This is a genomic window from Corynebacterium sp. HMSC058E07 (assembly GCF_001809885.1).
GTDB classification, from domain to species: Bacteria; Actinomycetota; Actinomycetes; order Mycobacteriales; family Mycobacteriaceae; genus Corynebacterium; species Corynebacterium macclintockiae.
In genome coordinates this window covers 113,356-228,698 of the sequence record NZ_KV799275.1, presented here as the reverse complement: position 1 = coordinate 228,698, position 115,343 = coordinate 113,356, and the positions used below count along the sequence as shown (strand labels likewise).

The following is a 115,343-nucleotide window of genomic DNA, read 5'->3' as shown; positions in this document are numbered from 1 at the left end:
CCTTCTTGGCAGCCTTCTTTGCGACCTTCTTCGCCGTCTTCTTAGCGGTCTTCTTCGCCGCCTTCTTCACGGGAGTGGACGCCTGCTCCTCAACCGCATTGGTCGTATCCACGTCGTTCGACGTGGCTGCCTTGGGTGCAACCTTCTTAGCTGCAGTCTTCTTCGCGGCCGTCGACTTCTTTGCCACCTTGCGGGCAGTCTTCTTCGCTGCCGTCTTTTTTGCTACCTTACGCACAACACCCTGTGCGTCATCGCCGGTGGTGGTCGAGTCGTTCGCTGCCACGGAAGCCCTTTCGCTCGTAGTGCATGGTGCAACGAATGGCCGCATGTGGTGGCCACATTCCTGTAGGGAATTGGATTGCACCAGGTTACGGCACGCCCGCAACCATTGGTCTAGGGGGTTCTGCGAACCCCTATTCTGGGAATCGACCGCCCATTATAACTCAAAAAATCGGCACGTGTGCCAAGGGTCCCCGGTCTTTCTATGGTTTGATTCCGTCCCGCACGGCCATGGCGGCGCCGATGATGCCTGCCTGGTTGCGAAGCTTGGCGGGAATAACTTCCTGCTCGACGGTCAGCAAAGGCACCCACTTGTCTGCCTTGCGGGAGATACCACCGCCGACGATGTAGCGCTGGGGGCTAAACAGCGCACTGTAAGCGTGCAGAACCTCGTCCACGCGCGCAGCCCACTTCTTGTAAGACAGCTCTTCGCGATCCTTGGCCGCGGAACTTGCGTACCACTCCACATCGCCGTTCTTGTCGTAGGGAAGGTGCCCCAGCTCGGAGTTGGGGAAGAGGTGGCCGTCGCACAGCATCGCAGACCCAATTCCGGTGCCGAAGGTCAGCATCAGCACCGCTCCCTCCTTGGCGCTGGCCTCTCCGTACTCAACCTCTGCCAGGCCGGCTGCGTCAGCGTCGTTCAGCACTGCGATTTCGCGTTCCCCGAGGTGGCGCTTGAACAGCTCTTGCAGGTCGGTGTCGATCCAAGACTTATCGATATTGGCTGCAGTGCGGGCGCGCTGGTTCTTCACAACGGCCGGGACTGTCACGCCTACTGGGCCGTTCCACTCTGCCATGTCCATGAGCTTGCGTACGACCTCTGCCACCGCATCCGGGGTAGAGGGCTTCGGCGTGAGGATCTTGAAGCGTTCGGTGACCAGTTCACCGGTGTTTAAGTCCACCACGGCGCCTTTGACGCCGGAGCCGCCGATATCTACACCGAAACTCAGCTGCTGCTTGTGCTGTTCACCCTGGCTGGAAATATCCTCAGTCATGCGCTTAACCCTACCTTGAACCTTCATTACTCCGCTGAGTTGTCGGAGGTGATTACGGTGGCGATTATGGCACAGTGGTGATCATGGAAAGTTCCCACATCGCCCACGATGTAGCACGCGTCCTCAACAGCACGCAGAAAGATAGCCCCGGCAAGGTGCAGCTTCACGTCTTCGATGAAGCCGTCACGGGGCGGGAGGATCGGGCGTCGATAAATAAAGAAACCCTGAGCCCAGCCCAGCTAGAGGTCGTAGCCCTCGAGGTGGCGCTGAATGCCGCTGCTCTTATTCGACGCCGCCGCGCCGAACTGGCCGACGAGCATGGTCACGTTGGCGTGCTGGGGACGAAAACCTCCGAGGTGGACCCCGTCACGGAGGTAGATCAAGCCAGTGAGAAGCTGATTCGTGAGCAGCTGGTGGAGCGAGTGCCGGGTTCCCGGGTACTTGGTGAGGAAAGCGGGCTGAGTGACGGGGACAGTGCAGGTGACGGGGCTGGCGGGGAGGTTCTGTGGATCGTAGATCCGATCGATGGAACCGTGAACTTCCTCTACGGCGTACCTGCATATGCGGTGAGTATTGCCGCGGTGGTGGATGGTCAGCCGATGGCGGGCGTGGTTGTCGATGTGAAGGCTGGTGAGGCATACGTGGCACACGCTGGAGGACCGGCACGGCGACTCAGCGGAGCTGGCAGCGCTGGTGAGGGTGGCGAAGAAGTGCTGCGTGTCGTTCCGGCGCAGACTGAAGCGAGCCTGGGCCGCGCTTTGGTAGCGACGGGGTTCTCCTACGTGGCCGAGGACCGGCGCCGCCAAGCCGAGCGGCTGACGCGACTGCTGCCGCGGGTGCGTGATATCCGTCGCATCGGTTCGGCCGCGTTGGACCTCTGCCGCGTGGCCAGCGGGGAAGTGGATGCGTATTTCGAGCACGGATTGGGGCCGTGGGACCATGCCGCCGGAGCGCTCATTGCAGCGCGGGCGGGGGCGATTGTGGCAGCGCCTGACTACGCCGTGATGAAGGAAGGAAAAGCGCTGGTTATGGCCGTTAAACCCGGCGTTGCTGTTGAGCTCGCTGAGTTGCTTGCGGACTAGGCGCGGGGGGAGGGGAAGTACCCCAATAGTCGCCCCTACCGCGCGTGAAAGTGACAAGTGCGGTACTGGTGCTCTACGATCCGCGAACAGCGAGCAAATTTAAGCAATTTTCAGCTAGTTCATCACGAAGGATCCCCACATGGCGACTGACTACGACGCACCCCGGCGACGTTCCGAAGACGACATCGAGACCGACTCTCTGGAGGGGCTGAAAGCGGCGGAAAAGGCCGAGCCAGCTATCTCTGATACCGACGACGGCGAGATCGTTGAACCCTTCGACGTTCCGATGGCGGATCTGTCCGGTGAGGAACTATCGGGTTCTGTCATCCCGCGTCAAAACGACGAGTTCACGTGCAGCGTCTGCTTCCTGGTGCAGCACCGCAGCTGCATTGCGGAGACCGTCAGTGACGGCGAGTACATCTGTAAGGACTGCGCATAGCGCTCAGTTCTGCCCTTAGCTGTAAGGACGGCGCTAATAGCCCTTACAGAAGAACCAGTTAGTAGATCGGGCTCCCCAGCTTCTCTAGAACCTCTTGAGGTTCCTTAGTGGAAATCAGCCAATAGGGCGTGGGATCGTCCGGATCGTTCAAAACCAACATTGCCATCGTTGGGATCCAGCCCTTGTGCACGACATATGCGGCAGGGTCCAGCTGGCGCCCCATGGCGGCGCGCTTAGCGGTGGGGGGAATAACCAGGCTCCGGCTGACCACTTCCGCGGGCAGTTTAGCGGGTCCGACGTGGAGCCAGCGCTCACCGGAGGAATCCTCTGTGACCTGCACTTTGGTGCGGGAGAAGTGGATTAGTGCCCAGATGGCCAGCGCTCCGGAAACAACCAGGGCGACGTAGAAAGCCCACATCGGTCGGCCCATCTGTGCCTGCCAGGAAATGATTGCCACAACGCCTGCGGCGAAGAGCCACCACACCAGGGGGACACGCTGATGCTCCGAATACAGCAGCTTCTCCTGCTGATTGTCCGATGCCACTTGAAAACTCCTGTTGATTGTTTGCTTCTAGTGCTGTGAAGCAATTCTAGCCCCACCGCGTTTGGACATCGTAACTTTGCCCGCTGACTTGTTAGTCTTGGTGATCGTGACCTCTAAGCAGAATGCAACTGATAGCACTAGCTCTTGTGGTAGCGACGCCCCGCTGCGCATCGTCCGGTTGGACAAGGAGCTGCCCTTGCCGCGTCGCGCCCACTCGACGGATGCGGGCATCGACCTTTACGCAGCGACGGATGTGACCATTGCCCCGGGGCACCGGGAGCTGGTGGGCACTGGCATTGCCATCGGGCTGCCGGTAGGGACTGTGGGGTTGGTGCACCCGCGCAGTGGGCTTGCATTGAAGAAGGGGCTTTCCATCGTGAATGCGCCGGGGACGATCGATGCAGATTACCGCGGCGAGATCAAGGTATGCCTAATCAACTTGGATCCCGAGCAGCCGATTGAGCTGGCCCGCGGTGAGCGCATCGCGCAGCTGTTGGTACAGGAAGTGAGCCTGTGCGACGTGGAGGAAGTAGACAGCGTCGACGACCTGGGGGAGACCGTCCGTGGCGCGTCCGGGTACGGGTCGACCGGCGTATAAGACACATAGAAGCTAGTCACAGAAGTAAGCCAATCCAGAGAATCGGAGTTTGATGATGTTTGGGCGCAAGAAGAAGGACAACAACCCCGCTGAAGAGATGGAGCAAGTGGTGGCCGAGCAGGGGCAGGAAGACAACGACTTCGGCCCCTTTGACGGTGACACCGTGAACTTCGAGGACTTCGACTTCTCGGACTTCTCCGCCGCTGCCCTCGACCTGGGTTCCATGGTGATTCCAGTGCCTCATGACGGTGGAGTGACTGTGGAGATGGGGCCGGAGGGGCCACAGATGATTCACTTGCAGGTTGACAGTGGTCGCCTGACACCCGTAGCTTTCGCTGCGCCGCGCAACGGCGACCTGTGGGCCGAAACCATCGACGAGACCGTGGCGGGCATGACCAAGGACGGCCTGGAAGTGCACCTGGAGGATGGCCCGTGGGGCCAGGAAATCTGTGCAGTCGCTGGTGAGGGGCAGATGCGCATCATCGGCGCCAACGGCCCGCGCTGGATGTTCCGCATGACGTTGGCTGGTGAAAAGTCCAAGGCCGAGGATCTGGCTTTGATCGCCCGAGAGATCGTCGCACGTACCTTTATCCGGCGTGGCAATGATCCGATCCCGGCTGGTCAGGCGCTGCCGGTGTTGATGCCACCGCCTCTGCAGGAGCAGATGGAGCAACAGCTGCGGCAGATGGAAGGCGAACAGAACGGCGGAGAACAGCAGTAATGGCCGAATCGACCGAATCGGCGGAATCTGGACAGAAGCAGAGCCAAACCAAGGAAGAGCCGGGCACTCTGCTAGAGCAGATGGGTGGTCTGTCCGGGCTGGTTTCGTCGACCCTGCCCGTGCTTGTCCTCGTGCCTGTGAACAGTCAATGGGGGCTAACACCTGCTTTGATTTCCGCGCTCGCAGTGGCGGTGGCGATCCTGGTGTGGCGGCTGGCGCGAAAGGAAAATCTACAGCCCGCAATATCCGGCTTCATGGCCGTCGCGCTGTGCGCGGCCATTGCTTGGTTCATGGGGGATGCAAAGGGATATTTCGCCTACGGCATCTGGTATTCGCTGGTGGCAGGCATCGCCTTCATCATTTCGATCTTTGTTCGCTGGCCCCTGGTCGGCGTGATCTGGCGCGGAATCAATGGCGACGACCAGCGTTGGCGCACTAACCGTCGGGCCGTGCAGGCATTCAACATCGCCACGATTGCCTGGGCACTGGTGTTCCTTGCACGCTTCGGCATTCAGCAGTGGCTCTATGTGGCCGACAAAACCGACGCGCTGGGTTACACCCGTATTGCCATGGGATGGCCGTTGACTCTTGTCGCGGTGGCCGTCACCGTCTGGGCCGTCAAGGCTGCGAACAAGGCGGAGGGCCGGCACTCGGAGAACGCTGATCAACCCGAGAAGGCGGAGACCGACAGCACCGTGGGAAATGACGAAGAAGTGGAAGCGGATGGGCGTCACTAAGAAGGAAGAAGCAGTGATCAACCTGGAGGGGCCAGCCAACGGCGGCACCGTGATTGGTCGGCTAGACGGGCAAGTCGTGTTTGTGCGCGGTGGGCTGCCCGGGGAGCATGATGTGACGGTTGCGCTGGATCCGGCGCGGAAATCGAACTCCAAGAAGGGCTTCCGGACCGGTGAGGCGACAGCGGTCGGCCAGCCACACCCGCACCGCGTGGAACCTCTGTGTCCAGCGGCGAAGGCGGGAGCGGGCTGCTGTGACCTGGACTTTGTGGACGCTATCGGCGCGCTGGATTTTAAGAAGCAGGTCGTACTGGACCAGCTGCGCCGGGTGGGCAAGATCGACGCCGAGACGTTGAACCAGATCGAGGTGACCACGAAGAGCCTGGAACCTTACGCGGGTTCACGTACCCGAGTGCGCCTGGCCGTTGACGCCCAAGGCACCGTCGGGCAACGCGCCCGCGGCTCCCACGACGTTGTGTCGGTGGAGCACGAATGCGCGCAGTGGAGTGACGCACTGAAGGACGGTTTGGCGCAGGACATCCAGCAACTGCAGGAGGCAGGGCGACTGACCCCGAACTCGGAAATCGCCGTGGCGGTGGGGGACGACGGCACCCGGCGCATGGTGCAGCTGCAGGGATCGGCTGGACGACCGCAGGCGGAAGCGCTTACGGGCGGACCACTTCCCACCGTCACCCGCACAGTGCATTATGGCGAGGGCTTGGATCGCGAGTTCGATGTGCAGTGGGAGAGCCAGGTACAGGACTTCTGGCAGGCTCACAGCGCTGCACCGCAGTTCTATTCCAGCTGGATCGCGCGGCACATACCGCCAGCGCCGGGTAGCAGGTTAACGGCAACGGCTGAATCTCCGACCGCGGGCAAGCAGCGCGCTTCCGTCGCGTGGGACCTCTATGGCGGCGCGGGCGTATTCAGTGCCGCGCTGTCCCGTAAAACCGACCGCGTGGTGTGCGTAGACGTTGCCGGGAGCGCCAGTGAAGCCGGGGCGCGGGCCTTGGATGCGGCGGGAATCGACAACGTTGAGTTCGTCGACGGAGATGTAGCCCGAAGCGTTTCTAGCCTCCCGCGGGGCGGAAAAGTCCACGCCGTGGTTGTGGATCCGCCGCGCACGGGTGCGGGTGCGCAAGCAATTATCGACATCGCTAAGGCACGGCCGCGCCACGTGGTGCACGTCGGATGTGACCCTGCCACTGCAGCCCGTGACCTGGGTGTATGGATTCAGCGGGGCTATGCGATCAAGGAGCTGTGCGTAGTGGATGCATTCGGCCTTAACCACCACGTAGAGCTATTGGCATATCTAGTTCCTACCCGTGGCCGTCGAGCTGGTTCACGAGCTGATTCTTAGGTAGCAGCGCGGACTCACAGCGGATTCTTTCAATTCGCTAGGGCGCCGTTAGAATAGAACGAAAATCACTCATCGGCGCGCGATAAAGGATGGAGAAGAGTAGCTTCACATGGGAATTCTCGACAAGGTGTCCTCGCCCGCTGACCTAAAGGGACTGGATGCAGACCAGCTCGAACAGCTGGCCGCGGAGATTCGCGAGTTTCTGATCCAGAAGGTCTCCGCCACCGGCGGCCACCTGGGGCCGAACCTGGGCGTAGTGGAGCTGACCATCGCGATGCACCGGGTATTCGATTCGCCGTCGGACCCGCTGATCTTTGACACCGGCCACCAGGCCTATGTGCACAAGATCCTGACCGGTCGCCGTGACCTCTTCGATACCCTACGCCAAAAGGATGGCCTGTCCGGCTATCCCGACCGCGCGGAATCCCCGCACGACTGGACTGAATCTTCCCATGCTTCCGCATCTCTGTCCTACGCGGATGGTCTGGCCAAGGCGTTTGAACTCACCGGGCAGGTGCACCGGCACGTCGTTGCCCTCGTGGGCGATGGTGCCCTGACCGGTGGTATGACCTGGGAGGCGCTCAACAACATCGCTGCAGCAAAGAAGCGCAGCCTTGTTGTTGTCGTCAACGACAACGGGCGCTCTTATTCCCCGACGATCGGCGGCCTGGCCGAGAACCTGGCCGCGCTGCGCCTACAGCCCATGTACGACCGGGTGATGGATACCGGAAAGAACGCCCTCGGACGCATGGGCTGGGTCGGCGACCGTGCCTTCCAGGTGATTCACGGCTTCAAGGAGGGCGTGAAGCACACCGTTATCCCGCACGAGATGTTCCCGGAGCTGGGGCTGAAGTACATCGGCCCGGTCGACGGCCACGACCTCAAGCAGGTGGAAAACGCCCTGCGTTATGCCAAGGACTACGGCGGCCCAGTTATCGTCCACACCGTGACGCAGAAGGGCAAGGGTTTCGACCCAGCGGAGCAGGACGAGGCCGACCAGATGCACTCGACCGGCGTGATCGACCCGATTACCGGCGAGTCGATGGCGAAGAAGACCGAGGGCGCAATCAGCTGGACCAAGGTGTTTTCCAATCGCCTGATCGATATCGCCAACGAGCGCGAGGACGTAGTTGCCATCACCGCCGCCATGGCTGGCCCTACGGGTCTGGCCGACTTCGCCAAGGTACACCCCAGCCGTACTTACGACGTCGGCATCGCCGAGCAGCATGCGGTGACCTCCGCTGCCGGCTTGGCGCTCGGTGGTCTGCACCCCGTCGTTGCTGTGTATTCGACATTCCTGAACCGCGCCTTCGACCAGCTGCTGATGGACGTCGCCTTGCTGAAGCTAGGTGTGACACTCGTCCTCGACCGCGCGGGCATCACCGGTTCCGACGGCGCCAGCCACAACGGTATGTGGGACATGTCGATCACGGGCATCGTGCCGGGCATCCACGTCGCCGCGCCGCGTGATGCGCGCACCCTCGAGCTGGCACTCGACCGTTCGGTGGCCATCGACGATGCGCCTACCGTGGTGCGTTTCCCGAAGGGCAACGCCCCCGCAGCGATTCCTGCGGTGCGAGAGGAAGCCGACTACGACGTGCTCTTCGAGCAGGGCGGCGACGGTGCCGATTCTGGCAAGAAGGTGCTCATTGTTTCCTTCGGCGCTCTGGCCGCGCAGGCCCTCGCTGCCGCCCAAGCTCTTTGTGACGCCGACTTTTCCGCCACCGTCGTCGATCCCCACTGGGTCATTCCCACGTCGGAGAACCTGCTGGAGCTGGCCAAGGACTTCGATCTGGTTGTCACGATCGAAGACAACGGCATCCACGGTGGTGCCGGCAGCACCCTGCAATACGAGCTATCCGCCGCGGGCATTGACGTGCCGGTACGGATCCTGGGCGTGCCGCAGAAGTTCCTGGCTCACGCCTCGCGCGGGGAAGTGCTGGAGGAGCTCGGCTTGGACGTCGACACGGTCGTGGACACCGTACTGGGCTACGCCCAGAAGCTGTAGTCCCCGCTATACACCCCGGCCACGGCGGGGAGGGTGGCGTTGAGGAGGACCTCTACCTGCCACGGACGCAGCCCCAGGCTTTCCCATTGAGCGCCCAGCAGATCCTCCCATTCGGCCAGTGGGTCGGCCGCCCCGTCGTAGGCATGGCTGGCCTCCGCCAGCCAGCAGGCCCAGGCGGCTTTGCGCAGGTTTCGCCTGGTGACGATGGTATCCAGCCGTATCTGTAGATTATCGGCGACGTCGTCCGCCGCAGACAGGATTGCATCTGCGTAGGCAGCGGCGCGCGGGTATTCCTGGGACCAGATCTTGTGGTCGGGAATCCCGGGGGACGAGTGCCGGGGCGCACGGTAGTGCTCTAGTTCGAGGTCGTAAGGGGCGGAGGTGAGGGCGTCCGAAAGAACCTCAGTAAACCGCCTGCGAGCCCGCGGGGCAAGGCGAACCCGCGAGCGGTGCAGACAAAATCGGAGTTGCTTCAGCGCAGCATTCGGATCGTCGACGACGTGACCGGCGATGGCGACGATGTCGCGGCTGCGCAGGATGGTTTCGGGGGATAGATCGCGGTGGCGGGCCAGTTGATCGCGCGCCTCCCACAGGTCGTGGGCGACCTTGCGTGACAGAGGCTCGCGCAGGGAGGAAAGCCCCTTTAGCGACGTCCAGTCGGGGGCGGCCAGGGCAGTGGCGGATGCGAGCACGTGGGCGCATTCCTGGCTGTACCACTCGGTGCGACCCATTTCGGCGAGCTCCCGTATGCAGAGCGTGTGGATCTCGATGAGCCATTCCACGTCCAAGGCCGCGTAGTTGAGCATTTCTGCATTCAGTGGCCGGCGCGACCAGTCGGCGTTGCCCTTGTCCTTTGGTACTTCGATGCCGAAAAAATCTTCCAGCAGGCCGGACAGCCCGATGCGTTCGGCGCCGAGGATCTGAGCCGCGATCTGTGTGTCATGCAGACGCTGCGGCTGCCACCCCAGAGCCATCAGGCAGGGCAGATCCGTGTGTGCGGCGTGCAGGATCCAGTCGGCGCTATTGACGACCTCCGACATGCGGGCGGTGGCCGTGGGCTGCGCTTCTGGGTCGATGAGGAAGGTTCCGGCACCGTGGCGCCGCAGCTGGATGAGGAAGGCGCGGTCGTTGTAGCGGTAGGCGGAAGCGCGCTCGGTATCGATGGCGATGGGGCCGGTTCCCGCGGCGAGAGCGCGGGTGGCTTCCTTGATCTGCTCCGGGGTGTCCCGCAGAGGCGGGGTACCGGCGGCGGGGACAGATACAAAGCTCACACGACAACGATACGCCACGGGCGCGTTGCTGGCCGCTGGAGCTGCACTGCGGAGGCGTGCGATTTAAGAGTCGTTGGCGGCGCTGGCGGTGCCCGCGGAACGGGCGCCGAAGGCGAGTGCGGTCACACCCTCTGGTGGCAAGCCAGCGACGTTGGCCAGAACCTCGGCAAAAGCCTGGACGTGGCCGGTCAGGTCAGAGCCGGTGGCAGTCCAGGACGCACGCAGTTCCAGCTGGAAGGCACGCGGCGGGCCACCGATGTCGCCATAACGAACAGAGGCGGTAGAAGTGACCGTTCCGCCGAGGTCGGTGTAGTCGCATTCCGGCGAATCGAGCTGTTCTTTAAGCCAATCCCAGGCAACATCCGGCAACAGGGGGTCGGAGGCAACGGCGGCGTCCATGTCCGCCTGAATGTAGGCGACCATGCGCATTTTCTTGCCCTTCCACTGCTCCTCGCCTTGCGGGTCGTGCAGCAGAATGAGGCGGCCAAAGGCGTCGCCTGCGGGGGTAGCGCTAGATTCGGCGCCGGGGGTGTCCTCGTCGGCGGGCAGCACCTCGAGGCCGATGGCGTGGCTGAGGGGTGCGAGGTTGCGGGGAGGGCGAATATCGCCGACGCTGATGCCGCGACGCACATGTGCTTCCGACATGGAGCGCACGGCTTCGTGGAAGTACTCTGGGATCTCAGTCTCTTGGCTCACAAGGCCTAAACCTAGCCTTTAAGGTTTGGTGCAGACGTGAGGCGCGCCGAGGCGATTGTGATTGCCGGGCGCTCCGCTGGCGCTGGCATAATGGAGGCCATGACGCGTGAGCCTTTTGATCGCCTAGATCCTATGTCCGACTTGCCCGCCGATGTCGCTGCTGCCGAGGCACGCCGCCGAGCCGATAAGGATGCGCCTTTCCTGGCCGCTGCGCGCGGCGAAAAGCCCAGTCGCCGACCGGTGTGGATGATGCGCCAGGCAGGCCGTTCGCTGCCTGAATACCGCGAGATTCGCAAGAACCACGGGATGTTGGAATCTTGTTTCAACCCTGAGCTGTTGGCGGAGATCACGCTGCAGCCGGTGCGGAGGCACGATGCCGATGCCGCGATCCTGTTTTCCGACATTGTGGTGCCGCTGAAGGCAGCGGGGGTGGACTTGGACATTGTGGCTGGTCGGGGTCCGGTCGTCGAGCACCCGGTTCGCACGCAGGAGGCCGTGGACGCCCTGCCGATCGTCGAACCAGGCCAGTTGGACAGCATCGTCGAGGGCATCGGCGGAGTTCTGGAGGGGCTGCGCAACGACCAGGTGCTCATCGGATTCGCAGGCGCACCCTTCACCCTGGCTTCTTACCTGGTGGAAGGTGGCCCATCGAAGAACCATGAGGTCACGAAGGCACTGATGTACACCCATCCTGATGTGTGGCATTCGTTGATGCGCCGATTGACGCCCACAATTGTCCGCTTCCTCCAGGTTCAGGCGGAGGCTGGCGTGGATGCCCTGCAGCTGTTCGACTCTTGGGCGGGCTACTTGTCCGCCCGGGATTACCGGGAATTCGTCCAGCCGTTTTCCGCCCAGATCTTCGATGCGATGCGTCCCTATGGCATTCCGATGATTCACTTCGGCGTGGGCACCGGCGAGCTACTGGGAGATATGGCTCTGGCCGGCCCGGATGTGGTGGGAGTGGATTGGCGCGTCCCGATGGACTCTGCGGCGGCGCGCATCTCTGCCGCACTGCAAGAGGCCAAACCCACCGCGGAGCCTGCCAGCCGCGCGAAGGCACTGCAAGGCAACCTGGATCCCGCGGCGCTGTTCGCTGGCCCGGACATTACCGCAGAGAACGTCGCCCGCATCTGTGCAGAGGCCGACCGAGCTATCGAGCGTGGCCAGGCTCGCGGGCACATCTTCAACCTCGGCCACGGGGTGTTGCCCAACACGGATCCGGATGCCATCACTCGCGCCTTTGAGGAGGTTCACAAGCGATGAAAGCTAACCAGTTCTCCTGCCACTTCGAGAAGCTAGATACCACCGGGCTGGAGGGGCTGCGCGTCGCCGTCATCGGCGGCGGAATTGCGGGTCTGAGCGCCGCCTGGGAGCTGCGCCGACAGTTGGGGCCGAATGCCCGCATCCTGGTGACCGAGGCCTATGACCGTCTGGGCGGGAAGCTTAAGACGGTTAACTTCGCCAACGGCCCAGTGGACATGGGAGCGGAGGCGTACCTGGGTTTTCGGCAGGACTTCACAGAGCTAATCGAGTCCGTCGGGCTGGGCGATCAGTTGTGCACCCCCTCTGGCCTGCCGAGTGGTTTCTACGTCGACGGTGCCCTGGTGGACATCCCCCGCCGCACGCTGATGGGAATCCCCGCCCGTGGTGAGGACGTGCTGGAGGTCGTCGGCAAGGATGGAGCTGCCCGCATCGACGCGGAGCGTAACGGTCAGCCCATGACGTGGACCCCCGGCCAGGACACCTCTGTAGGCCAGTTGGTGGAAGCCCGATTGGGACGCATCGTGGTCGACCGGTTGGTCTCCCCGCTGCTCGGAGGCGTGTATTCCGCCGACGGATTCGACCTGGGCGTCCGCGCCACCATCCCGCAGCTTGCCGCGGAACTTGATCGTCTGGGCGAAAACGGCCAGCCCTTCTTCCTGGTGGATGCCGTGGAAGCGATTCTTTCGAAGCGTGCGGCTGCACAGTCGGAGGCGGGGGAGAAGCCCAAGCCGGTGTTCCGCAGTCTGCGCGGAGGCTACGCCAGCCTGGTGGACGCACTAGTGCGTCACGCGAACCCCGAGGTGCTGCGCAATGCGGCGGTGGAATCCATCGGCCGCACCCGCACTGGCTACTACATCGATCCGATCGGTGAGTTCGACGCGGTTATCGTGGCCACTCCCGCCCCGACCGCATCCGCGATTCTGCAGTACATGGCACCCACGGCCGCGGACGTGTTGGGCGAGGTGGAGCTTGCCAGCAGCGTAGTCGTCGGCATGCGCATGGCTTCCGCCCATGGCATCCCGGAGCGCTCTGGGGTTCTTTTGGGAAGTGACGCCCCCACCGAGGCGAAGGCCTTTACGTTCTCTTCCCGCAAGTGGCCGCATCTGGCCGAGCGGGGAGGAGCTTTCGTGCGCGCTAGCTTCGGCAACTTCTCTAACCCCTGGCACTTGGAAGTGGACAACCGTGCTCTGCTGAGTTTCGCGGTCGACGACTTGGAGCGCATCACTGGCGAGCGAAAGACCCCGGAGGAGTACTTCGTTCAGCGCTGGTGGGGTGGCCTGCCACGCTACGGAGTGGGCTACATGGATGCGATGGCGCAGGCCTATGACGACGTGCTCGGCGTGCGTGGGCTGGCACTGGCCGGCGCCATGCTCAACGGCGTGGGCGTGCCAGCTTGTGCGGCCTCCGGTGTGGAGGCGGCCCGGGAGATCATCCGCGAAATGGCGTGACCCTCCCCACGCCTACCCCCTCCCATGTAATGGGTCGCGTAAATTGGATTCCACATGCGGGTGTGGGAAAACTCGCGACACTCAAAACCAAGAAAGGCTAAAAGGCTTAAACACCATGAGTGAACTGAACGCGCAGGAAATCAAGCGCCTCAACGCCGTCGTCCGCTTTGCGAACTACTCGGTTTTCAAGGTTGAGCCGGGTGTGCTGGGGGAGCGCTCGGAGGTGGCTGCAGACTTCCAGGCATTCATTGACTCCTACGCGGACGCGGATCTGGAAATCCGCGGCGTCTACGACCTGTCCGCGCTGCGTGCCGAAGCAGATGTGATGATCTGGTGGCACGCAGAGAAGATGGAAGACCTGCAGGCGGCTTACCGTCGCTTCCTCAAGGAGACTCAGCTGGGTCAGGCTTGCGAGCCGGTATGGTCCAACACCTGCCTGCACCGCCCGAGCGAGTTCAACAAGGCGCACCTACCGTCCTTCATCATGGGCGAGGATCCGGGCGACTGGATCTGCGTCTACCCGTTCGTCCGCAGCTACGAGTGGTACACCATGGAGCGCGCGGAGCGTTCCCGCCTGCTGCGCGAGCACGGTCAGGCTGCACTGGGCTTCGATGAGGTCCGCGCCAACACCGTTCCTGCTTTCGCGCTCGGCGACTATGAGTGGATCTTGGCCTTCGAATCCCCGACCTTGGAGCGCATTGTTGAGCTGATGTACAAGATGCGCTACACGGAGGCCCGCCACCATGTGCGCGAGGAAACCCCGTTCTTCACCGGCCGCCGTGTGAACGGCTCCCAGGAGAACCTGGCCGGCTTCGTAGAGTCGCTGGCTTAACTCAAAAGGCGCCCACTGGGCGCCTTTTTCTTTGGCTCTTTTAGCCCTCGGTGGGCTTGAGAGTCAGCGCAATGCTGTTGATGCAATAGCGCTGATCCGTGGGGGTGGGGTAGCCCTCACCCTCAAAAACATGGCCAAGGTGGCTTTCGCAGCGTGCACAAAGCACCTCGATCCGGCGCATACCCAGCGAGTTATCCACGCGGGTAATCACCGCGTCGGAATCCTTCGGATCAAAGAAACTCGGCCACCCACAGTGCGAGTGGAACTTTTCGCTGGAACGGAACAGCTCTGCGCCGCAGCCCTTGCAGGCGTACACGCCCTCGGTTTCGGTATCGGTGTACTCGCCCTTAAACGGGGCTTCGGTACCCGCCTGGCGCAGCACGGTGAACTCCTCAGGGGTCAACCGTTCGCGCCACTGCTCCTCGGAGAGCTTGCGGTAGTCGACGGAAGGGTTCAGCTCTACCATTAGTCTTTCCTCTCACTTACCGATTCGGCTGGTGCCCGGTAGAACAGGCCATTCGTGTGCAGATCGCCGAGGGGGTGGACGCTGTGGCGTCGATCCCTAAGAAACCACAACACCGAAACCACCGCGGCAGACACGATCAACAATGACCAACCGATTGTGCCGCGAGTATATTCCGCGATACGGCCATAGTTGACCCACCGGTCGGAAAACCACTCGTCGAAACTGAAAAACAGGTACACGCCCAACCACGCCACCGGGTTGTGCATGACGGAACGGGAACGCAGTACCGTGAAGATCATCGGCAACAGCAGCATCGAGTAGTACATCTGCCCCAGGCTGCTGATCAGGAACACGCCCGTCAACAAAACACCGGCCGTGGTTGCAGACCACATGACGGGGTCGCGGTCGCGGAAGCGCAACAGCATCGCGAGAGCCACGATCACGCCCAGAGCCGCTAAGATCCGCCACAGCCAGATCGTCCAATCCGGGAAACCGAAGTACACGCCAACCCCAGGAATGGAGGAATTGGCGAAGTCGCGAACGCCGCCGAGGTAAGGCAGCAGCTTGTCGAAGTAATCGTTGGCGTTGGCGGTCAGCGGGAAGGCGATGGCGTTCAGCCCAATCGGAATCGCCACTGCAACGCCAATGGTGGAAAGCTGACGGCGCATCAGTGGAATAAACAGCAGGGGGAGGAACTGGGGCTTGACCGTGATGGCCAGGCCGATCACGAGCCCCGCCAGCAGGCTCCGGTTGTTCATGAGCAGCCAGAGGAACAGCGACTCGGCCAGTAGCAGCACGCCGTTGATATTGCCGAAGCCCAGAGTGTTCGCGATCGATTCGGAGCTAAAGAGGAAGAAGACGCCGACGGGCACAACCCAGGAAGTTAGGCGGAAGCCGAACAACTTCGTCAGCACCATCACCGCGAGTACGGCGGCGATGGCGTTGCCGACCACGTAAATCGCGCGGGCGGCATCGATGTTGCCAACCAGCGACAGGGGGCTCAGTAGCAGCGTGGCGCCGGGGGAGTACAAGTAGTGGGGGTCGGTGGACGAATAGTCCTGGTCGTAGATCGCCTCGTGCGCGCGGAATTTGTACAGGGCGTTAATGACCGTCCCGAAGTCATCGGTCAGCCGTGCGTTCCAGGGGTGCAGGAACGCACGGTGGATAAAAGTCATCAGGGCTAGCGGCCAGAAGACCACGCAGAGCAACCGGGAGGTGTCTACACGGGGAGAAGTAGATTTGTCGGCATTCATCGCGGAATGATTTTAGCCCCAGAAGTTCCCCGCGCTCCGGTGCCACGCCGCTGGTAAGAAAGCAAAAAGAGGGAGGCGCGGAGCCTCCCTCAAATTCTTTTGGAGCGGATGACGAGACTCGAACTCGCGACCCTCACCTTGGCAAGGTGATGCGCTACCAACTGCGCTACATCCGCGTGCGAAAGGTTTTAATCCTTCGCGGTAGGATCCGCATGGGATCCTGTGCGCGATACTGGGATCGAACCAGTGACCTCTTCCGTGTCAGGGAAGCGCTCTCCCGCTGAGCTAAACGCGCCTAATAGTTCACTTTGTGTTTAAGAATGTGGAGGTGGAAACGGGAATCGAACCCGTGTACACGGTTTTGCAGACCGTTGCCTAAGCCACTCAGCCATTCCACCGCGGCAAGTGAAGTGCTTGCTCGTGGTCCACTTTAGTGAACCGTGGAGCGGATGACGAGACTCGAACTCGCGACCCTCACCTTGGCAAGGTGATGCGCTACCAACTGCGCTACATCCGCACTCGCAAACATTGATCGGTGCTACTGAATGTGCAATCGATCGTTGCTGCGAAAACAAACACTAGCGTGTTTATCTGCCAGATCACAAATCCCCAGGTTAAACAGCGCTTCGTTGCCGGAGATACTGCCGGGGTCGCAGTCATAGAACTACATCGTTGGGATTTTCGGCACCGCTGACTTCAAGGGGGTTTGGTTCTGCTGAGTTCCTAGTGGTAACTTTCTTCCCCAGTGATCGCAAAGGATCACTAAGGTTCCATAGCTCAGTGGAAGAGCGTTCCGCTCACACCGGAAAGGTCGCTGGTTCGAACCCAGTTGGAACCACCAACATCCGCCCGGCGCGTAGGCGCCGGGCGGTTTTTCTTTTCCCCCTCTAGGGGGTGGGGGATCTGGGGTGGGAACTATTGTCAGCCCGCGCCCGACTACTCATGCAGTGTCGAAAGTGTTCGCAGGATTTCATCCATCGTTTTCGGCGCTATGGTGTTAGCAGTGTCTGTGACAGAAAGGTTCACCGTTTTCATGCCTCGCCGTTTTTCTTCTTTTGGACGCCCCCTCGCTCGCGGCCTTGCCGCGTGTGGAATGGTCGCTGCCGTCTCGGTGGGGGTCAGTGCTCCTGCGGAGGCTCACGACGTGGTGCTGAATTCGAACCCTTCTGCCAACTCCACGGTTGACCATTTGCCAGGCAAAATCGTGCTGGATTTCTCCGGCGCGCCGCAGGATGGTTTCAACAACATCGCGTTGTCCCACAACGGCGATGTTCTGTTCCGCGGGGAGCCGAAGGCAGATGGTCGGCAGTTGAGCATCGACGTGCCCGAGGATGTCCAGTCGAAGAAGGACAACGGCGAGTACGTTATCGGCTACCAGATCACTAGCTCCGATGGTCACTCCACTCGCGGTAGCGTCAAGTTCACTCTCGAAGCTGAGGGCGGAACGGTTAACGGCGCTGGCGATAGTGGAGAGGAGAAAAAGAGTGAAGAGGGGGAAGCGGGGGAGCAATCCCCGAGTGTTCCTTCTTGGTTATTGCCTTTGGGCGGTATCGTCGTAATCGTAGGTGCACTGGCGCTCGCCATTGCCCGCTTTCGCGATGTGAAGAACGACTAGGTTCTTCGCGCGTGATTTGTTGACGTTTACCTGATCAGGAGAATTCCCGTGAAGAAGTTCCGCTCTGCAACCGCCGCTGCACTGGCTCTTTCCACCGCTCTCGCGTTGTCCGCCTGCACCCCTCCGCATGAGAACGACGGTGACAAGCGCGAGGACACTGCCACCACCGGCCCGGCTACCCCGAGCATCCAGTCCACTCAGGAGGCAGCTACGGATTCCGCTGAGTCTAAGACCGAGTCTGAAACCGAGTCTGAGGCTGAGTCTGAATCCGCGACTGCAGAGTCCGAGATGACTGAGATGGACGGCACGGCCGGGAACAACGCCGAGGCAACCGCCTCCGGCGCAGCTTCCGCGTCTGGTTCCGCCAACTAACGCACGAAACTTATAGTTGCGTGCGTGCCCGGGATATTCCCCGGCACAACGATGGTGGTGGGCCTGAACGCCTTTTAAACGAAAGGTTCGTTATGTCCCTGACCTCCCTGAATGCTTCCAAGAAGAGCTTGCGTGCCGCTTCGGTGGCCGCGATTGCCCTCAGCGGTGCGCTGGTTCTTTCCGCATGTTCTGATAGCGGGGATGAGAAGAAGGATTCCACTAGCTCCCAGAGCGCTTCGGCAACCGAGTCCTCGGCCGCTGAATCCGCCGAGCAGGGTGGAGAGTCTGCAGCGATCGGCAGCGAGGAGCTGCAGTTCAAGGACGCTTATGTGACGGCCAAGGGCGCAGACAAGATGATGACTGCCGTTTTCGGTACTCTGCACAACACCACCGACAAGGACATCACCATCACCGAGGTCAAGGGCGACATCGATGGTGCTGATTACCAGCTGCACACGGTTGACAATGCCGGTGTGATGAAGCAGGTCTCCGACATGAAGATTCCTGCGGGCAAGGACAAGGCTCTGGAGCCCGGCGGCGATCACATCATGATCATGGAGGTTAAGAAGGAACTGTCCGCCGGTGATGCCCTGACCCTGACCCTCGTGGACGAGGACGGCAAGGAATACGAGATGAAGAACATCCCGGTGCGCGTCCAGCAGTCGACCCACGAGCACTATGGCGAAGGCCAGGGCGACAAGGGGCACGAGGGTCATGATCACATGAGCCACGAGGGCCACGAGCACCACTAATCGCCATGTCTGATCCTGTAGATACCCGTTTTTCGCTTTCTGACGCCCCCAGGCCCGAACCCGCCAGCGGGCATAAGCTCACCCGCCGAGGTTTCTTCGCCGGGCTGGGCATGACCGGCGCCGCATCCGTACTGGCAGCATGCAGCTCGGCGGATGATTCCGCTGCGTCAGCTGGCAATGCTGGGGCGGACAGTGGGGCGTCAATAAGAAAGATAGATTTCGACGGGCCGCACCAAGCAGGAATCCAGGAAGACTCGCAGACCCATGCGCTGGTCGTGGCTTTTGACCTGAAAAGGGACGGGCTGCCCAGCGGTGGGTTGAAGCAGAACCTCACACGCCTGATGCGGATCTGGACGGGTGACGCTCGCTCGATGACGCAGGGCAAGACCGCCCTGGCGGATCTGGAGCACGAGTTGACCGTCGCACCCCAGAACCTGACGATTACCGTCGGGTGGGGGCCGAAGCTGATTGAGGAAGTAGGTCTTCTGGGCGACGCTCCGTCGTGGGTGAAGAAGAACCTGGATGGTTTGCCGAAGTTCAAGGGTGACAAGCTCAACGATGATTTCGGCGCAGCCGATGTGGTTCTACAGATCTGCGGCGACGATCTGACGGCCGTCAGTCACGCGGCTCGCGTTTTGACCCGTGGCGGGCGCGACTACGCCACGCCGAAGTGGACCCAGCGCGGATTCGTCGACTCACCCACAGGTGAGACTCCCCGCAACCTGCTGGGATTCAAGGATGGCACGGCCATTCCCCGCAAGGAAGAGGAATACAACGAGTTCATCTGGGACGACCAGGGCGGCAGCGCTATGGTCGTGCGCCGGATCGTTTTCGACATGCCGGCCTGGGAGCAGCTGGATCGAAAGTCGCGGGAGGTCGTGTTCGGGCGCCACGTTGATACGGGCGCCCCGATCGGCGGCAACGACGAATTCGACCCAGTGGATCTGAACAAGGCGGGCGATGACGGTCTGCCGTTGATCGACGAGCGCAGCCACGTCGGCATTACCGCCGGCGAGGGCACGCACATACGCCGTCGCGCCTACAACTGGGACAACGAAGTAACGCCACTGGGCAACAGCGGCCTGATCTTCATCTGCTTCCAGAACGACCCCGACAAGGCCTTCACGCCACTGCAGAAGCGACTGGCGGAAAAGGACCGGCTGAATAAGTGGATTACCCACGTGGGCTCCGCGGTGTTTTGGGTACTGCCCGGCACCCAAAACGGGGCGTACTGGGGCCAGAAGATTCTAGAGGGGTAGAATCTACGGGCGTTGAGGACTGTCACCAGGTATGTGACCGTCACATGAGCCTTTAGAAGGAGCGCGATCCACAAGTGAGTAACCCCGCAAACCCTCCAGCAGCCGATGCCCATCAGGCACCCGTAACCTTCCGGGTGCCGGCAGGCACTCCCGCAGGCGCTGCAATGCGCGAGCTGGAACTGCCGAACAAAGGCCCGGAAGCCATCGTCTGCGTCAAGGAAGCTGAGGGCGACAACGTCGGCCAGCTGCGCGACCTTTCCTGGGCACCAGAGCAAGACACCGATGTGACTGCGGTGCCCGCCAACACCGATGAGGGACGCGGGGTTATTCGCCACTCCTGCGCACACGTCCTGGCTCAGGCCGTGCAGAAGGAGTTCCCCGGTACGAAGCTGGGCATCGGCCCGGCCATCGAAAACGGCTTTTACTACGACTTCCAGGTTGCAGAGCCCTTCACCCCGGAGGACCTGAACAAGCTGGAAAAGGCGATGAAGAAGATCATCAAGTCCGGCCAGAAGTTCGAGCGCAAGGCCTACGACGACGTAGAGCAGGCGCGTGCGGAGTACGCGGACGAGCCTTTCAAGACCGAACTGATCGCCGACAAGGGCAACGTTGACCCGAATTCCGACGAGGCTACCGAGGTCGGCTCCGGCGAGCTGACCGCCTACAGCAACGTCAACCCGCGCACCGGCGACGTCGAGTGGTACGACCTCTGCCGTGGTCCGCACGTGCCCACCACTCGCTACATTCCGGCCTTCGCGCTGACCCGTTCCTCCGCCGCTTACTGGCGCGGTGACCAGTCCAAGGCTGGCCTGCAGCGCATCTACGGAACCGCGTGGGAATCCAAGGAAGCGCTGGCCGAGTACCAGACGATGCTGGCGGAGGCGGAGAAGCGTGACCACCGCCGACTGGGACAGGAGCTGGATCTGTTCAGCTTCCCGGACGAGATCGGCTCTGGCTTCCCCGTGTTCCACCCGGACGGCGGCATCGTGCGCCTGGAGATGGAGGAGCACTCCCGCAAGCGTCACATCGCTTCCGGCTACAGCTTCGTTAACACCCCGCATATCACCAAGGGTGACCTGTTCCAGAAGTCCGGGCACCTGGACTTCTACGCAGACGGCATGTTCCCGCCCATGCAGCTGGACGGGGAGACCGATGACGAGGGTAACGAGACCAAGCCGGCGCAGGACTACTACGCCAAGCCGATGAACTGCCCGATGCACAACCTGATCTTCGCCTCACGCGGGCGCTCCTACCGCGAGCTGCCGCTGCGCCTGTTCGAGTTCGGCACTGTGTACCGCTACGAGAAGTCCGGCGTGATCCACGGACTCACCCGCGCCCGTGGCTTTACCCAGGACGATGCGCACATCTACTGCACCGAGGACCAGCTGGAACAAGAGCTAACGACGGTGCTGGAGTTCATCATTTCCCTGCTGCGCGACTACGGTCTGGATGACTTCTACCTAGAGCTATCCACCAAGGATCCGAACAAGTTCGTCGGTAGCGACGAGATCTGGGAGCGCTCCACCGAGATCCTGGAGCGCGTGGCCACCAAGTCGGGCCTGGAACTCGTTCCGGATCCGGCGGGCGCGGCCTTCTACGGCCCGAAGATCTCCGTCCAAGCCCGCGACGCCATCGGCCGCACCTGGCAGATGTCCACCGTGCAGTTGGACTTCAACCTGCCGGAGCGCTTCGACCTGGAATACACCGCCCCGGATGGTTCGAAGAGGCGTCCGATCATGATCCACCGTGCCCTGTTCGGCTCCATCGAACGATTCTTCGGCGTGCTGTTGGAGCACTATGCCGGTGCCTTCCCGGCCTGGCTGGCTCCGCACCAGGTCGTCGGCATCCCCGTCGCCGACGAGTTCAACGACTACTTGGAGGACTTCGCTGCCGAGTTGCGCTCGCAGGGAATCCGCGCGGAGGTCGATACGTCGGACGATCGCATGCAGAAGAAGATCCGCAACCACACCACCGGCAAGGTGCCGTTCATGCTGCTGGTCGGCGGGCGTGACGTGGAAGCCAACGCGGTGAGCTTTCGCTTCCTCGACGGCACCCAGGTTAACGGCGTGCCACGCGAGGATGCCCTGCGCATCATCTCCACCTGGATCCGCGAACGCCGCAATGCCCAGCCGAGCGCGGAACTGGTACAGCCGTTGGTGGAGGCTTAAATCGCTGTGGGGGACCAGTACGTAGACCAAGGCGCAGGCTCGCAGCCCGACCTGCAAGGCGGGCTCGAAAGGCTGTGGGCTCCCTACCGCTCGCAGTACATCGCGAAGTCAGATCGTTCCGCTGACCCTTTTTCCACCCTGCCGGAGCAGTCGGATGAGGAGGCGCTGATCGTCGCCCGCGGCCAGACCGTCTACTGCGTGCTGAACCTGTACCCCTACAACCCCGGGCACATGCTGGTGGTTCCTTACCGCCAGGTTGCGGACTACACGGAGCTCACGGACGAAGAAACTGCAGAGCTCGCAGAGTTCACGAAGATTGCGCTGAAGGCGCTGCGCGCCGTGTCGAAGCCCGATGCGGTGAATGTCGGCCTGAATCTGGGCAAGGCATCGGGTGGCTCCATTCCGACACACCTCCACCAACATATAGTGCCGAGGTGGGTGGGTGATGCTAACTTCATGACAGTCATGACCGGTGCCAAGGTGCTGCCACAGACCTTGCGCGAGACCCGTGCGCTGTTGGCGGAGGCATGGGAGCGCACCGTCCTTTCCGCAGACAAGGGAGAGTAACTTCAGCGATGCTTAGCGTGCACGGCCGCGGTCCCGCCGCGGTCATCATCGAACCGATCGCCCGGGTGCTGCACAAGGTGGGGATCACCCCCAACGCGGTGACCGTCTTTGGCACCATGCTGGCGATCGGTTTCGCGCTGTGGTTGATTCCCACCGGACATCACTTCGCCGCGGCGGTGCTGATTGGCCTGACCGTGGCTACCGACATGGTCGACGGCACCATGGCCCGCATGCGCGGCGGCGGCACCCGCTTCGGCGCCACGTTGGACGCAACCTGCGACCGCCTCAGTGACGGGGCAATCTTCGGAGCCCTCGTCGTCTGGTTCGGCCTCCAGGATCCCGTCAACACCATCATGATGTGCGTCTGCCTGGTGATTCTGGTCGCCAGCCAGGTCACCAGCTACGTCAAAGCCCGCGCCGAGGCCTCCGGCATCAAGGTAGTGGGTGGCCTGATCGAACGCCCCGAGCGCCTCATCATCTCGCTCGTCGCCGTTGGCCTGAGTGGTCTGGGCATCCCGCACATCCTCGCATGGGGCCTGTGGATCCTCGCTGCTGGTTCGCTGTTTACGGTCATTCAGCGCTTGGTCGTTGTCGCGCGTTCTGACGCCGCGTCTGAGACCATCGCCGCCCCCGAAGGAGCCCGCGAGTTCCCGACCGACGGGGGTGAGCAGTAATGCGCGAGCGGCTCACGGCCGCGGCTTATATTGCCGGCTGGAAGATTACCTCCAAGCTGCCGCAGCCGGTGGCGAAAGTATTGTTCGAATGGGGCGCAGACGTGGCGTCCAGAAACGGCAAAGGCCCAGAGCAGCTCCGCCGCAACCTGGCGCGCGTCGTCGGGCCAGAAAACGTCACTCGCGACCTGGTGCGCCGGTCGATGCGCAGCTACATGCGCTATTGGCGCGAGGCCTTCCAGCTACCAGCCATGGCGGGGCCGGAGCTGGCTGCGGAGCTGAACCGGAACTTCGTGCCCGGATCCCTGGAGGCGCTGCACGCCAGCGCAGAATCCGGGCGCGGAACGATCATCGCGCTGCCGCACGCGGGCAACTGGGATATGGCCGGTGTGTGGCTGGTCCACCACTACGGGACGTTCACGACAGTGGCGGAACGGCTGAAGCCGGAGAGCCTTTTCGAGGCGTTCGTGGAGTACCGCGAATCGCTGGGCTTTAAAATCATCGCCTTAACGGGTGCAAAGGTACCGCCGCTGGAGCAGATGGAAGAAGTGCTGCGGGGCGGCGGGACGATCTGCCTGATGGGGGAGCGCGACATGACCGGCCACGGCGTGCACGTGGACTTCTTCGGTGAAAGGACTTCCATGCCCGCTGGTGCGGCGCTACTGGCACAGCGCACCGGCGCTAACCTGTTCACCGCCCGCGTGGCTTTCCGTGGCGGGTCGACCGATTCGGATGCCGCCCGGCGGGGCCAGCCCGAGACCTGGGAACACGAAACCACCCCGGTCACCGTGGAGGGACGCGAGCTGCAGGACATCGTTCAGGAGATGGCCGATAACTTCGCCCGGGGTATCGCCATGGATCCACAGGACTGGCACATGCTGCAGCCTCTGTGGTTCGCCGATCTTTCCGCGGCACGGCGCAAGCGGCTGGGGTTGGAGGACGCATGAGGATAGGAATGGTCTGCCCGTACTCCTTCGACGAACCCGGCGGAGTACAGATCCACGCCATCGACCTGTGTACGGAGCTGCGCAAGCGCGGTCACGAGGTCAGTCTGATCGGCCCGGGGAAGTCCACGGAGGGGCTGCCGGATTTCGTGGAGCTAGGTGGTTCCAGCATTCCGATCCGCTACAACGGCTCGGTCGCCCGACTGAGCTTTGGTCCGCGCACCAAAAAGCACCTGAAGCGCTGGATCCGTGATAATCAATTCGACCTGCTGCACATCCACGAGCCGAACTCACCGTCCTATTCCATGATGGCTATGGCCGTGGCGGAGGGGCCGATCGTGGCCACGTATCACGCCTCTGCCAGCGAGTCGAAGATTCTGAAGGTAGCCCTGCCGTTTCTGCGGCCCTACCTGGAACGCATCCACGGCGGTATCGCAGTCTCTGAGGAGGCGCGCAAGTGGCAGGTGGAGAACCTGGCCGGCGACCCGGTGCTGATTCCCAACGGCGTGGATACCTCCGTCTACCGGGAGGCTCGCCCCTTGGAGGGCCTCGGGCAGCCCGGTGTGGAGCGTCCCCGCTTGATGTTCCTTGGCCGTTTCGAAGAGCCCCGGAAGGGACTGCAGGTTCTGTTGGAGGCCATGCCGCGGATCGTGGCGGAGGTGCCCGATGTGGAGCTGATCATAGCCGGTGGCGGCGACATCGATGCGCTGGTCGAGCGGGTACGTAACCTGGGGCTTTCCTCGTGTGTAGGGCTAGGTCCTAGTGACGCCCACGTGCGCGTGCTCGGGCGCGTCAGCGACGCAGACAAGGCCAGCGCCTTGAGCGCTAGCGATGTCTATGTGGCGCCGAACACCGGTGGCGAGAGCTTCGGAATCGTCCTGGTTGAAGGCATGGCGGCTGGTGCCGCGGTGCTGGCCAGCGACATTCCGGCTTTCGAGGCGGTCGGTCAGCACGGCAAATCCGCCCGGCTTTTCCACAATGGCTCGGCCGAGAACCTGGCGAAGCAGGCCGTGCAGCTGCTGTGGGAGGGAAACACCCGGGCGGAGCTCATCAAAGCCGGCGCGGCAAGGGCGATGGACTTCGACTGGAAAACCGTGACCGACCAGGTGGAGCAGGTCTATGACACGGTGACGGTGAAGGGGCGAAAGGTGACGTTGGCATGATCACGATTCCGGTATGGGCAATGATCGCCGCGCTGGCGGTGATCCTCGCGATCATTGTCGGCGTGTGGGCCTCTGGCATGGCCACCAGGCTGAACCGCCTACACATCCGCACGGACTCCGCCCGCGTGAGCCTGGAAGGCGCGTTGCATTCCCGATCGGCCGTGATTGCGGCACTGCAACCGGACCTGAGCCAGGAGGTGGCGCAGGTGAACCGGGTGGCACTGCGGGCCACTGACATGGGGGCACGCAGCGGCGCGGAAAACGAGCTGCTGAGCGAACTGAAACCGGAGGTCTGGAACGCCGCGAGTTTCGTGGAGGCCTCCTCGAAGGTGGATCTGGCCGCGCGGTTCTACAACGACGCGGTATCCGACACGCTCAGTGTGCGTACGCGCCCGCTGGTCCGCGTCCTCCGTCTGGCCGGTCGCGCCCCACTGCCGGAATACTACGAGGCGCTGCTGTCCAGCCCTGCGCCCGCACAGGGTGACGCCCAGCCCAGTGACGCCCAGCGCGGTGAGGCCCAGCCCGGTTACGCGCAGGATTCCGCAGGTGAGGCAGACTCTGTGGAGGACCAGATTTAAGCGCCCGCCCGATAGCGTTTCCGCAAACTAGACAGGTTAGACTAGAGCAAATCCACATTTCTTGAAAGATGGGAAGTCAAGCATCGTGACTAATAACTCTTCTGCTGCCCACACTGGTACCGCTCGCGTCAAGCGCGGCCTGGCCGACATGCTCAAGGGCGGCGTCATCATGGACGTCGTTACCCCGGAGCAGGCCAAGATCGCCGAGGATGCCGGCGCTACCGCCGTCATGGCTCTAGAGCGCGTGCCCGCCGATATCCGCGCCGAAGGTGGCGTGTCCCGCATGTCCGATCCGGACATGATCGAGGGCATCATCAACGCCGTCTCTATCCCGGTGATGGCTAAGGCTCGTATCGGCCATTTCGTGGAGGCTCAGGTCCTGCAATCCCTCGGCGTGGACTTCATCGACGAGTCCGAGGTGCTGACCCCAGCCGATTACAAGAACCACATCGACAAGTTCGACTTCGAGGTGCCTTTCGTCTGTGGCGCCACCAACCTGGGTGAGGCACTGCGCCGCGTCAACGAGGGCGCAGCCATGATTCGCTCCAAGGGCGAGGCCGGCACCGGCGATGTTTCCAACGCCGTGACCCACATGCGCACCATCCGTGCGGAGATCAACCGACTGACCTCCATGGCTGATGACGAGCTCTACGTTGCAGCCAAGGAGCTGCAGGCGCCGTACGAGCTGGTTCGCGAGGTAGCGACCAACGGCAAGCTTCCGGTTGTGCTGTTCACCGCCGGTGGCATCGCCACCCCGGCCGACGCTGCAATGATGATGCAGCTCGGCGCCGAAGGTGTCTTCGTCGGCTCCGGCATCTTCAAGTCCGGCAACCCGGAGCAGCGCGCCCGCGCCATTGTCCAGGCCACCCAGAACTACGATGACCCGGCGACCATCGCCAAGGTTTCCCGTGGACTGGGCGAGGCCATGGTGGGCATCAACGTGGATGAGATTCCGCAGCCACACCGTCTGGCGGAGCGCGGCTGGTAATGGCAGATCACCGTCCGAAGATCCTTGACATCCTGGATCTGGAGCGCGTCGACCGCGACATTTTCCGCGGTAGTCCGCTGCCGTCGAAGTTGGCTCGCACGTACGGAGGTCAGGTGGCTGCCCAAGCTCTGGTGGCGGCTACCCGCACAGTGAGCGACGAGTTCAGCGTGCATTCCCTGCACGGCTACTTCGTCGGCCCCGGCAACCCCGACGCGCCGACGGTGATGTTGGTCGACCGCGTGCGCGATGGTCGATCTTTCGTTTCCCGTTCCGTTAAGGTCGTACAGAACGGCAAGGCCATCTTCATCATGCAGGCCAGCTTCCACATCCGGAACGACCACGGCCCCGAACACTCCGATGAAATGCGGGCGGTTCCGGACCCAGAATCGATCGTGGTAGATCCGAAATCGCTGACCAGCATGCAGCGCCTGTTCCGTGACGAGTGGGCGGATTGGGACGTGCGGATTGTGCCGCCGGAGGACTACGAGCACAACAAGTACACCGCCTCCCAACAGGTGGTGTGGTTCCGCACGAAGACCCCGCTGCCGGAGGTAGAGGGACTGGATGCAGACACACTGCACGTCTGCACCCTGGCATACATGTCCGACATGACGTTGCTGTCCTCGGCGTTGGTTCCGCACCGCCCGGCGGAGTTCCAGGAGGCCTCGCTGGATCATGCGATGTGGTTCCTGCGCCCCTTCCGTGCCGACGAGTGGCTTTTGTACGACCAGATTTCACCGTCCGCCCACGGTGGTCGAGCTTTGACCCACGGGCGGATCTTCAACCAGCAGGGCGACCTTGTTGCCGTGGTTACGCAGGAGGGTCTGACCCGCAGCCTGCGCGACGGTGCCTCCTCGGTGCCTTTGAAGAAGCAATAGCTAGAAGGAGCAGTAGCGCTGTGATCATTGGTGTGTTGAGCGTGCAGGGCGGATTCGTCGAGCACATGCGCAGTATCGAGCGCCTGGGCCACGAAGCCCGCGCCGTCCGCCGGACCGAACACCTGGAGGGCCTCGACGGGCTGATCCTGCCCGGTGGCGAGTCCACAACGATGTCCAAGTTGCTGGATCTCGGCGGAATGCTGGAGCCTCTGCGCGCCCGCATCGCCGATGGCCTGCCGGTGTTTGGTACCTGCGCCGGGTTGATCCTGCTGGCCGATCGGGTTCTGGATACTCGTGCGGACGCCCACAGCTTGCACGCGCTAGACATCACAGTGCGGCGCAACGCTTTCGGCCGCCAGGTGGATTCCTTCGAGACCCAGTTGCCGTTCGGGGATATCGACACGCCGGTCGAGGCCGTGTTTATCCGCGCCCCCAAGGTCGAGGAAGTGGGTGATGGGGTCACTGTGGTATCCACCCTGCCCGATGGAACTATCGTGGGCGTGCGCCAGGGGAACGTGCTGGGATGCAGCTTCCATCCGGAGCTGTCCGAAGACGACCGCGTGCACGGCTACTTCCTACGGATGGTGGAAGGTCACCGCGCTGGGGTGTAGGGCGGTGCCGGCGTGGGGGCGTCAATAAAAAAGGCCATGCGCGTGACTGTCGGTGCGGCGGGAGGTCTAGTATGGAAGCGATACAGACGAACCCGACTACCGAAAGAGGACCATGTCCGGCCACTCAAAATGGGCAACGACCAAGCACAAGAAGGCTGCCAACGATGCTAAGCGCGGCAAGGAATTTGCCAAGCTGATCAAGAACATCGAAGTGGCTGCCCGTACCGGTGGTGGTGACCCCAGCGCGAACCCGACGCTGCAGGATGCGATCACCAAGGCCAAGAAGTCCTCGGTGCCCAACGACAACATCGAGCGCGCCCGCAAGCGCGGCTCTGGCGAAGAAGCCGGCGGCGCTAACTGGGAAACGATCATGTACGAAGGTTACGGCCCCAACGGTGTGGCCATGCTCATCGAGTGCCTGACCGACAACCGCAACCGCGCCGCCACCGACGTGCGCACCGCCATGAACAAGAACGGCGGCAACATGGCCGACGCGGGCTCCGTTTCCTACCTGTTCAACCGCAAGGGCGTGGCTGTGCTGGAGAAGGGCGACCACACCGAGGACGACATCCTGCTGGCCGTGCTGGACGCGGGTGCGGAAGAAGTCAACGACATCGGCGAGAAGTTCGAGGTCGTGTGCGAGTCTTCCGACATGAACGCGGTGCGCGACGCGCTGAAGGAAGCGGAAATCGACTACGACTCCGTTGAACAGGACTTCCGCGCCACAATGGAAGTTCCGGCCGATGCGTCCACGGCGAAGAAGGTGTTTAACCTTATCGACGCGCTGGAGGATTCAGACGACGTGCAGAATGTGTTTACGAACATGAACCTGTCGGACGAGGTGCTGGCGGAGCTGGACGGGGAGTAATTGGAACATCTGTGCTATTCTTTATGGCACGATGAGTACTCCACAGAATTCCGCCTGGGGCGCCCCCGCTGCTAGCCCGACCTCGCTGGCCGGGCTGCGCGTCATGGGGATCGACCCTGGGCTGACGCGCTGCGGACTTTCCGTGGTGCAGGCGGGGAAGGGGCGGGCCGTGTACCCCGTGGCCGTGGGGGTGGTGCGGACTCCCGCTGATATGGCGCTAGAGCAGCGACTGCTTAAGCTATCCGCTGCGGTAGAGCAGTGGTTCGACGATTACCAGCCGCATGTGGTGGCGCTCGAGCGCGTCTTTGAACGATCCAATGTGTCCACGGTGATGAACACCGCCCACGCATCGGGCGTGCTGATGCTTGCCGCGGCGAAGCGGGGAGTGGACGTGCACATGTACACGCCCAGTGAGGTCAAGAAGTCCATCAGCGGCAATGGCCGGGCAGACAAGGCACAGATGACCCGCATGATCACCCGCATCCTGGGGCTCGGCGAGCCGCCGAAGCCGCCGGACGCGGCGGATGCGTTGGCGCTGGCGGTTTGTCATTGCTGGCGAGCGCCGCTGAACCATCTTGTGAAGGGGAAACTATGATCGCATCACTGCGCGGAATCGTCATTGATAAGGGTCTTGATTACGTGGTTATCGAGTGCGCCGGTGTCGGCTACCAGTGCGCTGGCACGGCTACGACCATCGCGGAGCTGCCACGCGGCGAAGAAGTGTTCGTGACCACCGCGATGGTGGTGCGCGAGGACTCGCAGACGTTGTACGTATTCAAGGATGCCGACGAGAAGCGTGCGTTCAACACCCTGCAGTCCGTTTCCGGCGTGGGCGCACGGCTGGCACTGGCTATCCTGTCCGTGGTGTCGCCCGCAGAGCTCGCCGTGGCGGTATCCAACGGCGACCACAAGACTTTGCAGAAGGCCCCCGGAGTGGGCAAACGTCTGGCCGAGCGCATGGCTGTGGATCTGAAGGGCAAGGTTGCAGACTTCGGTGATCCGGCCGGCGAAGGCGCACTGGGAACTGCCGTCGGGGCAACCGGCACATCCGGCACCGGCGGGGCGGTGGCCCCGGACGTCCGTGAACAAGTCATCGAAGCCCTGGTGGGATTGGGCTTCACTGAGCCGAAGGCGAACGCGGCCGTCGACGGCGTGCTGGCACAGTGGCCGGAGCAGACCCCGCCGGATGCCTCCGCGCTGCTGCGCGCTTCCCTGGCCGCGGTGAAATAGGGGAGACTGTAGAGCATGAGCGATATTGAGCGCACCGAGTTCGAACTGCCGCCGGGCGTGGGCAACAACTTTGCGCCCAACAACCTCGCCCCGAACGAGCAGCTGAACCCTCAAGATACCTCCGGGGATTCCGATATCGATACCTCCCTGCGCCCGAAGTCTCTAGACGAATTCATCGGCCAGCCGAAGGTACGCACCCAGCTGGATCTGGTCCTCGGCGGGGCGCGCTCCCGCGGCGTGGCTCCCGACCACGTGCTGTTGGCCGGTCCACCGGGGCTTGGCAAGACCACGATGGCCATGATTATTGCTCAGGAACTCGGAACCTCCCTGCGCATGACTTCCGGCCCCGCGCTGGAGCGCGCAGGTGACCTGGCTGCCATGCTCTCGAACCTCATGGAGGGCGACGTGCTCTTCATCGACGAGATCCACCGCATGGCCCGCCCCGCCGAGGAAATGCTGTACATGGCCATGGAGGACTTCCGCATCGACGTCATCGTCGGCAAGGGGCCGGGCGCTACCTCTATCCCCATCGAAATCGCCCCGTTTACCCTGGTCGGCGCTACGACGCGCGCGGGCATGCTCACCGGGCCGCTGCGCGACCGCTTCGGCTTTACCGCACAGATGGAGTTCTACGACGTCGCCGACCTCACGCGCGTCGTCACGCGCGCTGCGGGAATCTTGGGGGTTGATATTACTGGGGACGCCGCAGCGGAGATCGCCTCCCGTTCCCGCGGAACCCCGCGTATCGCCAACCGATTGCTCCGCCGCGTCCGTGACTTCGCGGACGTCAACGCCGACGGGAAAATCACCGTCGAGGTGGCGCGTGCCGCATTGTTGGTTTTCGACGTCGACGAGTCGGGGCTGGACAGGCTTGACCGGGCGGTCATTGAAGCGTTGGTGAAAGGCCATGGTGGTGGACCGGTGGGCGTCAATACCCTTGCGCTGGCGGTAGGGGAAGAACCGTCAACGGTCGAGGAAGTCTGCGAGCCCTACCTCGTGCGCGCCGGAATGGTCAGCCGCACACCGCGCGGGCGAGTGGCCACCGCGGCGGCGTGGCGCCACATCGGGCTGGAGCCACCAGAGGGCACCATCGGGGTCTAGCGGGCGGTATGGCAAGATTGGCCTTATGCCAAATGACATTATTCTTATCGTCCTGGTCCTTCTGGTTTTCGTTGGTCTGCCTCTGATCCAGATCCGCAAGCAGAACAAGCGGGTGCAGCGGATCCGTGACTTCCAGGATCGCCTGGGGCCGGGCATGGTCGTGAAGACGACCTCTGGCCTGCACGGTCGCGTTACTCACGTAGGGGAGACCACCGTTGACCTGGAGGTTGCGAAGGGGGTTGTGACGACCTGGGAGAAGGTTTCGATCCTCGAGACCGTTGATGCGGTCGAGCCGGGCTCGCAGCAAGCTTCGCAGCTGACGGAAGACTAACGACCTAAGAATTACCTGCTAACTAGCGCCACGACGAGCGTCGGGTGTTTTCAATACCCCAAGTAGGCGCTAGTATCACGGGGTTGGATTTTTCTAAGTACACCGGCCACGCCGACGGGTGCAGGGCTGGATTGTAGGAGACATAAAGCGGTGGCAAAGAAGCAAAAGAGAAAAGCTACGCGGGGTGGCTTCGCATGGCCGAAACGGGCGATCGCCGCATTCGTAGTGATTGCCCTGATCGTGTTGGGCTTGATCATGTTCACGGGCAACAAGTCCTTCGGACCCAAACTGGGCATCGACCTGCAGGGTGGCACGCGCGTGACGCTGGTGCCGCAGGGCGATACCCCGACGCCGGAACAGCTCAGCCAGGCTCGAACGATCCTGGAGAATCGCGTTAACGGCATGGGCGTATCGGGCGCATCGGTGGTGACCGACGGCAACAACCTGGTCATCACAGTGCCCGGGTCGGACGCAGGTGAGGCTCGCACGCTGGGCAAGACCTCCCAGCTGCTGTTCCGCCCGGAGTCCCAGCCAGGTCAGCCGACGAAGGACTTCCCCAAGGCGCTGAAGGACATGGCTAACAGGTGGGTGGAGAACGGCATCATCACGCCGGAGTTTGCCAACGAGCGCCTGGCCAAGATGGCGAAGGGGCTCCCGCAGGCCGGTCTGAAGGTCGACCCGAAGGACATGAAGGTCACGGCCAAGCCGCCGGCGACGCCGAAGGACTCGGTGGAAGAGCAGGAGCGCCGCGATAAGCAGGTGGAGGTGCTGAAGGCTGACCGCCAAAGCACCGATGGCAACAAGCAGCAGGCTGCAGGCTCCCTGCTGGACTGCGAGAAGAGCGACCCCATGGCGGGCTCCGACGATCCGGCGAAGCCACTGGTGACTTGTAGCGACCAAGGTCCGATGATCCTCGGCCCGGCACCGCTACTCAAGGGCGAGACCGACGAGAAGCACGGCGAGCGCCTGACCGGCGAGATGATCGATACGAACTCGCAGATCACCGGTGGCCTGCAGCCGAACTCGGCGCAGATGGCCATCACCTTCAAGTTCAAGACTGGCGACAAGACTCCGGGTGGCGAGACCTGGTTCGCACTGGGCCAGCAGATGCTGGGCAAGCGCGTGGCTATCACCCTGGACTCTAAGGTGATCTCCGCGCCGCAAATCCAGTCTCCAACCCCTCCGGGCGAGGTATCCCAGATCACGGGTAGCTTCTCCGAGAAGGAAGCCCAGGATCTGGCTAACAACCTGCGCTACGGCGCGCTGCCGCTGAGCTTCGTCGGTGAGAACGGCGAGCCGGGCGGAACCACCACCACGATCTCCCCGTCGCTGGGAGCCGCTTCCCTGAAGGCCGGAGTGATCGCTGGCCTGGTCGGCCTGGTGCTGGTGGGCCTGTACGCCCTGGCTTACTACCGCGGCCTGGGCGTGGTGGCCATCGTCTCCCTGATCGCTGCGTTCTCTCTGGTGTACGGCTTCATCGTTCTGCTGGGTCGCTGGATCGGCTACAGCCTGGACCTTTCCGGAATCGCCGGCCTGATTATCGGCCTGGGCACCACCGCTGACTCCTTCGTGATCTACTTCGAGAGGATCAAGGACGAGATCAAGAACGGCTCGACCTTCCGCTCCGCCGTGCCGCGTGCTTGGCAGCGAGCTCGCAGCACGATCGTTACCGGTAACATCGTTTCCCTGATCGCAGCCGTGATCCTGTACTTCCTGGCCATCGGCGACGTGAAGGGCTTCGCGTTTACGCTGGGTCTGACCACCCTCTTCGACCTGGTGGTTGCGTTCCTGCTCACCGCACCGCTGATCATCCTGATGTCCCGCCGGGCGTTCTTCGCTTCCCCGAAGCTCAATGGCCTGGGCTCTGCGTACCGCGTTGCGGAGCGCAAGTACGGGCGTAAGCCCCACGCGCACGCTGTGAGCGCCAAGGAGAAGGCGAAGGCTGAGAAGTCGGCGTCGAAAGCAAAAGACAGCTTGACAGACACCGACACCGACACAGACACAGCAGACACCGCATCCATGGACGACCAAGAGTCCTCGACCTCCGAGACCAAGGAGGGGAAGTAAATGAGTAACGCTGAAACCCTAAGTGCGGCAGAAGCAACGACCGCTGAGACAACGACCGCTGAGACGACCACTGAAACGACCGCAGTAGCAACCCCGGTCGACGCGCCAGACACCCAAGCCGGTGGCTTCTTTGAAAAGATCTACAACGGCACCGGTGGCTTCCGCATCGTGCAGAATCGTGGGCGCCTCTACGGCATCCTCGTCGCTGTGCTCGTTGCCTGCGTGCTGTCTATTGCGGTACGCGGCTTTACCCTCGGCATCGATTTTGAGGGCGGTACCCGCATGACGATGCCGCCCGCGGGTGGAGCCACCGAGTCCAGCGTGTCCGAGGTGTTCGAGGAAGCAACTGGCATCGCGCCACAGTCGACCCAGACCGTCGGCAGCGGTGACGCGGAATCCATCGAAATCACGGCGGAGCGCCTGTCGGAAGAACAGATCCGCAAGGCACGCTCCGCACTGTTCAACGAGTTCCACCCGAAGAACAACGTCGGCGAAATCACGCAGGACGCAATTAGCGATTCCACCGTGTCCGAGTCGTGGGGCAGCAGCATCACCAAGAAAATGCTTATCGCCCTCGGCGTGTTCCTGCTGGTGGTGTTCCTGTACATCGCGATCCGCCTGGAACGCGATATGGCCGCCGCCGCAATTATCTGTCTGCTGATCGACCTGACTGTTGTTTCGGGCACCTACGCCCTCATCGGCTTCGAGGTTTCGCCGGCTACCGTCATCGGCCTGCTGACGATTCTCGCGTACTCGCTGTATGACACGGTGGTGGTGTTCGACAAGGTACAAGAGAACACTGCCGGGCTGTTCGGATCCACGCGCTCGACTTTTGCCGAGGAGACAAACCTGGCCATCAACCAGACGATCATGCGTTCCATCAACACGTCGATCTTCTCCCTCGTGCCGATCGCCTCTCTGCTGGTTGTCGCTGTGGGCATCATGGGAGTGGGAACGCTCAAGGATCTGGCGCTGGTGCAGTTCATTGGCGTGATCGCCGGTACGTTTAGCTCCATCTTCTTCGCCGCCCCGCTGTTGGTGACCTTCAAGATGCGCCAAAAGAAGTACAAGCAGCACGAGGCTCGAGTGGAGCGCGCGCGTTCCCTTGCCGTTGCTCCTACCGACGATTCTTCGGAGGATGACGCCGCAGTGGAGGCCGCCGAAGAATCCAGCGCACAGGACGAAGCAACCGATACTCCGGCGAAGCGCGGAGTATCTAGCCCCAACGCGAAGCTGGAGTCCAAGGCCGCGGACAAGAAGCGTGCGGTGGATGACTCCACCGAGGACTTCCTGCGCGAGACCGGCAACGAGGATGCCGGACGGTCCTGGCGCCCGGGCATGTAAAACGGTTGTCGGGAACGCTGGGCAGAAGAGTTGAGGAGGCAGGCAGTGATTCGCAGGCGGCGCGCAGCACAGCACACAACCACGGCCACCGCGGCGCTGGCACTAACTGCCGCGCTGACCGCGGGAGGTCTGGCGGCCTGCTCCGAGGGTAGCGGGCTGAAGCCGGCACCGGAGCAGTTTGGGTACGTGTTGACGAGCGACCTGGTGACCTCCAACGCCGGCACCGCTGTCGGCGTGGCGACGGATGCTGCGAAGATTTCCGCCCGGCTGTACCCGGGGGCCTTCATCGCTGGTTCCAGAGGACAGAACCTGCCCAACGGGGACCTAGTGACGGCCAAGCCGGGCCAGGATGACCCCCGGCGGGTCGATTACACCATCAACGAAAAGGCCAGCTACTCCGATTCCAAGCCCGTAGTATGCGACGATTTTCTGTTGGCCTACCAGGCCAGCAAGCGCGCAGATCTCTTTAACTCCGACATGCCGCTGTTCGGGCAGGTAGAGCGCGTGGACTGCGCCGCCGGTGCGAAGAAGTTCAGCGTGCATTTCGCGGAGAAGCGGGGTAGCCGCTACCGCGAACTATTCGGCCCGGGCACTGTGCTGCCCTCCCATACTGTGGCGCAGAAGGCCGGAGTGGATGACGTGGTGGCTGCCATCGATAGTGCCGATGAACAGGCACTGACGGAACTGGGCAAGGCCTGGCAGGACGTGTTTAACTTCCACAAGACCGACCCCGCTGAGGTTCCTACCTCTGGGCCGTACAAGATCAGCGCCCGGGAGGACAACGGGTCGTTGAAGCTGGAGAAGAACCCCGAGTGGAAGGGCGTTGAGGCCAACCAATCGCCGGTCTACCTGTGGCCGCACGACGCGGATGTGAAGGCCCTGGGGGAGCATAACCAGCTTTCCGTCGTGGACATCAACCGCGGATCCAGTGATAAGCCCGGCAAGCTCGCTGGTGACCTGGGTCTTAACGGCGATGATTACCGCGTGGTGGAGGAGCATTCCCAGCGCGTCGACACCCTGCGGATCTCCGATCTCGGGATCCTGCAGGATCCGGCGACGCGCCGCGCCCTGAACTCCTGCATCGATCGCACGGCCATTGCGAAGACGGTGGAGAAGGATACCGGCGCTGCGGTGGAACCCACCGGCCTGCGTATCCTCGGCACGACCCACCCGTTGCGGGAGTACCTCGAGGACATCAACCGTCGGAACACCGCGACCAACATCGAGGCAGCCCGCCCAGCCCTGCAGGGGATGACCATCCGGATCGGCTTCCTGGACAGTGTGCCGCGCTATCGCAAGATTGTTGACGCCCTCAAGGATCAGTGCTCCAAGGCTGGCGTGGAGATCCAGCCTGTGCCACGGAAGGCAGAGGACTATGGGCTGCTTGGCGTGGACTACGACGTTGCGCTAGACACCCGCTCTGCAGCGGGCAGGAATTCGGCGGTTAACGCCACGGAATCTTCCACGCTGAAGGAGATCCGCGTTGCGGAGCACACCCTGGCTGAGGACGCTCTGACGCTGCCCCTGATCACGGAACCGCGGACCGTCTTGGCGGAGGTGCATGCGGCGAATGTTCTAGACAGTTCCTCCGACACTGGGGTGAGCTGGAACATGGACCGATGGGTCGAGGCCGATGAGCCCGTATCCACGGGGCGTGCTTCCGATGACGCGAAGGATACCGGGGACGACGAGGGTGCCGGAATGGCTACCGAGGAAAAATCTAAAGCGCCGGAAAAATAACCCTGAAGATTAACCCCGCCCTGCAGCGCCGAGTCTGAGGGTGGCGTTAGAGTGGTACGGGTTACCTGCCGCACCAGCTAGCTTGTTCAAAGAAGAGGACTGTAAAGCTTTGACATCCACAGAAACCGCCTCCCAGGCGCTGCGCCGACTGATCCGCATCGTCCCCGACTTCCCCTCCCGGGGGATTGTGTTCGAGGACCTAACCCCGGTGCTGGCTGACCCAGAGGCCTTTAAGCTGCTGGTCAAGGATCTGGCGGATCACTGTCGCAACTTCGACATCGACCTCATCGGCGGATTGGACGCCCGCGGCTTCCTGCTGGGCAGCGCCGTGGCATATGAGCTCGGAGTGGGCATTCTGGCAGTACGCAAAGGTGGCAAACTGCCACCTCCGGTTCACCACGTGGACTACGCTTTGGAATATGGCACGGCTGCTCTAGAGATCCCCGCCGGGGACGCGATTCCGCTGCACGGCAAGAATGTTTTTCTTATCGACGATGTCCTTGCAACCGGCGGTACCCTCAGCGCCTCCCGGGAACTGCTGGAAAAAGCTGGTGCCAACGTGTGTGGCCTCGGCGTGGTGCTAGAGGTAGCCGCGCTTGACGGTCGGGATCGCCTAAAGGATCTGCCGCTCTACGTGGTCGATCAGGCCCGTTAAACTCGTCCCGGCGGCGGAGCCGCGGGTGGCGTCAATAAAAGAGCACGGCACAACTCAATAGATCGAGCTAAAGACTAAGAGGCAGGGTAGAGCGGCAATGAGCAACGAAAAGGGGTCGCTGTGGATGGCGGCTCGCATCGCGCGCAGCCTCACCGGCACCGGTAAACCTAAGATCAACCCTGTGCTGGGGCCGCTGATCTCCGTGCATCGGCGCTTCCACCCGAGAGCCGACCTCGCCCTGCTAAACCGTGCCTATGCCACCGCAGAGAAGCTGCACGAAGGCGTGAAGCGGAAATCGGGCGAGCCATACATCACCCACCCGCTGGCCGTGGCAACCATCGCCGCCGAGATCGGCATGGATACCACCACCGTCGTCGCAGCGCTGCTGCACGACACAGTGGAGGACACGGAATACTCGCTGGCGGATCTATCCCGCGATTTCGGCTCCGAGGTCGCGCGCCTGGTGGACGGGGTTACGAAGCTCGACAAAGTGGTGCTGGGCTCCGCAGCGGAGGCAGAGACCATCCGCAAGATGATCGTCGCGATGGCCGAGGATCCGCGCGTGCTGGTGATCAAGGTCTCCGACCGCCTGCACAACATGCGCACCATGCGCTTCCTGCCGCCGGAGAAGCAGGCGAAGAAGGCACGGGAAACCCTAGAAGTTATTGCCCCGCTGGCGCACCGCCTGGGCATGGCAACGGTCAAGTGGGAACTCGAGGATCTGGCCTTTGCGATCCTGTATCCCAAGAAGTACGAGGAAATCGTGCGGCTGGTGGCCGACCGTGCCCCGAAGCGCGACCAGTACCTGGCCAAGGTCAAGCAGGAGATCGAGCTGGCCATGTCCCGCAGCTCGCTGCACGCCACGGTGGAAGGCCGACCCAAACACTACTGGTCGATCTACCAAAAGATGATTGTGCGCGGGCGCGACTTCGACGAGATCTTCGACCTGGTGGGTGTGCGCATTCTGGTCGATAACGTGAAGGATTGCTATGCCGCCGTCGGTGCGATCCACACGATTTACCAGCCGATGCCGGGAAGGTTTAAGGACTATATTTCCGCGCCACGGTTCGGCGTATACCAGTCGCTGCACACCACGGTGATCGGCCCGGACACTAAGCCGCTGGAGGTGCAGATCCGCACCCACGAAATGCACCACAACGCCGAATACGGCATTGCGGCGCACTGGCGGTACAAGGAAACCCGCGGAAACAACAACAGCGAGTCCCAGGAAGTCGACCAGATGGCGTGGATGCGCCAGCTGCTGGACTGGCAGAAGGAAGCCGCGGACCCCAACGAGTTCCTGGATTCGCTGCGCTACGACCTATCGACGAACCAGATTTTCGTCTTCACGCCCAAGGGCGATGCGATTACGCTGCCGAACGGGTCCACGCCCATCGACTTTGCCTACGCCGTGCATACGGAGATCGGCCACCGCTGCATTGGTGCAAAGGTCAACGGCAAATTGGTGGCGTTGGAATCGAAGCTGAAGACTGGCGACAAGGTGGAGGTGTTTACCTCCAAGGATCAGAACTCCGGGCCTTCGAAGGACTGGATGAACATCGTCGTATCGCCCCGGGCGAAGGCGAAGATCCGCCAGTGGTTCGCCAAGGAACGGCGGGAAGAGGCGGCGGAGAAGGGCCGCGACATGCTGGCGGCCGAGGCGCAGCGCGGCGGGCTGGCAGTGCACCGACTGTTCACCCACGAATCCCTGCGGATGCTGGCCAGCGACCTGAACTATTCGGATGTTGATGCGCTGTACACGGCGATCGGTAGGGGAGAGATCACCCCGGGCCACGTGTGCCACCGCCTGGTAGAGGGCTTGGAGCCGGAGTCCGAGGCGGACGATGTTCTGCAATCCGGCTCGGCCACCTCGAAGATCGCGAATACGCCGCAGGAGGGGCGTGGCGACGGCTCGGGAATTCTGGTGCAGGGGGAGGCAGACTTCTCGGCGAAGCTGGCGAAGTGTTGCACCCCAGTACCGGGGGACAAGATCTTCGGCTTCATCACCAAGGGCGGGGGAGTCAGCGTGCACCGCACGGACTGCACCAACGCCGAGAAGCTGCATCAGGAACCGCAGCGGATCATCGAGGTCTCGTGGGCCAGCAGCTTCCACAACGCGGTGTTTATGGTCACGATCCAGATCGAAGGCCTGGATCGGAATGGGTTGCTATCCGATGTCACGCGCGTGGTCTCGGAGCAGAAGGTTCCGATCATCGCCACCAATTCGCATACTGCGGGCGATCGGGTGGCGACGATCCGGTTCACTTTCGAGGTCTCGGACACCAAGCAGCTGGGATACATGATGAACCAGCTGCGCAACGTCGAAGGCGTATACGACGTCTATCGCGTGACTACCGGCGGTTAAGCCGGGAAACGCTGGAGTGCTGAGGCGCCGGGGTGCCCGGTTCTAGCCCAGCACGGCGGACTCGATGTTGATGTCCTCGGTCGGAGCAGCATCGCCCTCCGGAGCCTTCTCCATCAACTTGTCCAGAACCTTCAGCCCAGCCTTGTCGATGGTGCCGAAGATGTTGTAGCTCGGCGGCAGGGTGGTATCGCCGGTGACCAGGAAGAACTGGCTTCCGTTGGTGTTCGGACCGCTGTTGGCCATCGCCAGGGTTCCGCGCTTGTAGTTAACAGGCTGCTGGGCCTTGTCCTTATCCACACCGTTGAGCGGGTATTCGTCAGCGAAGGAGTAGCCCGGGCCGCCGGCACCGCTGGCCTCCGGGTCGCCGCACTGCAGGATCGTCATGGAGTCGGACTTCACGGAGCGGTGGCACTTCGTGGAGTCATAGAACTTCTTCTGCACCAGGTGCTTGAAGGAGTTCGTGGTGCACGGGGAAACACTGTTCTCCAGCTCCAGGCCAACCTTCTGACCGTTCATGGTTAAGGTGACCTTCTCGGTGCCCTGGGACTGGACTCCATCGCCATTCGGCAGCCCGGCCTTGCTGAGCTTGCCCTGAGGGTCCTTCTTGTACTCGCACTTCACCGTCACTCCATAGGGCTCCTTCGGGCCACGCGGCAGAGATGCGGGTTTGATGTCCTTCTCTTCGCTCTGCTTGGTCTGCTCATCCTGCTGTTCGCTCTCTGCGACCTGGTCTTCGTTCTCGTCGGAGCTGTAGGTGGAGGCGAACCAGATACCACCGACAATCACGACCAGTACGGCCAGAGTTGCGGCGACCACGCCCAGCGGCGCGACCTTTGCCTTGCGCTCGCGGGACTTGAGGGCCTTGGATAGCTCGTCCAGCGCCTCGTCGCGGTAGGCGGAGTTAGGGTAGTTATTCTTGTCAGGCGAATCAGACACGTCTTCTAGAGCCTTTCTTGTGCTAGATACGGTGATCCATTATGCCTCATGCGATGCCCGGATAGTGTGAAGGGGGCGAGTGGTTTCGGCGCTTTTCGCTAGGCTGTAGTGGCATGAGCACCGATAGCGCGCCCAGCCCCGTTGACCTTCCGGAGAGCACCCAGATCTTGAGCTTTCCCGCCGGACCTTTCGAAACCAGTTGTTATGTGGTGATTGATGGTTCGGACGCCACCTCGGGGGAAACCTCCCCGGCGGTCGTTATAGACCCTGGCCTGGGTGCTTTTGCCCATATCCAAAGGCTCGCTGAGGAGAATAGGTTCTTCGTGGAGAAGGTCGTGCTAACCCACGGGCACATTGACCACATCCGCGACGCAGGTGCATTCGGAGTGCCTGTGTACGTCCACGAGCTCGACCGCTTTATGCTGGAGATGGATCAGGCGGCCAGCCCGCTGGCGCAGCCTTTCGATGTAGCAAACATGCCGAAGATCGAGGACATCCGCCCTCTGGGGGATTCCATCAGTATCGGTGGCGCGGAGTTCGAGATCCACCACATGCCGGGCCACTCGCCCGGGCACGTGATGTTCCGCGTGAATGGTCTGATCTTCGGTGGGGACGTGCTGTTCCGCGGGGGAGTAGGCCGCACAGATCTGCCGGGATGCTCGCCGGAGGACATGATGCTGAGCCTGAAGAAGCTCACCACTGATTTCGCCGACGGCGACATCGTGTTGCCGGGACATGGCCCGCACACCACCATTGGGGAAGAAAAGCGCACTAATAGCTTCCTGGCAGCAGTGAAATAGCGGTGCAGTACACTGATCTTTTGTGACTGAGAGCGACAAGAAGCAACAGAAGGCCCAGAAGTTCACCGCGCTGAGCGCGCCCAAGGGCGTGCCGGACTACGTGCCGCCGACATCCGCGGAGTTTAAGGCGGTCAAGGATGCCTTTACCAGTGCCGCGCATGCCGCGGGCTACGAGCACGTAGAGCTGCCGATCTTCGAGGAGACCTCACTGTTCGCCCGTGGCGTGGGCGAGTCGACGGACGTCGTGTCGAAGGAAATGTACACCTTTGCAGACCGGGGTGGGCGTTCGGTGACGTTGCGGCCGGAGGGAACGGCGGGCGTCATGCGATCCGTCATTGAACACAACTTGGACCGAGGGCAGCTGCCGGTCAAATTGGTCTACAACGGTCCCTTCTTCCGCTACGAGCGCCCTCAGGCGGGGCGCTACCGCCAACTCCAGCAGGTCGGTGTGGAGGCTATCGGCGTGGACGATCCCGCGCTGGATGCCGAGGTCATCGCGCTGGCACACCGCTGTTTTACCTCCATTGGTCTGAACGGCTTCCGCTTGGAACTGACCAGCCTGGGCGATTGGGAGGATCGCCCTGCCTACCGCCAGAAACTCCAGGACTTCCTGGCCACCTTGCCACTGGACGAGGAAACCCAGCGTCGCGCGCAGCTGAACCCGCTGCGGGTCCTGGACGACAAGCGGCCTGAAACGCAGGAGATGCTGGCCGAGGCACCTTTGATTCTGGATCACCTCAGCGATTCTTCCCGCGAGCACTTTGAGACCGTGACTGGCTTGCTGGATGACCTAGGCGTTGGCTACACCATCAACCCGCGGATGGTGCGCGGCCTGGACTACTACACCAAGACCTGCTTCGAATTCGTTCACGACGGCCTGGGGGCGCAGTCTGGAATCGGTGGCGGTGGCCGCTACGACGGCTTGATGGCGCAGCTGGGCGGGCAGGACCTGTCTGGAATCGGCTTCGGCTTGGGAGTCGACCGAGCCTTGCTGGCGCTGGAAGCGGAGGAGAAGAAGGCGTCCACAGGAAGAAGGGTTGATGTCTACGGCGTGGCACTGGGCGCAGAGGCCAAGCGCCGCATGGTGAGTATCGTCAACGACCTGCGTGGTCGTGGTATTTCCGCCGACATGTCCTACGGCGACCGCGGTCTGAAGGGGGCGATGAAGGGCGCCGACCGCGCAGGTGCGCTGTACGCTCTAGTGCTCGGTGACAAGGAGCTGGCCGAGGGAACAGTGACGGTCAAGGATCTGGCGGCGCACGAACAGCAGCAGATTGATCTGGCAGCGGTGGTGGAGCTGCTGGAGGAAAAGACGGCCGAGGCTTAGAGATGCCATCCGCATCATCGAAGAGGCTGGCTTTACCAACCTGGAAGGCAAGTACGAGGCGGGTCATTCTTACCAGTTTGGCGGCCGTGTCGGCTCGCTGGATCACGTGCTGGCGAATGAAAAGGCTACGAAGTTGACCACCGGCGCTGACGTGTGGGACATTAACGCTGACGAGTCCGTTGCGTTCGAGTACTCTCGTCGCAACAACAACGTGGTTGATTTCTATGAGCAGAACGTGTTCCGCGCGTCGGACCACGATCCGATCAAGGTCGGTTTTAACGCACCGGGTGCGGAACCGGGGAAGCCGGGCGAACCCGGTAGCCCTGACAAGCCGGGTGGATCCTCTGGTTCCTCCGATAGCTCCAAGCCGGGTCTCGACGGCTCGTCGAAGGCGGGCATCATCACCGCGATCATGCTGGGCGTCATCGCACTGGGCACCGCGGGGGCGGGTCTGTGGGGTTGGGTCAACCACCTGATTCCGGCTCACATGGTTCCGAATTGGCTGCGCCCGTTCCTGCCGCCGCAGCGCTAACCACGGGGACTAGCGGCAAACCCGGGCGACTAGCGCTGGAAGTCCTGGTGGCAGGACTTCATGGTGCCGCCCTGGTAGCCGCGCATGAACCATTCCACGCGCATCTTTGAGGATCCGTGGGTCCACTTGTCAGGGTTAACTTCCTGGCCGGCGCTGGACTGGATGGCGTCATCACCAATGGCACGGGCGGTCTTAATTGCCTGCTCGACCTGCTCCTGGGTGAGGGGCTCCAAGAGGGCTCCCTCGCCCTTATCTGCGTTCTGGGCCCACACGCCGGCGTAGCAGTCGGCTTGGACTTCCATTTTCACCGCATTGGAGTCCTCGCCTGGATTGTCGTAGTCGCTTAGCCCCAGGTTCCCTTCCAGCTGCTGAATGTGGTGGCCGAACTCGTGGGCAGTGACGTACATCTGTGCGAACGGTCCATCGGAACCGCCCATCTGTTTTAGCTCCTTAAAGAAGGGCGTGGACATGTACACCGTCTCGTCGCCCGGGCAGTAGAAAGGCCCGGTGTTGGCGAGGTTTGCCGATCCGCACCTGGTACTGGTTTGGCCTTCGGCAATCACAAGCCCCGGCTTGGTGTAATCGATCCCGGCTTCCTCGGGAAGTGCTCGGCCCCAGAAATCGTCGACGGAAGTCGCGGTCGCCAGGATTCGGCAGTCGTCGTGCTTATTCGCGTCATCGGCGGTCTTGCAGTGCTCGAAGCCTTCACCCTGCCTACTATTACTGACGCCCGCACGCTGGTCGGAGGCATTGTTTCCACCCAACATTCCGAGTCCACCGTTAAAGAGGAACACCAGAATGGCGGCAACGATGATTCCCGGAATGCCGAAGCGGCGGGCGAGGGCGCCAAAAAGTAGGCCGGTAAAAAGGCCGCCGCCCCCACCTTGGTTGCCACCCCCGCCCCCGAGGCCGAAACCGCCTCCGCCGGAGCCGGTACCTCCGCGCTGTCCACGGTCGGAATAATTGTTCAGATTGTTGTTAAAAGTCACAAGTGAATCGTGCCATACCCGGGCGCCGTATACAGCCCTATGGGGACAAGGTAGGCTATAAGGTCGATAAAGGCTAGAAAAGCTGAAAGCTAGAGAGCTTAATACGAGGAAGGACTTATAGGAACGTGCTGCGCACACACCTTGCGGGCGAACTGCGCCCAGAAAATATCGGCGATGAAGTGACCCTAACCGGATGGGTTGGTCGCCGACGCGACCACGGTGGCGTCATTTTCATCGATCTGCGCGACCGCACCGGCGTGGCACAGGTCGTCTTCCGTGAGTCCGAGGTAGCCGAGCGCGCACACGACCTGCGCAGCGAGTACTGCCTCAAGGTCACCGGTGTGGTGGAGGCTCGCCCGGAGGGGTCGGAGAACCCGAACCTGGCTTCCGGCGGCATCGAGGTTAACGTCTCCGAGCTCGAGGTTTTGAACGAGGCTGCGGCGCTGCCGTTCCAGATCGACGATCCCTCCTCCTCCGGCGAGGTGGGCGAGGAGACTCGTCTGAAGTACCGCTACCTGGACTTGCGCCGCAAGCCCCAGGGCGATGCGCTGCGCCTGCGCTCCCGGGTTAACCAGGCTGCCCGCGGTGTGCTGGCCAACCACGACTTCACGGAGATCGAGACCCCGACGCTGACGCGCTCCACCCCGGAGGGCGCTCGTGACTTCCTGGTGCCGGCGCGTCTGCGCCCGGGCACCTTCTACGCCCTGCCGCAGTCCCCGCAGCTGTTCAAGCAGCTGCTGATGGTGGCTGGCATGGAACGCTACTACCAGATCGCCCGCTGCTACCGCGACGAGGACTTCCGCGCCGACCGCCAGCCGGAGTTCACCCAGCTGGACGTCGAGATGTCGTTCGTCGACCAGGAAGACGTGATCTCCCTGGCCGAGGAAATCCTGGTGGCTATCTGGAAGGAGATCGGCTACGAGATCTCCACCCCAATCCCGCGCATGACTTACGCCGATGCGATGAAGTACTACGGCTCCGACAAGCCGGACCTGCGCTTCGACATCCAGATCACTGAGTGCACCGAGTTCTTCAAGGACACCACGTTCCGCGTGTTCCAGAACGAGTACGTCGGTGCCGTGGTGATGGAAGGCGGCGCCGATCAGCCCCGTCGTCAGCTGGATGCGTGGCAGGAATGGGCCAAGCAGCGCGGAGCCAAGGGCCTGGCCTACATCCTGGTGGGCGAAGACGGCGAGCTGTCCGGCCCGGTGGCCAAGAACATCACCGCCGAAGAGCGCGCAGGCATCGCCGAGCACGTCGGTGCGAAGCCGGGCGACTGCATCTTCTTCGCCGCGGGCGAGACCAAGCCGTCCCGCGCCCTGCTGGGTGCTGCCCGCGGCGAGATCGCTAACAAGCTGGGTCTGATCAAGGAAGGCGACTGGGCCTTCACCTGGGTCGTGGACGCCCCTCTGTTCGAACCGGCTGCAGACGCAACCGCCTCCGGCGACGTGGCCCTGGGCAACTCCGCTTGGACCGCCGTGCACCACGCCTTTACCTCCCCGAAACCGGAATACCTAGACAACTTCGACGAGAACCCGGGCGAGGCCCTGGCCTACGCCTACGACATCGTGTGTAACGGCAACGAGATTGGCGGCGGTTCTATCCGTATTCACCAGCCAGAAGTCCAGGAGCGCGTGTTCAAGGTCATGGGAATCAGCGAGGAGGAGGCTCGCGAGAAGTTCGGCTTCCTGCTGGACGCCTTCGCCTTCGGCGCCCCGCCGCACGGCGGTATCGCTTTCGGCTGGGATCGCATCGTCTCCCTGCTGGGTGGCTTCGATTCCATCCGCGACGTCATCGCATTCCCGAAGTCCGGCGGTGGCGTTGATCCGCTGACCGACGCCCCGGGTGAGATTTCCGCGGCACAGCGCAAGGAATCCGGCATTGATTTCAAGCCGAAGAAGGATAAGAAGGCCTAGCCCTGCAAGGCTTAGCCCTGCCTGCTAGGAACCCACACGAGGAAATAGGCGAAGAGAAGTGCAATCAGTCGAGTCCACCGTCGAAGCGGCCACAGCTCTACTAGTGGCCCGCTTCGGAGGTTCCCCTGAACTCAGCGATCCGGAGGACCTGGGTGGCAGTGGTTCCTCGATGGTTCTGCGGTGCCGACTTTCCGCCGACCCGTTCCTGCAGGAGCGCACGGTCGTTATCAAGCAGCTGCCGCCGCAGAAGGTCGGTGAGCCCGTGGCAGCTAAGGCCACCGATGGTGGGGAGGACTTCGGTCCGGACGCACTAGGCATGCTGCGCGAGGTTGTGGCCTACCAGTACACCAACACCCTGGCCGAGTCCGTGCGCCCCGGCCCGGTGCTGTTGGCTTACGACATTAACCAGCGCCTGCTGGTGTTGTCGGACGCGGGTGATGGCACCAGCTTCACCGACGTGCTGACGCTGCAGGATTCGAAAGCGCGCACGGGCGCACTGCGCAAGCTGGGGCGTTCCCTGGGCAAGATGCACGCCGCGACCTTCGGCGGCGCCGATTCCTACACCACGCTGATGCGCCGACAGTGCCAGCGCCATCACATCAGCCCCGAGGCGATCCAGGAATCAGATATCAATGTCGGCGAGCTCATCGAATCGGGCGTGGAGCTGATGACCACCAACGGTCTGACCATCGATCCGGTGGTGCAGCGCTACGCCATGGAGGCCGCGGAGCGCCAGACTAAGTCCGAGTACCAGGTCTTTACCCCGTTCGACCTTGCGCCGGACAACGTGATGCTCACGACCAATGTCGTGTTGCTGGACTACGAATGGGCGGGCTTCCGCGATGCTGCTTTCGACGTCGCGTGCGTGGTCGCGGGCTTCCCGCAGGACAACTCCACCCCGAGCTTGGACGAGCCCGAGACCACGGAGTTCCTGGCCGCCTGGCGCGCGGAGGCGCAACACATCTGGCCGGTGATCTCGGACGACGAGGTGTTCCACGATTGGGTCATGTCCGCCCTCATCGGCTGGGCTTTCCTGTCGCTGATCATGATGTATTACGGCCGGTTGTCCGTCGCCGAGCACTCCTCCTTCGTCTTCGGCGAGGATCCCGATAACCAGGAAGTCTCGCGCTCTCTTCGCCACATGTCAGAGGAACAGCTCGAAGACCTGGCCACGACTGTAGAGGCAATCCAGCGTTTTTCCCGTCGCCGCGATACCAGCAACTTCGAGGCCGTCGGTGCTTTCGCAGGCGTGCTGTTGAAGGTTCTGGCGCAGCTGGGCGCGTTCCCGCACGAGCGCGCCGACTAACGAGGCGAGGCCCGAGCCCGTGGATGATCTTTTTTCGCAGCCGGACAAGGGCGCCAGCGCCGACCCTTCGGCCGCCGAGGCCTACTTCCACCCTGGCACCCACGCGCCCTTGGCGGTGCGCATGCGCCCCCGCACCCTGGACGAGGTGGTGGGCCAGGACAAGGTACTGGGTCCCGGTTCACCGCTGCGCCGACTGATCGAGGGGCAGGGCGACACCTCCGTCATCCTCTATGGCCCTCCCGGCACGGGCAAGACCACCATCGCCAGCCTGATCTCTCAGGCCTCCGGGCGCCGTTTCGAGGCCTTAAGCGCCCTGAACTCCGGCGTCAAAGAAGTCCGAGCCATCATCGAACAGGCCCGGAAGCGTCTGCTCCTCGGCGAGCACACCGTGCTGTTTATCGACGAGGTCCACCGATTCTCTAAAACCCAGCAGGATGCTCTCCTCGCCGCCGTCGAGAATCGGACGGTACTGCTTGTCGCCGCCACCACCGAAAACCCGTCGTTCTCCGTGGTCTCGCCACTGTTGTCGCGGTCGCTGTTGGTGCAACTGTCTTCTCTTAGTGACGCCGACATCCGTACCGTGCTCCAGCGCGCGCTCGACGACGAGCGCGGGTACGCCGGTCGTTTGCGCGTGACTTCCGAGGCCATGGATCAGCTGGTTGCCCTGGCCGCCGGGGATGCCCGCCGCAGTTTGACATACCTGGAGGCCGCCGCCGAGGGAGTCGAGCTGGATGGGGAAGACGGCGTGGGGGAGCTGGTGGCGTCCCAAGTAAAGAAGTCCTTGAACAAGGCCGTGGTGCGCTACGACCGCGACGGCGATCAGCACTATGACATCACCAGTGCCTTTATTAAGTCCATCCGCGGCTCGGATCCGGATGCCGCGCTCCACTACCTGGCGCGCATGCTGGAAGGCGGCGAGGATCCGCGTTTTATCGCCCGTCGGCTCGTGATTCACGCCAGCGAGGATATCGGCATGGCCGACCCGCAGGCGCTGCAGGTGGCGGTGGCCGCCTATCACGCCGTGAGCTTCATCGGCATGCCGGAAGCGCGGCTTAACCTGGCACAGGCGACGATTCACTTGGCCACTGCGCCGAAGTCCAACGGCGTGATCGCAGCTATCAACGCGGCGATCGGCGATGTGCGGGCGGGCAAGGGTGGTGCCGTGCCAGCCCACCTGCGCGACGGGCACTACCAAGGCGCAAAAGCACTGGGTAACGCGGTGGGTTACGTCTATCCCCACGACGATCCGAAGGGTGTGGTGCCGCAGCAGTACCTGCCCGAGGACCTGCGCGATGCGGTCTATTACCGACCGACGAACCACGGGCACGAAAAGACCATCGGCGCGCGCTTGAGTAGCTTGAGGGCTATCGTTCGCTCCTTCCTTACCCGGGGGTAGAATAAACGCATTCCGTACACTGTCGACACAAATTGACGAGGTAAAGCCAACGTGCAAACGCATGAGATTCGCCAGCGCTTCATTGAGCACTTCACCAAGGCCGGGCACACCGAGGTGCCAAGCGCTTCGCTGATCCTGGACGACCCGAACCTTCTGTTCGTCAACGCAGGCATGGTTCCGTTCAAGCCTTACTTCCTGGGCCAGCAGAACCCGCCGTTCGAAAGCGGCACGGCTACCTCCATCCAGAAGTGCGTGCGCACCCTGGATATCGACGAAGTCGGCATTACCACCCGCCACAACACGTTCTTCCAGATGGCGGGCAACTTCTCCTTCGGCGCCTATTTCAAGGAAGGCGCCATTACGCACGCCTGGACGTTGCTGACCAACCCGGTAGAGGAAGGCGGCCTGGGGCTGGACCCGGAGCGCCTGTGGGTCACCGTCTTTACCGACGATGACGAGGCAGCGGAGATCTGGAACAAGAAGATCGGCGTGCCCGAGCACAAGATTCAGCGCCTGGGCATGGAGGACAACTACTGGTCCATGGGTATTCCCGGCCCGTGTGGTCCGTGCTCGGAGATCTACTACGACCGCGGGCCGGAGCACGGCCAGGAAGGCGGCCCGATCGTCGACGACACGCGCTACATCGAGATCTGGAACCTGGTGTTCATGGAGAACGAGCGTGGAGAGGGCCTGGGCAAGGGCAACTTCGAGATCGTTGGCAAGCTGCCGAAGAAGAACATTGATACCGGCCTGGGTATCGAGCGCGTGGCCTGCATCCTGCAGGACGTCGACAACGTGTACGAGACCGACCTGCTGCGCCCCGTGATCGACGTTGCCCAGGAAGTAACGGGCGCGAAGTACGGCGCGGACAAGGCCAACGACGTGCGCTTCCGCGTGATCGCCGACCACTCGCGCACCGGCCTGATGCTGATGCTCGACGGCGTGACCCCCGGCAACGAAGGCCGCGGCTACATCCTGCGCCGCCTGCTGCGCCGCATCATCCGCTCCGCCCGCCTGTTGGGTGCTACGGGGGAGACGCTGGAGAAGTTCATGGATACCGTGCGGGAGACCATGACGCCTTCCTACCCGGAGATCGCGGACAACTACGAGCGCATCCGTTCCGTGGCTTTGGCGGAGGAGAAGTCCTTCCTGAAGACCCTGGAATCCGGTTCCCAAATGTTCGACAACTGGGTCACCGGCGCCAAGGGGCGCGGCGAGGACACGGTGCCGGGCGACGTTGCATTCTCCCTGCACGATACCCACGGCTTCCCGATCGACCTGACCCAGGAGATGGCTGCCGAGGCCGGCCTGAAGGTCGACATCGACGGATTCCACAACCTCATGGCCGAGCAAAAGGCCCGTGCAAAGGCCGACAACAACGCCAAGAAGCTGGGTCACGTAGACCAGACGATCTACCGCCCCTTCGTCGATAACCAGCCGACCGTGTTCACCGGCTACGAGAACCTGGCCGACGAGGCCACCGTTCTGGGCATCATCCGCGACGGCGCGCTGGTAGAGACCGCGACCGAGGGTGCGACCGCCCAGGTGATCCTGGACCGCACCCCGTTCTACGCCGAGGCTGGTGGCCAGATGGCTGATCGTGGCGAGATGACCTCCACCTCCGGTGCCGTGCGCGTCGAGGACGTGCAGAAGGTCGGCAAGAAGGTGTGGGTGCACCACGTGACCGTCAGCGGCGGCGAGCTGGCCGTGGGCCAGAAGATTCAGGCCACCGTGGACAAGGCATGGCGCCACCAGGCCCGCCAGGCGCACTCTGGTACCCACCTGATCCACGCAGCGCTGCGCGAGGTGCTGGGACCGACAGCCGTGCAGGCAGGCTCGATGAACAAGCCCGGTTACCTGCGCTTCGACTTCAACTACGGCGAGCAGCTGACCGAGCACCAGCTGGGTCAGATCGAAGAGATCGCCAATGGTGCGGTGGACAGTGATTACCAGGTCAACACCATTGAGACCTCCCTGGAAGAGGCCAAGGCCATGGGCGCCATGGCACTGTTCGGCGAGAACTACGGCACCGAGGTACGCGTGGTGGAGATCGGTGGTCCGTTCTCCATGGAGCTGTGTGGTGGCATCCACGTGGAGCACTCCTCCCAGATCGGCCCGATCTCCGTCCTGGGTGAGTCCTCCGTCGGCTCCGGCGTGCGCCGCATCGAGGCCTATACCGGCATGGATTCCTTCCGTTTCCTCAGCACTGAAAAGTCCCTGGTCGCAGGTCTGGCTTCCAGCCTGAAGACCCCCAGCGAGGAACTACCCGAGCGCATCGATGCCCTCACCGCCAAGCTGAAGGCCGCCGAAAAGCAGATCCAGCAGCTACGCACCCAGCAGCTCGCGGGGCAAGTCGGCCAGCTGGTCGAGAAGGCCGAGACCATCGGCGAGGTCAAGGTTCTGGCCGAGCAGCTGCCCGAAGGCGTGGCCGCTGGTGACCTGCGCACCTTGGCCATGGACGCGAAGAACCGCCTGGGCTCCGAGCCCGCCGTGGTAGTCTTTGCCTCCGTCGACGGCGAAAAGGTCCCCTTCGTCGCCGCGGTCAACGATGCCGCTGTGGACAAGGGAATCAAGGCCGGTGAGCTGGTCAAGACCTTCGGGGACAAGGTCGCTGGTCGCGGTGGCGGTAAGCCGGCCATGGCGCAGGGCTCTGGTTCGGACGCCGCCGGCATCCCCGCCGCCATCGAGGCAGTCAAGGGCGCGCTGCGCGGTTAACCGCCAACAGGGGAGTTGTCACCGATGCAAACCGAGAAGCCGAATCCCGCCACCGACCCCGGAAGGGGGCGGCGGCTGGGCCTGGACGTGGGGACCGTACGCATCGGCGTGGCGATCTCTGACCCGGACTGCATCCTGGCCACCCCGGTGGAGACGATCCAGGCCAGCGCCGACGACGCTGACGTTCAGCGCGTCGTGGAAATCTGCGAAGAGAACTTTGTCGTGGAAATCGTGGTCGGGCTTCCTGTCGCACTGCGCGGAAAGCATACTCAGAGCACCGTCAATGCGGAGGAATTTGCCCGTTTAGTTAAAGAGGCACTGCCCGATGTTCCTGTGCGCATGGTGGACGAGCGAATGTCTACGATGGCCGCGACACAGGCGTTCCACGCATCTGGCGTCAATAGTAAAAAAGGCCGAAAGAAAATAGACCAGGCGGCCGCAGTACACATCCTGCAGGGGTGGTTAGACACGCGGCGGCGCGCGCTTTCCTAAAATTTATCAATTCGTGAGAAAATGGGCGCTGTATTATCTACACCCGCGTAAATCAACCTGTACGAAAGGCCACCTTTACCTATGGGACCGACCCGTAACATGCAGCCAAAGTTTCGCCGTCGCCGGCAACTCGCCTTGGCGCTAGGGATCGCTCTGGTAGTACTTTTGGTCGGTACCTGCACTTACGTCTGGTATCAGCGCGACGTGGTGGCCGTGCGCGACTACGCAGGTGAGGGCAACGGCAACATTGTGATGGTGCGCGTCAGTCCGGGTGATTCTGTAGACAGTCTGTCCACGCAGCTGGTGGAAAAGGGCGTGGTGGGCTCCCGCCGGGCCCTGATGTCCGCCGCAGAGCGGAAGGAACCCGAACTGCAGGCGGGGTACTACCCCCTGCAGGAGGAAATGTCCGCGGACAAGGCTCTGGAATGGCTGTCCAGTGAAGATCGCCGCCGCGGCGTGGTAGACATTCCGAACGGCTTGACCCTTAAAGACGTGAAGGTCGTCGGCGGTGATAACCGCAAGGGCATTTTCACCCTGATTTCAGAACAGACCTGCCAGGACGAGCACAATTGCGTCTCCGTTGAGGAGTTGGAGAAGGCCGCCGGGCAAACCCCGCCGGAAGAGCTAAACATTGCGGAGTGGGCGCTGGAGCCGGTGAAGGCTCGCGGCGATGACCCGAAGCGCATCGAAGGTTTGATCTCTCCCGGTGTGCACCTGTTCGACCCAACCAGCAGCGCCAAGGACATCCTGGCCTCGCTGCTGAACACCTCCAAGAGCGAGTACGAGGACACCGGGTTGTTGTCCTCCGCACAGGCGGTGGGTCTTAGCCCCTACGACATGCTTGTCGCTGCGTCTCTGGTGGAGCGCGAGGCTCCCGAGGGTGACTTTGACAAGGTTGCCAGGGTGATCCTGAACCGCCTGCACGAGAACCAGAAGCTGGAGTTCGACTCCACCGTCAACTACGACCTGAGCGAAGTCGAGGTCGCCACCACCGACGAAGATCGTAGGCGCCCGACCCCGTGGAACACCTACGCCAAGGAAGGCCTGCCCGAAACGCCGATTTCCTCCCCGGGCCTGCAGGCGATGCATGCGATTGAGAACCCGGCGGACGGCGACTGGCTGTACTTCGTTACGGTGGATCGCAACGGCCGCACGGTGTTCAACCGCGACTTCGATGCCCACGAAAGGGCCATCGAGGAGTCCCGCCGGAACGGCGTGCTGGACTCTAACCGCTAACAGCGGCCACATTAGGATTTCTCTAGATTTTCGACCATAGGGGTGTGTGAAAGTATGTCCGCCGCAGGCTTGGTGCTGACGGTAGATGAGTTCCTGGAAAAGTCCGTCCCGCGCTGCGCGGTTCTGGGAAGCCCAATCGAGCACTCGCTGTCGCCGGAGCTGCACACTGCCGGTTACCGTGCCCTCGGGTTGGACATGGACTATTTCCGGGTGGAGGCCGGCGAGTCCCGCGACATCCGCCGCCTTCTCCGCGAATCCGATGCAGACGTCCGCGGTTTCTCTGTGACGATGCCTGGCAAGCAGGCTGCCCTGGAGCTGGCGGACCTGGCGACTAACCGGGCGCAGGAGATCGGCTCTGCCAACACTCTGGTTCCGCAGGGCGATGGTCAGTGGCTGGCGGACAACACTGACGTCGACGGTGTGGCCAGCTGCCTTTCCTACCTGCGTGGCGATGATCCTCTGCAGGGCACCAACGCGGTGATCGTCGGCAATGGAGGCACCGCGCGCCCGGCTGTCGCTGCTCTGGCGGCAGCTGGGGTTTCCCAGGTCACGGTGCTGGCGCGTTCCGAGCGAGCCCTGAACTTGCAGGCCGTGGTGGAGACGTTGGGCATGAAATTTTCCTGGTCCCGTTTCGAGGATGCTGACATCGCCCAGACCTGCGCCGATGCGGCCGTGGTTGTGTCGACGATCCCCGCCCACGCTGCCGAGGAGCTAGCGCCCGCTCTGTGCTCTGCCGCCGGTATTGTGGACGTGATCTACGACCCTTATCCCACGCCATTGCTGTCCGCCGCTCGCGCGCAGGGGGTTCCGCATGCCGATGGGCTGCGCATGCTTGCGGGCCAGGCCGAGGAGCAGTTCCGCCTGTTCACGGGGCATTCCGCCCCGGAGGGGATCATGTTGGATACCGTGCTGCGCGCCAAGGGTCAAGACTAATTTTCCTGCCCTGTGGAAAACTTTTGGCTTTCCACAGGGCTCTCTTTTCGCTGGGGTAGAAACGCACTCGCCGTCTGACCTATCGGTTACCTTCCGAGGCGTGTTAATTCTTTCGTGGCCTGTGGCCTGGTGTTTATTGCTCCTCTTTCTGCCGTGGGGCGTGGCGCTCTTTGTTCTTGACGCCCACACCCGCCGACTACCCAACGTCCTTACCTTGCCAGCCTTCCCGGTCGCCGCAGTGGTGCCGGCGATGATTCCGGGCGCCAATAATCTGGCTTTCCTAGGAGGCTTAGGTTGGTGTGCGATTGCGTTTGCGCTTCCAACCGTGCATCTGCGTCTGCTGGCCGGGGGAGGTGATGCGAAGCTGGCGCTATCGACCGGCACGTTGGCTTCGATCGCTGATCCGCTGGGGGCCTTCGTGGCCATGGCTCTCAGTGGCATACTGCACTGTGTTTTCGTATCGCCCGCCGGGGTCGCCCGGGGTGCAGACCGTATCCGGGGCACACCGCACGGCCCGGCGATGTTGGTGGGCAGTGGGATCGTGGTGGTGGCGTCAATAATCCTCATTGCGCCGTGAGCACCGTTAACGCGGTGTTAGTTAATGGGCACGTCAGTGGGGCTAAGGTCGTGTGTGGCCTGTATTATGCTTCTTATGCTTCGTTGGACTACTGCAGGTGAATCCCACGGCCAGGCGCTCATTTCTTTGATTGAGAACCTCCCGGCCGGTCTGTCGGTTACTCGGGAAGATGTTTCCTATCAGCTCGCTCGGCGCCGGCTGGGCTATGGGCGCGGTGCGCGCATGAAGTTCGAGGCCGACGAGGTCACCTTTGTCGGCGGTGTGCGGCACGGCAAGACGCTGGGCAGCCCTGTTGCAATCATGGTCGGCAACACGGAATGGCCGAAGTGGACCACGATTATGTCTGCCGACCCGATCGATGAGTCCGATCCGGAGGTGGCTAAGGAGATGTCCAGTGGCCGTGGTGCGAAGCTCACCCGCCCGCGCCCGGGGCACGCGGACTTCTCCGGCATGGTGAAGTACAACCACGCTGAAGCGCGCCCAATCCTGGAGCGTTCCTCCGCCCGCGAAACTGCCGCTCGTGTGGCCGCCGGAACTTTCGCTCGCGCCCTGCTGCGCGAGGTGCTGGGTGTGGAGGTTCTATCCCACGTGGTCAGCATCGGCCGTTCGGAGCCGTACACGGGCCCCACCCCGGAGTTTGCGGACCTGGAGGCCATCGATGCTTCTCCGGTGCGTGCATTCGATGCAGCGGCCGAGGAGTCGATGATCGACGAGATCAAGGCGGCCAAGAAGTCCGGCGATACCCTGGGTGGCGTCGTGGAGGTCGTTGTGAAGGGGTTGCCGATCGGCCTTGGCTCTCACGTGTCGGGCGAGGAGCGACTGGACGCACAACTGGCAGCGGCCCTGATGGGAATTCAGGCCATCAAGGGCGTGGAGATCGGCGATGGCTTTGAGGAAGCTCGCCGCCGCGGGTCTGAGGCGCACGATGAGATGGAGGTCGCAGAAGATGGTGGCGTCCGTCGGCTGAGCAACCGCGCCGGTGGGCTCGAAGGTGGCATGACCAACGGCGAGGAGCTACGGGTGCGGGCGGCAATGAAGCCCATCAGCACCGTGCCGCGCGCCCTGAAGACCGTGGATATGGCCAATGGCGAAGCGGCCACGGGCATCCACCAGCGCTCCGACGTGTGCGCCGTACCCGCCGCCGGTGTGGTCGCAGAGACCATGGTCGCGCTGGTGCTGGCTCGCGCCGTACTGCAGAAGTTCGGTGGCGACTCTGTGGAAGAAACCAAGCGGAACGTAGAGTCCTACTTGGAGTACGTCAATGACCGGCTGGACTGGTCCGAGGCGCAGGCTTGGTCCGAGGCGCAGGCTGAGGTAGGAGAGAGTCGATGAGTCCCCGCGCGGTGTTGGTTGGGCTTCCCGGCTCTGGCAAGACCACGATCGGCAAGCGCCTGGCTAATGCCCTGAACGTTCAATTGGTCGATACCGACCATCTGCTTGAAGCGAAGCTGGGCAAGACCTGCAGCCAGATCATGGCGGAGCTGGGGGAGCCCGGCTTTAGGGAAAAGGAAGCCGATGTGGTCGCTGAGGCTTTGCACAGCGATGGCATCGTTTCCCTTGGCGGTGGGGCAGTGGTCACCGAGCGCACCCGCCAACTGTTGGCGGACCACACGGTGGTGTACCTGAACGTCTCCATCGACGAGGGAGTGCGCCGCACGTCCCGCTCTAACGCCCGCCCGCTGCTGAACGTCCCCGATCCACGCAGCAAGTACGAGGAGCTTTTCGCCCAGCGCTCCGCGTTCTACGAGGAAGTCTCCAACTTTATGGTGCGTTGCGACGGCAAGGAGCCACGCCGCGTAGTCACGGACATCCTCATGTTCATCGAGGAAATCCGCCTGGAGCGCCTCGACGAACGCGATCACGTCCAACCGGACCCGGCCTTCCGATAATCTTCCCCGCAACCACTATCAACGAGGATCCCCGCCCATGAACACCTTTGAACAGCAGCGCATCACCGTGGCCTCCCAGTCGCCCTACGATGTGGTGATCGAGCGCGGTACCGACTTCGCAGCGCAGGAGATCCTCAAGGTTGCCGGTGCGACCGCGACCTACCTGATTATCCACCAGCCTGCGCTGTCCGAACGCGCCAAGACCCTGGCAGGGCGCCTAACCGAGGCGGGATACGCCGCGCATACGCACGAGATTCAGGATGCCGAATCCGCCAAGACCGCTCACTCTGCCGCCGAGTGCTGGGACGTGTGTGCGGACATTGGCCTGACCCGCGCCGATACGATCATCGGTCTGGGCGGCGGCGCTGCAACGGATCTGGCCGGATTCATCGCCGCCACCTGGATGCGCGGAATCAAGGTCGTGCACTATCCCACCACCTTGCTGGCCATGGTGGACGCTGCCGTGGGCGGCAAGACAGGCATCAACACCCCGGCCGGAAAGAACCTCGTCGGCGCATTCCACGAGCCCAGCGCCGTGATCGTCGACCTGGAGGTTCTGGAAACCCTGCCGCGCGAAGAAATGGTGGCCGGGGCGGCAGAAATCATCAAGGCTGGCTTCATCGCAGACACGAAAATCCTGGACATCTACGAGGCCGACCCCGAAGCGTCACTCGACCCGCACGGCAGCCTGCCGGAGCTCATCGCCCGCGCCATTCAGGTGAAGGCGGACGTAGTGGCGGTGGATCTGAAGGAGTCCAGCCTGCGCGAGATCCTCAACTACGGCCACACCTATGGTCACGCAGTTGAACATTACGAGGACTACCGCTGGCGCCACGGCCAGGCGGTCGCCGTCGGCATGATCTTCGAGGCGGAGCTGGCCAAGGCAGCTGGGCTGCTGGGGGAGGCGGACGTTCGGCGTCACCGCGACATCCTTAGTTCCGTAGGTTTGGCGACCAGCTACAACGGCGCCGAGCTCGACGAGCTTCTGGCTGCGATGGGGCGCGACAAGAAAAACAAGGGCGGCAAGATCCGCTTCGTCGTGCTCGAAGAGATCGGCAAGCCCACCCGCCTGGAAGGCCCCAGCGAAGATCTGCTGCGCGCGGCGTATGCCGCTAGCGTGGAGGCCTAAAGACCCAAAGACTGGAGACAGCGATGAATGCAGAGGAAACCAACGCGCCGAAGGTGTGCGTCATCAACGGGCCGAACCTTAACCGCCTGGGCAAGCGCCAGCCGGAGGTGTACGGCAGCACCACACTGGCCGATGTGGAGGATCTGCTGGCCCGCGAAGCCACCGCGCTGGGCATCGCGGTCGACTTCTTCCAGTCCAATCACGAAGGCGAGCTGCTGGATCGCATCCACCGAGCCGCCGACGAGGGCAACGCGGTGATCATCAACCCGGGTGGATTCACCCACACCTCCGTTGCGCTGCGCGACGCGCTGGCGGAAATCGCTGACGGCGCCGGCTTCGTGGAGGTGCACATTTCCAACATCCATGCGCGCGAAGAATTCCGCCACCGCAGCTACCTCAGCCCCCTGGCCAGCGGCGTGATCGCCGGAATGGGTATCTACGGCTACGTCGCCGCCCTGCGCTATTTCGCCCAATAACTCCCCCCGCATAGCCCCTGCGTAACGCTTCATCTTTAAGGAGAGTTGATGTCTAAAAAATTTTTTGACGCCTACCGCACCCGCCGCGCCAAGGCCACAGGTCTGGTCAAAGACTCAGATCACGCGGGGGTGCTGATTAGCGACTTGAAGAACGTCCGTTACCTCACCGGCTTCTCCGGCTCCAACGGGCTGTTAGTCATCCGCGAAGACGGCCAGCACCTGTTGCTGACGGATGGGCGCTACGACACACAGGTGCGCATCGAGACCGGAGAGCCGGAGGACGTGCGCATCGAGATCGGCCGCAAGCTGTTCGACCGCGCGGCCGAGTTTGCCAAGGAGGCGGGGGAGTCCTTCGCAGTTGAGCCCAGCCTCGACTACGGCCAGGCCCAGGCACTGGGCAACCCGCCGGTGCTGGGATCCGTGGTCGAAGGGCTGCGCCTGGTGAAGGACGAGCTGGAAATCGCGGCGCTGGCCGAAGCCGGCGAGCTAGCCGATAGCGTGTGGCGCTCCTTTATCGAAGACGGCGGCATTCGCGAAGGCATCACCGAGATCCAGGCAGCGGCGGAGCTGGAGTTTCAGCTGCGCACCGCAGGCGCGGACGGCCTGAGCTTCGACACGATCCTGGCCAGCGGCGTGAACGCTGCAAAGCCCCACGCAGGGGTATCGCGGGAGAAGATCGTGCCGGGGTTGGTCACTGTGGACTTTGGGGTGTACCTCGATGGATACGCCTCCGATCAGACCCGCACGGTCTGCGTGGGCGAGCCCGACGAGCTGGCCCGCGAACTCTACGACGTGGTGTACCGTTCGCAGAAGGCAGGCGAGGCCATTCTGGCCCCGGGTGTAGAGCTGCGAAACGTTGATGCCGCCTGCCGCGACGTGATCGACGAGGCCGGTTACGGGGAGTTCTTTGTACACTCCACCGGGCACGGCGTGGGTCTCGACGTGCATGAGGCCCCGCGGGCAGCGGCGGGCGTCAATCCCGAAGAAAAGCTGGTGGAAGGCATGACCGTGACGGTCGAGCCCGGCATTTACATTCCCGGCAAGACGGGCTTGCGCATTGAGAACACGTACGTGATCACCGCCGACGGAGCTAAGAGCTTCAATGCCTCGCCGACGGAACTCATCGTCGTTTAGGCGTGGGCAGCTGCTAGACTGTAGCAGCAAAAAATTTTTTTGAACCCTATATCCCAATACAAGGAGACCATTCGTGGCAACCACCGCTGACTTCAAGAACGGCCTTGTCCTCAAGGTTGACGGCAAGCTGCAGCAGATCGTCGAATTCCAGCACGTAAAGCCGGGCAAGGGCCCCGCATTCGTGCGCACGAAGCTCAAGGATGTCGTCTCCGGCAAGACTGTTGACAAGACCTGGAACGCAGGCGTCAAGGTGGAGACCGCTACTGTCGACCGTCGCGACATGACCTACCTGTACAACGACGGCACCAGCTTCGTTCTGATGGACGAGAAGACCTACGACCAGGTTGAGCTGGCTCCGCACCTGATGGGCGATGGCGCCAAGTTCCTGCTGGAGAACACCAGCGTGCAGGTTTCCTTCCACGAGGGCGAGCCGCTGTTCGCCGAGCTGCCCGTCGCCGTCGAACTGAAGGTTGAGCAGACCGATCCGGGCCTGCAGGGTGACCGCTCCACCGGTGGTACCAAGCCCGCAACCCTGGAGACCGGCGCAGAGATCCAGGTTCCGCTGTTCATCGAGACCGGCAACGTACTAAAGGTCGATACCCGTACCGGCGAGTACCTGTCCCGCGTCAGCAACTAATCCAGCGAACGTTTTTCACCCCATGACTGAAGAACACACAGCTGATAAGAGCGCCTTCAAGCGCCACGGTGCGCGCTACAAGGCGCGCCGCCGCGCCGTTGACATCCTCTTCGAGGCCGAGTTTCGCGACATCGACCCGGTCGAGATCGTCGAGGAACGCATCACTCTGGCAAAGGACGCAGCCAATCAGGTCAAGCCCGTGCCGGAGTACACCCAGCAGATCGTGCCCGGCGTGGCAACGAACCTGGATGCGCTGGACGAGGCCATCGCGCTGCATCTGTCCAGCGAGTGGCGCCTGGATCGTCTCCCTGCCGTCGACCGTGCGGTGCTGCGCGTAGCGGCCTGGGAGCTGAAGTTCAACGACGATGTGGATGCCAAGGTAGCCGTCGTCGAAGGCGTTGAACTGGCCAGCGAATACTCGCATGATAAGGCGCCCAACTACATCCATGCGGTGTTGGACGGCATCAACAAGGATCTGCAGATCCAGGCCGACCTGCAGTTGGCAGATGCGGCGGCTGCACAACGTGCGGCGGCCGCGGGCGCTGCAGGTACTGAAGGCGCTGCAGGCGCTAGCGAAACACCAGGCCAGGACGATCTGGACGAGCTTCTCGGCGGAGTCATTAACGAGTCCAACGAAGCGTGATAAACTGCCAGTCGGACAATGTAGACATCCTTTAACGGACCGCACAGAGAGGCGGGAAAGGAGGTCACGATGAACCCGACGGCTGGGGAAGCTGGCGTCACCCTACTCGACGCAGATCAAGTTTCCCGTACTGTCGCGCGCATCGCGCACCAGATTATTGAAAAGACCGCGCTGGACGGACAGAACTCCCGGCGCGTAGTTCTACTTGGCATTCCATCGGGGGGAGTGCCACTCGCGGCGCGTCTCGCCGAGAAGATCCAGCATTTTACGGGGGTGGAGGTCTTCCAGGGCTCGCTGGATATCACGTTGCACCGTGATGATCTGCGCACCACGACCCACCGCGCCCTCAAACCCACCAAGGTTCCCGCAGAAGGAATCGACGGCACCACCGTCGTGCTGGTAGACGATGTCCTCTATAGCGGGCGTTCCATCCGCGCGGCTCTGGACGCGCTGACCGACATTGGTCGCCCGGATTCCGTGCAGGTGGCGGTTCTGATCGACCGCGGCCACCGCAAGTTGCCTATCCGCGCGGATTACGTGGGCAAGAACATTCCCACCGCAGCGGACGAGGACGTAACGGTGAACCTCGCCGAATTGGATGACGTGGACAACGTGGTTCTGTACCGCCACGCGGCCACCTGGGAAGGGAGCAAGTAACCCATGAAGCACCTCATTAGCATTGCTGACCTCAGCAAGTCGGAGATTCTGGGGCTGATGGACGAGGCCGACCGCTTCGCCGAGGCTTTAGAGGGGCGCGAGATGAAGAAGCTGCCCACGCTGCGCGGTCGCACCGTCTTCACCATGTTCTATGAGAACTCTACCCGCACGCGATCCTCCTTCGAGACCGCGGGTAAGTGGATGAGCGCCGACGTCATCAACATCTCCGCCTCCAGCTCTTCGGTCAAGAAGGGCGAATCCCTCCGCGATACTGCCCTGACCCTGAAGTCGGTCGGCGCGGACGCGATCATCATGCGCCACCCGTCCTCCGGCGCAGCGCGTCAGGTCGCGGGGTGGCTGGGCGATACGGCCGTCATCAACGCTGGTGACGGTTCGAACCAGCACCCCACCCAGGCTCTTTTGGACGCCACCACGATGCGCAACCGCATTGGGGACATTAGCGGCAAGAAGGTCGTTATTGTCGGCGATATCCTGCATTCCCGCGTGGCGCGTTCGAACGCCCAACTGCTTACGACTCTGGGAGCGGAAGTGGTGTTTGTGGCGCCTCCGACGCTGGTGCCTTTGGGCATCGAGCACTGGGGCAACTGCTCTGGAAACAGCGCTGGGAATGGCGGGGGCAAGGACAGCGTCCGAGTCAGCTACGACTTCGACAGCGAGATCGCAGACGCGGATGTCGTGATGATGCTGCGTGTGCAGGCCGAGCGTATGAACGGCGGCTTCTTCCCCTCGCACCGCGAATACGCCACCCGCTATGGCCTGTCCAAGGCTCGCGCTGAGCGGATGAAGGAGGGCGCGATCATCATGCACCCAGGCCCGATGCTGCGGGGTATGGAGATCAACTACGACGTGGCAGACGCACCGCAGACCGTGGTTCTGAACCAGGTCACCGCAGGCGTGCACGTGCGCATGGCGGTGCTGTTTACCCTGCTGGTTGGGGAAGAGGGCTAGAGGCGCACGATGGCCACAATCCCCACAAAGGCACAGACAAACACCAAGACGAGCGACAAAGGGACTTCCACCATGACTTCCGATTACCCGGCCACCGGCGAGCTGGCCAGCCACCCCACCGGCGCCGCTAATGCAGTTCTGCTGCGTGGCGTGCTGATCTACGGCGAGGGCGACAAGCAGGACGTGCTGGTGCAGGACGGCGTGATTGCAGAGATCGGCAGCGACCTGTCGGCCAAGGCACCGGAAGGAGCAGAGGTGCTGGATCTGGACGGCCAGGTGCTGCTGCCGGGCCTGGTGGATATGCACGTACACCTGCGCGAACCGGGGCGGGAGGATACCGAGACCATCGCCACCGGATCCGCCGCGGCCGCCCAGGGTGGGTTCACGGCGGTGTTCACCATGGCGAACACCGCACCGGTCACCGACAACCCCGCTATTGCCGAGATGGTTTGGTACAAGGGTCAGAACACGAACCTGTGCGATGTGCACCCGGTCGGTTCTATCTCCAAGGGTTTGGAGGGCAAAGAGCTCACGGAGTTCGGCATGATGGCCGATTCCGATGCGAGGGTGCGCATGTTCTCAGACGACGGCAAGTGCGTCGACGATCCGCGCCTCATGCGCCGCGCAATCGAATACTCCAAGGGTATGGACGTACTGCTGGCCCAGCACTGCGAGGAGCCACGCCTGACGATCGGCTCCGTAGCACACGAGGGCGAGACCGCCGCTCGCCTCGGTCTGGGTGGCTGGCCGCGCGTCGCCGAGGAATCCATCGTCGCCCGAGACGCGATCATGGCCCGCGACTACGGCGGCCGCCTGCACATCTGCCACGCCTCTACAGAGGGCACCGTTGACCTGCTGCGCTGGGCAAAGGCACAGGATATTCCGCTGACTGCGGAGGTCACCCCGCACCACCTGCTGCTCACAGACGAAAGGCTGGAAACCTACGACGGCGTGAACCGCGTGAACCCGCCGCTGCGCGAACAGCGCGATGTGGAGGCGCTGCGCGCCGCCCTGATCGACGGCACGGTCGACTGCGTGGCCACCGACCACGCTCCGCACGGTTCCGAGGACAAGTGCTGCGAGTTCGACCAGGCGCGCCCCGGCATGCTGGGGATCGAGACTTCGCTGGCGCTGATCGCCAAGATCTTCGTCATCGACGGCGATCAGGACTGGCGCTTCGTGGCCAAGGTAATGTCCGAGCGTCCCGCCGAGATCACCAAGCTGCCCGGTCATGGCCGCCCGATCGCGGTCGGGGAGCCTGCGAACCTGTGTGCCGTGGATGTGAACCAGTCCTGGGTGGCTCGCGGCCAAGACATGGCTTCCAAGGCCAACAACACCCCATATGAGGGCATGGAAATGCCGGTCAAGGTCAGCACCACGCTGTTGCGCGGCAAGGTGACCTGTAGGAACGGCTCATCAGTGTAGAAAGAACCCACGAGTGGGCGTCACTAAGAAGAACCGAACACAACAGTCCAACAGTTAAGGAAAGAGACACAATGAGCTACACCCCAGCAGCACTGGTTCTGGCCGATGGGAAGATCTTCCGCGGCAGGGCATTCGGCGCGACGGGTCGCACCCTCGGCGAGGCCGTGTTCACGACGGCCATGACCGGCTACCAGGAGACCATGACGGACCCCTCGTACCACCGCCAGATTGTCGTGGCGACCGCCCCACACATCGGCAACACGGGCTGGAACGACGAGGATTCCGAATCCCGCGGCGACAACATCTGGGTGGCCGGGCTGGTTATCCGCGACCTGTCCCGCTCCGTGAGCAACTGGCGGGCCAAGCGCAGCCTGCCGGAGGAGATGATTGCCCAGGACATCATCGGCATCCAGGGTGTGGATACCCGCGCGATTGTCCGCCACCTGCGCGACAAGGGCTCGGTTGCTGCAGGCATCTTTAGTGGTGACGCCCTAAGTTCCGACGACGACATGATCAGCCAGGTTCAGGCTCAACCGTCGATGGCCGGCGCGGACCTGTCTGGCGACGTCAGCACCGACGAGCTTTACATTGTGGAAGCAGACGGCGAGCGCAAGCACACCATCATCGCCTACGACATGGGCATCAAGACCAACACCCCTCGCGAGTTCGCCAAGCGCGGCGTGCGCAGCGTGGTGGTTCCGTCGACCACCAGCTTCGAAGAGGTACAGCAGCTGATGGGGGAGTACGACGCGACCGGCGTGTTCATCTCCAACGGCCCGGGCGACCCCGCGACGGCCGACGCGACGGTGGACGAGTTGAAGAAGATCCTGGGAGCCAAGATCCCGTTCTTCGGCATCTGCTTCGGCAACCAGCTGCTGGGGCGTGCGCTGGGGATGGAAACCTACAAGCTCAAGTTCGGCCACCGCGGCACCAACGTACCGGTGCTGGATCACCAGACCGGCAAGATCGACATCACGGCGCAGAACCACGGCTTCGCCCTGAAAGGCAAGCCACTGGAGAAGTTCGATACCCCGTTCGGCGAAGCGCAGGTGACCCACACTTGCCTCAACGACGATGTGGTCGAGGGCGTGGCCCTGGTAGACGGCAGCGCGTTCTCCGTCCAATACCACCCGGAATCCGCAGCTGGTCCGCACGACGCGAACCCACTGTTCGATAAGTTCCTGGAGAACTTGGAAAAGAACAGCTAGCAGCCAACAGCCAACACAGATCTTTAACGAAGAAGATTCAGCAACAGGGATAGTAGGGAAAACACCAATGCCACGTCGCGAAGACATTAACCACGTACTCGTCATCGGCTCCGGCCCGATCGTTATCGGCCAGGCCTGTGAGTTCGATTACTCCGGCACCCAGGCCTGCCGCGTGTTGAAGGAAGAGGGGCTGCGCGTCACCCTGATCAACTCGAACCCGGCGACGATCATGACCGACCCGGAGTTCGCCGATCACACCTACATTGAGCCGATCTCCCCGAAGTACATCGAGAAGATCTTCCAGGAAGAGCAGGAGGCCGGCCACAAGGTCGACGCTGTCCTGGCGACCCTCGGTGGCCAGACCGCACTGAACGCCGCGATCCAGCTGGATCGCCTGGGCATTCTGGATAAGTACGGCGTTGAGCTGATCGGCGCAGACATCGAAGCGATTGAGCGCGGCGAGGATCGCCAGAAGTTCAAGGACATCGTTGCGAAGATCGGCGGCGATTCCGCCCGTTCGCGCGTGTGCCACAACATGGAGGAGGTCCACGAGACCGTTGCAGAGCTGGGCCTGCCGGTCGTCGTTCGCCCATCGTTCACCATGGGTGGCCTGGGATCGGGTCTGGCCTTTAACGAAAAGGATCTGGAGCGCATCGCCGGTGGTGGTCTGGCGGCGTCGCCCGAGGCCAACGTGTTGATCGAGGAGTCCATCCTCGGCTGGAAGGAGTTCGAGCTGGAGCTCATGCGCGACGGCAAGGACAACGTAGTGGTCGTCTGCTCCATCGAAAACGTGGACGCCCTCGGCGTGCACACCGGCGACTCCATGACCGTTGCCCCCAGCATGACGCTGACCGACCGCGAGTTCCAGGTGATGCGCGACCAGGGCATCGCCATCTTGCGTGAGGTCGGCGTGGACACCGGCGGCTGCAACATCCAGTTCGCCGTGAACCCGAAGGACGGGCGCATCATCACCATTGAGATGAACCCGCGCGTGTCCCGTTCTTCCGCACTGGCTTCCAAGGCCACCGGCTTCCCGATCGCAAAGCTGGCCGCGAAGCTGGCCATCGGTTACACCCTGGACGAGGTTCGCAACGACATCACCGAGGTCACCCCGGCTGCCTTCGAGCCGACCCTCGACTACGTTATCGTCAAGGCTCCGCGCTTCGCCTTTGAGAAGTTCCCCGGCGCCGACGACACCCTGACCACCACTATGAAGTCCGTGGGCGAGGCCATGGCCATCGGCCGCAACTACATCACCGGCCTGAACAAGGTCATGCGTTCCCTGGAGACCAAGCAGGCGGGCTTCTGGACAATCCCGGACGAGGCTTTCGCCGGCGAGCGTGCCACCGACAAGCAGGCCGTCCTGGAGGATCTGAAGCGCCCGACCGAGGGGCGCATGTACGACGTCGAGCTCGCTCTGCGCCTGGGCGCCACCGTCGAGGAGGTCTACGCTGCCTCCGGCATCGACCCCTGGTTCCTGCACGAACTCGCCGGTCTGGTCGAGTTCCGCCAGCGCCTTATCGACGCCCCAGTCTTGGACGTCGACCTTCTCCGCGAAGCGAAGTACATGGGTCTGTCGGATAAGCAGATTGCAGCACTGCGCCCGGAGCTGGCAGGGGAGGACGGCGTTCGCGCCCTCCGTTGGGCACAGGGCATCCGCCCGGTGTTCAAGACCGTCGATACCTGCGCCGCCGAGTTCGAGGCGAAGACCCCCTACCACTACAGCTCCTATGAGCTGGACCCGGCCGCCGAGTCCGAGGTTGCACCGCAGCCGGACAAGAAGAAGGTTCTTATCCTGGGCTCCGGCCCGAACCGCATCGGCCAGGGCATCGAGTTCGACTACTCCTGTGTGCATGCAGCCCTGGAACTGTCCCGTGTGGGCTACGAGACCGTGATGATCAACTGCAACCCAGAGACGGTCTCCACCGACTACGACACGGCCGACCGCCTGTACTTCGAGCCGCTGACCTTCGAGGACGTCATGGAGGTTTACCACGCCGAGGCCGAGTCCGGCGAGATCGCTGGCGTAATCGTGCAGCTGGGTGGCCAGACGCCACTGGGTTTGGCACAGCGCCTGGCAGACGCTGGCGTGCCGGTCGTGGGTACCTCCCCGGAGGCCATCAACCTGGCCGAAGACCGTGGCGAGTTCGGCAAGGTTCTGGAAAAGGCTGCCCTGCCTGCGCCGGAGTTCGGCACCGCCACCAGCGTTGAGGAGGCCCACGATGTGGCAGCCCGCATTGGCTTCCCGGTACTGGTTCGCCCTTCCTACGTTCTGGGTGGTCGAGGTATGGAAATCGTTTACGACGACGAAAGCCTGACCGACTACATCCAGCGCGCGACCGAGATCACCGACGACCACCCGGTATTGGTTGACCGCTTCCTGGATTCCGCCATCGAGATCGACGTCGACGCGCTGTGCGATGGCGAGAGCGTGTACCTGGCGGGCGTGATGGAGCACATCGAGGAGGCCGGCATCCACTCCGGTGACTCCGCTTGTGCCATCCCGCCGATGACGCTGGGCTCCGAGGACATCGAGAAGGTGCGCAAGGCAACGGCAGCACTGGCCCACGGTATTGGTGTAAAGGGTCTGATGAACGTCCAGTTCGCTCTGAAGGACGACATCCTGTACGTCATCGAGGCCAACCCCCGCGCCTCCCGTACCGTTCCCTTCGTATCCAAGGCCACGGGCGTGCAGCTGTCCAAGGCAGCGGCCCGGATCATGCTGGGCACGAAGATCTCCGACCTGATCGAGGAAGGCGTGCTGCCGCACGACCGCGACGGTGGATCCCTGCCGCAGGGCCACCCGATCGCCGTGAAGGAAGCCGTGATGCCTTTTAACCGCTTCCGCAGCCCGGAGGGCCACGTGCTGGATTCCCTGCTGAGCCCAGAGATGAAGTCCACCGGCGAGGTCATGGGCCTGGACGACGACTTCGGTACCGCCTTCGCCAAGTCCCAGGAGGCCACCGGCGACCTGCCGACCGAGGGCACCGTCTTTGTCTCTGTGGCGAACCGCGACAAGCGGACCTTGATCCTGCCGATCCAGCGACTGTACTCCCTGGGCTTCAAGATCCTGGCCACCCAAGGCACCGCAGCCATGCTGCGTCGCAACGGCGTGGAGTGTGAGGTTGTGGCGAAGATCTCCGACGAGCGTCGCGCTGCCGCTGACAACACCCCGCTGGTCGATACCGATGGCAACCCGCTGCGCACCGTTGGCGATTGGATCAAGGACGGCGACGTTGACCTGATTCTGAACACGCCAGCCGGCTCCGCCGGGGCGCGTCACGATGGCTACGACATCCGCTCTGCCGCCGTCAACATGGGCGTGCCGTGCGTCACCACAGTTCAGGGCGCCGTTGCCGCGGTGCAGGGCATCGAGGCGCTGCAGGGCGCAGAGCCCACCGTGCGCCCGATCCAGGAGGTTGATCACTCGTGACCGCAAGTTCGGGCGAGCGTCTGACCTTCGGCGAGCGTTTCCTCGAGCGTGCCGAGAACTTCGGCCAACTCTGCGTGGGAATGGATCCGCACCTCAGCATCCTGGAGGCCTGGGGCCTGCCAGCGAATGTCGAGGGCGTGGAGGCCTTCAGCAAGATCTGTGTGGAGGCCTTTGCGGACGTCGCCTGTGTAGTCAAGCCCCAGGTGGCTTTCTATGAGCAGTTCGGTTCTGCAGGTCTTGCTGTACTGGAGCAGTCTATCGCGGAGCTGCGTCGCGCTGGCGTGTTAGTGGTAGCCGACGCGAAACGCGGCGACATTGGCTCCACCATGGCGGGTTACGCTCGCGCGTGGCTGGATCCGGACTCGCCGCTAAGCAGTGACGCTGTGACGGTCTCCCCGTGGCTGGGCTTCGATTCCCTGCGTCCAGTCATCGAACTGGGTGAACAGCACGGCAAGGGAGTGATCGTGCTGGCGGCAACCTCCAACCCGGAGGCCGTTGAGCTGCAGCGTTCTCTGTTCCATGGCTCGGAGGCAAACCTGGCACAGCACATCGTCGACCGGGTGGCGGAGGAAAACTCTGTTCACGGCGAGGCCGGCAACCTCGGAGTGGTCGTTGGTGCCACGCTAGCCCAACCGCCCCGCCTGGATAGGGTAGGCGGAATGGTGCTGATGCCGGGCGTCGGTGCGCAGGGCGGCACCATGGAGGATGTGCGGCGTATCGCTGGAGGAAAGCAGACAGCGCGCCTGGTATCGCCCAATGTTTCCCGTGGGGTACTCAAGGCAGGGCCAGACGTCGCCGCCCTCCGCGCGGCGGTAGTTGAGCACGCCGCTACCTTGCGCCTCTAGAGGCCATAAGCTGGGTCTTTTGCTGGTTTATCAGCCTAGAGGTGATACACTGATGGGCGTTGTTTCGAGCCTGCCGTTGCGGCGCCCTGTCTGCGCTTATCGCAGTCCACGAGGTCGTGTACAGTAGTCAGGAACATAGGCTCGGTGTGTCAGGTTGGCATATTAGACCGAGACAATTTAATATCCAGCGGTGCTTGGCGTACCCTTTCGGACCCACAGCATGCTGGTTTTTGACCAGATAATTTTCATTTTTTTACGAGCATTACATACGGAGGCACCCGTGGCACTTCCCCAGTTGACCGATGAGCAGCGAGCAGAAGCGCTGAAGAAGGCAGCAGAGGCACGCAAGGCACGCGCAGAACTGCGCGAGAAGCTGAAGCGTGGCGGCACCGACCTGAAGCAGGTCCTGAAGGACGCTGAGACCGACGAGACCCTGGGCAAGATGAAGGTCTCTGCTCTGCTGGTTTCCCTGCCGAAGGTTGGCAAGGTTAAGGCCAAGGAGATCATGGAGCAGCTGGAGATCGCAGAGACCCGTCGTATCCGCGGCCTGGGTGACCGTCAGCGTCGCGCTCTGCTGGAGCACTTCGGCTTCGAGGCATAGCTTTGAGCCAGGACCTGAATAGCGGACGGATCGTCGTACTTGCAGGTCCGTCGGCGGTGGGGAAGTCCACCGTCGTGCGTCGGCTACGCAGTGATGTTCCCGATCTGTTCTTCAGTGTGTCTATGACGACTCGCGATCCCCGGCCAGGGGAGGTAGACGGTGAGGACTACATCTACGTCACCCGTGAGCAGTTCGAACAGAACATCGCCGCAGGCAAAATGCTGGAATGGGCGGAAATTCACGGCGGACTGCAGCTCTCTGGCACGCCCCGTCAGCCCATCGAGGACGCTCTAGCGGAATCCCGCCCCGTACTGGTCGAGGTTGACCTGGAGGGCGCCCGCAACGTTAAAAAGCTGCTGCCGGAGGTGCAGACGGTTTTCCTGGCGCCACCATCCTGGGAGGCGCTGGTGGAACGACTGACTGGCCGTGGCACGGAAACCGAGGAAGTTATCCAGCGCCGTCTGCAGACAGCAAAGGTGGAGATGGCTTCGCAGTCGGAGTTCGACCACGTGGTGGTCAACGACGACGTGAACCAGGCCGTCGCCGCCATCAGTAGCTTCCTTAAGCCAGAGAACTAACCCGCATAATCAAACAACCCACCAAAGAAGGTGCATACCGTGGAAAATCAGGACGTGAATGCGAACGAGACCGTATTCGATCCTCCTGTGGGCATCACCAATCCACCCATCGACGAGCTGCTGACGAAGGTCTCCTCTAAGTACGCCTTGGTCATCTTCGCAGCTAAGCGTGCTCGCCAGATCAACGACTACTTCCAGACTGTCGATGAGGGCGTGTTCGAGTTCGTTGGTCCCCTGGTTACTCCGGACGTTCACGAGAAGCCCCTGTCTATCGCCCTGCGCGAGATCAATCGGGATCTGTTGGAACACACCGAGGGTTAAACCAGCTAGGCTGAGTCGTTGTGAACGTTGCATCAGCTGAAGAAAGCACACAGCCGCTCCGCGTCGTTATCGGCGTAGGGGGCGGCATTGCTGCATATAAGGCCGCTCACCTGGTCCGCTACTTCACCGAGCAGGGCCACCAGGTGCGCGTTATTCCCACTCGCTCGGCGCTGAACTTCGTCGGTGCTGCGACCTTTGAGGCTCTATCGGGTCAACCTGTCGCCACCGAGGTTTTTGACGCCGTCGACGAGGTCCAGCACGTACGCCTCGGCCAAGAGGCAGACTTGATCGTCGTAGCGCCCGCCACTGCTGACCTCATGGCGCGTATCGCGCACGGGCGTGCGGATGACCTGCTTACCGCTAGCTGTCTAGTCGCCACATGTCCGGTGGTGCTCGCGCCAGCTATGCACACTGAGATGTGGGAGAATCCCGCCACCGTAGATAACGTCGCCACGTTGCGTCGGCACGGGATCACCGTCCTGGAACCCGCCCATGGCCGCCTGACCGGAACGGATAGCGGTCCAGGAAGGCTGCCAGAGCCAGAGCAGATCGGCCAGTTGGCGCTCACCGTGTTGGGAGATCGTACTGCGTTCAGCCGCGACCTGGAGGGCAAGCGGGTGGTCATCAGCGCCGGTGGCACCCACGAGCCGTTGGATCCGGTGCGTTATCTGGGCAATGCGTCCAGCGGACGCCAGGGCTACGCGCTGGCGGAGGTGGCAGCGCAGCGCGGCGCTCGCGTCACCCTTGTCGCAGGGGTGACGGAGAACCTGCCCACCCCCTGCGGGGCGGAGGTCGTGCGGGTGAAGACCGCCCGCCAAATGCAAGCCGCGGTCATGGAACACGCGCGCAGCGCAGATGTAGTTGTCATGGCCGCCGCGGTGGCCGACTATCGCCCTGCAGAGGTCGCCGAGTCGAAGATGAAGAAGGGTTCCGACGCGGACCTGACGACAGTTCATCTGACCGAGAACCCAGACATCCTTGCCGGCGTGGTGGAGGCCCGTAGCCGGGGAGACGTGGCGTCCACAACAAAGATCGTGGGTTTTGCCGCGGAGACAGGCGATGCGGATAGCACACCGCTGGATTTTGCCCGCAAGAAACTTGAGAAGAAGGGCTGTGACCTGCTCATGTGCAACGCGGTGGGCGAGGGCAAGGTATTCGGGCAACCCGATAGCGCGGGGTGGATCTTGCGCCCGGGCGGCGAGGTGATCGAGGTTCCCCAGGGGCCCAAGACGAGGGTCGCTGCCGCCATCTGGAAGGCCGTGTGCGAGACTAACTAGACCGGCTACGTGACAAATACAGACAGCTTGGTCTAGTATGTGTCCATTAACTAAAAACGGCAACCGCCGTCAAGACCACACAAAAGGAAAAATCCACGTGTCTTTGCGCCTATTTAGCAGCGAATCCGTCACCGAAGGGCACCCCGACAAGATCTGCGACGCGATCTCCGACAAGATCCTCGACGCACTTCTAGCCAAAGACCCCGAGGCGCGCGTGGCGGTAGAGACCGTCGTCACCACCGGCCTGGTGCACGTCGTCGGCGAGATCCGCACCACCACCTACGTGGAGATCCCCGCGCTGGTGCGCAAGACGCTGCTGGAGATCGGCTTCAACAGCTCCGACATGGGCTTCGACGGCTCCACCTGTGGTGTCAGCGTGGCCATCGGCGAGCAGTCGCAGGAAATCGCTCAGGGCGTGGATACCGCTCTGGAGCACCGCTCCCACGATGCGGAGGGCGGCGCCGAGCTGGACGAGATCGACCGCCTGGGCGCCGGCGACCAAGGCCTGATGTTCGGGTACGCTACCAACGAGACCCCGGAGTACATGCCGCTGCCCATCGCCCTGGCTCACCGCCTGTCGCGGCGCCTCACCGAGGTGCGCAAGAAGGGAATCGTTCCCCACCTGCGCCCCGATGGCAAGACCCAGGTGACCTTCGCCTATGACGCGGAAGGCACCCCGGTGCGCCTGGATACCGTCGTCGTCTCCACCCAGCACGACGGCGGCATCGAGCAAGAGTGGCTGCACGAGCAGATCCGCACCCATGTTGTGCAGTACGTTCTGGACGAGGCGGGACTCAGCGGCAACCTGGCCGACACCGACTACACGCTGCTGGTCAACCCCTCCGGTTCCTTTGTGCTGGGCGGTCCGATGGGGGACGCGGGCCTGACCGGACGCAAGATCATCGTCGACACCTACGGCGGCATGGCTCGCCACGGCGGTGGTGCATTCTCCGGCAAGGATCCGAGCAAGGTCGACCGCTCCGCCGCCTACGCCATGCGCTGGGTAGCCAAGAACATCGTCGCCGCGGGCCTGGCCGACCGCGCCGAGGTGCAGGTCGCTTACGCCATCGGCCGTGCCACCCCGGTTGGCCTGTACGTCGAAACCTTCGGCACGGAAAAGGCCCCGGTGGAGGACATCCAGGCCGCCGTGCTCGAAGTATTCGACCTACGCCCCGCCGCGATCCTGCAGGAACTCGACCTGAAGCGCCCGATCTACGCCCAGACCAGCGCCTACGGCCACTTTGGCCGTACCGACCTGGATCTGCCGTGGGAGCGCACCGATCGGGTAGAGGCACTGCAGAAGGCCATCGAAGCGAAATAACGCCCGCCGGGGAAAGGGGTATAAAGGCACTGTGGAACAGCCCGTCGCTCGCGTCTTGCCGCTGCTGGGCGTGCCGCACCTCGACCGGCTCTTCGACTACGCCGTCCCCGAGGACATGGACGCCCACGCCCAGCCGGGTGTGCGCGTCCGCGTTCGTTTTTCCGGCCGACTGGTCGATGCCTTCCTCATCGAACGCCGTCGACGCAGTGATCATCCCGGTCAGCTGCGCCCGCTAGAACGCGTGATCAGCCCTATCCGCGTGCTGCCGAAACCACTGTGGGAGCTCGTCAATACTCTGGCCGATCGCTACGCCGGGGTGCGCTCCGACATTCTGCGTTCGGTTGTGCCTTCGCGCCACGCCTCGGCCGAAGCCTCCGGGCTATTCGCGGACGGTGCGGCTTGGGAGGATCTGGGTGCCAAGCTGCAGTCCGTCGAAGAGGCCGCCACGCAGTCCTACGCGGCAGCCGAGACCGCCCTTGCGCCCTATACGCACGGAACGGCGTTTCTATCCGCGCTCGTCGCGGGAAAGCCTGCTCGTTCTTGCCTGTTGACGCCCCCAGGCAGCGACATCCCCACGCTCATCGCGGCCGTGGCAGCCGCCGTGGCCTGGAATACGGACGGAAGTGTGCTGGTGGTGGCACCCAACCAGCGCCTGGTAGATCGCCTGGTAGCAGGCCTGAAAGAGCATATGAACCCGGCACAGGTGCTGGAGATGACGGCGTCCATAGGCCCGAACGCCCGATACCGCCGCTACCTTTCGGTGCTGGCCGGGCAGGCGCGCGTGGTGGTGGGCACGCGCTCGGCGGCGCTGCTGCCAATGGTGAAACCACGGCTGATGGTGCTGGTGGGGGAATCCGACGACAACCTGGTGGATCCGCGCGCGCCGTATATCCATGCGCGGGAGGCCCTGGCGCTGCACGCCGAACACTCCGGCGCGGGACTGCTGATTGCCGGGGTGCATCGCTCGGCAGAGGTGCAGCAGTGGGTGGATAGGAAGCTGGTGTACCCGCTGGCGCCGCTGCCGGAGGTACTGCGGGAGGCCATGCCGTGGATCCGCGGGCTGGGGGAGACCGACGGGGCAACCGAGAGGGAGCTGCATGCCCCGGGCGCGCGGATTCCCTCCATGGCCTTCGAGGCGATCCGCGAGTGCATGGAGCGCAACGTGCCCGCACTGGTGCAGGTTCCCCGGCGGGGATACGCCCCGGCGTTGAGCTGTGCGAAGTGCCGTACCCCGGCGAGGTGCCGGCACTGCAACGGCCCCCTGGAGCTGCCTACGAGTGCCGAGGCCGCGCCGCCGAGGTGCCGGTGGTGTGGGCAGACCGCAGGGCTATTTACATGCTCCAGCTGCGGTAACCATAGCGTGCGCCTGGCGGTGGTTGGCCACGACAGGACAGTGGAGGAGCTGGGGCGAGCATTCCCCGGCATCCCGATCATCGCCAGCGGCGGCAAGAACGTGGTCGATCAGGTGAGGCTGCGCAAGAGCATAGTCGTTGCCACCCCCGGCGCCGAGCCGACGGTGGACGGCGGACTGTACGGTTCGGCGGTTCTGGTGGATCCGTGGATCCTTCTTGGAAGGCAGGATCTGCGGGCGGCGGAAACTGCGCTACGCCATTGGATGGAGGCGGCCGCGCTGGTGGCTCCGCGCACCGAAGGCGGAAAGGTCATCTTCGCCGGGGCTGCGAACCTGCCCACGGCCCAGCAGCTCATTCGGTGGGATCCGGTGGGTTCCGCCCGAGCGGAGTTGGCCCACCGCGCCGAAGCGGCCTTCCCTCCAGCCTATAGTGTGGCCGCGATCGACGGCACCGTCGCCTCCATCGAGAACCTGGAGGCCGGATGGGAGCTGCCGGAAGGTGCCGAGACTCTGGGTCCAGTGGAATTGCCCCAGGGAGTGCGGCTGCCCGCAGGCATCGATAGCCACGATCCCCAAGCCCGACAGTCCGCCCGGCGCCTGCTGGTGCGGGTACCGGCCGAGCATCAAGCAGAACTGGGGCAGGCGCTGCGCCGGGCACAGTCCGTGCGCACGATTCACCGCAGCGGTCGCGGACCCCAGCCGGACGCGTTACGCGTTGTCATGGATCCCGTGCGTATCGGTTAGGGTGGATAACCATGACCGTGCTAAACATGCGCTACTTCGGGGATCCGGTACTTAAGACCGTTGCAGATCCTATGAAACAAGAACAGATCCAGGACGCGAGCACCCGACGGCTCGTGGAAGACATGCTGGAAACCATGGATCACTACGGCGGGGTGGGACTGGCCGCCAACCAGATTGGCATCACCCGCCGTATTTTCGTCTACGACTGTGACGGGGATCGTGGGCACATCATCAACCCCACCTGGGAGGCCGTGGGGGAGGAAACAGAAACCGGTGGCGAAGGCTGCCTTTCCATCCCGGACGTCCACGGGGATGTCACCCGCGCACTGCGCGTGCGCCTGCGCGGCACCACCGTGGATGGGGAAGAAGTCGACCGCGAGGTCACTGACCTGATGGCTCGCTGCGTGCAGCACGAAACGGATCACCTGGACGGTGTGCTTTTCATTGAGCACCTGTCCACCGAACAGCGCCGAGAGGCAATGCGCCAGATCCGCGAATCGGAGTGGTTCAAGCAGTGAAAATCGTCTTCGCCGGAACCCCGGAACCCGCTGCCGTAGCCCTCGAGCACCTCATCGCCGACGAGCGCCTCGAGGTGGTCGCGGTGATCACTCAGCCGGATGCCAAGCGTGGCCGCGGCCGCACCCTGCACCCGTCCAAGGTCGCGGAAGTCGCGGAGAAGGCCGCCATCCCGACGTACAAATGGCCCAGCCTGAAGGGCGGAACTGAATCCGGCGATGAGGCTAGGGCAGTGCTGTCCGAACTGGCGGCGGACGGGGTGCGCGCCTGCGCCGTCGTCGCCTACGGCAACCTGATCCCCGCCGACATCCTGGACGTTTTTGCACACGGCTGGGTCAACCTTCACTATTCACTGCTGCCACGTTGGCGCGGTGCCGCCCCGGTACAGGCCGCCCTGGCAGCGGGCGACGAGACCACTGGCGCTTCCATCTTCCGCATCGAGCAAGGCCTGGATACGGGCCCGGTCGCGGCACAGCTCACCCAGCCCATCGCCGTGGAGGATACCGCCGACGACCTGCTGGCTAGCCTGACGTATTCCGGCCGCGAGCTGCTGGCCGATACCCTCGTCGCCATGGAGGCGGGCACGGTCGAACTGACCCCGCAGGACGAGGCAGAAGCCACCCACGCGCCGAAAATCCACTCTGCCGACGCGCAGATCGATTGGTCCCAGCCCGCCGAGGTCATCCAGCGGGTTGCCCGCGCGCACACCCCAGCTCCGGGCGCGTGGACCCTCTTGGACGGCCAGCGCTTCAAGATCGGCATGCTGTTGCCAGCCGACCCGAACGAGGTCACTGGATTGGGCGCTGGGGAAATGTGGGCGTCAACAAAAAAGGTATTCGTCGGCACCGGGACCGACGCGCTAGAGATCACCCGCATCCAACCTCCGGGCAAGAAGATGATGGAGGCCGCGGCGTGGGCACGTGGCCAACAAGAGCTGCTGGCCGGGAAGCCCGTGTTTAGCGCGCGGCAAGAGACCGCACGGGAAAGCAACTAGGGAAAGTACGCAAGGATCATGGCAGGTTTTAGGTCTCGTTCCGAGTCGGCGCGCAGCGGCAACACACAGAAGGACAAGCCATCGCGCGCTACGGGCTACCAGCAACGTCGCCCCGTGCATAAGCAGCGCAAGAGCCGCTCCCAGGGATCGGGCGACAAGGTCCGGGACGTCGTCTTTGGGGTCCTGCGAGCGGTGACCGTCGACGATGCTTTCGGCAATCTTGCGCTGCCGAAGGCGCTGCGGGAAGCCGGAATCAAGGGTCGTGACGCCGCATTTGCGACCGAGCTGACCTATGGCACGCTGCGGGCACGTGGACTGCTGGACGCGATCATCGCGGACGCGGCCGGGCGCGAGGTTCAGAAGATCGACTCGGTCGCTCTGGATGCTCTGCGCCTGGGCGCCTACCAGATCCTGCGCACGCGCGTGGAGAACCACGCCGCGGTGAATACCTCGGTGGAGCTGGTGAAGGCCTTTGGCGCGGGCCAGGCCTCTGGATTTGTCAACGGCGTGCTGCGCGCGCTGACGCGCAAGAAGCCAGAGCAGTGGGTCGAGCGCGTGGCTCCAGGGGATTCCCTGGGCGCGCTGGCCCTACGCAACGCGCACCCGGAATGGATCGCGGAGGTGTTCGCGGACGCGCTGGGCGTGGACCCGACGACGGACTCCGGTCGTGTGGAGCTGGAGCGTGCCCTGGCCGCCGACGATGCGCGCCCAATCGTGCACCTGGCCGCCCGCCCAGGACAGATCAGCGGCGAAGAGCTAGCACTGATCACCGGCGGCACGGAGGGCAAGTACTCTCCCTACGCCGTCTACCTGGACGACGGAGCACCTGGGGAAATCGCTCCGGTTCGCGAAGGCATGGCCAGCGTGCAAGACGAAGGCTCCCAGCTGATCGGCCTTGCCACCACCCGCGTGCCCGTGTCCGCTGACCTGCCTGCTCGCTGGCTGGACTTATGCGCAGGCCCGGGCGGAAAGACCGCCTTTATCGCATCGGTCGCCCTGTCGGAGCAGGCTAAGGTCGACGCGATCGAGATCGCCGAGCACCGCGCCAAGCTCATCCAGCAGACCGTCCGCGACCTGCCTGTTAACGTGCACGTGGGCGACGGACGCAAGCTGGAAGCCATCCGCGAACTCGACGCCCCCAAGCAGGGCTTCGCACGCGTCCTTGTCGATGCGCCCTGTTCCGGTTTAGGCGCCCTCCGCCGCCGCCCCGAAGCCCGGTGGAACAAGGACCCCAAGGACATCGCCCCGCTGGTTACCCTGCAGCGCGAACTGCTGACCTCCGCCCTGGCTGCAACCGCGCCCGGCGGCGTGGTGATCTACTCCACCTGCTCGCCACATCCGCAGGAGACTAGCGAGGTTGTCCGCTCCATCGCCGCCCGCACGGGTGCGGAGATCCTGGACGTCACCGAGTTTCTGCCCGAACTGGCCGATACCAACACCGACCGCACAGCGCCTTTCGTGCAGCTGTGGCCCCATATCCACGGCACGGACGCCATGTTCTTCGCCGCTCTGCGACCTGCCGCCAACTAACTTCACCAGAAAACTCTTCATAGAAAGGCCACAGACTATGTCCAATCCCCGCACCCCGCTGATCGCCCCGTCTATCCTTGCCGCCGACTTCGCCAACCTGGCCAGCGATGTCGCCCGCGTGCCCAACGCGGACTGGCTGCACATCGACGTGATGGACAACCATTTCGTCCCCAACCTCTCCTTCGGTCTGCCTGTGGCGAAGTCCCTGCTGCCGCACACGGATAAGCACCTGGACGTGCACCTGATGATCGAGAACCCGGAGAAGTGGGCAGAAGACTACGCCGACGATTTCCAGTCCGTGACCTTCCACCTGGAGGCAGTTGCAGATGTGGGTGCGGCGATCGCGCTGGCCGATAAGCTGCGTGGCCACGGGACGATGGCAGGCATTTCTATCAAGCCCAACACCCCGGTGGAGCCGTTGCTGGATCACCTGGATAAGTTCGACCTCGTGCTGGTCATGAGTGTGGAGCCCGGGTTTGGTGGCCAGAAGTTCATGCCTGAGGTCCTGGACAAGGTCCGCGCCCTGCGCAGCCGCATCGATGCCGACGGCCTGGAAACCCTCATCGAGATTGACGGCGGCATTGGGGCAGAGACCGCAGCCGAGTCCGCCGCCGCGGGCGTGGACGTTTTCGTTGCCGGTTCCAGCGTGTTCGGCAAGGACGACCCCGCCGCTGCGGTGGAGGCTATTCGCGCCAGCGCGTCGTAGCCCGATGGATCTTTCGCTTTTTCATGACGCCCACCGCCTCGGCTGGCAGGCGGCCCAGCTAGCCAGCCCGAATCCGCCGGTCGGAGCCGTCATTGAGGATCCCGCCGGGGCAGTGGTCGGCCGCGGCTACACGCAGCGCCCCGGCGGGGCGCACGCCGAGGTGATGGCACTGCAGCAGGCCGGGGATCGCGCACGCGGTGGGCGCGCGATCGTCACCCTGGAACCCTGCAATCACACCGGCCGCACCGGACCGTGCGCCGAGGCCCTCATCCGCGCCGGCATCCGGAGGGTGGACTTCCTCTTCGCCGACCCGAACCCCGTGGCCGAGGGCGGGGCGGCCACGCTCCGGGCGGCTGGCGTGGAGGTCATCGGCCCCTACTTACCGCACCCCACCGGCCGCAGCGTGCAGCTGCCTGCGTGGACAGAGATGTACAGCGTGGAACCGTGGCTGATTTCCATGGCCGAGCAGCGCCCGCACGTCGCGTTAAAGATCGCCTCGACCGTCGACGGACGAGTGGCGGCGGTGGACAAGACCAGCCAGTGGATCACCGGAGAGGAAGCGCGGATTGCCGCGCACCGGGATAGGACCCGCCGTGATGCGATCTTGGTCGGCACCGGAACGATCGCCGCCGATAATCCGCGGCTCACCGCCCGCGACGGAAACGGGGAACCCTTCGCCGAGGAGCTGCAGCCCCTGCGGGTCGTCATGGGTATCAGCGAGGTCCCCGCCGATGCGCGGGTGTTCTCCGCCCCCGGCGAGGGGCTGCATCTGCAGACCCGCGATGTACACGAGGTACTGGACGAGTTGTGGAAGCGGGACGTGCGGACGCTGCTGGTCGAAGGTGGCTCCCGGGTGGCAGCGGCCTTTGTTGGCGCCGGCGTGGTGGACGAGGTGCAGTACTACGCGGCCCCTGCGGTGTTGGGAGCGGGGGTGGCGTCCATAAGAAACAGCGACGACAGCTTGGGCCAAACTATCGGCGACATTCGGCGCTTCGTACCGCGTGAGCTGGAGGTTTTCGGTCCTGATGTGCGCTGGGCGATGACGGCACCGCAGCGCACCCCCTAAAGCTTGAGTTAACCCACAGTGGGCTAATGTGTATGTAATCACATACATAAAAGCTAAGGAGCGCGCATGTTCACCGGAATCATTGAAGAGGTCGGGCGCATCGCTGCGATCGAGGTGGCAGGGGACTCGCTGCGGATGCGCTTCACAGCACCGGCAGTACTGGGGGACGCCAAGCGCGGCGATTCCATCGCCATCAACGGCGTGTGCCTCACCGTCGCGGAGCTGAGCGGGGGAGACAACCCAACGGAGTTCACCGCCGACGTTATGCAGGTGACGCTCGACTACAGCGCGCTGGGAAAGGTCCGCGCAGGCGACCGCGTGAACGTGGAACGCGCCATGGCCAGCGGTCAGCGCTTCGGCGGCCACATCGTGCAAGGACATGTCGACGGCACGGCCGAACTCATAGAACGCCGCCCCTCGGAGCACTGGGAGGTATTCCGCTTCCAGCTCAACGATCCGCAGCTTGCACGCTACGTGGCCAAGAAGGGTTCGGTGGCTATCAACGGAACGTCGCTAACGGTCGCGGAGGTCGCAGACACCACAGATCGTGCAGGTGAATCGGGTTCCGGCAACTGGTTCGAGGTCTCCCTCATTCCAACGACCCTGGCCGATACTATGCTGGGCGACCTGCACCCGGGATCTCAAGTGAACGTGGAGTGCGACGTACTGGCGAAGTACGTCGAAAGGCTCGCCCAGTTCGGCGAGCAGAATTAAAGCGAGAGGCTAAGCACCGATGAGCACAAGCGATACACACAACATCCAGCTGGACTCCGTCGAGCGCGCCATCTCCGACATCGCCGCCGGCAAGGCGGTGGTTGTGGTCGACGACGAGAACCGCGAAAACGAAGGCGACCTGATCTTTGCTGCAGAGAAGGCAACCCCGGAACTGATGGCCTTCATGGTGCGCCACAGCTCCGGGTACGTGTGCGTGGGCATGGATAGCGCCGACTGCGACCGACTGGGGCTGCCGCCCATGGTCGCCCGCAACGAGGACGTCCGCGGTACCGCCTACACCGTTACGGTCGACGCCGCCGAGGGCGTGGATACCGGCATCAGCGCCACCGACCGCGCCCGTACGGTGCGCTTGCTGGCCGATCCTTCCTCTACCGCCGCAACCTTCAACCGCCCCGGCCACGTGGTTCCTCTGCGTGCCAAGCGCGGGGGAGTACTGGTGCGCCAAGGCCACACCGAGGCCGCCGTAGATCTAGCCCGCGCGGCCAACCTGGCGCCCGCCGGCGCGTTGTGCGAGATCGTCTCCGAGGAAGACCCGACGGCCATGGCCCGCCTGCCGGAGCTGCGCCGCTTCGCGGACAAACACGACCTGGCACTGATCAGCATCGAACAGCTGATGCATTGGCGCCGCCACCACACCCAGACCCTGGAACGCGCGGTGGAGACCCGACTGCCGACCGTCCACGGAGATTTCCGCGCGATCGGCTACGTCAACATCATCGACGGCACGGAGCACGTCGCGCTGGTCAAGGGCGATGTCTCTGTCGCTGAGGCCGGTGATACCCCGGTTCCGGTGCGCGTGCACTCGGAGTGCCTCACCGGTGACGTGTTCGGATCCCGCCGCTGTGACTGCGGCGATCAGCTGTCCGCGGCCCTGGACTACATCGAGGCCAAGGAGCGAGGCGTGCTGATCTACCTGCGAGGGCACGAGGGTCGCGGCATTGGCCTGCTGCCGAAGCTACGCGCCTATGTGCTGCAGGACGAAGGCCTGGATACGGTGGACGCCAACCTCGAACAAGGCCTGCCCGTGGACGCCCGCGAATACAGCGCCGCTGCACAGATCCTCAAGGATCTGCAGGTGAAATCCGTCGCACTGATCTCGAACAACCCGGATAAGATCCACGACCTGGCCAGCCACGGGGTGGACGTCACCAAGCGCATCCCCGTGGAGCTCAACGCCAACGAGGACAACGTGGTCTACCTGCGCACCAAGCGCGACCGAATGGGCCACCAGCTGGATTCCCTGGACTAACCCAAACACCCCGACCGATCCCGTACCCCCTGGAAGAAGGAGCCGCACCCCCATGGCAAACACCGGAGTAGCTGATGTCGAACTCAAGGCAGGCTCGGCCGCAGGCTTGAGCGTAGCGGTGATCAGCGCATCTTGGAACGCGGACATCACCGACGCTCTGCACGCCCGCTCTATCGAGACGGCCAAGCAGGCCGGCGCCCAGGTAGCGCAGTGGCGGGTCGCCGGAGCCCTGGAGCTGCCGGTCGCTGTCGCCGCGGCATGTAAACGTTTTGACGCCGTCGTGGCGAACGGCTGTGTGATCCAGGGCGAAACCGAGCATTTCCGCGTGGTCTGCGATGCCGTGACCTACGGGCTGACACGCGCGGGAATGGATTCGGGCACGCCCGTCGGCAACGGCGTGTTGACGGTCGACAACCACGCCCAGGCTGTGGACCGTGCCGGCGGCGTCAATGCCAAAGAAGATAAGGGGCACGATGCGGCGGTCGCGGCGATCCACACTGCACTCGTGCTACGACAGATCGAGCGGGGCGTTTAGGGCTGCCCCGTGTCAACAGAGTAGGGTTGGGTGGCGTGAGCGATAAGGATGAATGGGAGCTGGAGGTTTCCTCGCCCTTCTTAAAGAAGTTGGCGTGGATCCTGGTCGTACTGGTCATGGCCGTGCACATCTTCATGGCCATCGTCGTTGCGGTGGGAGATACCGGAGTGACGGTGTCAAGCACCGACCAGTGGGGCTTCATCGGCATCGGCCTGGTGTTCTCCTTCGTCGCCCTGTCTCTGCTCCGCCCGCACGTCAAGGTCAACAGCCAGGGCGTGGAGGTGCGCAACATCGTCAACGGTCAGTTCTACCCGTGGGAAATTATCCACGGCCTGTCCTTTCCCCAGGAGGCCAAGTGGGCGCGCCTGGAGCTGCCCGACTTTGAGTTTGTGCCGATGATGGCACTGAACATCTACGACAAGCAGCTGATCGCCCAGCGCGTAGAGGACTTCCGCCAGCTGGAGGATCGCTACATGCCTTTCGATGAGTAGCGTTTCCTACCGTCCAGAACCGGGAAGCATCCCCACCGACCCTGGGGTCTACACGTTTCGGGACGCCACCGAGCGCGTCATCTACGTAGGCAAAGCCAAGAACCTACGCGCGCGCCTGTCTAATTACTTCCAGGATCTGGATCAACTGCATCCGCGCACCCGCGCGATGGTGCAATCCGCCAACCACGTCCAGTGGACCGTCGTGTCCAGCGAGTTGGAAGCGCTGAACCTGGAATACACCTGGATCAAGCGCTTTAACCCCCGGTTCAACGTCATGTACCGGGACGATAAGACTTACCCCATGCTGGCCATCAGCGTGAAGGAGGAGATCCCGCGCGCGTTCATGTACCGCGGTCCCCGGCGCAAGGGCGTGCGCTACTTCGGGCCGTACCCCAAGGCGTGGGCGATCCGCGAAACCCTCGAGTCTCTGACACGGGTGTTTCCGATCAGAACGTGTACGGCTGGGGTGTATAGGCGTCACGAAGCATTGGGAAGACCCTGCCTGCTCGGCTACATCGACAGATGCAGTGCGCCGTGCGTAGGAAAAATCACCCCCGCCAACCACCGCGCACTGGTCGATCAGTTTTCCAGCTTCATGGCGGGCAACACAGAGCCCGTGCTGCGCCGCGTGCGCAAAGAAATGGAGCAGGCCAGCGAGGACCTGGACTTCGAGCGCGCCGCTGCGCTGCGCGACCAGCTGCAGGCCATGCAGAAATCCATGGAGCGGCAGGCGGTCGTCTTTTCGGACAAGACCGATGCGGACCTGATCGCGTTCGTCGCCGACGAGCTGGAGGCTGCGGTGCAGATCTTCCACGTCCGTGGCGGGCGGATCCACGGACAGCGCGGGTGGGTAGTCGAGCGCGAGGATCTGAGCGAGGAACGCCTGGTCGCCGACTTCATCACCCAGTTCTACGGCGAGACCGCAGAGCTGGCGAAGGCGACGGAGACGCAGGTGGGTGGCGCATCGGGCCCGGAAGTGGATCGGGAGCTCGCCCGCGCGATGAACCCGGCCGCCACACAGGACCTCGGCGACCTGGTGGGGGACGTGCAGGTAACGCCCGTGCCCCGCGAGATCCTGGTGCATACGCTGCCGGAGGAGTCCACCGACCTGGCGGAGTGGCTGACAAGCCTGCGCGGATCCAACGTGCAGATTCGCGTGCCCCAGCGGGGCGACAAGAAGGCGCTGATGACCACCGCGGAGACCAATGCCACACAGGCACTGGCCCAACACAAGCTGAAGCGGGCAGGCGACATCACGGCACGTTCGGCAGCCCTGAAGGAACTGCAGGAGGCGCTGTGGATGGACGAATCTCCGCTGCGCATCGAATGCACCGACATCTCGCATATCCAGGGCACCGACGTGGTGGCCAGCCTGGTGGTCTTTGAGGATGGACTGCCGAAGAAGTCAGACTACCGGCGGTACAAGATCCGCGAGGCCGCCGGCGACGGGCATTCCGACGACGTCGCCTCCATTGCGGAGGTCGTGCGGCGGCGCTTCAAGCGTTACCAGCAGGACAAGTCCGCGGTGCCCGCGGGTGACGACGGGGGAGACCTACTAGAGGGCGAAGCGGAGCTAGAGAGCTCTGGCGGTGAAGGCAGCAGCGGCAGCGATGGCAGCACGGGCAGTGCCCCAGAGAAGCGCAGGTTCGCCTACCCACCGCAGCTGTTCATCGTCGACGGCGGTCTGCCGCAGGTCAACGCTGCGCAAGAGGTTCTGGATGAGTTGGGTGTGACGGATGTGACCCTCATTGGCATCGCTAAGCGCCTGGAGGAAATCTGGGTTCCCGGCGAGGAATACCCCATCATCGTGCCCCGCAACTCGCCCGCGCTCTACCTGGTGCAAAACCTGCGCGACGAGGCACACCGCTTCGCCATCACCTTCCACCGTCAGCAGCGCAGCGCCCGGATGCGCCGCAGCAAGCTGGACGACGTCCCGGGGTTGGGGCCAAAGAGGCGCCAGCAGTTGGTCAAGCAGTTCGGCTCCGTGGCCAAGGTCAAGCAGGCCAGCGTGGACGACATCGCCGCATTACCGGGCTTTGGGCCGAAGTTGGCGCAACTCATTCACGACGCCCTCAATGCTGGGTAGGATCGGAGAGTATGAGCGCATCAACGCAGCAAGAGCCCAGTTTGATCCTGATCACGGGCATGTCTGGGGCAGGTCGGCGAGCCACCGCCGCGGCCCTGGAGGAGCTCGGGTGGTACGTCGCCGATAACCTCCCACCGGAGCTTATCGTGCGCATGGTGGAGCTCAGTTTCTCCGAGGATTCGCCGATCGAGAAGCTGGCCATCGTCACCGACGTGCGCTCCCGCGACTTCGCCGGCAATCTGACCAGTGTGCTGCACGACCTGCACACGGGCGGTCGGCGCCCTACGGTGCTGTACCTGGATGCCACCGACGAAGCACTGATCGCCCGCTTCGACGCGGTTCGGCGCACCCACCCGCTACAACAAGAGGGCACGCTGCAGGATGGCATCGACCGGGAGCGAGAGATGCTGGCCAGCATCCGCGAACGCGCCGACATAGTGTTGGACACGACGAACCGCAGCATCCACGACCTGCGCCGGGAGCTGGAAAAGTTCTTCGCCGCCGCCGACCACTCCAGCGTGCGCATTAACCTGCAGAGCTTCGGATTCAAGCACGGCCCGCCCAAGGACATTGACATGTTGTTGGATGCGCGCTTTTTGCCGAACCCTTACTGGGATCCGGAGTTGCGTCCTTTTAGAGGTATTGACGCCCCCGTCTCCGACTTTGTCCTATCTCAACCCGGTGCCGAGGAGTTTCTGGAGCATGTCCTGGGGCTGATCCACTCGGTTCTGCCGGGATACCGCAAGGAAGGGAAGTTCTTCGTCTCCGTCGCCGTCGGTTGCACGGGTGGCCACCACCGCAGCGTAGCGATTGTCGAAGAGCTTTCGCGCCGCCTGGCCGAAGGCGGGGTGCTGGTGAACCTTTCCCACCGAGACCTCGAGCGTTAGAGAGGGCGCGATACACCATGACTACTACTGATTCTTCTGGCTACTCTGTGTCTGATACCTCCGTGCCCGCTAAGCCGATTCCGCGCGTCGCCTGCCTCGGCGGCGGGCATGGGCTGTTCAACACGCTGCGTTCCGCGCGCATCATTTCCGACTACGTCTCCGCGATCGTCACCGTGGCCGACGATGGTGGCTCCTCGGGCCGCATCCGTCGCGAGCTCGGCTCCCTGCCTCCGGGCGACCTGCGCATGGCACTGGCAGCCCTGACCCGAGACTCCGAGCGCGGTCGCATGTGGGAGGAAGTCCTCCAGCACCGCTTCGGCGGTTCCGGCGCGCTGAAGGGGCACGCCCTGGGCAACTTCCTAATCACCGGATTGGCGCAGGTCATGGGCAGCGAAATGGCCGCCCTGGACGAGATCGGCCGCCTGCTGGGCATTCAGGGGCGCGTCATCCCCATGAGCAACGAACCCCTCGACCTGGAGGCCGAGGTGCTGGGGCTGGAAGAAGACCCCCGGGAAGTCGTCGCCGTGCGCGGACAGGTTGCCGTGGCCTCCACGCTAGGCGAGGTGCGCCGGGTCAAGCTGTACCCCGAATCACCTGCGGCTTCTCAGGAGGCCGTCGATGCCATCCTCGACGCCGACCTCGTATCCATGGGTCCGGGATCCTGGTTCTCCAGCGTGATCCCACACCTGTTGGTGCCGGGGATTGTGGACGCCCTGAACCGCACGGAGGCCGTCAAAGCGCTGGTGCTGAATCTGGTGCCGGAGCCGGGGGAGACCGCCGGCATGTCGCTGGAACACCACATCCATATGGTGCGGCAGCACTGCCCAAGCCTGCAGATTGACGTTGTCATCGTCGATCTGTCAACGATGCCAGTGGCCAGCACGAGGCGTCATATAGATAGAGCCGCAGCAGCATTGGGCGCCAAAGTGATCTACCGTGACGTGCGGGAGGACGACAACCGCGGGCGGTGGACCGACCGCCACAAGCCGGAGAAGCTGGCAGCGGTGCTGCAGGAGATCTCCGGAGGAGTGCGAAACCTCCCGGAAAGGTAAACACCCAATCCGGCTATAATTGCTTGTTTTAGTATGGGAAGACAGAGGAAAGGACAGCCCGTGGCACTGACGGCCGATGTGAAGGCGGAGCTCAACAGGGTGCTGGTGACCCGCCACGACGTGATGACCGCGGAGGTCGCCAGCCTGCTGCGCTACACGGCGGCCCTTCACCTAGTGGGTAAGAAGATCGTGGTGGAGTCCGAGGTCGACTCAGCCGACACTGCCCGACGCCTGACCGACATGGTCGAGCAGCTGTACAAGATCGAGCCCGAGCATCAGATCATCGGCGCGGGAAACCTGCGCCGCAGCCCACGGCACGTGCTGCGCTGGACTGAGGGTGGCATGGAGCTGGCGCGCCGCACCGAACTCATCGACCGGGTCGGTCGACCAGTTCGCGGGCTGCCGCGCTTCATTATCGGCGGCACCGCAGATCAGTGCGTGGCCGCGTGGCGGGGGGCTTTTTTGGCTCATGGCTATGTGACTGACCCGGGACGTTCGTCCGCGCTGGAAGTGCAGACCCCGTCCAACGAAGCGGCTCTGGCGCTGGTCGGTGCCGCCCGTCGCATCGACGTGACGGCCAAGACCAAGGAAGCCAGGGGAGTGCACCGCGTGGTTATCCGCGACGGGGATTCCATCGGCAGGCTGTTGCTGCTCATGGGGGCGCAGGAAACCCGCGAGGGGTGGGAAAAGCAACGCCGTACCCGGGAGAACCGGGCCAAGGCTAACCGCCTGGCCAACTTCGACGATGCGAACCTGCGGCGCAGCGCTCGTGCCGCCGTTGCCGCCGCCGCGCGCGTGGAGCGCGCCCTGGAGATCCTCGACAACGACGTTCCCCAGCACCTGGCCCAGGCTGGGCAGATGCGTGTGGAGCACAAGGAGGCCTCCCTGGAGGAGCTCGGGCGCCTCGCCGACCCGCCGATGACCAAGGACGCGGTCGCCGGGCGCATCCGCAGGCTGCTGTCTATGGCGGACAAGCGGGCAGAGGAACTGGGGCTGCCGGACACGCATTCTGCCGTGACATCGGAGCTGTTCAACAACGTTGACTGAGGTTGATTGACGCCGACAGTTACCCCCGGCATGCAGGGCATTCGGAATCGCTGCAAAGCCTGTGGGGCGCAGGTACTCTCGAAAGTGTCGGCGTGAGGGTCGAGGCTTAGGTTGTTTTCGAGCCACCGACCTTGGCGTCTAGATCGAGGAAAATATAGACGCACTTTTTAGGAGATCAACTGTGACTATCCGTGTTGGCATCAACGGCTTCGGCCGCATCGGCCGCAACTTCTTCCGCGCAATCCGTTCCCAGGGTGCGGACATCGAGGTCGTCGGCATCAACGATCTGACCGATAACAAGACCCTGTCTGTGCTGCTGAAGAACGACTCCGTGATGGGTCGCCTGGATGCCGAGGTCGAGTACGACGAGGAGTCCATCACCGTCGACGGCAAGCGCATCGCCGTGTCTGCTGAGCGCGAGCCGAAGAACCTGAAGTGGGGCGAGCTGGGCGCGGACATCGTTATCGAGTCCACCGGCTTTTTCACCGACGCTGAGGCTGCAAAGGCTCACATCGAGGCCGGCGCCAAGAAGGTCATCATTTCCGCTCCGGCGAAGAACGAAGATGCAACCTTCGTCGTCGGTGTTAACCACACCGAGTACGACCCGGAGAACCACCACATCATCTCCAACGCATCCTGCACCACCAACTGCCTGGCTCCGCTGGCCAAGACGCTGGACGAGGAGTTCGGCATCGTTAAGGGCCTGATGACCACCGTTCACGCCTACACCGGCGACCAGCGCCTGCACGACGCTCCGCACAAGGACCTGCGCCGCGCCCGCGCCGCAGCCGTCAACCTGGTTCCGACCTCCACCGGCGCTGCGAAGGCCGTCTCCCTGGTTCTGCCGCAGCTGAAGGGCAAGCTGGATGGCTACGCAGTCCGCGTTCCGGTCATCACTGGCTCCCTGACCGACCTGACTTTCGAAGCTGAGAAGCCGGTCACCGTCGAGGCCGTCAACGCTGCCCTGAAGAAGGCTGCAGAGAACGAGCTGAAGGGCATCGCCAAGTACTCCGACGACGCTCCGCTGGTTTCCACCGACATCGTCGGCGACCCGCACTCCTCCATCTTCGACTCCGGTCTGACCAAGGTCATCGACAACCAGGTGAAGGTCGTTTCCTGGTACGACAACGAGTGGGGCTACTCCTGCCGCCTGGTTGACCTGGCTACCTACGTGGGCGAGCGCCTCTAACTAGCCATTTTCCTTCACAAGGACTGACGGGTTCGGCTCCGAGCGCCGCACGTGTAGCGCGTCGCGGGTTTCGAGAAGCCGACCCGTTTTCTCTTTTTCTCTCTACATCCCTAATTACCATCTCTATAAAGGAGCTCCCCATGGCCATCAAGACCGTTCAAGACCTGATCAACGAGGGTGTACAGGGTCGCCACGTCCTGGTTCGCGCGGACCTGAACGTCCCCCTGTCCAACGGTGACATCACCGACCCGGGCCGCATCGACGCCTCTGTGCCGACCCTCAAGGCGCTGCTCGAGGCTGGCGCCCGCGTGGTCGTATCCGCCCACCTGGGCCGTCCGAAGGGCGAGTTCAAGGAGGAGTTCTCCCTGGCACCGGTCGCCGAAGCTCTAGCCGAGCGCCTGGACCAATGGGTACCCCTTGCCACCGACGTCACCGGCGAGGATGCCCACGAGCGTGCCAACGGTCTGGACGACGGCGATATCCTGCTGCTGGAAAACGTCCGCTTCGACGCCCGCGAGACCTCCAAGGACGAAGCCGAGCGCGCTGAGTTCGCCGCCGAGCTGGCAGCCCTCACCGGCGACAACGGCGCCTTCGTCTCCGACGGATTCGGCGTGGTCCACCGCAAGCAGGCCTCTGTTTACGACGTAGCCAAGAAGCTCCCGCACTACGCCGGTGGCTTGGTGGAGGCAGAGCTGAACGTTCTGCGCAAGGTCTCGGAGACCCCGGAGAACCCCTACGCTGTCGTCCTGGGTGGCTCGAAGGTCTCTGACAAGCTGGGCGTCATCGAGGCCCTGGCTCCGCGCGTAGACAACCTGATCATCGGCGGCGGCATGTGCTTCACCTTCCTCGCCGCTCAGGGCTACGAGGTCGGGGGCTCCCTGCTGCAGGAAGACATGATCGACACCTGCAAGGATCTGCTGGAGCGCTTCGGCGACGTCATCGCCCTGCCCACCGACGTCGTGGTCGCAGAGCGCTTCGACAAGGACGCTGACCATCGCACCGTCGACCTGAAGTCCATCCCGGCCGGCTGGATGGGCCTGGACATCGGACCGGAGTCCGTCAAGGCCTTCGCCGACATCCTGTCCCAGTCCAAGACCGTTTTCTGGAACGGCCCGATGGGCGTATTCGAGTTCCCTGCGTTCGCTGAGGGTACGCGCGGTGTTGCTCAGGCAATTATTGACGCCACCGCGAACGGTGCTTTCTCGGTCGTCGGCGGCGGCGACTCGGCTGCAGCGGTCCGCACCCTGGGGCTGGCGGAGGAGGGCTTCTCCCACATCTCCACCGGTGGTGGCGCCTCCCTGGAGTTCCTGGAGGGCAAGGAGCTGCCCGGCGTTTCCGTCCTGCAGAGCTAGAAGAACCCACAAGCTAGTAACGCGCTAGACACTAGGTACTAGAAGGAAGGCATTCATACAATGACTGCACGCAAGCCGCTGATCGCCGGCAACTGGAAGATGAACCTGAACCATTTTGAGGCCATCCAGGTGGTCCAGAAGTTCGTCTTCGCGCTACCGAAGGAGTACTACGAGGCCGTGGACGTGGCCTTTATCCCTCCGTTCACCGACATCCGCTCCGTCCAGACTCTGGTCGACGGAGACAAGCTGGCCATTACCTACGGTGGCCAGGACGTATCCCAGCACGCCTCCGGCGCCTACACCGGCGAGGTTTCCGGCGCGATGCTAAAGAAGCTGGGTTGCACCTGGGCCATCGTTGGCCACTCGGAGCGCCGCCAGTACCACGGCGAAACCGACGAGGTCGTGGCCGCCAAGGCACGCGCCGCACTGGATAACGAGCTGCAGCCGATCGTGTGCGTGGGTGAGCAATTGGATGTCCGCGAAAAGGGCGAGCACGTCGAGTTCGTCAAGGCGCAGACCAAGGCCTCCCTGGCGGGTCTGTCCGCAGAAGACCTGGCCAAGACCGTCATCGCCTACGAGCCGGTCTGGGCAATCGGCACCGGCAAGGTCGCCTCTGCCGAGGACGCCCAGGAGGTCTGCCACGCCATCCGCGAGCTCGTCGCAGAGCTGGCGGGCGAGGAGGTTGCCGGTGGCATCCGCATCCTCTACGGCGGTTCCGTGAAGACCGATTCCGTCGGAGAGCTGGTCAGCCAGCCTGATGTCGACGGCGGTCTGGTCGGCGGGGCGTCACTAGACGGCGAAGACTTCGCTCGTCTGGCTGCCGCAGCGGCTAAGGCAACCTCTTAAGCGCGCGACGATGAGCAAGGACACGATCCGCGGCACGGCCATTCCCGTCGCTCCCGAAGAAATTGCCCACCCAGAGATCAGCCCGACGGTGCGGGACGATACCCGTTATCTCGGGCGCATCCTGGGCGAGGTGATTAGGGAGCAAGAGGGCGAGTACACTTTCAACCTGATTGAAAACACCCGCAGTGCGGCATTCGACCTGCGCTATGGCGAGATGCAGATCGAACAGTTGGCGGAACAGTTCAATACGCTGCCAACGGACAAGGCGCTGCCAGTCATCCGCGCGTTCTCGCACTTCGCGTTGATGGCGAACCTGGCCGAGGACCTGTACGTCGAGCGCGTGCGGGACCTCGAAGAGGACCGCGGCAACACCGCGCCGCGCTCCACGCTGGCCTACACCTGGCAAGAACTGCACAACCATGCGGTGCCGGGGGAGAAGGTCGCCGAGACCATGGCGAACGCCCTGGTAGCACCAGTGTTGACGGCACACCCGACGGAAACCCGCCGCCGGACCGTGTTCGACGTGCAAACCGACATCATGAAGATGATGCGTCGGCGCGCACGCGTGCTCAAAGAACTTAAACTTAACCCGCAATCGGTGCGTTCGGCGCGCCAGCTGGAGGAGATCGAGCTGGTGATCCGTCGTCGGATGACGCTGCTGTGGCAGACCTCCCTGATCCGCAGTGTGCGCCCGCGTATCGAAGACGAGATCAAAGTGGGTCTGCGCTACTACGGCATCAGCCTGCTGCGCGAAATACCCGCGATCAACCGCCGAGTCAACGAGCACATGAAGCAGCAGTACGGCGACAGCGTGCCACGCACAGCGATCGTGCGCCCCGGTTCGTGGATCGGCGGCGACCACGACGGCAACCCGTACGTGACGGCGGAGACCGTCACCAATGCCACAACGTCGGCGGCGCGCACCATCTTTGACCATTATCAGAAGACCATCTACGCCCTGGAACACGAGCTCAGCCTGTCCTCGCGGTTCATCGACACCACCGATGCGCTAGAACAACTGGCTGACCGGGGCCGCAACGACGTGCCCTCCCGCGTGGACGAGCCTTTCCGCCGCGCCCTACACGGTATGCGCGGCCGTGTGGCAGCAACGGCCAAACACACCCTGGGCGAGCCAGTGGTCTCCGGTGGCGTGCACAAGGGTCACGAACCTTACTCCGGCCCGGAGGAACTGCTGGCGGACATCGACACGGTCGATCAAGCGCTACGCCACTCCATGGACGACCTGCTGGCTGACCACACCCTGGCGGACTTGCGGGAGGCCGTCGAGACCTTCGGCTTCAACTTGTACTCCCTGGACCTGCGCCAGAACTCCGAGAGTTACGAAAATGTGCTGACGGAGGTCTTTGCCCGCGCCGGTGTGACCACCAACTACGCGGAGCTGGACGAGGAGTCCAAGGTCGAGGTGCTGCTGCAGGAACTCGCCAGCCCCCGGCCGCTGTCCGATCCGGAGGCCGAATGGTCCGAGGAGACCACCCGGGAGCTTGGCATTTTCCGCGCCGCTGCGCAGGCCGCAAAGAAGTTCGGAGCCAGCGTGGTTCCGCACTGCATCATCTCCATGGCTTCCTCCGTGTCCGATGTCATCGAACCGATGATTCTGCTCAAGGAGGTCGGGCTGATCCGCGCCAACGGCGAAAACCCAACCGGCACGGTAGACATCATTCCGCTGTTCGAGACGATTGACGACCTCGCCGGGGGAGCGGACATCATGCGCCAGCTATGGCAGCTGCCGTTGTACCGCAACTACGTCGCTGGTCGGGGCGATATCCAGGAGATTATGTTGGGGTATTCCGACTCCAACAAAGACGGCGGCTACTTCGCTGCTAACTGGGCGCTCTACGACGCGGAGTTGGCGTTGGTGCAGGCCTCGCGCGAAGCCGGACTGTTCCTGCGCCTCTTCCATGGTCGCGGTGGCACTGTTGGGCGCGGTGGCGGTCCTTCCTACGACGCGATCCTGGCGCAGCCCGAGGGCGCAGTACAGGGTGCGGTGCGCGTCACCGAGCAGGGCGAGATCATCTCCGCCAAGTACGGAGATCCCGCGAACGCCGCCCGCAACTTGGAAGCACTCGTGGCCGCCACATTGGAGGCCAGCCTGCTGCCCGTCGACGACCTCGACAACCCGAAGGAGGCCTTCGCGACCATGCGCCAAATCGCAGAGGAATCGCGCACGGCCTACTCCGCGCTGATGCACGAAGATCCGGGTTTCATCGAATACTTCACCACCTCCACGCCGCTGGCCGAGATTGGCAGCCTCAACATCGGCTCCCGCCCCTCCTCGCGCAAGCAGACCACCGCCGTGTCGGATCTGCGCGCCATCCCGTGGGTGCTGAGCTGGTCGCAGTCGCGCGTGATGCTGCCCGGTTGGTTCGGCGTGGGCAGCGCCCTGAAGCGCTGGATCGACAACGGTACCTCTGTGACTGGTGACGCCACCTCGCGCCTCAACTACCTACGGGAACTGCACGGGCGCTGGCCGTTCTTCGCCTCGGTGCTTTCTAATATGGCTCAGGTGATGTCAAAGGCCGACCTGTCCATCGCGCAGCTGTACTCCGAGCTGGTGGGCGACACTGAGGCGGCGGAGCGCATCTTCGGCGTGATCGTGGAGGAGTACAAGCTGACGGTAGAGATGTTCCTGCAGATCACGGAGCGGGAAACTCTGCTGGCGGATAACCCGGAGCTGGTTAGCTCTGTGCGCAACCGCTTCCCGTACCTGGTGCCGCTGAACCTGCTGCAGGTGGAGTTGTTGCGCCGCTACCGCGCTGGCGATGATTCCGACAGCGTCCGTTCGGGAATCCAGCTGACGATGAACGGCTTGGCGACTGCACTGCGTAACTCGGGGTAGCTGCGCGTGGCGGGTTGTCACGCACGCCTGCCAGCGGGTAGATTCGTGATGTTAACCGAAAAACTTAAGTTGTCGATTTTAAAGAAAAGTAGAGGGTAGGACATTGATCCTGACGCTGCAGATCATCCTTGTAGTCACCAGCTTGCTGATGGGTCTGTCTGTGTTGCTGCACAAGGGCAAGGGCGGCGGCCTGTCCAGCCTGTTCGGTGGCGGCATGCAGTCCAACCTGTCCGGTTCCACCGTGGCGGAGAAGAACCTGGATCGCCTGACCGTGGGCACCGCCGTTATTTGGCTGATTGCGCTGGTCGGACTGAACCTGGTTCTGCACTACGGTCTGGCTTAAGCCAGCGGGTTGGCGGCAGCGTCAACCCACAGTAGCGTTGCCTCCGAACCGGAGGCCAGAGCCGCAGGCCATTCGGCGCCATTACCGCCGTCGAATACTTGGCCTGCGGCTTCCTTCTTTTCCGCGCCGCTGACCAGGAGCCAGACCGCACGGGAGCGGTTGACGGCCTGCATGGTCAGGCTGATGCGCTCTGCCGGGGGCTTCGGGCATTCGCGCACGGCCACGACAGAACCCTCGGCATGCAGCAACTCTTCCGTGTGGGGGAACAGCGAGTTGATGTGCCCCTCCGGCCCCATGCCCAAAAGGTGGATATCGAAACCATCCGGGGCAACCTGGTCGACCGTCTTGGCGTAGAACTCCGCCGCCGCATCCAACGCCGGCCCGTCCGACTGCTCGCCGGCGGCCAGGGCAGGGATTCGGAACACGTTCAGCGAAGGAATGTCCACGTGGCGCAGTAGCGCGTCGAAGGCCTGCTTGTCGTTGCGCTCTGGATCGCCGGCCGGCAGGAAGCGATCATCGCCGAAAAACACATACACCTGCGACCAGTCGATCGTGGTGACGGGGAAGTCCTCCGCGGACTGCTTCGCAGCGTGGTCCAGGGCGGCGATTTCAGCCAGCGTGGCAATGCCAGCGCCACCGCCGGTCAGAACCACGCGCACAATGCCGTCGCCGGTTACGGTATCGCCGGTGCGCTGCAGTTCGGCCACGGTGTTGATGAACTCCCGCGCGGCAGCTGTGGCGAGATCTTGCTTGTTGTCGCGGGGGCGCAGTTCCACGCCGGTCTTGTCGCTGACGACCGCATCGTGGCGGTGATCGTGGGTGGGCTTCATCGTAGAGACTCCTGACCGTCGAAGTTGTTGTTGGGATCCTGGGCATCGCGGGAGGTCCAGCGGTCCAGTTTGTCCTCCTGCTGACCCAAACTATTCACGCCGCGGAACTGGGAGGTGCGCGGCCCGCGGTCTGGACGGTTCACCCGCACCAGTCCACGCAGCGCATGTCCGAAGGCGTAATCCGGGTCCAGGTGGCGCAGTTCCTCAGCCAAGCAGTCGGCCAAGGCACGCCTGCCGAGGGTGACCAGCGAGTTCTGGTCGCCGACGGTCAGCGAGACCGTGTTGGCGTCGATAACCTCAACCTCAACCGCACCTACCTGGCGGTGCAGCACCGCCTTTTCGATAGAGATCACGCGGTTGCCGTCCGCGTCCTCGCGGTGGCGGCCGTCGACCGTAACATGCCTGGTCACCGGCACATCCAGGCGCTCGGCGAGCCACCCGGCAGCGATGTCGACCGACGGATCGTGCTTTGGCCCCCAGACCTCTACGGACACGATCGGGTGGTGCGGCGGCTGATCCAGCGCAGAGGCCAGAAGCCCGCGCCACAGGGTGATGCGGCTCCACACCATGTCCGAGTCGCCACGGGTGTAGGTCATGCGGCGGCGATACAGTGCGTCCTCGTCCTCGTCCGTCAGAGAGTCGGTAATGCGGCGGGTCGCCAGAGCGCCGATGGGGTCGGAGGCCGGGTTCCGCGGTCCGGTGGCGGGCCACCAGGCGACGATCGGGGTATCGGGCAGCAACAGCGGGGTGACCACAGAAGCGCGGTTTGCCGACAGTTCGCCGTGCAGGTGCATGATGATGATCTCGGAGGCACCTGCGTCGCCGCCGATGCGCAGCTGTGCGTCCAGCAGTGCCTCTTCGCTGCGGTGCATCACCAGTACGATCACGCGGGCGGGGTGCTCGCGGGAAGCATCGTGGGTAGAGCTGATGATCCTGTCGAGGTCGTCGTCCTCGCTGGCCACCACGATAAGGGTCAGAACGCGACCGCTCGTGACGTCACCGCGTTCCTCCCGCAATGCGCGGATGCGGTGTTCAATTTCTTTTGTCTGGGTGTTCGGTAGGTCGATGATCATGGCCGTTAAGTGCGCGCTCCTCACGCGGTCGGGGGTCGTTCTCTTATGGACTCTTATGGACGCCGCCACTGCCGCCCCGACCGGGACAGAATCTCTTCGGCGCCCTTCGGCCCCCACGTGCCGGCGGGGTAGTCCTCGGGGCGTCCGTGCAGAGCCCAGTGTTCCAGGATCGGATCCAGGATCTTCCAGGACAGCTCGACTTCCTCGTTGGTGGGGAACAGGCTGGCCTCGTCCAACAGCGCGTCCAGGATCAGGCGCTCGTAAGCCTCGGGGGATTCCTCGGTGAAGGCCTCAGAGTAGCTGAAGTCCATGTTCACATCGCGAACCTCCATCGCGGAGCCCGGAACCTTCGAACCGAAGCGCACCAGCACGCCCTCGTCCGGCTGGACGCGGATGACCAGCATGTTGTTGCCCTGGGCGGTGGTCTGGCCGGGACCGAAGGGCAGATGCGGCGCCTCCTTGAACACGATGGCGATCTCCGTCACGCGGCGGCCCAGGCGCTTGCCGGTGCGCAGGTAGAAGGGCACGCCCGCCCAGCGTCGGGAGGAAATCTCGAAGGTGGCGGCAGCGTAAGTCTCTGTGGTGGATTCCGGGTCGAAGCCGTCTTCCTGCCGCAGCCCCTTGACCGGGACGGAGCCCTGCCAGCCGGAGGTGTACTGTCCGCGCGCCGTGGTCTGGGCGAAAGGGCCCACCGGAGAGGTCGCGCGCAGCACCTTGACCTTCTCCGCCTGCAGCTCCTCGGGGTTGAAGGTTACGGGCTCTTCCATGGCGATGAGAGCCAGCAGCTGCAGCAGGTGGTTCTGGATCACGTCGCGGGCGGCGCCGATGCCGTCGTAATAGCCCGCGCGGCCACCCAGCCCAATGTCCTCGGCCATGGTGATCTGCACGTGATCCACGTAGTGCGCATTAAACATCGGGTCGAACAGCTGGTTGGCAAAGCGCAGTGCCAGGATGTTCTGCACCGTCTCCTTGCCGAGGTAGTGGTCGATACGGAACACACTGGACTCGGGGAAGACGCTGTTCACGATCTCGTTAAGCTCGTGGGCGGACTGCTCGTCGTGTCCGAAGGGCTTCTCAATGACCACGCGGCGCCAGCCGTTGTGCAGTTCGCCAAGCTCCGGATCCGGAGTCGCCAGGCCAGATCGCTCCAGCTGGTGGCACACGCTGGGGAAGTGATCCGGCGGAACGGAAAGATAGTACGCCCAGTTGCCGGCGGTGCCGCGCTCGTTGTCGATCTCGCGGGTTTTCTCCGCGAGGGCGTCGAAAGCAGCATCGGTAGTGAAGTCACCCTTGACGAAGAAAATGCCCTCGGCGAGGCGATCCCACACATTTTGGCGCCAGGGGGTGCGTGCCCGATCCTTGACGCACTGCAGGACCTGCTCCTCGAATTCTTCCTTGGACCAGTCGCGACGGCCGTAGCCGATCAGGCTAAAGCCCGGGGGAAGCAGCCCGCGGTTGGCCAGGTCATACACGGCGGGAAGCAGCTTCTTGCGCGCCAGGTCACCGGTCACGCCGAAGATGACCAGCCCGCACGGTCCGGCGATGCGCGGCAGGCGCTTATCCAATTCGTCGCGCAGCGGGTTGCGCCATTCCTCGGCGGAAAAGGGGAGTTGCACTTGTCTAGAGTCCTCTGTGGGGGTTTGGTTTGTCGGTAGGGGAATTATTTCGCGTCTAGCTGCGCGGCGAGGGTACCCAGCAGTTCGTTCCAGGAGTTTACGAACTTCTCCACTCCCTCGTTTTCCAGCACAGTCCATACCTCGGCTAGGTTCACCCCGGCCTCGTCCAGCGCGGCGAACACTGCGCGGGCGGAATCGGTCGTGCCGGATAGGGTATCGCCGCGGACCTCGCCGTGATCGATCGTGGCGTCCAGCGTGTTCTCTGGCATCGTGTTGACCGTGTGCGGCCCGGCCAATTCGGTGACGTACAGGGTGTCTGGGTACTCGGGGTTCTTTACTGAGGTGGACGCCCACAGCGGACGCTGCACCGGCGCTCCCTTCTCAGCCAGCGCATTCCAGGCGGGGTTATTAAGCAGGGTGTCCTCGAAAGCAGCGTAGGCCAGCTGCGCGTTGGCCACGCCCGCCTTGCCCTTGAGTGCCAGGGCTGCGTCGGTGCCGATCTCATCGAGGCGCTTGTCGATTTCGGTGTCTACGCGGGAGACAAAGAAGCTGGCCACGGAGTGGATCTTCGTCAGGTTCTTCCCCGCGTCTGCCGCCCGGGACATGCCCTCGATGAAGGCCTCCATCACCTGAATGTACCGGGAGACGGAGAAGATGAGGGTGACGTTGACGCTGATGCCTTCGGCCAGCACATCGGTAATGGCAGGCAGGCACTCCTCGGTCGCGGGGATCTTAATCATCAGGTTCTCGCGTCCGACCTTGGCGGCCAGTTCGCGAGCCTGAATGACGGTCGCCTCGCGCTCTTTGGCCAGGCGCGGATCGACTTCCAGGGACACCCGGCCGTCCACGCCGTTGGTGCGCTCGTAGATGGGGAGGAACACATCGCACGCTTCCGCGACGTCGTCGGCCGCCATCTCAAACACGGCGGTATCGGCATGGGTGTCTGCGGCGGCGAGCTGCTGAAGCTGCTCATCGTAGGCCGTGCCCTGGGACATAGCATTGGCGAAGATTGCGGGGTTGGTGGTCACGCCGACCACACCCTTATTCTCAATGACCTCGGCGAGGTTGCCGGAGCGTAGGCGATCCCGGGAGAGATCGTCCAGCCACACGGAGGTGCCGGCGTTGGCGAGCGCGTCGATGTTGGCGGGGGTGCTCATGGTAAAAGAATCAGTCCTAGTTACTGGGTTACTGGTTGGCGGCAATGGAGTCGTGAGCTGCGGCGACGACGGCCTCGGCGGTGATGCCGAACTCGCGGTAGAGGGTCTGGTAATCGGCGGACGCACCGTAGTGCTCCAGGGAAACGGTGCGACCGTTCAGGCCGACGAAGCGGTGCCACGGCATCGAGATTCCGGCTTCGACGGAGACACGGGCGGTCACGGAGCTAGGCAGCACCTGCTCCTGGTACTCGGCATCCTGCTCGAGGAACCACTCCATGACCGGCATGGAAACCACGCGGGTGCCCACGCCCTGGTTCTCCAGCTCCTTGGCGGCCTCGACAGCCAGCTGAACCTCGGAACCGGTGGCCAACAGGATGACCTCCGGGGTTTCGGTGGATTCCTCGACCAGCACGTAGGCACCGCGAGCCACGCCTTCGGCAGCCTTGTCCTTCGTGCCTTCCAGAACCGGGACGTTCTGGCGGGTCAGGATCAGTGCCTTGGGCGACTCTTCAGCCTTGATCGCAGCAACCCAGCCGGCAGCGGTCTCGTTGGCATCCGCCGGGCGGATGACAGCCAGGTGGGGGATTGCGCGAAGGGAGGCCAGGTGCTCGACGGGCTGGTGGGTCGGGCCGTCCTCGCCCAGGCCGATCGAGTCGTGGGTCCAGACGTGGTAGACGTCGGTCTTCATCAACGCGCCCAGGCGCACCGCACCGCGGGCGTAGTCGGAGAACTGCAGGAAGGTCGCGCCGTACGGGCGGGTGGGACCGTGCAGGGCCATGCCGTTCAGGATGGCGACCATGCCGTGCTCGCGAATACCGAAGTGCAGGTTTCGGCCGCCCGGCTCGGTCGTGAAGCTACGGGTGGTGATGGCCTCTGGGCCGAAGCTCGGCTCGCCCTTGATGATCGTATTGGTAGAGCCAGCCAGGTCGGCGGAGCCACCCCACAGTTCCGGCAGAGTCTTGCCCAGGGCCTGCAGGGTAGCCTCGGAGGCCTTGCGGGTGGCCAGGGACTCGCCAGCGTCCCAGCTGGGAACCTCCGCGGCGAAGTCCTCCGGGAGCTCGCGGGAGTACAGGCGGTCAAACAGGGCTTTGTTCTCCGGGTTGTTCTCCGCCCAGGCGTCAAAAAGAACCTGCCACTGCTTGTGCGCCTCCGCGCCGCGCTCGACCAGACCGCGGGTGTGGGCGATTACGTTGTCCTCTACCGGGAACGGCTCGTCGGGGAAGTCCAGCGCCTGTTTGATGCCGGTGATTTCCTCTGCGCCCAGGGCAGCGCCGTGGGATGCGCCGGTGTCCATCTTCGTCGGTGCGGGGTAGGCGATCACGCTGCTGAGGCGGATGAAAGTCGGACGGGAGGTCTCGGCCTTGGCACGCTCGACGGCGTCCAGAATGCCCTCGACGTCCTCACCGGTGACCTCCAGGATCTGCCAGCCGTACGAGGCGTAGCGGGCCACGACGTCCTCGGTGAAGGCGATCTGGGTCTTGTCTTCGATGGAAATGCCGTTGTCGTCCCAGAAGACAATGAGGTTACCCAGCTGCTGGGTACCGGCCAGCGACGAAGCCTCAGAGGTTACGCCCTCCTGCACGTCGCCGTCGGAAGCAATGACGTAGATGAAGTGGTCAAACGGGGACTCGCCGGCGGGGGTCTCAGGGTCGAACAGCGCGCGCTCACGGCGGGAAGCCATAGCCATACCCACCGCGGAAGCCAGACCCTGGCCAAGCGGACCGGTCGTAATCTCCACACCGTCGGTGTGGTGCACCTCCGGGTGGCCCGGGGTCTTGGAGCCCCAGGTGCGCAGGGCCTGCAGATCTTCGAGCTCCAGCCCGAAGCCACCCAGGTAAAGCTGGATGTACTGGGTCAGGGAAGAGTGACCGGCCGAGAGAACAAAGCGATCCCTACCTACCCAGTGCACATCCTTCGGGTCGTGGCGCAGGACGCGCTGGTAGAGGGTGTAAGCCAGGGGAGCGAGGCTCATCGCCGTGCCCGGGTGGCCGGAGCCGCACTTTTCCACGGCATCCGCGGCCAGCACGCGAGCCAGGTCGACCGCGCGCGTGTCGGTCTCCGTCCAGTCCGCCGGGTAGTTGCGCACGGTAAGTGCCTGCTGTTCTGGGGAGAGAGTCACTGTCAGTTGCCCTTTCTTCATCAAGCTCAATTCCTCATACATACTAGTGGTCGCGACAGCTTGCCGTGGCCAGTGGGCGCAGAGAATCGTTTCTAATTCTGTAAGAAAGTTTTTTCTCCCTGCTGGGAACTTAAGAGGAACCTCAGCCGACTACATGTAGATGGGCGTGTGCCGGTCGGGTTTCGGCCTGCGCTGCACGCTCGGGTAGCGTAAGACGCGATACAGATAGACTGCAGTGTGCACTGCATTTTCCGAGAAGTTGGAGGCGAGGCAGCCGGTGAAGACGTTCGCTGAGACGGCCAAGGCATACATAGCATTGACCAAACCCCGGGTCATCGAGCTGTTGCTGGTGGCCACGATCCCTGCGATGTTGCAGGCAGCGCGCGGCGAAGTGAACTTCGGTCTGATCCTGTTGACCCTCATCGGCGGCTGGATGGGTGCTGGCGCGGCCAACACGTTCAATAACGTGGTCGACCACGACATCGACCAGCTGATGCGCCGTACTCGCCGCCGTCCGACCGCTCGCCAAACCGTGTCGGTCAACGAGGCCCGCGTTTTCGCCTGGGTGTTGCTGATCGCCTCGGTGCTGTGGTTGGGCTTTTTGTGCCACTCGTGGCTGGCCGCTGGGTTTATCGTTCTGACGAACTGGTTCTACGTGTACGTGTACACGAAGTGGCTGAAGCGCCGTACCTGGCAGAACGTCATTTGGGGTGGCGCTGCGGGCTGCATGCCGGTGGTTGTCGGCTGGGCCGTCATCACGGATAACAACGGCGGTGCCTTTGGCGCGGGGTGGTCTTCGTGGGCTCAGGCGCTGATTCTGTTCATGGTTATTTTCTTTTGGACGCCGCCGCATACCTGGGCTTTGGGAATGCGTTACCGCGAGGACTATGAGGCCGCGGGCGTGCCCATGATGCCCGTCGTCAAGCCGCCTCTGGAGGTCACGCGCCAGATCCTGGCCTACACCTGGGCGACCGTGATCACTTCGCTGCTGCTGGTTCCCGCCGCTAGCTGGATCTACCTGGCAGCGGCTGTGCTGTCCGGCGCCTGGTTCATTATCAAGGCGCATCTGCTGCACCGTGGCGTGAAAAACGGCACCCCGGTCAAGCCGATGCAGCTGTTCTTCCTGTCGAACAACTACCTGTCGCTACTGTTCGTGGCTCTGTCCGTTGATGCCGTGCTGGGCTGGCAGACGCTCGCCGAGGCTGTGCTCGGCTAGCATAGCGACCTAGCATCGCGACCTAGGATCACGGCTAAGATCACCAAGCCGCCCTGAGCCAATTGCGCTCGGCGAGGTTGAATACGGCTTCGCACTGTTTCTTCGTGAGCCCGGAATCGAGCTCCGCATGGGTTTGCCCGGGTCGACGACTGATACCGACAATCGCCCAACCGTTATTGTTCAGACCATCCGCGACAGCAGTTTCCGCCGATGAGGCCATATTAAAACGGGTGCGATACCAGTCGGGCTTGCGCTTCATCTCAAACTCAAAGGAGTGCATCTGCCGGAACGAGCCATCAGGGTAAAGCACGTGGAGAGGCGCCCGATAGTAGTAATAGAACGTTGAGCCTGAAGATTCGCTTTCTCGCCTTGCGGTGCGGCAATGATAGACCTGTCCAACCAGCGCCGGGTAGTAGTCGATCCAGCCATTCTTCCAGGCGGTGACGATTCGCCTGCGTCGTGCTAGGGCTCTGGAGATCGAGTAGACCGCGACAACGACGAAGACCATTCCAACGATGAAAAAGACCGTATCCGTAAGACGGAGACTGTCGGCCGTTGCATCCCCACGGCGAAGTTTGCTGAGAATCAGCATGAGGCCAATAGCAGCGAAGACGGCACCGAAGAGTCCAACGACCAGGAAGATAATCAGGCTACCCGGCAGGTCCCGAGCGTAAGGCCGCGGACCCGCTGCCTTTATTGCTTCAAAGGCCCCACTGCTATCCCGCATCGGGTTGGGGGTGGAAAAGTAGCGTTCGCCCCGTTCAGGCACCAGTGGAGTATCGACCCCCGAGTTGAACTTCAGTGTGGTGCGCGGCATGCGCGTCGGCTGAGTCATGGTTCGACCCCTCGTCGCTGTCAGCTAGACAATAACCCTGGACTCTGTATATTAGCCGTCTTTGGCGTTCACAGCCTCGTGGCGCTGACTATCGCCGGTGGTGGTGCCCGTGTGACTGGCGTTGCCACCGCTGTAGCGGGACTTCAGCGCCCACAGGAATCCGGTGGCGGCGGTAGTGAGGCCGGAGCCGATGACGTGCAACGGAACGGACCAGCGGGGCACCCCGAGCCAGAACTGCATGATGCCGATGGCAGCCTGCAGGATGATCGCGCCGATCACCCAGTAAGCGGCGGTTTTTATGCGATGCTCCAGGTTCAGAGCGAACACGCCCGCCAGCAGGCCAATGGTAAGGCCCAGGTACAGGTACATGAAGCCCGCGTGGACGTGTGCCATGTCGATCAGCGGAACCTGCAGGCGGTGTTCCGGCAGGATGGCCTCGTCGCCGGCGTGGGGGCCTGCGCCAGTCACCAGGGTGCCGGTAATCAGGACGATTGCCAGGCTCAGCGCGGATCCGTCGGTGAGGATGCGCAGGGGGCGTGGCATCAAGGGTTGCATCTCGCCATCGTCGGGTTCACCGATGCGCACCACCAGCTTCGCCGCCAGGAATACCAGCAGCATACTGGGCAGGAAGTGCAGTGCAACGGTCCACCACATCAGGTCCATGTGCACGGTGATGCCACCTAGTACTGCCTGCACGATGATGCCGATGCCCTGGATGAAGGCCAGGTGCAGGATAGGGGTGCGGCGTGCGGCGCGCACCACGGAGATGAAGCACACGAGCGCTGCAATGCAAACCACAAAGGTCAGCGTTCGGTTGCCGAACTCGATGATCTGGTGCACCCACGGGGCCGATCCGGCGACGGGGAACAGCGAACCCGGCTGGCATTGTGGCCAGGTAGAGCAACCCAAGCCAGATCCCGTCACGCGCACGAGTGCGCCCGTGAAAGTGATGCCGGTCTGGCAGGCCAAAAGGATGATGGCAAAGAGCCTTTGGCGATGAATCGTCGGCGCGGTCACGGGGCGGGGAAAACCGTACTTGCGGTCGGCCGCATACACGAATGCGTACAGTTTCAGCAGCGCCTTCACGAAGGGATTCGATTCCTCCGTGGCGCGTTGTTTCATAGTCTCAACCACGTCTTCCAGACTAATGGAAGCCCATGTCGCGGGACTAATTGCCGCTAGTCACTGTCCATGGTGAAGCGGAAGAGCTGCAACGCGGCCGCGGCTCCCACGATCGCCCATGCCAGCAGGCTCAGCCACGCAACCCAGCTCACGCCCCCAGCAGTCACTGCCGTGTGGAACGCCTCGGTCAGTGCCACGGAGGGAACTGCCAGTAGCCAGGAGTGCACGTCCTCGCCCGCAGGGGTGGTCATCGTGGCGTAGACTGCGGCACCCAATAGGACGAACCAGATGGTGTTGCCCAAGGCCAGTACCATCTCTGAACTGAGGGTTCCGCCCAGCAGCAGCCCCAAGCTAGTGAACGCCGCCACCCCGAGTACAGCCGTCAACACAGCGGCTGGCAAACCCGCCAGCTCCGGCTGCCACCCCAGCAGCACAGAGGCTATGGAAAGCACCAGTACCTGCAGCAACACCACGATGCAGACGGCGACCACCTTGCCGCCGATCAACGCCCACGTCGGCACGCCAGCCGCGCCAATACGTTTTAAAGCCCCGTAGCGGCGGTCGAAGGCCACCGCGATGGCCTGGCCCGTGAATCCGGCACCCATCAGAGCAATCGCCAAAGCCATGGGAAACACCCTGGTCACAGAGTGGGATGCGTCATCGCCTGGAATCAGCGTCAAACCAATCAACAGTCCCAGCGGAATGACCATAGAGAGCAACTGCTGCTCGCCGTGGCGCAGAAACAGCAGCGATTCGATCTTGGCTTGCGCCTTGACGATATCCGCGGACTTCGCCTGGGCGGGTGCGGGGGCAAAGAAGCCCGGCTCGAAGCGACTCGTGGTGCTCATGAGCGGATGTCCTTTCCGGTGATAGAGAGGAAGACGTCCTCTAGGGACTGACGGTTGGCTTCCAGCTGGCGAATCATGACGTTGAGGTCGGCGAAAGCCGCGGTCACCGCTGCGATCAGCGCGGGGTTCAGCTCGTCGGCTTCCACCTTGAAGTGGCGGGGGCGCAGCTCTTCCACGTTCACCTGCGCCGCCGTGTGCTGGGCGATCGCAGTGGCGACGTCGGGGAGTGGGGCGTCCATATCTACCTGCACCGACAGCCACGCGGCGCGCGAGTGTGGGCTACGGCGAGACGTCATCTCTTCCGTCGTACCGGATGCGACGATGCGCCCCGAATCGATGATGACCACCTGGTCGGCCAGCGCTTCGGCCTCATCCATCAGGTGCGTGGTCAGCACCACCGCCACGCCATCGCGTTTCAGCGACGCCACGAGGTCCCACACAGCCAGGCGCGATTGCGCGTCGAGGCCCGCGGTCGGTTCGTCCAGGAACACCAGCTCGGGGCGGCCGACCAGCGCGCAGGCCAGACTCAGGCGCTGCTGCTGCCCGCCCGACAAGCGGCGATACGGCGTTTTCTCGTGCCCATCCAAGCCGACGGTCTTCAGCAACCAGTCCGGGTCCAGAGGATTTTTTGAGTACGACGCCACCAGCCGCATCATCTCGCCCACGCGGATTCCGGGATACGCGCCGCCACCTTGCAGCATCACGCCGATGCGGCTGCGGACCTCGTCCGATGCGACCGCCGGATCCTTGCCGAAGACTCGAATGGTTCCTTCGGTGGGGCGGAGGAAGCCTTCGCACATTTCCACCGTGGTGGTCTTACCTGCACCGTTGGGCCCAATGAGCGCAAGGACCTGCCCCGCTGCCAGGTCGAAACTCAAGCCGTCCACTGCGCGACGGTCACCGAAGGTCTTAACTACGTCCCGGAGCTCGAGGACCGGCGAGGTACTGGCCAGCGGAGATTCAGGCTTTTTGGTCATGATTGGTCAGTCTAGTCCTGTCGGAGTTCTTTACGTAGCGCCGCCACTGTTCATCCGCGTCGGTGGCACGGAGTGTCAGACCTTCGGCCAGGTCAGCGTTCAGGTTGGCGATCCATTTCAATGTCACTACTGCCAGTAGGAAGAAAACTACGCTCATGGCGTAGATGTAGATCACGGTCGAGGTCGGCAGGGACAATCCGCGGGGCAGGATGAAGAAGCTGAATACGACCGAGTAGCCCACGGCGATCAGGTGGAAGGTTCGCCGGTTCGCCCAGGCGGCGAGGGGGATGATCGCCCACAGCAAGTACCAGGGGTGCACGACGGGGAAGAAGAACACCAGGATCAGGGTCGACACTCCGAGCCCGCCCACGGGGTGGATGCGCCCGCGGAAAGATGCCCACAGCATGCGCACTACCCACAGCGCGCCGACAACAAGCCCGATGGCGCGGAAAACAACCAGTGCTGAATCGGTGTGATCGCCCAGGCCCAAGACGGCGCCCAGCGCTCCGGAGGCCAATCCTAGGGAGGTGGTGATGGACATCCAGGAGACGATCTCCGCTGCCCCGCCTTGGGAGGTGATCCAGCCGAACCCCACGCCTGTCAACAGGGACATCGCCACCGCGGTAACGCTAGCAACGGCGATACAGACGGCGGCCGCGCTGCACAGGTCGACGATGCGGGCGCCGAACCAGCGCGCTAGAGCCGCACCTGCGAAACCCAGGCCGACCAGTGCCGTGACCTTCACCAGCCCAGCCATAGTGATCAATCCGAGCCCGGCGATGATGAGTATCCACCGACTAGTCAGCGGGCGATCCTCCATGTCCACGCCGCGCAGAACTAGCTCCATGCCAGCGAGGAGCAGACCAATGAGAGCGGCCTCGTTGTGGATACCGCCCACCAGGTGCAGGATCGCCAGCGGGTTGAGAATCCCCAGCCACAGTGCCGCTCCACTGGAAACGCCACAGCGGCGGGCCAAGCGCACCAGAGCCCAGCCACACAGAGCCAAACCTACGATAGAGACCAGCCGGTGCATGACGATCCCCAGGATGATGGAGTTGCCCGTCAGAATCGAGATGACCTCTCCGTACCCGAGCGCGACCGGACCGTAGGGAGAAGGGGAGTGCGCCCACATCAGCGGCACGGAACGCGCCAGGGGATCGTCAATCCCCAAGAGGTCTACCGGACCGCCACTGTAAGGATCCCAGCCACGAGCGGCGATCGCCCCCTGAGCCAAATAAGAGTAGATGTCTTGAGTGAACAAAGGCGGGGTGACCATCAGCGGAGTGACCCACACCAGGAAGGTACGCCAATAAGTGCGCACGGGGATGGGGTGGTTAGGCCGAGCGGGCACAGCTACCGCAAAGCGGAACAGCAGCAACCAGCCGTACACCAGAAAGCCGATGCCGACAAACACAAGCACGGTGGTGGAGTGCAGCATCCGCGCCAAAGTGCTTACGCCCGGGAAACCCCAGTAGGGATTGTGGATGACGGGGAAAGCTCCGGCGCCCAGGCCACCGACCGTGATGAGGATGCTGCCCAGCGCCCCCAGGAACACTGCGACATAGAGGCGCATGGCCAGCGCGCGGTTCAGGGGTTTCAGCTCCAACGCGCTTTCGGGCGTGCTGTCGCCGTCGGAATCGGAGTGCAACTGCGCCGACCGGGACCCAGCCAACCCCAATTGGGGTAGTTGTTCCTGAAACCTCCGCCACGGCCGCGACAGTGGGTGGCCCCGCGGGGCGTCCGAAATGGGGAGATTCATAGAAGCAGATGATACCGAAGATGTTGCCGTGTTCTTCTTTAACCAGGCCGTGACCGGCGCCACACAGCAGGTTAAGGAACTAGTCAGGCTTACCTTAGTGGACAAGCGGGAACAATTACGACACACTTTTGTTGTCTAATCATGTAGGCACATTCCTAAGTAGCGCTGGCACACACGAAGTCCAAGAGAAGGAGGTAAGCGTGGCTCGGACAACTGCGGGGCAGGAAACCGCCCCAACCCCAGAGCCCGACACGCGGCACCGCATTCTTTTGCACGTGCTGCGCCACGGTCCGGTGAGCGCATCGGACATCAGCGAGGAGTTTGGTCTGAGTGCCGCGGGAGTTCGGCGGCACCTGGACAACATCGTCTCCGATGGCCTCGCCGAGGTCGAGGAGGCCCCTCGCTCCGGGCAGCGTGGACGGCCCGCCAAACTTTTCCGCCTCACTGACGCGGGGCGGGCAAAGTTTGGACATGATTACGACAACCTAGCCTTGCTAGCTCTGCGCGCCCTCCGCTCTGCGGGTGGGGAATCAGCGGTGGAAGATTTCGCCGCCCAGCGCGTGCAGGATCTATTGGAGGACGTTCCCGAATCCGATTCCGACGTGGCTGCCAAGGCCAAGGCCATTGCCGACGCACTGTCTGACAGGGGTTATGCTGCCACTGTCGATCCAGCTGGCGGTGGCGTTCAGATTTGCCGTCATCACTGCCCAATCCAAGATGTCGCTCACGAGTTCCCTGAACTGTGCGCGGCGGAGCACCGGGTGGTTGCAGAACTGCTGGGGCAACACACTCAACCGCTGGCAACCATTGCCGATGGCAACGGTGTCTGCACCACCTTCATTCCGCTTCAGACCATTGACCCTTCCCCCAAGAAGGAAAGTTAAACCATGACTCAAGCTGCACAAACACCTGAAACTAAACCACAGACTGACGAAGAGATCATCGATTCCATCGGCGCCTACGGATATGGCTGGCACGATTCCGATGCCGCCGGTGCTTCCGCCCGCCGCGGACTTAACGAGGATGTAGTGCGCGACATTTCGGCGAAGAAGAACGAGCCGGAATGGATGCTTAAGCGCCGCCTGAAGGCTCTGGAAATCTTCGACAAGAAGCCGCTGCCTACCTGGGGCGCGGACTTGAGCGATATCGATTTCGACAACATTAAGTACTTCGTCCGTTCCACCGAGAAGCAGGCCCAGACGTGGGATGACCTGCCGGAGGACATTAAGAACACTTACGACAAGCTGGGTATCCCGGAGGCCGAGAAGCAGCGTCTGGTCGCCGGTGTGGCCGCGCAGTACGAGTCCGAGGTGGTCTACCACCAGATCCGCGAGGATCTGGAGAAGCAGGGCGTTATCTTCGTCGATACCGATACTGGCCTGCGCGAATACCCCGAGCTCTTCGAGGAGTACTTCGGCAGCGTCATCCCGGCTGGCGACAACAAGTTCTCCGCGCTGAATACGGCAGTATGGTCCGGCGGTTCCTTCATTTACGTGCCGAAGGGCGTGCACGTGGATATTCCACTGCAGGCTTATTTCCGCATTAACACCGAGAACATGGGCCAATTCGAGCGCACCCTGATCATCGTCGACGAAGACGCCTACGTTCACTACGTCGAGGGTTGTACCGCCCCGATTTACAAGACTGACTCTCTGCACTCCGCCGTGGTGGAGATCATCGTGAAGAAGGGCGGCCGCTGCCGCTACACCACGATCCAGAACTGGTCGAACAACGTGTACAACCTGGTCACCAAGCGCACAAAGTGCGAAGAGGGCGGCACCATGGAGTGGGTCGACGGCAACATCGGCTCGAAGGTGACCATGAAGTACCCGGCCGTGTGGATGACCGGCCCGCACGCCAAGGGCGAGGTTCTCTCCGTGGCTTTCGCGGGCGAGGGTCAGTTCCAGGACACGGGCGCGAAGATGGTGCACATGGCGCCGTACACGAGCTCCAACATTGTCTCTAAGTCCGTCGCCCGCGGCGGTGGTCGCGCTGCCTACCGTGGCCTGGTGCAGATCAACAAGGACGCTCACCACTCGGCTTCCAACGTCGAATGTGATGCGCTGCTGGTCGACTCGATTTCGCGTTCGGATACCTACCCGTACAACGATATTCGTAACGACCACGTGACGTTGGGCCATGAGGCAACCGTTTCCCAGGTCTCCGAGGATCAGCTGTTCTACCTGATGTCCCGTGGCATCGAGGAGGACGAGGCCATGGCGATGATCGTCCGCGGTTTCGTGGAGCCAATCGCCAAGGAGCTGCCCATGGAGTACGCCCTGGAGCTCAACCGTCTTATCGAACTGCAGATGGAAGGATCGGTGGGTTAAACCAAATGACGACCCCACTCAACGAAACCGAAGCGACGATCACCCCGGTGAAGGCTGGTACGGAACACCAGACGAAGGGCGACCGCTTCACCTCTTTCTCGGCTGCGGATTTCTCTATTCCGCACGGTAAGGACGAGGACTGGCGCTTCACTCCGCTGCGCGAGCTGCGCGGCCTGCATGATGGCTCGGCCGTTGCTGGCAAGCCCGCCGCTATCGCGGTTGGTGTTGCGGAGGATGACGCCCCCAGCGTGGCCATCGAGAAGCTCCAATCTGGCGATGAGCGCCTGGGGCGCGCGGGCGCGCCCGTGGATCGTGCGGCGGCGCAGGCCTGGGAGAACACGGAGCAGGCCGACTATGTGCGCATCTCCAAGGACGCGGCATTGAAGTCCCCGGTCACCGTCACCATCGACGGCCCCGGCGAGGACGAAGTCTCCTACGGCACCCTGGTCATCGAGCTGGAGGCACACGCCGAGGCTGTGGTGTTCGTCCGCTACGAGGGTTCGGGCGCGCACTCCGACAACGTGGAGTTCGTTGTCGGTGACGGTGCGAAGCTAACCACCGTGGTCTTCGAGGATTGGAACGAGGACGCAGTTCACCTGTCGAACTCGCACATCCAGGTCGGTCGCGACGCAATCGTGCGTCACTACTACGCAGCCTTCGGTGGCCACGTCGTACGCTCCGTACCGCACGTGCGCTACACCGATACCGGCGGAGACGCGGAACTGCTGGGACTGTACTTCGCGGACGCGAACCAGTATTTCGAGCAGCGACTGCTAGTGGATCACTCCATCCGCAACTGCCGCTCTAACGTTTTGTACAAGGGTGCCCTGCAGGGTGAGCCGGAGAAGGGCAAGGATGCTCGTGTGGCTCGCACCGCCTGGATCGGCGACGTGCTGATCCGCCCGGAAGCTACGGGTACCGATACCTACGAAAAGAACAACAACCTGCTGCTGACTTCGGGTGCCCGCGCGGATGCCGTGCCGAACCTGGAGATCCAGACCGGCGAGATCGTTGGCGCCGGCCACGCTGCAACCGTTGGGCGCTTCGACGACGAGCACATGTTCTACCTGCAGTCCCGTGGCATCGATCCGGCCAGCGCAAAGATGCTGATCGTCCGCGGTTTCTTCACCGACGTGATCAAGCGCATCCCGGAGGAGTCGATCCGCGAACTGCTGGAGGACAAGGTCGAGGCCGAGCTGCAGCACACGGTTCTTTAAATTCATTTACCCCGTCAAACACCCAAAGAAAGCTTTTTACACACCATGAGCACTCTGGAAATCAAGAACCTGCACGCGCAGGTCGTCCCCGCTGATGAGAACGAGGATCCGAAGCCGATCCTGCACGGCGTCAACCTGACCATCAACTCCGGCGAGACCCACGCCATCATGGGGCCGAACGGCTCCGGCAAGTCCACCCTGTCCTATGCCATTGCCGGCCACCCGCGCTACGAAATTACCGAGGGCGAGGTGCTGCTGGACGGCGAGAACCTGCTGGACATGGAAGTCGACGAGCGCGCCCGCGCAGGGCTGTTCCTGGCTATGCAATACCCGACCGAGGTGCCGGGCGTATCCATGGCCAACTTCCTGCGTTCCTCCGCCACCGCTGTCCGCGGTGAGGCTCCGAAGATCCGCGAGTGGGTCAAGGAAGCCCGCGCGGCCATGGAGGAGCTATCCATCGACCCGTCGTTCTCCGAGCGCTCCATTAACGAGGGCTTTTCCGGCGGCGAGAAGAAGCGCCACGAGATCCTGCAGCTGGGTCTGCTTAAGCCCAAGTTCGCCATCCTGGACGAGACCGACTCCGGCCTGGACGTCGACGCTTTGCGCGTCGTCTCCGAAGGCATTAACCGCTACAAGGAGCGCGAGAACGGCGGCGTGCTGATGATCACGCACTACCAGCGCATCCTGAATTACGTCAAGCCCGAACACGTCCACGTGTTCGCCAAGGGCCGCATCGTAGAATCCGGCGGCCCAGAGCTGGCACAACAGCTGGAGTCCGAGGGCTACGAGAAGTTCGTCTAGAGCTTCCGGCCACCCATCCTCAGCGCCCGCAACATCCCCAAACCCTCGCCGGCCGGTGACGGCCGGGCAGAAAGTGTGAACTTGTGAGTTCAAGCAATTCCCTGGATACCGCGAAGGTCCGCAGCGACTTCCCGATCCTTTCGCGCACAGTACGCGAGGGGAAGAAGTTGGTGTACCTGGATTCCGGTGCCACCGCTCAGCGCCCGGTGCAAGTTCTGGACGCGGAACGGGAGTTCCTCACTACCCACAACGCACCCGTGCACCGCGGTGCCTACGAGATTGCGGAGGAAGCCACGGATGCCTACGAATCCGCGCGCGAAGCCATCGCCGACTTCGTGGGTGCCGATGACCGGGAAATCGCGTTCACCAAGAACGCAACGGAGGCTCTCAACGAGGTTGCCTACATCCTCGGCGATAAGCGAGCGGGGGAGCTGCAGGTCACTGAAGGCGACGAGATCGTAGTCTCCGAACTGGAACACCACGCGAACCTGGTGCCCTGGCAGGAGCTTGCGCAGCGCACCGGCGCCACGCTGAAGTGGTACTCCGCCACCGAGGATGGTCGCATCGACCTGGACAGTCTGGAGCTTTCCGAGCGTACCAAAGTCGTGGCGCTGACCCACCAGTCGAATGTCACCGGTGCGGTTCTGGACGTGCCGGAGGCGGTCCGCCGGGCTCGCGCCGTCGGCGCACTGTTCGTCCTGGATGCGTGCCAGTCCGTGCCGCACATGTCCGTGGATTTCCACCAGCTAGATGTAGACTTCGCGGCATTTTCAGGCCACAAGATGCTGGGGCCTAATGGCGTCGGCGTCCTCTACGGCAAAGCCCAGCACATGGACCAGCTACCGCCTTTCCTGACAGGTGGATCAATGGTGGAGAAGGTGACGATGGAAGGCACCACCTTCACCGAAGCCCCGCAGCGTTTCGAGGCAGGCACACAGATGACCTCGCAGGTAGTGGGACTCGGTGCGGCCGTGAACTACCTGAACGACCTCGGTATGGATAAAGTTGCCGCGCACGAGGCCGAACTGACGGCCTACGCGCTACAGCAGCTGCAAACGATTGAGGGGCTGCGCATCATCGGTCCCACAGACGCACAGGGTCGTGGCAGCGCGGTCAGCTTCGTCGTGGAGGGGATTCACCCGCACGACCTGGGACAGGTCATCGACGACCAGGGTGTGTGCATCCGCGTCGGCCACCACTGTGCGTGGCCGGTGCACACCTGCATGAACGTGCAGGCCACGGCCCGGGCCAGCTTCTATATTTACAATGACCTCTCGGACGTTGATGCGCTGGTTGCGGCCATCCGCACAGCGCAGGAATTCTTCGGTACCGCGTAGAGGATTTAAGTTAAAGGCGATATGAAACTAGAGCAGATGTACCAGGAAGTGATCCTGGACCACTACAAGCATCCCCAGCACGCGGGGCTGCGCGAGCCTTTCGAGGCCGAGGTACACCACGTGAACACCTCCTGCGGCGACGAGCTGACGCTGCGCCTGCACCTCAGCGCGGACAAGCAGACCGTGGAGGATATCTCCTACGACGCGGTGGGCTGCTCCATCAGCCAGGCTTCCACGTCTGTGATGGCCGAGGAGCTGGTGGGCCGCCCGGTCGAGGAGGCCTTCGCCAAGCTCGCTGAGTTCGAGCGCATGGTGACCTCCCGCGGCAAGATCGAGGGCGACGACGAGATCATCGGCGATGGTATTGCCTTCGCGGGTGTGTCCAAGTACCCGGCTCGCGTGAAGTGCGCTCTGCTGGGCTGGAAGGCGTTCGAGGCCGCCGCTACCGAGGCAGGGGCAACGCCCGCCGACAACGGCACCGACATCGGCACCGACACTACAAGCGACATTACAAACGACACAGACTAGCCACCTCACAGACCAGGCAGATCAAGGAGCCCACCATGACTGAAAACG

108 protein-coding genes and 5 tRNA genes (2 of these 113 only partly in view) are annotated in these 115,343 nt (G+C 63.1%); 90 read left to right on the top strand and 23 right to left on the bottom strand.

Features of this window, described 5'->3' with window-relative positions:
• A protein-coding gene (locus HMPREF2678_RS06500) for an RNA polymerase sigma factor (RefSeq protein WP_035002332.1) crosses the window boundary here: on the bottom strand, nucleotides 1–283 show its 5' end (the start). It extends 1,385 nt beyond the left edge of the window; 283 of the gene's 1,668 nt are visible here — the first part of the coding sequence; the start codon lies at nucleotides 281–283; the stop codon falls past the left edge of the window.
• A gap of 199 nt (nucleotides 284–482) precedes the next feature.
• Entirely contained in the window at nucleotides 483–1,274 is a 792-nt protein-coding gene (gene ppgK, locus HMPREF2678_RS06495; protein ID WP_051879474.1) for a polyphosphate--glucose phosphotransferase, read from the bottom strand.
• 83 nt (nucleotides 1,275–1,357) lie between these two features.
• Here ppgK and HMPREF2678_RS06490 point away from each other — a divergent pair, with 83 nt between their 5' ends.
• On the top strand, nucleotides 1,358–2,356 hold the full coding sequence (locus HMPREF2678_RS06490; RefSeq protein ID WP_083303440.1) for an inositol monophosphatase family protein: 999 nt from the start codon (nucleotides 1,358–1,360) through the stop codon (nucleotides 2,354–2,356).
• A gap of 139 nt (nucleotides 2,357–2,495) precedes the next feature.
• Nucleotides 2,496–2,795 (top strand): DUF4193 domain-containing protein, encoded by a 300-nt coding sequence (locus HMPREF2678_RS06485; protein ID WP_034970692.1) that lies wholly within the window; start codon nucleotides 2,496–2,498, stop codon nucleotides 2,793–2,795.
• 58 nt (nucleotides 2,796–2,853) lie between these two features.
• Here HMPREF2678_RS06485 and HMPREF2678_RS06480 read toward each other — a convergent pair whose 3' ends face one another.
• Entirely contained in the window at nucleotides 2,854–3,339 is a 486-nt protein-coding gene (locus HMPREF2678_RS06480; RefSeq protein ID WP_034970694.1) for a DUF3093 domain-containing protein, read from the bottom strand.
• Between the two features lie 106 nt (nucleotides 3,340–3,445).
• On the opposite strand from HMPREF2678_RS06480, the gene dut reads away from it, so the two are divergent.
• From dut to dxs, 5 genes are all read left to right on the top strand, one after another.
• Nucleotides 3,446–3,937 carry a dUTP diphosphatase gene (gene dut / locus HMPREF2678_RS06475; RefSeq protein ID WP_070551762.1) on the top strand — a complete coding sequence of 164 codons (492 nt, stop codon included), beginning with the start codon at nucleotides 3,446–3,448 and terminating at the stop codon, nucleotides 3,935–3,937.
• 52 nt (nucleotides 3,938–3,989) lie between these two features.
• The gene (locus tag HMPREF2678_RS06470) at nucleotides 3,990–4,658 is read left to right on the top strand and encodes a DUF3710 domain-containing protein (protein WP_237744185.1); all 669 of its coding nucleotides are present in this window, start codon (nucleotides 3,990–3,992) and stop codon (nucleotides 4,656–4,658) included.
• Complete coding sequence (locus HMPREF2678_RS06465) at nucleotides 4,658–5,395, top strand: DUF3159 domain-containing protein (RefSeq protein ID WP_070551447.1); 738 nt, start codon at nucleotides 4,658–4,660, stop codon at nucleotides 5,393–5,395. The genes HMPREF2678_RS06470 and HMPREF2678_RS06465 overlap by 1 nt, the downstream gene beginning before the upstream one ends.
• Nucleotides 5,361–6,752 (top strand): class I SAM-dependent RNA methyltransferase, encoded by a 1,392-nt coding sequence (locus HMPREF2678_RS06460; RefSeq protein WP_246817901.1) that lies wholly within the window; start codon nucleotides 5,361–5,363, stop codon nucleotides 6,750–6,752. Before HMPREF2678_RS06465 ends, HMPREF2678_RS06460 begins: the two co-directional genes overlap by 35 nt.
• A gap of 109 nt (nucleotides 6,753–6,861) precedes the next feature.
• Nucleotides 6,862–8,760, top strand: a complete 1,899-nt coding sequence (dxs, locus tag HMPREF2678_RS06455) for a 1-deoxy-D-xylulose-5-phosphate synthase (protein ID WP_070551445.1) — start codon at nucleotides 6,862–6,864, stop codon at nucleotides 8,758–8,760.
• Here dxs and HMPREF2678_RS06450 read toward each other — a convergent pair.
• Both HMPREF2678_RS06450 and HMPREF2678_RS06445 read right to left on the bottom strand, forming a co-directional pair.
• A complete protein-coding gene (locus HMPREF2678_RS06450) occupies nucleotides 8,742–10,031 on the bottom strand; it encodes a ribonuclease D (RefSeq protein ID WP_034982013.1) in 1,290 nt (429 codons plus the stop codon). The two genes, dxs and HMPREF2678_RS06450, sit on opposite strands and share 19 nt — an antisense overlap.
• A 63-nt stretch (nucleotides 10,032–10,094) precedes the next feature.
• Nucleotides 10,095–10,727: a DUF3000 domain-containing protein gene (locus tag HMPREF2678_RS06445; protein WP_043014811.1), complete on the bottom strand. Its 633-nt coding sequence runs from the start codon at nucleotides 10,725–10,727 to the stop codon at nucleotides 10,095–10,097.
• A gap of 132 nt (nucleotides 10,728–10,859) precedes the next feature.
• Here HMPREF2678_RS06445 and hemE point away from each other — a divergent pair, with 132 nt between their 5' ends.
• The 3 genes from hemE (at nucleotide 10,860) to hemQ (ending at nucleotide 14,270) form a co-directional block, all read left to right on the top strand.
• The gene (gene hemE / locus HMPREF2678_RS06440) at nucleotides 10,860–11,990 is read left to right on the top strand and encodes a uroporphyrinogen decarboxylase (protein WP_070551755.1); all 1,131 of its coding nucleotides are present in this window, start codon (nucleotides 10,860–10,862) and stop codon (nucleotides 11,988–11,990) included.
• Nucleotides 11,987–13,438: a protoporphyrinogen oxidase gene (hemG, locus tag HMPREF2678_RS06435; RefSeq protein ID WP_051898344.1), complete on the top strand. Its 1,452-nt coding sequence runs from the start codon at nucleotides 11,987–11,989 to the stop codon at nucleotides 13,436–13,438. Before hemE ends, hemG begins: the two co-directional genes overlap by 4 nt.
• A 115-nt stretch (nucleotides 13,439–13,553) precedes the next feature.
• On the top strand, nucleotides 13,554–14,270 hold the full coding sequence (gene hemQ, locus HMPREF2678_RS06430; protein WP_034970708.1) for a hydrogen peroxide-dependent heme synthase: 717 nt from the start codon (nucleotides 13,554–13,556) through the stop codon (nucleotides 14,268–14,270).
• Between the two features lie 40 nt (nucleotides 14,271–14,310).
• Here the strand turns inward: hemQ and msrB are convergent, their stop codons facing one another.
• The 6 genes from msrB to HMPREF2678_RS06400 all read right to left on the bottom strand — a co-directional run bounded on the left by msrB (nucleotide 14,311) and on the right by HMPREF2678_RS06400 (nucleotide 16,506).
• Nucleotides 14,311–14,736 (bottom strand): peptide-methionine (R)-S-oxide reductase MsrB, encoded by a 426-nt coding sequence (msrB, locus tag HMPREF2678_RS06425; protein ID WP_034972822.1) that lies wholly within the window; start codon nucleotides 14,734–14,736, stop codon nucleotides 14,311–14,313.
• Nucleotides 14,736–15,989: a glycosyltransferase family 87 protein gene (locus HMPREF2678_RS06420; RefSeq protein WP_070551440.1), complete on the bottom strand. Its 1,254-nt coding sequence runs from the start codon at nucleotides 15,987–15,989 to the stop codon at nucleotides 14,736–14,738. The genes msrB and HMPREF2678_RS06420 overlap by 1 nt, the downstream gene beginning before the upstream one ends.
• 100 nt (nucleotides 15,990–16,089) lie before the next feature.
• Nucleotides 16,090–16,165: transfer RNA gene (locus tag HMPREF2678_RS06415), tRNA-Gly, on the bottom strand.
• A 47-nt stretch (nucleotides 16,166–16,212) separates the two neighbouring features.
• Nucleotides 16,213–16,284: transfer RNA gene (locus tag HMPREF2678_RS06410), tRNA-Val, on the bottom strand.
• A gap of 28 nt (nucleotides 16,285–16,312) precedes the next feature.
• Nucleotides 16,313–16,387 (bottom strand) — tRNA-Cys (locus tag HMPREF2678_RS06405).
• 43 nt (nucleotides 16,388–16,430) lie between these two features.
• A tRNA-Gly gene (locus HMPREF2678_RS06400) sits at nucleotides 16,431–16,506 on the bottom strand.
• Nucleotides 16,507–16,755: 249 nt separating this feature from the next.
• Between HMPREF2678_RS06400 and HMPREF2678_RS06395 the strand changes: the two genes are divergently transcribed.
• The 24 genes from HMPREF2678_RS06395 (at nucleotide 16,756) to HMPREF2678_RS06280 (ending at nucleotide 40,256) form a co-directional block, all read left to right on the top strand.
• Nucleotides 16,756–16,830: transfer RNA gene (locus HMPREF2678_RS06395), tRNA-Val, on the top strand.
• A gap of 192 nt (nucleotides 16,831–17,022) precedes the next feature.
• Entirely contained in the window at nucleotides 17,023–17,604 is a 582-nt protein-coding gene (locus HMPREF2678_RS06390; protein WP_080719771.1) for a copper resistance CopC family protein, read from the top strand.
• 48 nt (nucleotides 17,605–17,652) lie between these two features.
• Nucleotides 17,653–17,976 carry a hypothetical protein gene (locus HMPREF2678_RS06385; protein ID WP_034968256.1) on the top strand — a complete coding sequence of 108 codons (324 nt, stop codon included), beginning with the start codon at nucleotides 17,653–17,655 and terminating at the stop codon, nucleotides 17,974–17,976.
• Between the two features lie 92 nt (nucleotides 17,977–18,068).
• Nucleotides 18,069–18,728 (top strand): copper chaperone PCu(A)C, encoded by a 660-nt coding sequence (locus HMPREF2678_RS06380; protein ID WP_034976398.1) that lies wholly within the window; start codon nucleotides 18,069–18,071, stop codon nucleotides 18,726–18,728.
• 5 nt (nucleotides 18,729–18,733) lie between these two features.
• Nucleotides 18,734–19,987 carry a Dyp-type peroxidase gene (locus HMPREF2678_RS06375; RefSeq protein ID WP_083303429.1) on the top strand — a complete coding sequence of 418 codons (1,254 nt, stop codon included), beginning with the start codon at nucleotides 18,734–18,736 and terminating at the stop codon, nucleotides 19,985–19,987.
• 164 nt (nucleotides 19,988–20,151) lie between these two features.
• Nucleotides 20,152–22,155 carry a threonine--tRNA ligase gene (gene thrS, locus HMPREF2678_RS06370; RefSeq protein WP_034976402.1) on the top strand — a complete coding sequence of 668 codons (2,004 nt, stop codon included), beginning with the start codon at nucleotides 20,152–20,154 and terminating at the stop codon, nucleotides 22,153–22,155.
• Between the two features lie 6 nt (nucleotides 22,156–22,161).
• Nucleotides 22,162–22,722, top strand: a complete 561-nt coding sequence (locus tag HMPREF2678_RS06365) for an HIT family protein (RefSeq protein WP_051873914.1) — start codon at nucleotides 22,162–22,164, stop codon at nucleotides 22,720–22,722.
• 8 nt (nucleotides 22,723–22,730) lie between these two features.
• Nucleotides 22,731–23,396: a phosphatidylinositol phosphate synthase gene (gene pgsA, locus HMPREF2678_RS06360; protein WP_034968234.1), complete on the top strand. Its 666-nt coding sequence runs from the start codon at nucleotides 22,731–22,733 to the stop codon at nucleotides 23,394–23,396.
• Nucleotides 23,396–24,340, top strand: a complete 945-nt coding sequence (locus HMPREF2678_RS06355; RefSeq protein WP_070551437.1) for a phosphatidylinositol mannoside acyltransferase — start codon at nucleotides 23,396–23,398, stop codon at nucleotides 24,338–24,340. The genes pgsA and HMPREF2678_RS06355 overlap by 1 nt, the downstream gene beginning before the upstream one ends.
• Complete coding sequence (locus HMPREF2678_RS06350; protein WP_070551434.1) at nucleotides 24,337–25,500, top strand: glycosyltransferase family 4 protein; 1,164 nt, start codon at nucleotides 24,337–24,339, stop codon at nucleotides 25,498–25,500. Before HMPREF2678_RS06355 ends, HMPREF2678_RS06350 begins: the two co-directional genes overlap by 4 nt.
• The gene (locus tag HMPREF2678_RS06345; RefSeq protein WP_246817900.1) at nucleotides 25,497–26,078 is read left to right on the top strand and encodes a hypothetical protein; all 582 of its coding nucleotides are present in this window, start codon (nucleotides 25,497–25,499) and stop codon (nucleotides 26,076–26,078) included. The genes HMPREF2678_RS06350 and HMPREF2678_RS06345 overlap by 4 nt, the downstream gene beginning before the upstream one ends.
• An 85-nt stretch (nucleotides 26,079–26,163) precedes the next feature.
• Nucleotides 26,164–27,066 (top strand): pyridoxal 5'-phosphate synthase lyase subunit PdxS, encoded by a 903-nt coding sequence (gene pdxS / locus HMPREF2678_RS06340; RefSeq protein WP_141747037.1) that lies wholly within the window; start codon nucleotides 26,164–26,166, stop codon nucleotides 27,064–27,066.
• Complete coding sequence (locus HMPREF2678_RS06335) at nucleotides 27,066–27,944, top strand: acyl-CoA thioesterase (RefSeq protein WP_035002350.1); 879 nt, start codon at nucleotides 27,066–27,068, stop codon at nucleotides 27,942–27,944. The genes pdxS and HMPREF2678_RS06335 overlap by 1 nt, the downstream gene beginning before the upstream one ends.
• Before the next feature lie 20 nt (nucleotides 27,945–27,964).
• On the top strand, nucleotides 27,965–28,555 hold the full coding sequence (gene pdxT, locus HMPREF2678_RS06330; RefSeq protein WP_035002351.1) for a pyridoxal 5'-phosphate synthase glutaminase subunit PdxT: 591 nt from the start codon (nucleotides 27,965–27,967) through the stop codon (nucleotides 28,553–28,555).
• Between the two features lie 112 nt (nucleotides 28,556–28,667).
• Complete coding sequence (locus tag HMPREF2678_RS06325; protein WP_034968213.1) at nucleotides 28,668–29,423, top strand: YebC/PmpR family DNA-binding transcriptional regulator; 756 nt, start codon at nucleotides 28,668–28,670, stop codon at nucleotides 29,421–29,423.
• 31 nt (nucleotides 29,424–29,454) lie between these two features.
• The gene (gene ruvC, locus HMPREF2678_RS06320) at nucleotides 29,455–30,018 is read left to right on the top strand and encodes a crossover junction endodeoxyribonuclease RuvC (RefSeq protein WP_051893705.1); all 564 of its coding nucleotides are present in this window, start codon (nucleotides 29,455–29,457) and stop codon (nucleotides 30,016–30,018) included.
• A complete protein-coding gene (ruvA, locus tag HMPREF2678_RS06315; RefSeq protein ID WP_043015195.1) occupies nucleotides 30,015–30,653 on the top strand; it encodes a Holliday junction branch migration protein RuvA in 639 nt (212 codons plus the stop codon). Before ruvC ends, ruvA begins: the two co-directional genes overlap by 4 nt.
• 15 nt (nucleotides 30,654–30,668) lie before the next feature.
• Complete coding sequence (gene ruvB / locus HMPREF2678_RS06310; protein WP_070551431.1) at nucleotides 30,669–31,754, top strand: Holliday junction branch migration DNA helicase RuvB; 1,086 nt, start codon at nucleotides 30,669–30,671, stop codon at nucleotides 31,752–31,754.
• 25 nt (nucleotides 31,755–31,779) lie between these two features.
• Nucleotides 31,780–32,085 carry a preprotein translocase subunit YajC gene (yajC, locus tag HMPREF2678_RS06305; protein ID WP_070551428.1) on the top strand — a complete coding sequence of 102 codons (306 nt, stop codon included), beginning with the start codon at nucleotides 31,780–31,782 and terminating at the stop codon, nucleotides 32,083–32,085.
• 150 nt (nucleotides 32,086–32,235) lie between these two features.
• Nucleotides 32,236–34,152 carry a protein translocase subunit SecD gene (secD, locus tag HMPREF2678_RS06300; protein ID WP_070551425.1) on the top strand — a complete coding sequence of 639 codons (1,917 nt, stop codon included), beginning with the start codon at nucleotides 32,236–32,238 and terminating at the stop codon, nucleotides 34,150–34,152.
• Nucleotides 34,153–35,496: a protein translocase subunit SecF gene (gene secF, locus HMPREF2678_RS06295; RefSeq protein WP_034968187.1), complete on the top strand. Its 1,344-nt coding sequence runs from the start codon at nucleotides 34,153–34,155 to the stop codon at nucleotides 35,494–35,496.
• Nucleotides 35,497–35,541: 45 nt separating this feature from the next.
• On the top strand, nucleotides 35,542–37,236 hold the full coding sequence (locus HMPREF2678_RS06290) for an ABC transporter substrate-binding protein (RefSeq protein WP_246817899.1): 1,695 nt from the start codon (nucleotides 35,542–35,544) through the stop codon (nucleotides 37,234–37,236).
• Nucleotides 37,237–37,345: 109 nt separating this feature from the next.
• Nucleotides 37,346–37,891 carry an adenine phosphoribosyltransferase gene (locus HMPREF2678_RS06285; protein ID WP_051891478.1) on the top strand — a complete coding sequence of 182 codons (546 nt, stop codon included), beginning with the start codon at nucleotides 37,346–37,348 and terminating at the stop codon, nucleotides 37,889–37,891.
• Between the two features lie 97 nt (nucleotides 37,892–37,988).
• Entirely contained in the window at nucleotides 37,989–40,256 is a 2,268-nt protein-coding gene (locus HMPREF2678_RS06280) for a RelA/SpoT family protein (protein WP_034976424.1), read from the top strand.
• Between the two features lie 42 nt (nucleotides 40,257–40,298).
• On the opposite strand, the gene HMPREF2678_RS06275 is transcribed toward HMPREF2678_RS06280, so the two are convergent.
• The gene (locus HMPREF2678_RS06275) at nucleotides 40,299–41,192 is read right to left on the bottom strand and encodes a peptidylprolyl isomerase (protein ID WP_070551423.1); all 894 of its coding nucleotides are present in this window, start codon (nucleotides 41,190–41,192) and stop codon (nucleotides 40,299–40,301) included.
• Between the two features lie 113 nt (nucleotides 41,193–41,305).
• Here HMPREF2678_RS06275 and HMPREF2678_RS06270 point away from each other — a divergent pair, with 113 nt between their 5' ends.
• Genes HMPREF2678_RS06270 through HMPREF2678_RS06260 form a run of 3 tightly spaced genes read left to right on the top strand, consistent with a single transcriptional unit; the run spans nucleotide 41,306 to nucleotide 43,851 of the window.
• Nucleotides 41,306–41,992 carry an MBL fold metallo-hydrolase gene (locus tag HMPREF2678_RS06270; RefSeq protein WP_070551420.1) on the top strand — a complete coding sequence of 229 codons (687 nt, stop codon included), beginning with the start codon at nucleotides 41,306–41,308 and terminating at the stop codon, nucleotides 41,990–41,992.
• 22 nt (nucleotides 41,993–42,014) lie between these two features.
• Complete coding sequence (gene hisS, locus HMPREF2678_RS06265) at nucleotides 42,015–43,319, top strand: histidine--tRNA ligase (protein WP_035008223.1); 1,305 nt, start codon at nucleotides 42,015–42,017, stop codon at nucleotides 43,317–43,319.
• Nucleotides 43,267–43,851, top strand: a complete 585-nt coding sequence (locus tag HMPREF2678_RS06260; protein ID WP_246817898.1) for a hypothetical protein — start codon at nucleotides 43,267–43,269, stop codon at nucleotides 43,849–43,851. Before hisS ends, HMPREF2678_RS06260 begins: the two co-directional genes overlap by 53 nt.
• Before the next feature lie 29 nt (nucleotides 43,852–43,880).
• Here HMPREF2678_RS06260 and HMPREF2678_RS06255 read toward each other — a convergent pair whose 3' ends face one another.
• Nucleotides 43,881–44,840 carry a KPN_02809 family neutral zinc metallopeptidase gene (locus tag HMPREF2678_RS06255; RefSeq protein ID WP_070551414.1) on the bottom strand — a complete coding sequence of 320 codons (960 nt, stop codon included), beginning with the start codon at nucleotides 44,838–44,840 and terminating at the stop codon, nucleotides 43,881–43,883.
• Nucleotides 44,841–44,965: 125 nt separating this feature from the next.
• Here HMPREF2678_RS06255 and aspS point away from each other — a divergent pair, with 125 nt between their 5' ends.
• The 45 genes from aspS (at nucleotide 44,966) to secG (ending at nucleotide 95,530) form a co-directional block, all read left to right on the top strand.
• Nucleotides 44,966–46,756 (top strand): aspartate--tRNA ligase, encoded by a 1,791-nt coding sequence (aspS, locus tag HMPREF2678_RS06250; protein WP_070551411.1) that lies wholly within the window; start codon nucleotides 44,966–44,968, stop codon nucleotides 46,754–46,756.
• A gap of 58 nt (nucleotides 46,757–46,814) precedes the next feature.
• The gene (locus tag HMPREF2678_RS06245) at nucleotides 46,815–48,062 is read left to right on the top strand and encodes a phosphotransferase (protein WP_070551410.1); all 1,248 of its coding nucleotides are present in this window, start codon (nucleotides 46,815–46,817) and stop codon (nucleotides 48,060–48,062) included.
• A gap of 19 nt (nucleotides 48,063–48,081) precedes the next feature.
• The gene (locus HMPREF2678_RS06240; RefSeq protein WP_070551409.1) at nucleotides 48,082–49,458 is read left to right on the top strand and encodes a replication-associated recombination protein A; all 1,377 of its coding nucleotides are present in this window, start codon (nucleotides 48,082–48,084) and stop codon (nucleotides 49,456–49,458) included.
• Between the two features lie 51 nt (nucleotides 49,459–49,509).
• A complete protein-coding gene (gene alaS, locus HMPREF2678_RS06235) occupies nucleotides 49,510–52,173 on the top strand; it encodes an alanine--tRNA ligase (RefSeq protein WP_070551408.1) in 2,664 nt (887 codons plus the stop codon).
• Between the two features lie 24 nt (nucleotides 52,174–52,197).
• The gene (gene ruvX / locus HMPREF2678_RS06230) at nucleotides 52,198–52,665 is read left to right on the top strand and encodes a Holliday junction resolvase RuvX (RefSeq protein WP_070551407.1); all 468 of its coding nucleotides are present in this window, start codon (nucleotides 52,198–52,200) and stop codon (nucleotides 52,663–52,665) included.
• 99 nt (nucleotides 52,666–52,764) lie between these two features.
• A complete protein-coding gene (mltG, locus tag HMPREF2678_RS06225) occupies nucleotides 52,765–53,901 on the top strand; it encodes an endolytic transglycosylase MltG (protein ID WP_035001932.1) in 1,137 nt (378 codons plus the stop codon).
• Between the two features lie 54 nt (nucleotides 53,902–53,955).
• Nucleotides 53,956–54,834, top strand: a complete 879-nt coding sequence (locus tag HMPREF2678_RS06220; protein WP_070551405.1) for a shikimate dehydrogenase — start codon at nucleotides 53,956–53,958, stop codon at nucleotides 54,832–54,834.
• 100 nt (nucleotides 54,835–54,934) lie between these two features.
• Entirely contained in the window at nucleotides 54,935–55,411 is a 477-nt protein-coding gene (locus HMPREF2678_RS06215; protein WP_246817897.1) for a prepilin peptidase, read from the top strand.
• Between the two features lie 75 nt (nucleotides 55,412–55,486).
• Nucleotides 55,487–56,743 carry a chorismate synthase gene (aroC, locus tag HMPREF2678_RS06210; protein ID WP_210382706.1) on the top strand — a complete coding sequence of 419 codons (1,257 nt, stop codon included), beginning with the start codon at nucleotides 55,487–55,489 and terminating at the stop codon, nucleotides 56,741–56,743.
• A complete protein-coding gene (locus tag HMPREF2678_RS06205) occupies nucleotides 56,740–57,300 on the top strand; it encodes a shikimate kinase (protein WP_043012133.1) in 561 nt (186 codons plus the stop codon). The genes aroC and HMPREF2678_RS06205 overlap by 4 nt, the downstream gene beginning before the upstream one ends.
• A 37-nt stretch (nucleotides 57,301–57,337) precedes the next feature.
• A complete protein-coding gene (gene aroB, locus HMPREF2678_RS06200) occupies nucleotides 57,338–58,429 on the top strand; it encodes a 3-dehydroquinate synthase (protein ID WP_070551402.1) in 1,092 nt (363 codons plus the stop codon).
• 23 nt (nucleotides 58,430–58,452) lie between these two features.
• A complete protein-coding gene (gene aroQ, locus HMPREF2678_RS06195; protein WP_034976458.1) occupies nucleotides 58,453–58,905 on the top strand; it encodes a type II 3-dehydroquinate dehydratase in 453 nt (150 codons plus the stop codon).
• A 48-nt stretch (nucleotides 58,906–58,953) separates the two neighbouring features.
• Nucleotides 58,954–60,039 carry a M24 family metallopeptidase gene (locus HMPREF2678_RS06190; RefSeq protein WP_070551400.1) on the top strand — a complete coding sequence of 362 codons (1,086 nt, stop codon included), beginning with the start codon at nucleotides 58,954–58,956 and terminating at the stop codon, nucleotides 60,037–60,039.
• Nucleotides 60,040–60,112: 73 nt separating this feature from the next.
• Complete coding sequence (gene efp, locus HMPREF2678_RS06185; RefSeq protein WP_034968099.1) at nucleotides 60,113–60,676, top strand: elongation factor P; 564 nt, start codon at nucleotides 60,113–60,115, stop codon at nucleotides 60,674–60,676.
• Between the two features lie 22 nt (nucleotides 60,677–60,698).
• The gene (gene nusB / locus HMPREF2678_RS06180; protein ID WP_070551398.1) at nucleotides 60,699–61,319 is read left to right on the top strand and encodes a transcription antitermination factor NusB; all 621 of its coding nucleotides are present in this window, start codon (nucleotides 60,699–60,701) and stop codon (nucleotides 61,317–61,319) included.
• 69 nt (nucleotides 61,320–61,388) lie between these two features.
• Nucleotides 61,389–61,976 carry a bifunctional pyr operon transcriptional regulator/uracil phosphoribosyltransferase PyrR gene (gene pyrR / locus HMPREF2678_RS06175; RefSeq protein WP_070551396.1) on the top strand — a complete coding sequence of 196 codons (588 nt, stop codon included), beginning with the start codon at nucleotides 61,389–61,391 and terminating at the stop codon, nucleotides 61,974–61,976.
• Between the two features lie 3 nt (nucleotides 61,977–61,979).
• A complete protein-coding gene (locus tag HMPREF2678_RS06170; protein WP_034968087.1) occupies nucleotides 61,980–62,945 on the top strand; it encodes an aspartate carbamoyltransferase catalytic subunit in 966 nt (321 codons plus the stop codon).
• A 72-nt stretch (nucleotides 62,946–63,017) separates the two neighbouring features.
• Nucleotides 63,018–64,370 (top strand): dihydroorotase, encoded by a 1,353-nt coding sequence (locus HMPREF2678_RS06165; RefSeq protein ID WP_070551748.1) that lies wholly within the window; start codon nucleotides 63,018–63,020, stop codon nucleotides 64,368–64,370.
• A gap of 71 nt (nucleotides 64,371–64,441) precedes the next feature.
• Nucleotides 64,442–65,578, top strand: coding sequence for a glutamine-hydrolyzing carbamoyl-phosphate synthase small subunit (gene carA / locus HMPREF2678_RS06160; protein ID WP_034981984.1), 1,137 nt, complete (start codon nucleotides 64,442–64,444; stop codon nucleotides 65,576–65,578).
• Nucleotides 65,579–65,645: 67 nt separating this feature from the next.
• Nucleotides 65,646–69,011, top strand: a complete 3,366-nt coding sequence (gene carB / locus HMPREF2678_RS06155; protein ID WP_035001845.1) for a carbamoyl-phosphate synthase large subunit — start codon at nucleotides 65,646–65,648, stop codon at nucleotides 69,009–69,011.
• A 20-nt stretch (nucleotides 69,012–69,031) separates the two neighbouring features.
• Nucleotides 69,032–69,856, top strand: a complete 825-nt coding sequence (gene pyrF, locus HMPREF2678_RS06150; RefSeq protein WP_051873930.1) for an orotidine-5'-phosphate decarboxylase — start codon at nucleotides 69,032–69,034, stop codon at nucleotides 69,854–69,856.
• A 280-nt stretch (nucleotides 69,857–70,136) separates the two neighbouring features.
• Nucleotides 70,137–70,457, top strand: coding sequence for an integration host factor, actinobacterial type (gene mihF / locus HMPREF2678_RS06145; protein ID WP_034968069.1), 321 nt, complete (start codon nucleotides 70,137–70,139; stop codon nucleotides 70,455–70,457).
• A gap of 2 nt (nucleotides 70,458–70,459) precedes the next feature.
• On the top strand, nucleotides 70,460–71,035 hold the full coding sequence (gene gmk / locus HMPREF2678_RS06140; RefSeq protein WP_034994024.1) for a guanylate kinase: 576 nt from the start codon (nucleotides 70,460–70,462) through the stop codon (nucleotides 71,033–71,035).
• Between the two features lie 39 nt (nucleotides 71,036–71,074).
• Entirely contained in the window at nucleotides 71,075–71,356 is a 282-nt protein-coding gene (gene rpoZ, locus HMPREF2678_RS06135; protein WP_034968060.1) for a DNA-directed RNA polymerase subunit omega, read from the top strand.
• Between the two features lie 20 nt (nucleotides 71,357–71,376).
• Nucleotides 71,377–72,633, top strand: a complete 1,257-nt coding sequence (gene coaBC / locus HMPREF2678_RS06130) for a bifunctional phosphopantothenoylcysteine decarboxylase/phosphopantothenate--cysteine ligase CoaBC (protein ID WP_034994022.1) — start codon at nucleotides 71,377–71,379, stop codon at nucleotides 72,631–72,633.
• A gap of 97 nt (nucleotides 72,634–72,730) precedes the next feature.
• The gene (metK, locus tag HMPREF2678_RS06125; protein WP_070551393.1) at nucleotides 72,731–73,954 is read left to right on the top strand and encodes a methionine adenosyltransferase; all 1,224 of its coding nucleotides are present in this window, start codon (nucleotides 72,731–72,733) and stop codon (nucleotides 73,952–73,954) included.
• Between the two features lie 31 nt (nucleotides 73,955–73,985).
• Entirely contained in the window at nucleotides 73,986–76,049 is a 2,064-nt protein-coding gene (locus tag HMPREF2678_RS06120; protein ID WP_070551391.1) for a primosomal protein N', read from the top strand.
• Nucleotides 76,050–76,060: 11 nt separating this feature from the next.
• Nucleotides 76,061–76,567, top strand: coding sequence for a peptide deformylase (def, locus tag HMPREF2678_RS06115; protein WP_034981977.1), 507 nt, complete (start codon nucleotides 76,061–76,063; stop codon nucleotides 76,565–76,567).
• Nucleotides 76,564–77,559, top strand: coding sequence for a methionyl-tRNA formyltransferase (gene fmt / locus HMPREF2678_RS06110; protein WP_070551389.1), 996 nt, complete (start codon nucleotides 76,564–76,566; stop codon nucleotides 77,557–77,559). Before def ends, fmt begins: the two co-directional genes overlap by 4 nt.
• Before the next feature lie 18 nt (nucleotides 77,560–77,577).
• The gene (locus HMPREF2678_RS06105) at nucleotides 77,578–79,089 is read left to right on the top strand and encodes an RsmB/NOP family class I SAM-dependent RNA methyltransferase (protein ID WP_070551387.1); all 1,512 of its coding nucleotides are present in this window, start codon (nucleotides 77,578–77,580) and stop codon (nucleotides 79,087–79,089) included.
• 37 nt (nucleotides 79,090–79,126) lie between these two features.
• Nucleotides 79,127–79,795 (top strand): ribulose-phosphate 3-epimerase, encoded by a 669-nt coding sequence (gene rpe, locus HMPREF2678_RS06100; RefSeq protein WP_070551385.1) that lies wholly within the window; start codon nucleotides 79,127–79,129, stop codon nucleotides 79,793–79,795.
• A 4-nt stretch (nucleotides 79,796–79,799) separates the two neighbouring features.
• Nucleotides 79,800–80,861: a bifunctional diaminohydroxyphosphoribosylaminopyrimidine deaminase/5-amino-6-(5-phosphoribosylamino)uracil reductase RibD gene (gene ribD, locus HMPREF2678_RS06095; RefSeq protein WP_043012122.1), complete on the top strand. Its 1,062-nt coding sequence runs from the start codon at nucleotides 79,800–79,802 to the stop codon at nucleotides 80,859–80,861.
• 66 nt (nucleotides 80,862–80,927) lie between these two features.
• Nucleotides 80,928–81,575: a riboflavin synthase gene (locus HMPREF2678_RS06090; protein ID WP_070551383.1), complete on the top strand. Its 648-nt coding sequence runs from the start codon at nucleotides 80,928–80,930 to the stop codon at nucleotides 81,573–81,575.
• Nucleotides 81,576–81,594: 19 nt separating this feature from the next.
• On the top strand, nucleotides 81,595–82,845 hold the full coding sequence (locus HMPREF2678_RS06085; RefSeq protein ID WP_034976494.1) for a bifunctional 3,4-dihydroxy-2-butanone-4-phosphate synthase/GTP cyclohydrolase II: 1,251 nt from the start codon (nucleotides 81,595–81,597) through the stop codon (nucleotides 82,843–82,845).
• Between the two features lie 52 nt (nucleotides 82,846–82,897).
• Nucleotides 82,898–83,380 (top strand): 6,7-dimethyl-8-ribityllumazine synthase, encoded by a 483-nt coding sequence (gene ribH / locus HMPREF2678_RS06080; RefSeq protein WP_034968014.1) that lies wholly within the window; start codon nucleotides 82,898–82,900, stop codon nucleotides 83,378–83,380.
• Nucleotides 83,381–83,415: 35 nt separating this feature from the next.
• Nucleotides 83,416–83,871 (top strand): PH domain-containing protein, encoded by a 456-nt coding sequence (locus HMPREF2678_RS06075; RefSeq protein WP_070551381.1) that lies wholly within the window; start codon nucleotides 83,416–83,418, stop codon nucleotides 83,869–83,871.
• Nucleotides 83,864–85,957 (top strand): excinuclease ABC subunit UvrC, encoded by a 2,094-nt coding sequence (uvrC, locus tag HMPREF2678_RS06070; RefSeq protein ID WP_070551379.1) that lies wholly within the window; start codon nucleotides 83,864–83,866, stop codon nucleotides 85,955–85,957. The genes HMPREF2678_RS06075 and uvrC overlap by 8 nt, the downstream gene beginning before the upstream one ends.
• Before the next feature lie 11 nt (nucleotides 85,958–85,968).
• Nucleotides 85,969–86,844 (top strand): RNase adapter RapZ, encoded by an 876-nt coding sequence (gene rapZ / locus HMPREF2678_RS06065; protein WP_034974422.1) that lies wholly within the window; start codon nucleotides 85,969–85,971, stop codon nucleotides 86,842–86,844.
• A gap of 17 nt (nucleotides 86,845–86,861) precedes the next feature.
• Complete coding sequence (yvcK, locus tag HMPREF2678_RS06060; protein ID WP_034976502.1) at nucleotides 86,862–87,896, top strand: gluconeogenesis factor YvcK family protein; 1,035 nt, start codon at nucleotides 86,862–86,864, stop codon at nucleotides 87,894–87,896.
• Between the two features lie 60 nt (nucleotides 87,897–87,956).
• Nucleotides 87,957–88,943: a DNA-binding protein WhiA gene (gene whiA, locus HMPREF2678_RS06055; protein ID WP_070551377.1), complete on the top strand. Its 987-nt coding sequence runs from the start codon at nucleotides 87,957–87,959 to the stop codon at nucleotides 88,941–88,943.
• Between the two features lie 181 nt (nucleotides 88,944–89,124).
• Nucleotides 89,125–90,132 (top strand): type I glyceraldehyde-3-phosphate dehydrogenase, encoded by a 1,008-nt coding sequence (gene gap / locus HMPREF2678_RS06050; RefSeq protein ID WP_034967997.1) that lies wholly within the window; start codon nucleotides 89,125–89,127, stop codon nucleotides 90,130–90,132.
• Between the two features lie 140 nt (nucleotides 90,133–90,272).
• Nucleotides 90,273–91,484 carry a phosphoglycerate kinase gene (pgk, locus tag HMPREF2678_RS06045; RefSeq protein ID WP_070551375.1) on the top strand — a complete coding sequence of 404 codons (1,212 nt, stop codon included), beginning with the start codon at nucleotides 90,273–90,275 and terminating at the stop codon, nucleotides 91,482–91,484.
• 60 nt (nucleotides 91,485–91,544) lie between these two features.
• Nucleotides 91,545–92,330: a triose-phosphate isomerase gene (tpiA, locus tag HMPREF2678_RS06040; protein ID WP_034974415.1), complete on the top strand. Its 786-nt coding sequence runs from the start codon at nucleotides 91,545–91,547 to the stop codon at nucleotides 92,328–92,330.
• A gap of 76 nt (nucleotides 92,331–92,406) precedes the next feature.
• Nucleotides 92,407–95,187 (top strand): phosphoenolpyruvate carboxylase, encoded by a 2,781-nt coding sequence (ppc, locus tag HMPREF2678_RS06035; protein ID WP_210382709.1) that lies wholly within the window; start codon nucleotides 92,407–92,409, stop codon nucleotides 95,185–95,187.
• Between the two features lie 103 nt (nucleotides 95,188–95,290).
• On the top strand, nucleotides 95,291–95,530 hold the full coding sequence (gene secG / locus HMPREF2678_RS06030) for a preprotein translocase subunit SecG (protein ID WP_034967980.1): 240 nt from the start codon (nucleotides 95,291–95,293) through the stop codon (nucleotides 95,528–95,530).
• On the opposite strand, the gene pgl is transcribed toward secG, so the two are convergent.
• Genes pgl through tkt form a run of 5 tightly spaced genes read right to left on the bottom strand, consistent with a single transcriptional unit; the run spans nucleotide 95,527 to nucleotide 102,325 of the window.
• Nucleotides 95,527–96,360 (bottom strand): 6-phosphogluconolactonase, encoded by an 834-nt coding sequence (gene pgl, locus HMPREF2678_RS06025; RefSeq protein ID WP_034967975.1) that lies wholly within the window; start codon nucleotides 96,358–96,360, stop codon nucleotides 95,527–95,529. The genes secG and pgl overlap by 4 nt on opposite strands.
• Nucleotides 96,357–97,433 carry a glucose-6-phosphate dehydrogenase assembly protein OpcA gene (locus tag HMPREF2678_RS06020; RefSeq protein ID WP_043015176.1) on the bottom strand — a complete coding sequence of 359 codons (1,077 nt, stop codon included), beginning with the start codon at nucleotides 97,431–97,433 and terminating at the stop codon, nucleotides 96,357–96,359. The genes pgl and HMPREF2678_RS06020 overlap by 4 nt, the downstream gene beginning before the upstream one ends.
• A gap of 53 nt (nucleotides 97,434–97,486) precedes the next feature.
• A complete protein-coding gene (gene zwf / locus HMPREF2678_RS06015; protein WP_034974409.1) occupies nucleotides 97,487–99,049 on the bottom strand; it encodes a glucose-6-phosphate dehydrogenase in 1,563 nt (520 codons plus the stop codon).
• 44 nt (nucleotides 99,050–99,093) lie between these two features.
• A complete protein-coding gene (gene tal, locus HMPREF2678_RS06010) occupies nucleotides 99,094–100,206 on the bottom strand; it encodes a transaldolase (RefSeq protein WP_070551371.1) in 1,113 nt (370 codons plus the stop codon).
• A gap of 28 nt (nucleotides 100,207–100,234) precedes the next feature.
• Entirely contained in the window at nucleotides 100,235–102,325 is a 2,091-nt protein-coding gene (gene tkt, locus HMPREF2678_RS06005) for a transketolase (protein ID WP_070551369.1), read from the bottom strand.
• A gap of 277 nt (nucleotides 102,326–102,602) precedes the next feature.
• On the opposite strand from tkt, the gene HMPREF2678_RS06000 reads away from it, so the two are divergent.
• Entirely contained in the window at nucleotides 102,603–103,541 is a 939-nt protein-coding gene (locus tag HMPREF2678_RS06000) for a heme o synthase (RefSeq protein WP_034968298.1), read from the top strand.
• Between the two features lie 40 nt (nucleotides 103,542–103,581).
• Here HMPREF2678_RS06000 and HMPREF2678_RS05995 read toward each other — a convergent pair whose 3' ends face one another.
• From HMPREF2678_RS05995 to mptB, 5 genes are read right to left on the bottom strand one after another with little or no spacing between them, the layout of a single operon-like run.
• The gene (locus tag HMPREF2678_RS05995) at nucleotides 103,582–104,376 is read right to left on the bottom strand and encodes a hypothetical protein (RefSeq protein ID WP_035001874.1); all 795 of its coding nucleotides are present in this window, start codon (nucleotides 104,374–104,376) and stop codon (nucleotides 103,582–103,584) included.
• A 51-nt stretch (nucleotides 104,377–104,427) separates the two neighbouring features.
• Nucleotides 104,428–105,498 (bottom strand): COX15/CtaA family protein, encoded by a 1,071-nt coding sequence (locus HMPREF2678_RS05990; RefSeq protein ID WP_034974401.1) that lies wholly within the window; start codon nucleotides 105,496–105,498, stop codon nucleotides 104,428–104,430.
• A 56-nt stretch (nucleotides 105,499–105,554) separates the two neighbouring features.
• Nucleotides 105,555–106,346, bottom strand: a complete 792-nt coding sequence (locus tag HMPREF2678_RS05985) for an ABC transporter permease (RefSeq protein ID WP_034967954.1) — start codon at nucleotides 106,344–106,346, stop codon at nucleotides 105,555–105,557.
• Complete coding sequence (locus HMPREF2678_RS05980; RefSeq protein ID WP_034967949.1) at nucleotides 106,343–107,323, bottom strand: ABC transporter ATP-binding protein; 981 nt, start codon at nucleotides 107,321–107,323, stop codon at nucleotides 106,343–106,345. The genes HMPREF2678_RS05985 and HMPREF2678_RS05980 overlap by 4 nt, the downstream gene beginning before the upstream one ends.
• On the bottom strand, nucleotides 107,307–109,082 hold the full coding sequence (gene mptB, locus HMPREF2678_RS05975; RefSeq protein WP_168163090.1) for a polyprenol phosphomannose-dependent alpha 1,6 mannosyltransferase MptB: 1,776 nt from the start codon (nucleotides 109,080–109,082) through the stop codon (nucleotides 107,307–107,309). Before mptB ends, HMPREF2678_RS05980 begins: the two co-directional genes overlap by 17 nt.
• Before the next feature lie 200 nt (nucleotides 109,083–109,282).
• Here mptB and HMPREF2678_RS05970 point away from each other — a divergent pair, with 200 nt between their 5' ends.
• The 7 genes from HMPREF2678_RS05970 to HMPREF2678_RS05940 form a co-directional block, all read left to right on the top strand.
• Nucleotides 109,283–109,966, top strand: a complete 684-nt coding sequence (locus tag HMPREF2678_RS05970; RefSeq protein ID WP_034967946.1) for a helix-turn-helix transcriptional regulator — start codon at nucleotides 109,283–109,285, stop codon at nucleotides 109,964–109,966.
• A gap of 3 nt (nucleotides 109,967–109,969) precedes the next feature.
• Nucleotides 109,970–111,412 (top strand): Fe-S cluster assembly protein SufB, encoded by a 1,443-nt coding sequence (gene sufB, locus HMPREF2678_RS05965; protein ID WP_034967943.1) that lies wholly within the window; start codon nucleotides 109,970–109,972, stop codon nucleotides 111,410–111,412.
• 5 nt (nucleotides 111,413–111,417) lie between these two features.
• A complete protein-coding gene (sufD, locus tag HMPREF2678_RS05960) occupies nucleotides 111,418–112,629 on the top strand; it encodes a Fe-S cluster assembly protein SufD (RefSeq protein ID WP_035001877.1) in 1,212 nt (403 codons plus the stop codon).
• 45 nt (nucleotides 112,630–112,674) lie between these two features.
• Nucleotides 112,675–113,430, top strand: a complete 756-nt coding sequence (sufC, locus tag HMPREF2678_RS05955) for a Fe-S cluster assembly ATPase SufC (protein ID WP_034967936.1) — start codon at nucleotides 112,675–112,677, stop codon at nucleotides 113,428–113,430.
• Nucleotides 113,431–113,513: 83 nt separating this feature from the next.
• Nucleotides 113,514–114,767, top strand: a complete 1,254-nt coding sequence (locus HMPREF2678_RS05950; protein ID WP_034967933.1) for a cysteine desulfurase — start codon at nucleotides 113,514–113,516, stop codon at nucleotides 114,765–114,767.
• Between the two features lie 21 nt (nucleotides 114,768–114,788).
• Nucleotides 114,789–115,295, top strand: coding sequence for a Fe-S cluster assembly sulfur transfer protein SufU (sufU, locus tag HMPREF2678_RS05945; protein ID WP_034967931.1), 507 nt, complete (start codon nucleotides 114,789–114,791; stop codon nucleotides 115,293–115,295).
• A 35-nt stretch (nucleotides 115,296–115,330) separates the two neighbouring features.
• Nucleotides 115,331–115,343: the 5' portion of a metal-sulfur cluster assembly factor gene (locus HMPREF2678_RS05940; protein WP_034967927.1), read on the top strand. 395 nt of this gene lie beyond the right edge of the window; only the first 13 of its 408 coding nucleotides appear in the window; it begins with the start codon at nucleotides 115,331–115,333; the stop codon falls past the right edge of the window.

Coding starts and splice junctions, on each gene's coding strand:
- ppgK (WP_051879474.1), bottom strand. CDS start 1,274: ATGACTGAGGATATTTCCAGCCAGGGTGAACAGCACAAGCAGCAGCTG.
- HMPREF2678_RS06490 (WP_083303440.1), top strand. CDS start 1,358: ATGGAAAGTTCCCACATCGCCCACGATGTAGCACGCGTCCTCAACAGC.
- HMPREF2678_RS06485 (WP_034970692.1), top strand. CDS start 2,496: ATGGCGACTGACTACGACGCACCCCGGCGACGTTCCGAAGACGACATC.
- HMPREF2678_RS06470 (WP_237744185.1), top strand. CDS start 3,990: ATGATGTTTGGGCGCAAGAAGAAGGACAACAACCCCGCTGAAGAGATG.
- HMPREF2678_RS06465 (WP_070551447.1), top strand. CDS start 4,658: ATGGCCGAATCGACCGAATCGGCGGAATCTGGACAGAAGCAGAGCCAA.
- HMPREF2678_RS06460 (WP_246817901.1), top strand. CDS start 5,361: ATGACGAAGAAGTGGAAGCGGATGGGCGTCACTAAGAAGGAAGAAGCA.
- dxs (WP_070551445.1), top strand. CDS start 6,862: ATGGGAATTCTCGACAAGGTGTCCTCGCCCGCTGACCTAAAGGGACTG.
- hemE (WP_070551755.1), top strand. CDS start 10,860: ATGTCCGACTTGCCCGCCGATGTCGCTGCTGCCGAGGCACGCCGCCGA.
- hemG (WP_051898344.1), top strand. CDS start 11,987: ATGAAAGCTAACCAGTTCTCCTGCCACTTCGAGAAGCTAGATACCACC.
- hemQ (WP_034970708.1), top strand. CDS start 13,554: ATGAGTGAACTGAACGCGCAGGAAATCAAGCGCCTCAACGCCGTCGTC.
- msrB (WP_034972822.1), bottom strand. CDS start 14,736: ATGGTAGAGCTGAACCCTTCCGTCGACTACCGCAAGCTCTCCGAGGAG.
- HMPREF2678_RS06420 (WP_070551440.1), bottom strand. CDS start 15,989: ATGAATGCCGACAAATCTACTTCTCCCCGTGTAGACACCTCCCGGTTG.
- HMPREF2678_RS06390 (WP_080719771.1), top strand. CDS start 17,023: ATGCCTCGCCGTTTTTCTTCTTTTGGACGCCCCCTCGCTCGCGGCCTT.
- HMPREF2678_RS06380 (WP_034976398.1), top strand. CDS start 18,069: ATGTCCCTGACCTCCCTGAATGCTTCCAAGAAGAGCTTGCGTGCCGCT.
- HMPREF2678_RS06375 (WP_083303429.1), top strand. CDS start 18,734: ATGTCTGATCCTGTAGATACCCGTTTTTCGCTTTCTGACGCCCCCAGG.
- thrS (WP_034976402.1), top strand. CDS start 20,152: ATGCGCGAGCTGGAACTGCCGAACAAAGGCCCGGAAGCCATCGTCTGC.
- pgsA (WP_034968234.1), top strand. CDS start 22,731: ATGCTTAGCGTGCACGGCCGCGGTCCCGCCGCGGTCATCATCGAACCG.
- HMPREF2678_RS06355 (WP_070551437.1), top strand. CDS start 23,396: ATGCGCGAGCGGCTCACGGCCGCGGCTTATATTGCCGGCTGGAAGATT.
- HMPREF2678_RS06350 (WP_070551434.1), top strand. CDS start 24,337: ATGAGGATAGGAATGGTCTGCCCGTACTCCTTCGACGAACCCGGCGGA.
- HMPREF2678_RS06345 (WP_246817900.1), top strand. CDS start 25,497: ATGATCACGATTCCGGTATGGGCAATGATCGCCGCGCTGGCGGTGATC.
- HMPREF2678_RS06335 (WP_035002350.1), top strand. CDS start 27,066: ATGGCAGATCACCGTCCGAAGATCCTTGACATCCTGGATCTGGAGCGC.
- HMPREF2678_RS06325 (WP_034968213.1), top strand. CDS start 28,668: ATGTCCGGCCACTCAAAATGGGCAACGACCAAGCACAAGAAGGCTGCC.
- ruvC (WP_051893705.1), top strand. CDS start 29,455: ATGAGTACTCCACAGAATTCCGCCTGGGGCGCCCCCGCTGCTAGCCCG.
- ruvA (WP_043015195.1), top strand. CDS start 30,015: ATGATCGCATCACTGCGCGGAATCGTCATTGATAAGGGTCTTGATTAC.
- ruvB (WP_070551431.1), top strand. CDS start 30,669: ATGAGCGATATTGAGCGCACCGAGTTCGAACTGCCGCCGGGCGTGGGC.
- yajC (WP_070551428.1), top strand. CDS start 31,780: ATGCCAAATGACATTATTCTTATCGTCCTGGTCCTTCTGGTTTTCGTT.
- secF (WP_034968187.1), top strand. CDS start 34,153: ATGAGTAACGCTGAAACCCTAAGTGCGGCAGAAGCAACGACCGCTGAG.
- HMPREF2678_RS06280 (WP_034976424.1), top strand. CDS start 37,989: ATGAGCAACGAAAAGGGGTCGCTGTGGATGGCGGCTCGCATCGCGCGC.
- HMPREF2678_RS06270 (WP_070551420.1), top strand. CDS start 41,306: ATGAGCACCGATAGCGCGCCCAGCCCCGTTGACCTTCCGGAGAGCACC.
- ruvX (WP_070551407.1), top strand. CDS start 52,198: ATGCAAACCGAGAAGCCGAATCCCGCCACCGACCCCGGAAGGGGGCGG.
- mltG (WP_035001932.1), top strand. CDS start 52,765: ATGCAGCCAAAGTTTCGCCGTCGCCGGCAACTCGCCTTGGCGCTAGGG.
- HMPREF2678_RS06220 (WP_070551405.1), top strand. CDS start 53,956: ATGTCCGCCGCAGGCTTGGTGCTGACGGTAGATGAGTTCCTGGAAAAG.
- aroC (WP_210382706.1), top strand. CDS start 55,487: ATGCTTCGTTGGACTACTGCAGGTGAATCCCACGGCCAGGCGCTCATT.
- HMPREF2678_RS06205 (WP_043012133.1), top strand. CDS start 56,740: ATGAGTCCCCGCGCGGTGTTGGTTGGGCTTCCCGGCTCTGGCAAGACC.
- aroB (WP_070551402.1), top strand. CDS start 57,338: ATGAACACCTTTGAACAGCAGCGCATCACCGTGGCCTCCCAGTCGCCC.
- aroQ (WP_034976458.1), top strand. CDS start 58,453: ATGAATGCAGAGGAAACCAACGCGCCGAAGGTGTGCGTCATCAACGGG.
- HMPREF2678_RS06190 (WP_070551400.1), top strand. CDS start 58,954: ATGTCTAAAAAATTTTTTGACGCCTACCGCACCCGCCGCGCCAAGGCC.
- nusB (WP_070551398.1), top strand. CDS start 60,699: ATGACTGAAGAACACACAGCTGATAAGAGCGCCTTCAAGCGCCACGGT.
- pyrR (WP_070551396.1), top strand. CDS start 61,389: ATGAACCCGACGGCTGGGGAAGCTGGCGTCACCCTACTCGACGCAGAT.
- HMPREF2678_RS06170 (WP_034968087.1), top strand. CDS start 61,980: ATGAAGCACCTCATTAGCATTGCTGACCTCAGCAAGTCGGAGATTCTG.
- HMPREF2678_RS06165 (WP_070551748.1), top strand. CDS start 63,018: ATGACTTCCGATTACCCGGCCACCGGCGAGCTGGCCAGCCACCCCACC.
- carA (WP_034981984.1), top strand. CDS start 64,442: ATGAGCTACACCCCAGCAGCACTGGTTCTGGCCGATGGGAAGATCTTC.
- carB (WP_035001845.1), top strand. CDS start 65,646: ATGCCACGTCGCGAAGACATTAACCACGTACTCGTCATCGGCTCCGGC.
- def (WP_034981977.1), top strand. CDS start 76,061: ATGACCGTGCTAAACATGCGCTACTTCGGGGATCCGGTACTTAAGACC.
- HMPREF2678_RS06105 (WP_070551387.1), top strand. CDS start 77,578: ATGGCAGGTTTTAGGTCTCGTTCCGAGTCGGCGCGCAGCGGCAACACA.
- rpe (WP_070551385.1), top strand. CDS start 79,127: ATGTCCAATCCCCGCACCCCGCTGATCGCCCCGTCTATCCTTGCCGCC.
- ribD (WP_043012122.1), top strand. CDS start 79,800: ATGGATCTTTCGCTTTTTCATGACGCCCACCGCCTCGGCTGGCAGGCG.
- HMPREF2678_RS06090 (WP_070551383.1), top strand. CDS start 80,928: ATGTTCACCGGAATCATTGAAGAGGTCGGGCGCATCGCTGCGATCGAG.
- HMPREF2678_RS06085 (WP_034976494.1), top strand. CDS start 81,595: ATGAGCACAAGCGATACACACAACATCCAGCTGGACTCCGTCGAGCGC.
- ribH (WP_034968014.1), top strand. CDS start 82,898: ATGGCAAACACCGGAGTAGCTGATGTCGAACTCAAGGCAGGCTCGGCC.
- uvrC (WP_070551379.1), top strand. CDS start 83,864: ATGAGTAGCGTTTCCTACCGTCCAGAACCGGGAAGCATCCCCACCGAC.
- rapZ (WP_034974422.1), top strand. CDS start 85,969: ATGAGCGCATCAACGCAGCAAGAGCCCAGTTTGATCCTGATCACGGGC.
- yvcK (WP_034976502.1), top strand. CDS start 86,862: ATGACTACTACTGATTCTTCTGGCTACTCTGTGTCTGATACCTCCGTG.
- pgk (WP_070551375.1), top strand. CDS start 90,273: ATGGCCATCAAGACCGTTCAAGACCTGATCAACGAGGGTGTACAGGGT.
- tpiA (WP_034974415.1), top strand. CDS start 91,545: ATGACTGCACGCAAGCCGCTGATCGCCGGCAACTGGAAGATGAACCTG.
- pgl (WP_034967975.1), bottom strand. CDS start 96,360: ATGAAGCCCACCCACGATCACCGCCACGATGCGGTCGTCAGCGACAAG.
- HMPREF2678_RS06020 (WP_043015176.1), bottom strand. CDS start 97,433: ATGATCATCGACCTACCGAACACCCAGACAAAAGAAATTGAACACCGC.
- tal (WP_070551371.1), bottom strand. CDS start 100,206: ATGAGCACCCCCGCCAACATCGACGCGCTCGCCAACGCCGGCACCTCC.
- HMPREF2678_RS05995 (WP_035001874.1), bottom strand. CDS start 104,376: ATGACTCAGCCGACGCGCATGCCGCGCACCACACTGAAGTTCAACTCG.
- HMPREF2678_RS05990 (WP_034974401.1), bottom strand. CDS start 105,498: ATGAAACAACGCGCCACGGAGGAATCGAATCCCTTCGTGAAGGCGCTG.
- HMPREF2678_RS05985 (WP_034967954.1), bottom strand. CDS start 106,346: ATGAGCACCACGAGTCGCTTCGAGCCGGGCTTCTTTGCCCCCGCACCC.
- HMPREF2678_RS05980 (WP_034967949.1), bottom strand. CDS start 107,323: ATGACCAAAAAGCCTGAATCTCCGCTGGCCAGTACCTCGCCGGTCCTC.
- mptB (WP_168163090.1), bottom strand. CDS start 109,082: ATGAATCTCCCCATTTCGGACGCCCCGCGGGGCCACCCACTGTCGCGG.
- sufB (WP_034967943.1), top strand. CDS start 109,970: ATGACTCAAGCTGCACAAACACCTGAAACTAAACCACAGACTGACGAA.
- sufD (WP_035001877.1), top strand. CDS start 111,418: ATGACGACCCCACTCAACGAAACCGAAGCGACGATCACCCCGGTGAAG.
- sufC (WP_034967936.1), top strand. CDS start 112,675: ATGAGCACTCTGGAAATCAAGAACCTGCACGCGCAGGTCGTCCCCGCT.
- sufU (WP_034967931.1), top strand. CDS start 114,789: ATGAAACTAGAGCAGATGTACCAGGAAGTGATCCTGGACCACTACAAG.